This window comes from Microbacterium excoecariae, from assembly GCF_011326725.1.
Lineage (GTDB): Bacteria > Actinomycetota > Actinomycetes > Actinomycetales > Microbacteriaceae > Microbacterium > Microbacterium excoecariae.
The window spans coordinates 2164008-2277872 of the sequence record NZ_JAANCO010000001.1 but is presented as its reverse complement, the minus strand read 5'-3'; the positions used below and the strand labels follow the sequence as shown (position 1 = coordinate 2277872).

The 113865-nt window shown below is 72.2% G+C and carries 103 protein-coding genes, 4 tRNA genes, 1 other RNA gene and 1 pseudogene (2 of these 109 running past the window's edge); 63 read left to right on the top strand and 46 right to left on the bottom strand.

Features of this window, described 5'->3' with window-relative positions; all coding sequences use genetic code 11:
- Positions 1-1001: the 5' portion of a L,D-transpeptidase family protein gene (locus G8E01_RS10525; RefSeq protein WP_166319425.1), read on the bottom strand. It extends 532 nt beyond the left edge of the window; 1001 of the gene's 1533 nt are visible here — the first part of the coding sequence; its start codon is at positions 999-1001; its stop codon lies beyond the left edge, outside the window.
- 93 nt (positions 1002-1094) lie between these two features.
- Entirely contained in the window at positions 1095-2510 is a 1416-nt protein-coding gene (locus G8E01_RS10520; protein ID WP_166319423.1) for a family 20 glycosylhydrolase, read from the bottom strand.
- A gap of 122 nt (positions 2511-2632) precedes the next feature.
- On the opposite strand from G8E01_RS10520, the gene G8E01_RS10515 reads away from it, so the two are divergent.
- The 6 genes from G8E01_RS10515 to nagB all read left to right on the top strand — a co-directional run bounded on the left by G8E01_RS10515 (position 2633) and on the right by nagB (position 8805).
- Positions 2633-3763: an ROK family transcriptional regulator gene (locus G8E01_RS10515; protein WP_166319421.1), complete on the top strand. Its 1131-nt coding sequence runs from the start codon at positions 2633-2635 to the stop codon at positions 3761-3763.
- Between the two features lie 78 nt (positions 3764-3841).
- The gene (locus G8E01_RS10510; RefSeq protein WP_166319419.1) at positions 3842-5107 is read left to right on the top strand and encodes an extracellular solute-binding protein; all 1266 of its coding nucleotides are present in this window, start codon (positions 3842-3844) and stop codon (positions 5105-5107) included.
- A 55-nt stretch (positions 5108-5162) separates the two neighbouring features.
- Positions 5163-6107, top strand: coding sequence for a carbohydrate ABC transporter permease (locus G8E01_RS10505; protein ID WP_166319417.1), 945 nt, complete (start codon positions 5163-5165; stop codon positions 6105-6107).
- A gap of 62 nt (positions 6108-6169) precedes the next feature.
- Complete coding sequence (locus G8E01_RS10500; RefSeq protein WP_166319864.1) at positions 6170-7027, top strand: carbohydrate ABC transporter permease; 858 nt, start codon at positions 6170-6172, stop codon at positions 7025-7027.
- A complete protein-coding gene (locus G8E01_RS10495; RefSeq protein ID WP_166319415.1) occupies positions 7024-7959 on the top strand; it encodes an ROK family protein in 936 nt (311 codons plus the stop codon). The genes G8E01_RS10500 and G8E01_RS10495 overlap by 4 nt, the downstream gene beginning before the upstream one ends.
- 66 nt (positions 7960-8025) lie before the next feature.
- Positions 8026-8805, top strand: coding sequence for a glucosamine-6-phosphate deaminase (gene nagB / locus G8E01_RS10490; RefSeq protein WP_166319413.1), 780 nt, complete (start codon positions 8026-8028; stop codon positions 8803-8805).
- Positions 8806-8827: 22 nt separating this feature from the next.
- Here nagB and G8E01_RS10485 read toward each other — a convergent pair whose 3' ends face one another.
- The gene (locus G8E01_RS10485) at positions 8828-9193 is read right to left on the bottom strand and encodes a YrdB family protein (RefSeq protein WP_166319411.1); all 366 of its coding nucleotides are present in this window, start codon (positions 9191-9193) and stop codon (positions 8828-8830) included.
- Positions 9194-9437: 244 nt separating this feature from the next.
- Between G8E01_RS10485 and G8E01_RS10480 the strand changes: the two genes are divergently transcribed.
- The gene (locus tag G8E01_RS10480; protein WP_166319862.1) at positions 9438-10862 is read left to right on the top strand and encodes an SPFH domain-containing protein; all 1425 of its coding nucleotides are present in this window, start codon (positions 9438-9440) and stop codon (positions 10860-10862) included.
- 44 nt (positions 10863-10906) lie between these two features.
- Here the strand turns inward: G8E01_RS10480 and G8E01_RS10475 are convergent, their stop codons facing one another.
- Together G8E01_RS10475 and G8E01_RS10470 are read right to left on the bottom strand one after the other, a co-directional pair.
- On the bottom strand, positions 10907-11875 hold the full coding sequence (locus G8E01_RS10475; protein WP_166319409.1) for a zinc-binding dehydrogenase: 969 nt from the start codon (positions 11873-11875) through the stop codon (positions 10907-10909).
- 40 nt (positions 11876-11915) lie between these two features.
- Positions 11916-14009: a RecQ family ATP-dependent DNA helicase gene (locus G8E01_RS10470; RefSeq protein WP_166319407.1), complete on the bottom strand. Its 2094-nt coding sequence runs from the start codon at positions 14007-14009 to the stop codon at positions 11916-11918.
- A gap of 114 nt (positions 14010-14123) precedes the next feature.
- Here G8E01_RS10470 and G8E01_RS10465 point away from each other — a divergent pair, with 114 nt between their 5' ends.
- The 3 genes from G8E01_RS10465 to G8E01_RS10455 all read left to right on the top strand — a co-directional run bounded on the left by G8E01_RS10465 (position 14124) and on the right by G8E01_RS10455 (position 17151).
- Entirely contained in the window at positions 14124-14744 is a 621-nt protein-coding gene (locus tag G8E01_RS10465; RefSeq protein ID WP_166319405.1) for a hypothetical protein, read from the top strand.
- 219 nt (positions 14745-14963) lie between these two features.
- Entirely contained in the window at positions 14964-15611 is a 648-nt protein-coding gene (locus G8E01_RS10460; protein ID WP_166319403.1) for a fructose 1,6-bisphosphatase, read from the top strand.
- Between the two features lie 100 nt (positions 15612-15711).
- Positions 15712-17151 carry a glycosyltransferase family 2 protein gene (locus G8E01_RS10455; RefSeq protein WP_166319401.1) on the top strand — a complete coding sequence of 480 codons (1440 nt, stop codon included), beginning with the start codon at positions 15712-15714 and terminating at the stop codon, positions 17149-17151.
- Positions 17152-17155: 4 nt separating this feature from the next.
- Here the strand turns inward: G8E01_RS10455 and G8E01_RS10450 are convergent, their stop codons facing one another.
- The 8 genes from G8E01_RS10450 to G8E01_RS10415 all read right to left on the bottom strand — a co-directional run bounded on the left by G8E01_RS10450 (position 17156) and on the right by G8E01_RS10415 (position 26397).
- Positions 17156-18088 carry a response regulator transcription factor gene (locus G8E01_RS10450; protein ID WP_166319399.1) on the bottom strand — a complete coding sequence of 311 codons (933 nt, stop codon included), beginning with the start codon at positions 18086-18088 and terminating at the stop codon, positions 17156-17158.
- A 61-nt stretch (positions 18089-18149) separates the two neighbouring features.
- The gene (locus tag G8E01_RS10445) at positions 18150-19193 is read right to left on the bottom strand and encodes a glycoside hydrolase family 6 protein (RefSeq protein ID WP_166319397.1); all 1044 of its coding nucleotides are present in this window, start codon (positions 19191-19193) and stop codon (positions 18150-18152) included.
- Positions 19166-20305, bottom strand: a complete 1140-nt coding sequence (locus G8E01_RS10440; RefSeq protein WP_166319395.1) for a hypothetical protein — start codon at positions 20303-20305, stop codon at positions 19166-19168. Before G8E01_RS10440 ends, G8E01_RS10445 begins: the two co-directional genes overlap by 28 nt.
- Positions 20302-21933, bottom strand: coding sequence for an ATP-binding protein (locus G8E01_RS13085; RefSeq protein WP_166319393.1), 1632 nt, complete (start codon positions 21931-21933; stop codon positions 20302-20304). The genes G8E01_RS10440 and G8E01_RS13085 overlap by 4 nt, the downstream gene beginning before the upstream one ends.
- 72 nt (positions 21934-22005) lie before the next feature.
- A tRNA-Ser gene (locus G8E01_RS10430) sits at positions 22006-22093 on the bottom strand.
- Between the two features lie 28 nt (positions 22094-22121).
- On the bottom strand, positions 22122-24350 hold the full coding sequence (locus G8E01_RS10425; protein WP_166319391.1) for a transglutaminase TgpA family protein: 2229 nt from the start codon (positions 24348-24350) through the stop codon (positions 22122-22124).
- Positions 24347-25429: a DUF58 domain-containing protein gene (locus tag G8E01_RS12980; protein ID WP_166319389.1), complete on the bottom strand. Its 1083-nt coding sequence runs from the start codon at positions 25427-25429 to the stop codon at positions 24347-24349. Before G8E01_RS12980 ends, G8E01_RS10425 begins: the two co-directional genes overlap by 4 nt.
- Positions 25426-26397 (bottom strand): AAA family ATPase, encoded by a 972-nt coding sequence (locus G8E01_RS10415; protein ID WP_166319387.1) that lies wholly within the window; start codon positions 26395-26397, stop codon positions 25426-25428. Before G8E01_RS10415 ends, G8E01_RS12980 begins: the two co-directional genes overlap by 4 nt.
- Before the next feature lie 96 nt (positions 26398-26493).
- On the opposite strand from G8E01_RS10415, the gene ffs reads away from it, so the two are divergent.
- From ffs to galE, 14 genes are all read left to right on the top strand, one after another.
- Positions 26494-26590, top strand: an RNA gene (ffs, locus tag G8E01_RS10410) — signal recognition particle sRNA small type.
- A gap of 33 nt (positions 26591-26623) precedes the next feature.
- Entirely contained in the window at positions 26624-27520 is an 897-nt protein-coding gene (locus G8E01_RS10405; RefSeq protein WP_166319385.1) for a DNA-3-methyladenine glycosylase family protein, read from the top strand.
- A 1-nt stretch (position 27521) separates the two neighbouring features.
- A complete protein-coding gene (locus G8E01_RS10400) occupies positions 27522-28010 on the top strand; it encodes a methylated-DNA--[protein]-cysteine S-methyltransferase (protein WP_166319383.1) in 489 nt (162 codons plus the stop codon).
- Between the two features lie 42 nt (positions 28011-28052).
- Positions 28053-30158, top strand: coding sequence for a phosphate acetyltransferase (gene pta / locus G8E01_RS10395; protein ID WP_166319381.1), 2106 nt, complete (start codon positions 28053-28055; stop codon positions 30156-30158).
- A gap of 3 nt (positions 30159-30161) precedes the next feature.
- Complete coding sequence (locus G8E01_RS10390; RefSeq protein ID WP_166319379.1) at positions 30162-31397, top strand: acetate/propionate family kinase; 1236 nt, start codon at positions 30162-30164, stop codon at positions 31395-31397.
- 72 nt (positions 31398-31469) lie between these two features.
- Positions 31470-32228 carry a beta-phosphoglucomutase family hydrolase gene (locus G8E01_RS10385; protein WP_166319377.1) on the top strand — a complete coding sequence of 253 codons (759 nt, stop codon included), beginning with the start codon at positions 31470-31472 and terminating at the stop codon, positions 32226-32228.
- Positions 32225-34762 carry a glycoside hydrolase family 65 protein gene (locus tag G8E01_RS10380; RefSeq protein ID WP_205827272.1) on the top strand — a complete coding sequence of 846 codons (2538 nt, stop codon included), beginning with the start codon at positions 32225-32227 and terminating at the stop codon, positions 34760-34762. The genes G8E01_RS10385 and G8E01_RS10380 overlap by 4 nt, the downstream gene beginning before the upstream one ends.
- Positions 34763-34803: 41 nt before the next feature.
- Complete coding sequence (locus G8E01_RS10375) at positions 34804-37389, top strand: DNA polymerase III subunit gamma and tau (protein WP_338100798.1); 2586 nt, start codon at positions 34804-34806, stop codon at positions 37387-37389.
- A 22-nt stretch (positions 37390-37411) separates the two neighbouring features.
- Positions 37412-38005: a recombination mediator RecR gene (gene recR, locus G8E01_RS10370; protein WP_166319375.1), complete on the top strand. Its 594-nt coding sequence runs from the start codon at positions 37412-37414 to the stop codon at positions 38003-38005.
- An 88-nt stretch (positions 38006-38093) separates the two neighbouring features.
- Positions 38094-39398 carry an aspartate kinase gene (locus G8E01_RS10365; RefSeq protein ID WP_166319373.1) on the top strand — a complete coding sequence of 435 codons (1305 nt, stop codon included), beginning with the start codon at positions 38094-38096 and terminating at the stop codon, positions 39396-39398.
- 14 nt (positions 39399-39412) lie between these two features.
- On the top strand, positions 39413-40483 hold the full coding sequence (locus G8E01_RS10360) for an aspartate-semialdehyde dehydrogenase (protein ID WP_166319371.1): 1071 nt from the start codon (positions 39413-39415) through the stop codon (positions 40481-40483).
- Between the two features lie 85 nt (positions 40484-40568).
- Positions 40569-42014 (top strand): malate dehydrogenase (quinone), encoded by a 1446-nt coding sequence (mqo, locus tag G8E01_RS10355; RefSeq protein ID WP_338100797.1) that lies wholly within the window; start codon positions 40569-40571, stop codon positions 42012-42014.
- 89 nt (positions 42015-42103) lie between these two features.
- Entirely contained in the window at positions 42104-42763 is a 660-nt protein-coding gene (locus tag G8E01_RS10350) for a thymidine kinase (protein ID WP_166319369.1), read from the top strand.
- Between the two features lie 28 nt (positions 42764-42791).
- Complete coding sequence (gene galE / locus G8E01_RS10345; protein ID WP_166319367.1) at positions 42792-43811, top strand: UDP-glucose 4-epimerase GalE; 1020 nt, start codon at positions 42792-42794, stop codon at positions 43809-43811.
- 19 nt (positions 43812-43830) lie between these two features.
- On the opposite strand, the gene G8E01_RS10340 is transcribed toward galE, so the two are convergent.
- The 8 genes from G8E01_RS10340 to G8E01_RS10305 all read right to left on the bottom strand — a co-directional run bounded on the left by G8E01_RS10340 (position 43831) and on the right by G8E01_RS10305 (position 51802).
- Entirely contained in the window at positions 43831-44412 is a 582-nt protein-coding gene (locus G8E01_RS10340; RefSeq protein WP_166319365.1) for a hypothetical protein, read from the bottom strand.
- A gap of 35 nt (positions 44413-44447) precedes the next feature.
- A complete protein-coding gene (locus G8E01_RS10335; RefSeq protein WP_166319363.1) occupies positions 44448-45044 on the bottom strand; it encodes a DNA-binding protein in 597 nt (198 codons plus the stop codon).
- A 97-nt stretch (positions 45045-45141) separates the two neighbouring features.
- Positions 45142-45708 carry a CoA-binding protein gene (locus G8E01_RS10330; protein WP_166319361.1) on the bottom strand — a complete coding sequence of 189 codons (567 nt, stop codon included), beginning with the start codon at positions 45706-45708 and terminating at the stop codon, positions 45142-45144.
- Complete coding sequence (locus G8E01_RS10325) at positions 45705-47039, bottom strand: O-acetylhomoserine aminocarboxypropyltransferase/cysteine synthase family protein (protein WP_166319359.1); 1335 nt, start codon at positions 47037-47039, stop codon at positions 45705-45707. The genes G8E01_RS10330 and G8E01_RS10325 overlap by 4 nt, the downstream gene beginning before the upstream one ends.
- Entirely contained in the window at positions 47036-49027 is a 1992-nt protein-coding gene (gene acs / locus G8E01_RS10320) for an acetate--CoA ligase (protein ID WP_166319357.1), read from the bottom strand. Before acs (G8E01_RS10320) ends, G8E01_RS10325 begins: the two co-directional genes overlap by 4 nt.
- The gene (locus G8E01_RS10315; protein WP_166319355.1) at positions 49027-49836 is read right to left on the bottom strand and encodes an ABC transporter permease; all 810 of its coding nucleotides are present in this window, start codon (positions 49834-49836) and stop codon (positions 49027-49029) included. The genes acs (G8E01_RS10320) and G8E01_RS10315 overlap by 1 nt, the downstream gene beginning before the upstream one ends.
- On the bottom strand, positions 49833-50858 hold the full coding sequence (locus G8E01_RS10310) for an aliphatic sulfonate ABC transporter substrate-binding protein (RefSeq protein ID WP_166319353.1): 1026 nt from the start codon (positions 50856-50858) through the stop codon (positions 49833-49835). The genes G8E01_RS10315 and G8E01_RS10310 overlap by 4 nt, the downstream gene beginning before the upstream one ends.
- Entirely contained in the window at positions 50855-51802 is a 948-nt protein-coding gene (locus tag G8E01_RS10305; protein ID WP_166319351.1) for an ABC transporter ATP-binding protein, read from the bottom strand. The genes G8E01_RS10310 and G8E01_RS10305 overlap by 4 nt, the downstream gene beginning before the upstream one ends.
- 131 nt (positions 51803-51933) lie before the next feature.
- Between G8E01_RS10305 and G8E01_RS10300 the strand changes: the two genes are divergently transcribed.
- From G8E01_RS10300 to G8E01_RS10285, 4 genes are all read left to right on the top strand, one after another.
- The gene (locus G8E01_RS10300; protein ID WP_166319349.1) at positions 51934-52626 is read left to right on the top strand and encodes a FadR/GntR family transcriptional regulator; all 693 of its coding nucleotides are present in this window, start codon (positions 51934-51936) and stop codon (positions 52624-52626) included.
- 20 nt (positions 52627-52646) lie between these two features.
- Positions 52647-53879 (top strand): alpha-hydroxy acid oxidase, encoded by a 1233-nt coding sequence (locus G8E01_RS10295; protein WP_166319347.1) that lies wholly within the window; start codon positions 52647-52649, stop codon positions 53877-53879.
- A gap of 142 nt (positions 53880-54021) precedes the next feature.
- A tRNA-Pro gene (locus G8E01_RS10290) sits at positions 54022-54098 on the top strand.
- Between the two features lie 101 nt (positions 54099-54199).
- Entirely contained in the window at positions 54200-54802 is a 603-nt protein-coding gene (locus G8E01_RS10285; RefSeq protein WP_166319345.1) for a GTP pyrophosphokinase, read from the top strand.
- On the opposite strand, the gene G8E01_RS10280 is transcribed toward G8E01_RS10285, so the two are convergent.
- A complete protein-coding gene (locus tag G8E01_RS10280; RefSeq protein WP_166319343.1) occupies positions 54799-55713 on the bottom strand; it encodes a metallophosphoesterase in 915 nt (304 codons plus the stop codon). The genes G8E01_RS10285 and G8E01_RS10280 overlap by 4 nt on opposite strands.
- The gene (locus tag G8E01_RS10275) at positions 55713-58361 is read right to left on the bottom strand and encodes a transglycosylase domain-containing protein (RefSeq protein WP_166319341.1); all 2649 of its coding nucleotides are present in this window, start codon (positions 58359-58361) and stop codon (positions 55713-55715) included. The genes G8E01_RS10280 and G8E01_RS10275 overlap by 1 nt, the downstream gene beginning before the upstream one ends.
- 110 nt (positions 58362-58471) lie before the next feature.
- Here G8E01_RS10275 and G8E01_RS10270 point away from each other — a divergent pair, with 110 nt between their 5' ends.
- Together G8E01_RS10270 and G8E01_RS10265 are read left to right on the top strand one after the other, a co-directional pair.
- The gene (locus G8E01_RS10270) at positions 58472-58690 is read left to right on the top strand and encodes a Sp36 family protein (protein ID WP_166319339.1); all 219 of its coding nucleotides are present in this window, start codon (positions 58472-58474) and stop codon (positions 58688-58690) included.
- The gene (locus G8E01_RS10265) at positions 58687-59157 is read left to right on the top strand and encodes an Atu1372/SO_1960 family protein (protein WP_166319337.1); all 471 of its coding nucleotides are present in this window, start codon (positions 58687-58689) and stop codon (positions 59155-59157) included. The genes G8E01_RS10270 and G8E01_RS10265 overlap by 4 nt, the downstream gene beginning before the upstream one ends.
- Before the next feature lie 103 nt (positions 59158-59260).
- Here G8E01_RS10265 and acs (G8E01_RS10260) read toward each other — a convergent pair whose 3' ends face one another.
- On the bottom strand, positions 59261-61228 hold the full coding sequence (gene acs, locus G8E01_RS10260) for an acetate--CoA ligase (protein WP_166319335.1): 1968 nt from the start codon (positions 61226-61228) through the stop codon (positions 59261-59263).
- Between the two features lie 222 nt (positions 61229-61450).
- Here acs (G8E01_RS10260) and G8E01_RS10255 point away from each other — a divergent pair, with 222 nt between their 5' ends.
- Genes G8E01_RS10255 through G8E01_RS10235 form a run of 5 tightly spaced genes read left to right on the top strand, consistent with a single transcriptional unit; the run spans position 61451 to position 64222 of the window.
- Positions 61451-62458, top strand: a complete 1008-nt coding sequence (locus G8E01_RS10255; RefSeq protein WP_166319333.1) for a TadA family conjugal transfer-associated ATPase — start codon at positions 61451-61453, stop codon at positions 62456-62458.
- Positions 62446-63360 (top strand): type II secretion system F family protein, encoded by a 915-nt coding sequence (locus G8E01_RS10250; RefSeq protein ID WP_338100796.1) that lies wholly within the window; start codon positions 62446-62448, stop codon positions 63358-63360. The genes G8E01_RS10255 and G8E01_RS10250 overlap by 13 nt, the downstream gene beginning before the upstream one ends.
- A 36-nt stretch (positions 63361-63396) precedes the next feature.
- Complete coding sequence (locus tag G8E01_RS10245; protein WP_166319331.1) at positions 63397-63561, top strand: DUF4244 domain-containing protein; 165 nt, start codon at positions 63397-63399, stop codon at positions 63559-63561.
- Positions 63558-63899, top strand: a complete 342-nt coding sequence (locus G8E01_RS10240) for a TadE family type IV pilus minor pilin (RefSeq protein WP_166319329.1) — start codon at positions 63558-63560, stop codon at positions 63897-63899. Before G8E01_RS10245 ends, G8E01_RS10240 begins: the two co-directional genes overlap by 4 nt.
- A 2-nt stretch (positions 63900-63901) precedes the next feature.
- The gene (locus G8E01_RS10235) at positions 63902-64222 is read left to right on the top strand and encodes a helicase (RefSeq protein ID WP_166319327.1); all 321 of its coding nucleotides are present in this window, start codon (positions 63902-63904) and stop codon (positions 64220-64222) included.
- Positions 64223-64230: 8 nt separating this feature from the next.
- On the opposite strand, the gene G8E01_RS10230 is transcribed toward G8E01_RS10235, so the two are convergent.
- A complete protein-coding gene (locus tag G8E01_RS10230; protein WP_166319325.1) occupies positions 64231-65337 on the bottom strand; it encodes a sulfotransferase in 1107 nt (368 codons plus the stop codon).
- A complete protein-coding gene (locus G8E01_RS13080; RefSeq protein ID WP_166319323.1) occupies positions 65334-66257 on the bottom strand; it encodes a hypothetical protein in 924 nt (307 codons plus the stop codon). Before G8E01_RS13080 ends, G8E01_RS10230 begins: the two co-directional genes overlap by 4 nt.
- 130 nt (positions 66258-66387) lie before the next feature.
- Here G8E01_RS13080 and G8E01_RS10220 point away from each other — a divergent pair, with 130 nt between their 5' ends.
- From G8E01_RS10220 to G8E01_RS10195, 6 genes are all read left to right on the top strand, one after another.
- Entirely contained in the window at positions 66388-67614 is a 1227-nt protein-coding gene (locus G8E01_RS10220; RefSeq protein WP_166319321.1) for a polysaccharide pyruvyl transferase family protein, read from the top strand.
- Between the two features lie 76 nt (positions 67615-67690).
- Positions 67691-70504, top strand: a complete 2814-nt coding sequence (gene topA / locus G8E01_RS10215; protein ID WP_205827271.1) for a type I DNA topoisomerase — start codon at positions 67691-67693, stop codon at positions 70502-70504.
- Positions 70504-71136, top strand: a complete 633-nt coding sequence (tmk, locus tag G8E01_RS10210) for a dTMP kinase (RefSeq protein ID WP_166319317.1) — start codon at positions 70504-70506, stop codon at positions 71134-71136. Before topA ends, tmk begins: the two co-directional genes overlap by 1 nt.
- A 41-nt stretch (positions 71137-71177) precedes the next feature.
- Complete coding sequence (locus G8E01_RS10205) at positions 71178-72335, top strand: DNA polymerase III subunit delta' (RefSeq protein WP_166319315.1); 1158 nt, start codon at positions 71178-71180, stop codon at positions 72333-72335.
- On the top strand, positions 72332-73894 hold the full coding sequence (locus G8E01_RS10200; protein ID WP_166319313.1) for an alpha/beta fold hydrolase: 1563 nt from the start codon (positions 72332-72334) through the stop codon (positions 73892-73894). The genes G8E01_RS10205 and G8E01_RS10200 overlap by 4 nt, the downstream gene beginning before the upstream one ends.
- A 99-nt stretch (positions 73895-73993) precedes the next feature.
- Positions 73994-74069 (top strand) — tRNA-Thr (locus G8E01_RS10195).
- A 227-nt stretch (positions 74070-74296) separates the two neighbouring features.
- On the opposite strand, the gene G8E01_RS10190 is transcribed toward G8E01_RS10195, so the two are convergent.
- Entirely contained in the window at positions 74297-75124 is an 828-nt protein-coding gene (locus G8E01_RS10190) for an SDR family oxidoreductase (RefSeq protein WP_166319311.1), read from the bottom strand.
- Between the two features lie 82 nt (positions 75125-75206).
- Between G8E01_RS10190 and G8E01_RS10185 the strand changes: the two genes are divergently transcribed.
- The gene (locus tag G8E01_RS10185; RefSeq protein WP_166319309.1) at positions 75207-75818 is read left to right on the top strand and encodes a TetR family transcriptional regulator; all 612 of its coding nucleotides are present in this window, start codon (positions 75207-75209) and stop codon (positions 75816-75818) included.
- A 368-nt stretch (positions 75819-76186) separates the two neighbouring features.
- On the opposite strand, the gene G8E01_RS10180 is transcribed toward G8E01_RS10185, so the two are convergent.
- Complete coding sequence (locus G8E01_RS10180; protein ID WP_166319307.1) at positions 76187-76750, bottom strand: TetR family transcriptional regulator; 564 nt, start codon at positions 76748-76750, stop codon at positions 76187-76189.
- A gap of 128 nt (positions 76751-76878) precedes the next feature.
- Here G8E01_RS10180 and G8E01_RS10175 point away from each other — a divergent pair, with 128 nt between their 5' ends.
- Positions 76879-77646, top strand: coding sequence for an SDR family NAD(P)-dependent oxidoreductase (locus G8E01_RS10175; protein WP_166319305.1), 768 nt, complete (start codon positions 76879-76881; stop codon positions 77644-77646).
- 191 nt (positions 77647-77837) lie between these two features.
- Here G8E01_RS10175 and G8E01_RS10170 read toward each other — a convergent pair whose 3' ends face one another.
- Positions 77838-78515, bottom strand: coding sequence for an SDR family NAD(P)-dependent oxidoreductase (locus G8E01_RS10170; RefSeq protein ID WP_166319303.1), 678 nt, complete (start codon positions 78513-78515; stop codon positions 77838-77840).
- 92 nt (positions 78516-78607) lie between these two features.
- Here G8E01_RS10170 and G8E01_RS10165 point away from each other — a divergent pair, with 92 nt between their 5' ends.
- From G8E01_RS10165 to G8E01_RS10150, 5 genes and pseudogenes are all read left to right on the top strand, one after another.
- Entirely contained in the window at positions 78608-79318 is a 711-nt protein-coding gene (locus G8E01_RS10165; protein WP_166319298.1) for a TetR/AcrR family transcriptional regulator, read from the top strand.
- A gap of 149 nt (positions 79319-79467) precedes the next feature.
- A complete protein-coding gene (locus G8E01_RS10160) occupies positions 79468-80361 on the top strand; it encodes a helix-turn-helix domain-containing protein (protein WP_166319296.1) in 894 nt (297 codons plus the stop codon).
- A gap of 141 nt (positions 80362-80502) precedes the next feature.
- Positions 80503-80802 (top strand): annotated as a pseudogene (locus G8E01_RS13075) (MFS transporter); the annotation flags it as partial.
- Positions 80778-81623, top strand: a complete 846-nt coding sequence (locus G8E01_RS13070; RefSeq protein ID WP_338100794.1) for an MFS transporter — start codon at positions 80778-80780, stop codon at positions 81621-81623. The pseudogene G8E01_RS13075 and the gene G8E01_RS13070, both read left to right, overlap by 25 nt.
- A gap of 148 nt (positions 81624-81771) precedes the next feature.
- Entirely contained in the window at positions 81772-82626 is an 855-nt protein-coding gene (locus G8E01_RS10150) for an aldo/keto reductase (protein ID WP_166319294.1), read from the top strand.
- Between the two features lie 17 nt (positions 82627-82643).
- Here G8E01_RS10150 and G8E01_RS10145 read toward each other — a convergent pair whose 3' ends face one another.
- On the bottom strand, positions 82644-83522 hold the full coding sequence (locus G8E01_RS10145) for an aspartate/glutamate racemase family protein (protein ID WP_166319292.1): 879 nt from the start codon (positions 83520-83522) through the stop codon (positions 82644-82646).
- Between the two features lie 71 nt (positions 83523-83593).
- On the opposite strand from G8E01_RS10145, the gene G8E01_RS10140 reads away from it, so the two are divergent.
- On the top strand, positions 83594-84562 hold the full coding sequence (locus tag G8E01_RS10140; RefSeq protein ID WP_166319290.1) for a LysR family transcriptional regulator: 969 nt from the start codon (positions 83594-83596) through the stop codon (positions 84560-84562).
- Between the two features lie 39 nt (positions 84563-84601).
- On the opposite strand, the gene G8E01_RS10135 is transcribed toward G8E01_RS10140, so the two are convergent.
- Positions 84602-85276, bottom strand: a complete 675-nt coding sequence (locus G8E01_RS10135) for a TetR family transcriptional regulator (RefSeq protein ID WP_166319288.1) — start codon at positions 85274-85276, stop codon at positions 84602-84604.
- Positions 85277-85384: 108 nt separating this feature from the next.
- Here G8E01_RS10135 and G8E01_RS10130 point away from each other — a divergent pair, with 108 nt between their 5' ends.
- Both G8E01_RS10130 and G8E01_RS10125 read left to right on the top strand, forming a co-directional pair.
- On the top strand, positions 85385-86317 hold the full coding sequence (locus G8E01_RS10130) for an NADP-dependent oxidoreductase (protein WP_166319286.1): 933 nt from the start codon (positions 85385-85387) through the stop codon (positions 86315-86317).
- 67 nt (positions 86318-86384) lie between these two features.
- Positions 86385-87404, top strand: coding sequence for an LLM class flavin-dependent oxidoreductase (locus G8E01_RS10125; RefSeq protein ID WP_166319284.1), 1020 nt, complete (start codon positions 86385-86387; stop codon positions 87402-87404).
- 126 nt (positions 87405-87530) lie between these two features.
- On the opposite strand, the gene G8E01_RS10120 is transcribed toward G8E01_RS10125, so the two are convergent.
- Complete coding sequence (locus G8E01_RS10120; RefSeq protein WP_166319282.1) at positions 87531-88670, bottom strand: MFS transporter; 1140 nt, start codon at positions 88668-88670, stop codon at positions 87531-87533.
- 95 nt (positions 88671-88765) lie between these two features.
- Positions 88766-89971: an MFS transporter gene (locus tag G8E01_RS10115; RefSeq protein ID WP_166319280.1), complete on the bottom strand. Its 1206-nt coding sequence runs from the start codon at positions 89969-89971 to the stop codon at positions 88766-88768.
- Between the two features lie 275 nt (positions 89972-90246).
- Between G8E01_RS10115 and G8E01_RS10110 the strand changes: the two genes are divergently transcribed.
- Together G8E01_RS10110 and G8E01_RS10105 are read left to right on the top strand one after the other, a co-directional pair.
- Positions 90247-91281, top strand: coding sequence for a zinc-binding dehydrogenase (locus G8E01_RS10110; protein WP_166319278.1), 1035 nt, complete (start codon positions 90247-90249; stop codon positions 91279-91281).
- A gap of 82 nt (positions 91282-91363) precedes the next feature.
- Positions 91364-92083 carry an SDR family NAD(P)-dependent oxidoreductase gene (locus G8E01_RS10105; protein ID WP_166319276.1) on the top strand — a complete coding sequence of 240 codons (720 nt, stop codon included), beginning with the start codon at positions 91364-91366 and terminating at the stop codon, positions 92081-92083.
- A 138-nt stretch (positions 92084-92221) separates the two neighbouring features.
- Here G8E01_RS10105 and G8E01_RS10100 read toward each other — a convergent pair whose 3' ends face one another.
- The 3 genes from G8E01_RS10100 to G8E01_RS10090 all read right to left on the bottom strand — a co-directional run bounded on the left by G8E01_RS10100 (position 92222) and on the right by G8E01_RS10090 (position 94736).
- Entirely contained in the window at positions 92222-93319 is a 1098-nt protein-coding gene (locus tag G8E01_RS10100; RefSeq protein WP_166319274.1) for an NAD(P)-dependent alcohol dehydrogenase, read from the bottom strand.
- A 103-nt stretch (positions 93320-93422) separates the two neighbouring features.
- A complete protein-coding gene (locus G8E01_RS10095; protein WP_166319272.1) occupies positions 93423-94001 on the bottom strand; it encodes a thioesterase family protein in 579 nt (192 codons plus the stop codon).
- 114 nt (positions 94002-94115) lie between these two features.
- The gene (locus G8E01_RS10090; RefSeq protein ID WP_166319270.1) at positions 94116-94736 is read right to left on the bottom strand and encodes a rhomboid family intramembrane serine protease; all 621 of its coding nucleotides are present in this window, start codon (positions 94734-94736) and stop codon (positions 94116-94118) included.
- Between the two features lie 125 nt (positions 94737-94861).
- On the opposite strand from G8E01_RS10090, the gene G8E01_RS10085 reads away from it, so the two are divergent.
- Positions 94862-95830: a dioxygenase family protein gene (locus G8E01_RS10085; RefSeq protein ID WP_166319268.1), complete on the top strand. Its 969-nt coding sequence runs from the start codon at positions 94862-94864 to the stop codon at positions 95828-95830.
- 41 nt (positions 95831-95871) lie between these two features.
- On the opposite strand, the gene aceB is transcribed toward G8E01_RS10085, so the two are convergent.
- Both aceB and aceA read right to left on the bottom strand, forming a co-directional pair.
- Positions 95872-97524, bottom strand: coding sequence for a malate synthase A (gene aceB / locus G8E01_RS10080; protein WP_166319266.1), 1653 nt, complete (start codon positions 97522-97524; stop codon positions 95872-95874).
- A gap of 29 nt (positions 97525-97553) precedes the next feature.
- On the bottom strand, positions 97554-98852 hold the full coding sequence (gene aceA / locus G8E01_RS10075; protein ID WP_166319264.1) for an isocitrate lyase: 1299 nt from the start codon (positions 98850-98852) through the stop codon (positions 97554-97556).
- Positions 98853-98995: 143 nt separating this feature from the next.
- Between aceA and G8E01_RS10070 the strand changes: the two genes are divergently transcribed.
- The 8 genes from G8E01_RS10070 (at position 98996) to G8E01_RS10035 (ending at position 105487) form a co-directional block, all read left to right on the top strand.
- Entirely contained in the window at positions 98996-100444 is a 1449-nt protein-coding gene (locus G8E01_RS10070) for a helix-turn-helix transcriptional regulator (RefSeq protein ID WP_166319262.1), read from the top strand.
- A gap of 88 nt (positions 100445-100532) precedes the next feature.
- The gene (locus G8E01_RS10065) at positions 100533-101177 is read left to right on the top strand and encodes an NAD(P)H-binding protein (protein WP_166319260.1); all 645 of its coding nucleotides are present in this window, start codon (positions 100533-100535) and stop codon (positions 101175-101177) included.
- A gap of 102 nt (positions 101178-101279) precedes the next feature.
- Positions 101280-101864 carry an isochorismatase family protein gene (locus G8E01_RS10060; protein WP_166319258.1) on the top strand — a complete coding sequence of 195 codons (585 nt, stop codon included), beginning with the start codon at positions 101280-101282 and terminating at the stop codon, positions 101862-101864.
- A gap of 46 nt (positions 101865-101910) precedes the next feature.
- A complete protein-coding gene (locus tag G8E01_RS10055; RefSeq protein ID WP_166319256.1) occupies positions 101911-102465 on the top strand; it encodes a YetF domain-containing protein in 555 nt (184 codons plus the stop codon).
- Positions 102466-102469: 4 nt separating this feature from the next.
- Positions 102470-102545, top strand: a tRNA-Lys gene (locus G8E01_RS10050).
- A gap of 129 nt (positions 102546-102674) precedes the next feature.
- Positions 102675-103910, top strand: a complete 1236-nt coding sequence (locus tag G8E01_RS10045) for an MFS transporter (protein ID WP_166319254.1) — start codon at positions 102675-102677, stop codon at positions 103908-103910.
- Between the two features lie 4 nt (positions 103911-103914).
- Positions 103915-104811 carry a helix-turn-helix transcriptional regulator gene (locus G8E01_RS10040; protein WP_166319252.1) on the top strand — a complete coding sequence of 299 codons (897 nt, stop codon included), beginning with the start codon at positions 103915-103917 and terminating at the stop codon, positions 104809-104811.
- Positions 104812-104824: 13 nt separating this feature from the next.
- A complete protein-coding gene (locus tag G8E01_RS10035) occupies positions 104825-105487 on the top strand; it encodes an SDR family NAD(P)-dependent oxidoreductase (protein ID WP_166319250.1) in 663 nt (220 codons plus the stop codon).
- A 47-nt stretch (positions 105488-105534) separates the two neighbouring features.
- On the opposite strand, the gene G8E01_RS10030 is transcribed toward G8E01_RS10035, so the two are convergent.
- Positions 105535-105918: a DUF1304 domain-containing protein gene (locus tag G8E01_RS10030; RefSeq protein WP_166319248.1), complete on the bottom strand. Its 384-nt coding sequence runs from the start codon at positions 105916-105918 to the stop codon at positions 105535-105537.
- Between the two features lie 100 nt (positions 105919-106018).
- On the opposite strand from G8E01_RS10030, the gene G8E01_RS10025 reads away from it, so the two are divergent.
- Positions 106019-106648, top strand: a complete 630-nt coding sequence (locus G8E01_RS10025; protein ID WP_166319246.1) for a DNA-directed RNA polymerase subunit beta — start codon at positions 106019-106021, stop codon at positions 106646-106648.
- Between the two features lie 199 nt (positions 106649-106847).
- On the opposite strand, the gene pstB is transcribed toward G8E01_RS10025, so the two are convergent.
- The 7 genes from pstB to sdhA form a co-directional block, all read right to left on the bottom strand.
- Complete coding sequence (gene pstB, locus G8E01_RS10020; protein ID WP_166319244.1) at positions 106848-107627, bottom strand: phosphate ABC transporter ATP-binding protein PstB; 780 nt, start codon at positions 107625-107627, stop codon at positions 106848-106850.
- A 48-nt stretch (positions 107628-107675) separates the two neighbouring features.
- Positions 107676-108773 (bottom strand): phosphate ABC transporter permease PstA, encoded by a 1098-nt coding sequence (pstA, locus tag G8E01_RS10015; protein ID WP_166319242.1) that lies wholly within the window; start codon positions 108771-108773, stop codon positions 107676-107678.
- A 1-nt stretch (position 108774) separates the two neighbouring features.
- Entirely contained in the window at positions 108775-109770 is a 996-nt protein-coding gene (gene pstC / locus G8E01_RS10010) for a phosphate ABC transporter permease subunit PstC (protein ID WP_166319240.1), read from the bottom strand.
- A 137-nt stretch (positions 109771-109907) separates the two neighbouring features.
- Positions 109908-111008 (bottom strand): extracellular solute-binding protein, encoded by a 1101-nt coding sequence (locus G8E01_RS10005; RefSeq protein WP_166319238.1) that lies wholly within the window; start codon positions 111006-111008, stop codon positions 109908-109910.
- A 134-nt stretch (positions 111009-111142) separates the two neighbouring features.
- Complete coding sequence (locus G8E01_RS10000) at positions 111143-111976, bottom strand: exodeoxyribonuclease III (protein ID WP_166319236.1); 834 nt, start codon at positions 111974-111976, stop codon at positions 111143-111145.
- Between the two features lie 80 nt (positions 111977-112056).
- Positions 112057-112815: a succinate dehydrogenase iron-sulfur subunit gene (locus tag G8E01_RS09995; protein WP_166319234.1), complete on the bottom strand. Its 759-nt coding sequence runs from the start codon at positions 112813-112815 to the stop codon at positions 112057-112059.
- On the bottom strand, positions 112815-113865 hold the 3' portion of the coding sequence (sdhA, locus tag G8E01_RS09990) for a succinate dehydrogenase flavoprotein subunit (protein ID WP_166319232.1). It continues 779 nt past the right edge of the window; 1051 of the gene's 1830 nt are visible here — the last part of the coding sequence; its start codon lies beyond the right edge, outside the window; its stop codon occupies positions 112815-112817. Before sdhA ends, G8E01_RS09995 begins: the two co-directional genes overlap by 1 nt.

Genomic DNA, 113865 nt, shown 5'->3' with positions numbered 1-113865 from the left:
TGTCCCTCGACCTTCGCCAGGAGCGGGTCGCCGGCCGCGTTCGTGACGACCTCCGCGTCGACCGGCTTCTGGTCGACCTTCTCGGGGAGCTCATCGACGTAGGCCTGGATCGCGTCGGCGTCAGCCGCGACGGCCACGTCGCCCGCGTCGGAGACCGAGACCGTGAGCCAGGAGGCGACGCGATCGGCGGGGGCGGCGTCGACGACGTCGCCGTCGAGGGTGAACTCGACGCCGGCGATCGTGTCGTTGAGCGAGGCCGCGGCGGCCTCGGCGTCCGCGGCGGTGAAGGCCGCGGCCTGCTCCACGACCTGCGCCTCGACGCGGATCGTCGCGTCCGCGGCGGGGGCCTGTCCGGCGCCCGCGGCGAGGGCCTGCACGTCCTGCGAGCGTGACAGCTCGCCCGCGACCTCCGCCGCCAGCGCGTCGACGTCGATCCCGAGGCCCGGCTCGTCGGCGACGACCGTGTACGCGCCGTCCGCGAAGGACAGGTCGGCGTTGACGGGGGCCGCGTACGCGTCGGGGAACGCCTCCTCCAGCGCCGCCGCCGTGACGGTCGTGTCGACGGCGAGGTCGGCGTCGACGGATCCGGGGCTCCAGGATCCGATCTTCCACAGCGGGTACTCCGCGAGGGTGTCGGCCGCGACCTGGCCCGCGTCGGCCGCGAGGCCGAGCTCGGCGCCCGTGAAGGTGGACGTCGCGCCGCCCGCCGTGACCTCGATCGGGGTCTCGGCGATGTGCTGCGCGACCGCGTCCTCGGCGCTGGCGGCCGTCGAGAGTCCGACGTCGACGCCAAGCGCGGTCGTGCCCGGCGCGATGAAGAAGGTCGACGCGACCGCGAGACCCGACGCCGCGACGAGGGCCGCGGCGGGAATCCCGATGCCGAGCCACAGCCGGCGGCGCGAACGCCGGGGCGCTTCCGGCGGCATGACCCACTCGACGGTGGGCGTGCCGGCGGCGGGCTCGTCGCCGCTCGAGGTCGGCTTCGTCGCGAGATCGGTCATGGTGGTCTCCCCTAAGAATCCCCGCGCGGGCGCGGATTCTTTCATGCTAAGGCGGGGAGGCGGGGCACGGGGCGCCGTCCGATTACGAACCGTTCACGATGTGGCCTCGACCGCGATCCCCGACTCTCGCCAGAGGCGCTCGAGGCTGCGCGCGCGGGGCGCGAAGTGGTCCCACGACCTGCCGGCCGTGCCCGCGGGGGCGGACCAGGCCGCCTCCGCCGCCGCCGCGATCCGCGGGAACGCGAGGGCGTCGATGTCCTCGAGCGTGCGCACCGTCTCGGTCCACAGGCACGCCTCGACCCCGAGGATGTCGTCCTCCGCGATGCCGTCGATCACGCCCGCCGGCTCCCACGCGTAGGAGCGCTCGAGGCTCGTCGGCCCGTCGGCCCACACGAGCCCGAGCGGCGCGTCCGCGTGCGGCTTCATGTCGAGGTAGATCGCGTCGGCGGGGGAGAGGATCACCCGCCCGCCGCGCGCGACGAACGCGCGCGCCCGGTCGTCGTGCCCATCCCGCGGCGTGCGGAACCCCCAGTACTGGCCGATGCTGCCCGGGGGCAGCGCCGCGCGCCCGGCCTCGTGCCACGCGATGGCCGTTTTCCCGGTCGCGGCGACCGCCTCGCCCGCGCGCGTCACCATCGCGTGGTAGTCCTCGGCGCTCGTGCCGAGCGCCTCGTCTCCCCCGAGGTGGAGGTAGGGGCCCGGGGTCAGCGCGGCCAGGTCGGCGAAGACCTCGTCGAGGAAGTCCCCGAGGCCGGGGGCGTTCGCGTCGAGCGAGGAAAACCCCACGCCGAGCCCCGTGTACGGCTCGCCGGCCGCGGGGAGGTCGCCGCCGTACGCCGCCGTCACGGCGCGCACCTCGTCGCTGATCACGGGCTCGGCCGCGAGCTCGGGGTGGCTCAGCCCCACCGCGTGCGTGTGGCCCGGCACGTCGATCTCCGGCACGACGATCATGTGGTGTGCGCGGGCGCACTCGACGATCCGGGCGTAGTCGGCCGCGGTGTAGGACCCGCCCCGGTCGCCGCCCACGGAGCTCGCGGCGCCGGCGCGCGCGAGCTCGGGATGGTTCTCGAGCGCGATCCGCCACCCCTGGTCGTCCGTGAGGTGCAGGTGGAGGGCGTTGAGCTTCAGCGCGCTCGCGCGGGCGATGACCGCCTCGACGGTGTCGGGGGCGAGAAAGTGGCGCGCGACGTCGAGGAGCAGGCCGCGGTACGCGAAGCGGGGGCGATCCCGGATCCGGACCGCCGGCAGCGCGAACCCGTCCCCGTCGGGCGCGGCGAGCTGCTCGAGGGTGCGCCGCGCGTAGAACGCGCCGGCCGGCGCCGAGCAGCGGATGCGCGCGCCGCGGACGTCGACGTCGAGCGCGTAGCCCTCGTCGCCGTGGCCGGCCTCCGTCACGACCTCCGGCCGGAGGGCGGCGATCGCGGCCGCCGCGGAGTCGGCGCGGACGCGGAGCGCGGGCCCGTCGGCGAGGTCGACGGATCGTGGCCACGGGGCGAGGGGGAGGGGCATGGCAGGGGACGCTACCACCCGGTTCCCGCCCCGGGGAAGGGATGTCACGAGTTTGTAAACAAAACTCGCAAATTCGATTTCGGGGCTTGCGCTCGCGCAATTTGTAAGTTCCACTAACGAACATGACCTCCCCCCGCACCGAGCACACGTCGCGCCGCAGCTCCGGCCGGCGCTCGCTGCCCGGCCACGCCCGCGCCCACAACCGGGCCCTCGCGCTGAGTCGCCTCTTTCACGAGGGCGCCATGAGCCGCGCGGACCTCGCGCGGGCCACCGGCCTGACCCGCGTGAGCGTGTCGGATCTCGTGGCCGCGCTCGTGGCGGACGGCCTCGTCGTGGAGACGGGCGAGCGCCGCGGGTCCCGTCCCGGCAAGCCCGGGATCCTCGTCGACCTCGATCGCGCGGGCCTCGTGGTCGTCGCCCTGGACCTCTCGGACGACGCGGAGTACCGCGGCGCGGTCGTGGACCTCGCGGGCCGCGAGCTCGCGCGCCGCAGCGTCCCCCGCCCCGCGGATCGCGACGCGGACGCGGCGCTCGCCGCCGCCGTCGACCTCGCCGGCGCGCTCGTCGCCGAGGCCCCGGGCCGCGTCCTCGGCGTCGGGGTCGGGGCGCCCGGCGTCATCACGGCCGGCGGCGTCGTCGTGTCCTCCCCGAACCTCGCCTGGTACGACCTGCCGCTGCAGGAGCGGCTCGCCGACGCGCTCGGCGTTCCCGTCCGCGTCGCGAACGACGCGAACGTCGCGGCGCTCGCCGAGCACACCCTCGGCGGCGCCAGCGACGACGTGCTCGTGGTCCGGGTCGGCCGCGGCGTCGGCGCGGGTCTCGTGACGAACGGATCCCTCGTGCGCGGCGCGCGGGACGCCGCGGGCGAGATCGGCCACGTCACGGTCGGCACCGATGGCGGCCCCGAATGCGTCTGCGGGCGCAGCGGATGCCTCGAGTCGTGGCTCTCCGTGCGCGCCCTCGACGCCGCTCTGGCGGCCGGCGGCGATCCCGACGCCGTGCTGCGCGACGCCGGCCGGCGCCTCGGCATCGCCGTCGCGCCGCTCGTCGGCGCCCTCGACCTCTCGCAGATCGTGCTCTCGGGGCCAGCGGACCGCCTGGACGGCCCGCTCCGCGAGGCCACGGCCGACACGCTTCGCGCCCGCACGTTCCTCCACGAGGACGTCGAGGTGCGGATGTCCGTTCAGGGCGACGACATCGTGCTTCGCGGCGCGGTCGCCCTCGTCCTGAACGGCGAACTCGGGATCGCCTAGGCGGATCTCCCGCGGGCGAGGACGCCCGCGCGCAATGACGCACCACCCCCCCGCACACCCTCACGAGAAGGACACCCCATGCACAGCAGGAAGACAGTGATCGGCCTCGCCGCCCTCGGCGCCTCGGCGCTCGCCCTCGCGAGCTGCTCGAGCGGATCCGCCGACGCCGAGACGGCGGACGCCGGCGGCGAGCTGACGGTCTGGATCGTCGGCACGGACACCCCGGACACCGCGCGGGAGTACCTCGTCGATACGTTCGAGAGCGAGAACGAGGGCTGGACCCTCCGCCTCGAGGAGAAGACGTGGGCCGACGTGTCCGAGACGTACGTCGCCGCGCTGCAGTCCAACGACACCCCCGACGTCGTCGAGGTCGGCAACACCCAGGCCATCGGGTTCATTGACCAGGGGCTGTTCGCGGACCTGGGCGACATCCGGGGCGACCTGGGCGAGCTCAACCAGGGGCTCGAGGAGGCCGGCACCTACGACGGCTCGTTCTACGCGGCGCCGTACTACGCCGGCGGGCGCGTCGTGTTCTACTCGCCCGAGATCGTCGACGGCGAGGACCTCCCCGCGACCCTCGACGAGTACGTCGAGCAGGGCATCGGGTACCGCACCGACGGCGTCTCGGGCATCTACGCCCCGGGCCGCGACTGGTACAACATGCTCCCCTACGTGTGGGCGAACGGCGGCGAGATCGCCGTCCAGGACGGCGACGCGTGGGACGCGCAGCTGTCGAGCCCCGAATCGGTCGCGGGCCTGGAGATGCTCCAGAGCGTGTACGAGCAGGCATCGAACGCGCCCGCGGACGGGGTCGAGACCGACGCCCACGTGCCGTTCTGCGCCGGTGAGACCGCGTTCCTGTCCGCCCCCGCGTGGATGCAGTGGTCGATCCTGGCCCCCGCCGACGGCGAGAACCCCGGTTGCCCCGACACCTACGGCGCCGATCTCGGCGCGTTCGCGCTGCCGGGGATGACCGAGGGCGAGACCGCCCCGATCTTCGCGGGCGGATCCAACCTCGGCGTCGCCGCGCTGTCGCCGAACCAGGACCAGGCGAAGGCCGTCGTGGAGATCATGCTGTCGGCCGGCTACCAGGACCTGCTGGCGGAGGGCGGGCTCACGCCCGCGCTGCTCGAGTCGGCCGACGCGCTGCCGGACACGCCCGTCGCGCAGGCGCAGGCCACCGCGCTCGCGAACTCGAAGGGCGTGCCGACCTCGCCGAACTGGGCGGAGGTCGAGTCGAGCCTCGTGATCCAGGACGCGCTCGTGCGGATCGCGCAGGGCGAGGACGTCCAGGAGGTCGCGACCGCCCTCGACGCCGAGATCGAGTCGATCCTCAACGGCTGAGCATCCGTGCCCGGGGCGGCCGTCCGCCCCGGGCACCCTTTCGGGAGATCCCCTCATGACCACATCCCTCGCGACCCCCGCACCCTGGGAGGAACGCGAGCGCCGCAGGCGGCGCCGCGACGCCCTCACCTCGTGGGCGCTGCTCGCGCCCACCCTCGTGCTCATCGCACTGCTCGTCGGCTACCCCGGCGTGACGATGATCTGGCAGTCGTTCACCGACTACCAGGTCCGCAACAAGATCCAGGGCACCGCCCCCGAGATCGTCGGGCTCGACAACTACGTCGCGCTCATGACCCAGAGCGACTTCCCCGAGGTCGTCGCCCGCACGATTGGGATCATGGTGGTCACGACCGCCCTCGTCATGGCGGGCGGCGTGCTCGTGGCGATCCTCATGACGAAGCTCGCCACCGGCATGCGCATCGCGGTCTCGGTGGGGCTCCTCCTCGCGTGGGCCATCCCTCCTTTGACGGCGACAGTCGTGTGGGGGTTCATCTTCGACACGCAGTACGGGCTCGTGAACTGGGCGCTGAACACCCTCACGGGCACGCAGAACTGGCACAACCATTCCTGGCTCATCAACCCGTGGACGTTCTTCCTCGTCCTCACGATCATCGTCGTCTGGGGCGCGATTCCCTTCGTGGCGTTTACGACCTACGCCGCGCTCGGGCAGGTGCCGGCCGAGACGCTCGAGGCCGCGCAGCTCGACGGCGCGGCGGGCCGGAAGCGGTTCTGGTACGTGGTTTTCCCCGCCATCCGGCCCGTCCTCGGCGGGCTGCTGATCCTCCAGATCATCTGGAACATGAAGCTGTTCACGCAGGTCTACGCGCTGCAGAGCCGCGGCGGCATCGCCGCGGACACGAACGTGTTGCCGGTCTACCTCTTCCGCCAGGGCATCGGCGACTTCGGCGCGACGAGCGCGATCGGGGTCGTGATGGTCATCATCATGCTCGCCCTCAGCTGGTACAACATCCGACTCATGCTCCGAGAGGACAAGGGATGACCGCCCTCCTGCCCCGCGCGACCACGACGCGCGTCATCACGACGGGAAAGGCGGCGCCGCCGATGCGCCGGCGGCCGCGCCGCCGGGCCTCGCGCCTCGCGCTGAACCTCGTCGCCCTCGCCGTGATCGCGTGCTCGGTGTTCCCCGTGTACTGGATGATCAACCTCTCCTTCACCCCGGGAGACCAGATCATCAGCCGCACGCCCTCGCTCGTGCCGTCGGATCCGACCCTCCTGAACTACGTCACGGCCTGGATCCGTCCCGCCGCCCCCGGTCAGACCGACTTCCCGAACGCGCTGCGCACGAGCCTCACCGTCGTCGCCGTCGTCGTCGTGTTCGCGCTGCTGTTCGCCTTCCTCGCCTCGATCGCGCTCGCGCGCTTCCGCTTCCGCGGGCGCGGCGTGTTCATCGTGGGGATCCTCGTCGTCCAGATGATCCCGGGCGAGGCGATGATGTTCACCGTCTACAACCTCATTGACGACATGCACCTCATGAACACGCTCATCGGCCTGAGCCTCGTCCACACGGCCGCCGTCATCCCGTTCACGGTGTGGACGCTGCGCGGCTTCGTCGCCGGGGTCCCCATGGAGCTCGAGGAGGCCGCGCGCATCGACGGGTGCTCGGCGCAGGGCGCGTTCTGGCGGGTAACCTTCCCGCTCTTGGCCCCCGGGCTCGTCTCCACGGGCATCTTCGCCTTCATGCAGTCGTGGAACGAGTTCACGATGGCCCTGCTCCTCATGAAGGACGAGAACCTCACGCTGCCCACCTGGCTGAACTCGTTCCAGTCGGCGACCGAGGCGACCAACTACGGCGCGGTCATGGCCGGATCCACCCTTATCTGCATCCCCGTCGTCGTCTTCTTCCTGCTCGTGCAGGGGCGGATGACGGGCGGGCTCGTCTCCGGGGCGGTCAAGGGATGACGGCGGCCCCCGTCCCCCCGCGCGTCGGCGTCGACGTCGGGGGGACGAAGATCCTGGCCGTCGCCCTCGGCGAGCACGGCCGGGTGGTGGCCGAGGCCCGGCGGCCGACGGCCCGCGGGGTCGCGGGCGTCGTCGACGGCGTCGCCCACGCGATCGCGGACCTCGGTCTGGCCGCCCCTCCCGCGGCCGTCGGGGTCGGCGTGCCCGGCCAGGTGCGCGGCGGGCGAGTGCGCCAGGCGGTCAACCTCGGGATCGACGACGCCGACCTCGGGGCGCTCCTCGCGGCGCGGCTCGGCGCCGTCGTCGCGGTCGAGAACGACGTCAACGCGGCGGCCCTCGGCGCCGCAGCGTTCCGCGGATCCGGCCGCTCGCTCGCCTACCTCAACCTCGGCACGGGAGTCGCCGCGGGCCTCGTCGAGGCCGGCGCGCTCGTCCGCGGATCGCGCGGCGCGGCCGGCGAGGTGGGCCACATCTCCATCGATCCCTCCGGGCGCGCGTGCCCCTGCGGCCAGCGGGGCTGCATCGAGACGCTCGCGGGCGGCGGCGCGCTCGCTGAGCGCTGGGGCGGCGCGGGCGAGCTCCCCGTGCGCGACCTCTTCGACGCGGCGGACGCGGGCGATCCGCGCGCGGAACGGATCCGCTCAGACGCCGTGCGCGGGACCGCCGCGGCTATCCGCGCGCTGGCGCTCGCCGTGGATCCCGACGTCGTCGTGATCGGCGGCGGGGTGTCGCGACTCGGCGCCCGGCTCCTCGACCCGGTCCGGCGCCTCCTCGACGACGAGGCGCGGACCTCGCGGTTCCTCGCGGCGCTCGATCTCGCCACCCGCTTCGAGGTGCTCGCGCCGGGCGTCCCGGCCGGGGCCGTGGGCGCCGCGCTCGCCGCATCGGGCGGCCGGGCGGAGCCCGCCCCCGCGCCCGTGCCATCATGCTGAGGGGGCCGAGCATCGCCCGCGGCGACCGGATCCCCCCTCCCACCACTGTCGAAAGGCGCCCCCTCCATGGCTGAAATCGTGATCGTTCCCGACGCGGAGGCGGCGGGGGACCTCGCCGCCCGTGCGATCGTCGCCCTCATCGAGCGCCGGGGCGACGCCGTGCTCGGGCTCGCGACCGGATCCACACCGCTTCCCGTGTACCGCGCCCTCGCGGAGCGCGCGGCGGGCCTCGACCTCGCGCGCGTGCGCGGGTTCGCGCTCGACGAGTACGTCGGCCTCGACCCCGCGCACCCCGAGTCCTACCGCTCCGTGATCCGTCGCGAGGTGATCGAGCCGCTCGGCCTCACGCCCGAGCTCGTGCGCACGCCGCCGGCCGACGACCCGGACCTCCAGACCGCGGGGGAACGCTACGACGCCGAGATCCGTGCCGCGGGCGGGGTGGACGTGCAGCTGCTGGGCATCGGTACCGACGGGCACATCGGGTTCAACGAGCCCGGATCCTCCTTTGCGTCGCGCACCCGCGTAAAGACCCTGACCCGCCAGACCCGGGCGGACAACGCGCGGTTCTTCGACGACCCCGAGGAGGTGCCGCGGCACTGCCTGACGCAGGGGCTCGGCACGATCCTCGAGGCGCGTCACCTCGTGTTGCTCGCGTTCGGCGAGGGCAAGGCCGAGGCGGTGCGGGGCGCCGTCGAGGGGCCCGTCACCGCGATGCTGCCGGCGTCGGCGATCCAGCTGCACCCGCACGTCACGGTTCTCGTCGACGAGGCGGCCGCCTCGCGACTTGAGCTCGCCGAGTACTACCGCGACACGTACGCGGGCAAGCCCGCCTGGCAGGGCATCTGAGCCGCGCCGTCGCGCGCGGACGTTAGCGCAGCGCGCGGCGGCCCGTGAGGACGCCCACGACGACGCAGAACGCGCCGACGGCGAGGCCGGCCCACGGCAGGTTCAGATCCCACAGCGCGAGGGTCGCGCTCACGAACACGAGCACCTCGACGAGGGTGCGCACGACCGACGGCACCCGGAAGATCGCCCGCGGCGAGACGAACGCGGCCCACACGAGGATCGCGACAATCGGCGCGCCCAGGCCCCACACGACAGCCCAGGGCAGGGGCCACGCGAGAAAGCCCCACAGTGCGAGCGACGCGATCGCGAGGATCTCGCTCACGAGGCGCAGCGCGTCGAGGGCGGTGATGCGGGGGCGCGTCGCGGCGGGGGCGGGGGTCTCGGCCATGGTCCCAGTCTACGAAACGGCGCTGGGGATCCCCCGCGGGGCAGATCTCCCCGTGCGCGGGGCGCCGCGGGTCAATAGGGTGAGAGGCGTCCGGTGCGCCGCGCCGTCGGGGCGCCGGCGCCGGGCGCAGAAGGGGAGAATTGTGAGTGGACTCTTTGCCGCCCTCGGCGGCGCGGGAATCGCGATCGTCGTGATCATCCTGCTCGTGGTCGCGGCCATCATCGCCCTCGTCGTCGTCCTGCTGATGCGCGCCTGGTACAAGGTGGCGCGCGCGGACGAGGCGCTCGTGATCGTCGGCCGGAGGCAGCGCAAATCCGACGGACAGACGTCGAGCATCGCGGTCATCCGCGGCGGCGGCGCCGTGGTCAACCCGATCACCCAGCGCGCCGAGACGCTGTCGCTGCGCGCGCGCCAGATCATGGTGCAGCCGACGGCGCAGTCGATCCAGGGCGTCACGGTAGACGTGACGGGCGTGGCGCTCGTGAAGGTGGGATCCGACAACCAGTCGATCGCGCGCGCGGCCGAGCGGTTCGTCTCGCAGGACAAGGCCATCGAGGTCTTCACGACGGAGCAGCTGGAGGGCGCCCTGCGCGGCGTCGTCGCGACGCTGTCGGTCGAGCAGCTCATGCGCGACCGCCAGGAGCTCTCGGACCAGATCGCGACGCTCATCAAGAGCGACCTCGACGAGCAGGGCCTCGTGCTCGACAGCTTCCAGATCCAGGGCATCACGGACGAGAACGGCTACGTGCACGCGCTGGGCGCCGAGGAGGTCTCGAAGGTCAAGCGCCAGGCCGAGATCGCGCGCATCGACGCCGAGCGGCAGATCAAGGCGCGCGAGATCGCGACGAGCGAGGAGACCCTCGTCGAGCAGACGCAGTTCGACAAGAACCAGGCCGCGGCGGCCTCGGACGTCGGCGAGGCGCGCGCCGAGGCGGAGCAGGCGGAGGCGCTGGCCCGCGCCCGCGCCGAGCAGGGCGTGCTCATGCAGCAGGCCGAGAACCGGCAGGCCCAGCTGGACGCCGACGTCAAGCGCGTGGCGGACGCCGCGCAGTACGAGGAGCAGAAGCGCGCCGATGCGCGCGCGTACTCGCGCATGAAGGATGCCGAGGCCGCCGCCGACGTGCAGCGTCGCGAGGCGGACATCAGCGAGTACGAGCAGCAGCGCAAGGCCGACGCCGACGCGTACGTGCAGATTAAGGCGGCCGAGGCCGACGCGCAGAAGGCCGAGCGCGAGGCCGAGGCGATCCGCGTGCAGGCCCAGGCCGAGGCCGACGCCGCCCGGGCCCGGGCTCAGGCCGAGGCTGACGCGATCCGCCTGGCCGGCGAGGCCCGCGCCGCGGCGATCCGCGCGGAGGCCGAGGCGCTCAAGCAGAACCAGGAGGCTGTGCTCGCTCAGCGCTCGCTCGAAGTGCTCGTGCCGATGATGACGGAGTTCGCCAAGGGCTACGCCACCGTCGGCAGCGTCACGGTGCTCGCCGGATCCGGCGACGGCGGGGCGTCGAGCCACATGGCCGGCGAGGCGGCCATGGGCATGCGCGCCATGTTCGACACGGTCCGCGAGGCCACCGGAATCGACCTGTCGAGCGTCATCCAGGGCACGTCCGTGGGCCGCGGGATCGCGACGGGGCAGCAGCAGGAGGCGCCGGCCCCGGCCGAGCCGCAGGAGTAAAAGCGGGCCTCCCGCGCGGCCGTCGGCCGCGCGGGAGCCGTCCGTCAGCGCGTGAAGTCCACCACGAGCTTCCCGCGCACGTCGCCCGCGTCGAGCCGCGCGTAGCCCGCCGGGATCTCGTCGAACGCGAGGGTCTCGGTCGCGGGGCGCAGGCCCGTCGCCGTCACCATCCGGAGCATCGCCTCGAACTCGGCGAGCGTGCACCCCGTCGACCCGACGATGCTCAGCTGCTGGTAAAAGACGCGCTGCAGCTCCGCCGGCGGCATGCCGCCCGTTGTGGCGCCGCAGGTGGCGATGACCCCGCCGGGCCGCACGGAGCGCATCGAGTGCGCCCACGTCGCCTCGCCTACCGTGTCGATCACGACGTCGACGCGCTCGGGCAGGCGAGCGCCCGGCTCGAGCGTGACGTGCGCGCCCTGCGCCGCCGCGAACTCCCGCTTCTCGGCCGTCCGCGCGGTCGCGTACACGACCGCGCCCGCGGCGCGCGCGAGCGCGATCGAGGCGCTGCCGACGCCGCCCGCGCCGCCCTGGACGAGCACGCGGTCGCCCGGCGCCAGCCCGGCACGCGTGAAGAGCATGCGGTACGCCGTCCCCCACACGATCCCCAGCGCCGCCGCGTCGACGTGGCTGATCTCGGCCGGCTTGTCGACGAGCATCTCGTCGGGGACGATCAGCTCGTCGGCGAGCCCGCCGTCGAACGTCTCGCTCAGGATGGCGCGGCGCGGGTCGAGCGTGACGTCGCCGCGCGACGGGTCGCCGGAGACGGGATGCACGACGACCTCGCGGCCGTCCTCCGTGACGCCGGAGGCGTCGCAGCCGAGGACGATCGGGATCCGCTCCGCCGGGTGCCCGACGCCGCGGAGCGTCCACACGTCGTGCGGGTTGAGCGAGGCGGCGTGGACACGGATCCGCGTCCAGCCCGGGCGCGGGGCGGGGCGCGGGCGGTCCTCCACGAGTGCGAGGCCCGCGAGGGGATCTTCGGCGGACTGAGCGACGGCGACGGCTGCGCGCATGGAGACTCCTTATCGTTGTGATGCCAGCCTGTCACGCCCGTCAGGACGTGAGGGCGAGGGCGAACGGAAGCACGGCGCTCGCTCCGGCCCGGCGGAGCTCGCGGGCCGCGAGCGTCAGCGTCCAGCGCGAGTCGACGAGGTCGTCGACGAGGAGCACGGGCGCCGGCGGCACCGCGAGGCCCGCGGCGGAGAAGCGGCCGTCGAGCTCGGCCACGCGGAAGGCGCTGTTGCCGGTCGGCCCGCGGCGCGCCTCGGCCGGCGCGGCGTGGAGCGGCCCCAGGGAGGGCAGCCGGCCGACGCGCGCGAGGCCCGTCGCCAGGGAGTCGATGAGGACCGGGCGCCGGCGGGACGGCACGCTCGCGACCGCGGCGGGGCGCGCGTCCCACTCCCACTCGGCCAGCACCCGAACGCACGCGGCCAGGACGGCCTCCGGCACGGGCGCGTCGGGCGCGCCCTCGGCGAACAACTGCCGAAGCGGCCCGCCCCAGCCGAGGTCGGTGAGGCGCGCGAGGCCGCGGCCCGCCGCCGCCTGCTCCTCGGCGGGGAGGCGCCCGCGGTGGGGGACGCCGAGGCGGTCGAGCCCCGTCGGCCACTGCCGGCGCGGCTCGATCGGCACGCCGACGCGGTCGAGCGACCGGGCGGCCTCGGAGACCCTGCCCGCGTCGATGCCCGCGCCCAACCACGCGCCCGCGCACACGTCGCATCGCCCGCAGGGAGCGGCCGTGTCGTCGTCGAGACGGCGCTGGAGGAACGCCATGCGGCACTCGTCGCCGCGCTCGTAGGCGAGCATGTCGGCCTGCTCGGCCCGGCGGGCCGCCGCGATCCGCTCGTAGCGCTCGGCGTCGTACGCCCAGCTCGCGCCCGTGGCCTCCCAGCCGCCGCGCACGCGCCGGACCGCGCCGTCGACGTCGAGCACTTTCAGGAGCAGCTCCAGGCGGGTGCGGCGGATGTCGACCGCCGCCTCGATCGCCCCGGTTGACATCGGGCGGCCCGCGTCGCCCAGCGCGTCGAGCACGCGCCGCGCGCGCTCGGCGTCGGGCATCGAGGCGGTGGCGAAGTACCGCCAGATCTCCTCGTCTTCTGGCCCGGGGAGGAGGACGACGTCGGCGGACGCGGTCGCGCGCCCCGCTCGGCCGACCTGCTGGTAGTACGCGACGGGGGAGGAGGGCGCGCCGAGGTGGAGGACGAAACCGAGGTCGGGCTTGTCGAAGCCCATTCCGAGCGCGCTCGTGGCGACCAGCGCCTTGACACGGTTTTCCTTGAGGAGGCGCTCCGACTCGGCGCGTTCGTCGGCGTCGGTCTGGCCCGTGTAGGCGCGGACCTCGTGCCCCTGCTCGCGGAGCAGTCGGGCCGTGTCCTCGGCGGCCGACACGGTCAGCGTGTAGATGATGCCGGATCCCGGGAGGTCGTCGAGGTGGGCGAGGAGCCAGGCCAGGCGCGACGCGGCATCGGGGAGCCGGATGACCCCGAGGCGCAGGGATGCGCGCGCGAGCGGGCCGCGGATCGTCGTGACGCGATCCGCGCCGAGCTGCTCGACCACGTCGCCGACGACGCGCTCGTTCGCCGTCGCGGTCGTTGCGAGCACGGGCACGCCCTCCGGCATCCGTGCGATGAGGTCGCCGAGGCGCCGATAGTCCGGGCGGAAGTCGTGGCCCCAGTCGCTGATGCAGTGCGCCTCGTCGACCACGAGCATCCCCATCTGTTCGACGAGCCGGGGGAGCTGCTCGTCGCGAAACGCGGGATTGTTCAGGCGCTCGGGGGAGAGGAGGAGCACGTCGACCGTCCCCTCCGCCAGGCGCGCGGTCACGTCCTCCCACTCGTGGGCGTTCGTCGAGTTGATCGCTACCGCGCGCACCCCAGCGCGCGCGGCCGCCTCGATCTGGTCGCGCATGAGCGCGATGAGCGGCGAGACGAGCACGGTGGGCCCCGCGCCCTGATCGCGCAGCAAACGGGTCGCGACGAAATACACGGCCGACTTGCCCCACCCCGTGCGCTGCACGACGAGCGCGCGGCGCCGCTCGCCGACGAGCGCCGCGATCGCCTCGAACTGGCCGTCGTGGAACGCGGCGTCCTCCCGCCCGACGAGTCGCCGGAGCGCCGCCAGGGCGCGAATCTCGAGATCGGTGTCGGCCATGCCCCCAGCCTGTCACGGAGCACCGACACGCGCGCGGGCCCGTGCCCCGGGCGAGCGGCGCGCGGAAAGGTCACCCGGACCTCTAGACTGCTCGCGACGGCGGGAGGACGCGGCATGGGGCGACGGCACGGCGCCGCGATCGCGATTCTCGCGCTCGCGGCGGGGCTTTCGGGGTGCGGGAGCGCGCCCTGGGCGGCGCCCGGCCAGACGGCGGCGCCCACGCCGACCGCGGAACGAACCTTCGGCCAGGGGACAACCGCCGCCGAGCCCGCCGCGACGCCGTCCGCGGCGCCCGTTGCGAGCGACCTCGCGGCGGGGAGCCTCGCGCGCACCCTGACGGCGGGCGCGGTCCAGATCGACGTGACGTACTGGTCCGACCTGGCGATGGACGAGTGGACCGCCGGATCCCCGAAGCCGCTGAGCCTGTCCCTGACCGCCTCGATTGACCCCGACGACGGCCAGGGGGTCTACCTCCAGCGGGCATCGGTCGCTGTGCAGACGGCCACGGGAGAAAGCGGTGCGACCGCGGAGGACACCGCGACCGAGAGCCCCGGCTATCTCATCGGCGCGCCGTACAGCTACTCGCAGGCCTTCGCCCTCGGCGCGGTCCCCGAGGGGACCGCCTCGATCACCGTGTCGCTGCGCTACGAGCTCCTCGTGCAGACGACGCCGACGTCGGACGAGTACGCCAAGCAGACCGCGACCGACACGCTGACCATCGCGCTCGCGGGCTGAGCGCGCCGGACCTCAAGGCCGCCGCAAGACTCGCGCAATTCTGTCCCCGCGGGCTCGGTTCCCTCCGCCGGCCGTGCTTGCATAGCCACGTCGCCCCGCAGGGATGCGGGCGACGGCGCGCCGCCCGAGGCGCGTACCCCCCCCTCGCGCCCTGGCGCGGCCACCGCCTGCGCGCCCGAACCCGATCGGGCGCGCAGGCTCTTTCCTCCCGGAGCACCCATGCCCGCTCGCCCGCTCGCCGCCGCCCTCGCGGTGGCCGCCGTCCTCGCCGTCGCCGGCTGTGCCCGCATCGAGGGAGCCGTCGACGCGGCGCTCGCGCCCGCGGAGCCCTCCGCGACGGCCGCCGCGTTCGCCTCGGACTTCACGACGGACGGATCCGTCCTGTTGACCTCCGACGTCGCCGACGCGCTCGAGGTCCGCCTGGAGGCGTGGGCCGTCGACTCGAAGCGGACGTCGGAGTGGACGCCGGAGGCCGCGAACACCTTCGGGATGGCCGTCAACGTCGCGGACTACCGCGCGGAAGAGCGGGCGGTGCTCGCCGACAAGCGCCGGGTGTACCTCGCGGACATCGCGATCGCCTCGACACTCGCGCCCTCCGGCGCCGCCGGTCCGCTCGCGCTCCAGGCGGATCCGCGCACCCTCGTCCCCGCCGACACGATGCGCTCCGACCGCGGCCTGCTGCTCAACAGCTATCAGGGCGGGCTCCTCCTGCCCGAGACGGCGCTCGGCGCCGTGCCCGCGGACACGACGGGCGTGACGCTCGAGGTGACCCTCACGCTGGCGATCGAGGCAGCCGCGGACGGCGGCGACTTTCAGACGGTGACGCTCGATCAAGAGATCCCGATCGCCATCTTCCCCGCCGGCTGAGGCACCCTTCAGCGGATCTTGCGCCCACCCCGCGGTGGGGCGAGAGGTTCGCCCCGCAGAATCGACCTGCACCCCCTCCACCGCACTGATCGGACGGCTCATGGATCGCGACTCGCAGGCGCTCGTGCCCCACCAGGGCGCCGCCGACCCCGCCCTCGTCGACGACTTCTCCGCCGTCCTCGAGGACGTAACGGGGCATCGCTCGACGATCGGGTGCGTGATCCCGGCCTATAACGAGGAGGAGTCAATCGGCGACGTCCTCCGCGCGCTGCTCGCGCAGACGCGCGTTCCCGATGTGATCCACGTCGTCGTGAACAACTCCTCGGACGGCACCGTGCGCGTCGCTTCCGAATTCGCCGGCCCGCACGAGGTCTCGACCCCGCTTGGCGACCAGTTCACCGAGGTGTTCGTGCACGACATCGGCAAGAACCCGGACAAGAAGGTCGGGGCGCTGAACTACGGCTACGCGCTCGTGGAGGGGTGCGAGTACCTGCTGGGCGTCGACGGCGACACCGTCGCGGATCCGCGCGCCGTGGAGCACCTGGAGAACGAGGCCGTCGCGGACTCCCGCATCGGCGGGATCTCGGCGATCTACTCCATCGACGACCGCGAGACGCACGGATCCATCGCGCGGTTCCTCATCGCCGGGCAGCGCACGCAGTTCGCGGCGTTCAACATGCAGAACCTCCTGCGCGGGCGCAACATGGCCGTCCTCGGCGGGCAGTTCTCCATCTTCTCCACCGCGGCACTCCGGCAGGTCATGGCCGAAGGGCACCAGTCCACCCCCTGGGTGCGCGACAGCGAGGTGGAGGATTCGCTGCTGTCCCTCCAGATCAAGAGCGCGGGCTACCTCACGAAAATCAGCCCGTTCGCGCGCGCCGACGTGGGCGGCATGACGACCCTGCGCGCCTACGACGCGCAACAGGTGAAGTGGACGTACGGCGCCATCGAGCTGATGTGGCCCGGCCAGCGCGGCGACACGAAGGGGCAGCCGTTCCACCCCAATCTCCGCCTGCGGTGGCTCGAGAACCTGTCGATGCTCATGAACCTCTTCGTGCGGCTGGCGTTCGTCGTCCTGCTCGCAGGGTCCCTCTCCATCGACGCCTTCGTATTTTCCGCCTGGTGGTTGATTCCGCCCGCCGTCGCGACCGCGCTGAACCTTCGCATCGCGCGCAGCATGCGGACCCGCACGGCGCGCGACTACCTTTTCGCGGCGCTCCTCGTGCCCGCGGAGCTGTTCATGTGGGTCCGCCTCAGCCACTTCGCGCGCTCGTGGACCCGGTTCCTCTCGCGCAAGAAGGTCGACAACTGGGCGATGCAGGCGCGCGCGGAGAAGGGCGGGCGCAGCACGTATTGGCTGCCGTTCGCGCTCGTCGCGGTCGTGATCGCCGCCGCCGCGGTCATCTGGTCGATGCTCGGGCCGGTCGTGCAGTCGTCGATCCTCTGGGTCGGCTGGCCGATCCTCGGCGTCGTCACCGTGCTTCAGACCGTGACGATGCTGTTCTCCCTGCTGCGCCGGCACCAGGGGTACGAGGTCTGAGCGCTCAGGCCGCCTGCGTCGCGTCCGAGGTCAGGCGGTACCCGACGCCCCGCACCGTCTCGACGTAGCGCGGGGCCGCGGGGCTGTCGCCGAGCTTGCGGCGCAGGTTCGTCATGTGCGCCTCGATCGCGCGCTTGTCCGCGTCGCCCACGAGGTAGTTCGTCACGTAGGACTCGCCGCGCAGGACGAGCGTCAGGTCGGCCTTGCTGCGCACTCGGCGCTTCGATTCCATGAGCGTCGCGAGCAGGTCGAACTCCGTCCGCGTGAGATCGAGGTCGGCGGATCCGATCCGGGCGATCCGGCTCTCCGGGTCGACCAGCAGGTCGCGATGCACCATCGTGTGGGGGCCGAGACCGGTGGCGGGGAGCGCTGCGGGCGCGGGCTCGGCGACGAGGACGACCTCGGCGACCGGCGCGGAGGCGACCGGCTCGGGAGAGGCCTCGCGGGCGGGGGCCGGCGGATCCGTGTGCGCGGGCGGATCCGCGGAGGCCGTGCGCGGCGCGGGAAACGACGGGCCCGACGCCTCCTGTCGCGGAGGGGCCTGCGGCGTCGCCCGGCGCGGGCGGCGCAGCATCGCCTCGATCCGCGCGCGCAACTCGCGCGGGCGGAACGGCTTGTTGAGGTATTCGTCGGCGCCCGAGCTCAGCCCCAGCACCACGTCGGCCTCCTCGTCGAGCGCCGTGAGCATGATGATGTAGGTGTCGCTCGCCGCGCGGATCCGGCGCGCCGCCTCGAACCCATCGATGCCCGGGAGGTTCACGTCGAGAGTCGTGATGAGCGGCTGATAGGTCGTGACCGCCCGCACCCCGTCGATGCCGTTGCCGACCGAGACGGTGGAGAACCCCGCCGACTCGAGCACGCTCTCGAGGAGGTGGCGGATGTCGGGGTCGTCCTCGACGATGACCGCGGTTTTCAGCGCGTGCTCGGTACTGCTCATCCCGTCCCCCTTGCGTTGTGTCGGCCCATGATATCGGCGCCGGGAGCGCACCCACGCCGCGTCACTCGGCGTGCGACGTCAGCGCGATCGCGGCCTCGGGCCACCAGACGCCGGCGCGCGGGCCGCCTTCGCACTCGCCGTCGCTCTCGCCGGGGGGCTTGATCCAGAGGTTGCCGTCGACGACGTCGTCGGCGAGCGTCGCGGGATCCTCGCCGACGAGGCGCCCCGGGGTGTTGCACCACGCGGCCGCCGACGTCTCGCCGCCGTTGCGCGAGGTGTCGATGACGGCGTGCAGGCCGCCCGCGAGCGCCGAGACGGCGTGCGCGTAGGCCACCTCGTCGGCCGTCGCCCGATGGTTCGCGACGTTCGTCGCGAAGCCGCGGATCGCGCCCGGCGCGTCGACACCGGCGAGCAGCGCGGCCATCTCCTCGGGGGGCAGCCAGCCGCTGTGCCCGCCGTCGAGGTAGACCCAGGCGCCCGCGTCCGCGAGGAGGGAGGAGGCGGCGGCGAGATCGGCCTGGCGCTCGCCGAGGTGCGCGCACTCGCGCGCGAGCCCGAGGCTGTCCGGCTCGAGGATCGCGACCGTCGGCGCGCGGCGGGGTGCGAGGGCGCCCGCGATCTCCGCGACCCACGCGCGATACGCGGCGGCGTCCAACCCGCCCGCGGAGTGGCCGCCGCAGTCGCGGTCCGGAATGCCGTAGACCACCAGCGCGAGCGCGACGCCCTCGTCCGCCGCCTCGTCGACGAGCGCGGTCACGGCACCCGCGACAGACCCGAGCGGCGCGGCCTCCGGGGTCAGCCAGGTCGCCGTCGGCCGGTCGGCGAGGAAGGTCGCCGCGCGCTCCTCCTCGGGCCCGGGATCGGTCGCGAGCGCGGCGCGGGCGGAGGACCCGGACGGGGCGAGGAAGGCGTCGTCGGACCAGGGCGGGGCGCCGTCGCCCGCCGTCGTCGGCGCCGTAGCCATCGGCGTGGGGCGGGGCGCTTCCGGGTGGGCCGCTCGCTCGGGGGCGGCCTGGCAGCCGACGAGGAGCGCGAGGGCGGCGGCGAGCGCCGCAACCGCGCCGCGCCGCCGCGGGCTCACCGCACCCCGGGCGCGGCGTCGCACGGCGCGGTCGTGCGCTCCCAGCGGTCGCCGCCCTTGGCGCGGGCGATGCTGGCGGCGTCGGTCGCCGCGGCGCGCAGCGCGTCGAGCTCGTACCCGATGATCTGCGCGGGCGCCCAGCCGATGCTCGCGGAGACGCGCAGCGGCAGGCGGCGTTCCGGATCCGGGCGGGAGACGCGATCCAGGATCGCGATGACGAGCCGGCGCACGGCCTCCTGCGACCGGGGAACGAGGATCACGAAGGTCGTCTCGTCGACCTCGGCGTAGTCGGCGTCGGCGGGCAGCTCGGCCAGCACGTCCGCGCGGAAGCGGCCCGCGACGCGCGCGAAGGTGGAGCCCCCGAGCGCCGTGCGGATGTCGGCGGGGTCGTCGAGGCGCACCTCGACGACCGACCACCACTCGTCGGCCGCCGCGCGGGCGCGCACGAGCCGCGCGCGGGCGATCTCGTCGAAGCCGCCCGCGGATCCGGAGGCGGCCGGCGCGTCGTGCCGCGCGAGGAGCAGCAGGCTGACGACCGCGCAGACGACGTAGACGCCCGTGCCGACGCTGTTGACGCTGCGCACGCCCGCGAGGTCGTCCGCCGCCGTCGTTCCCTCCAGGGCGCGCATGACGCCCTCCAGGATCCCGTAGACGGCGAAGACGGGGAACAGCGCGCCCCCGAGCATCATGGGCAGCACGACGTCGCGGTAGGTCGGGTACATCCGCACGAGCTCCGCGACGATCAGGGCGCCGAAGATCGCGGCGACCGCGAAATCCGCGCGGAAGGTCACGGAGTACGCGTTCGTCCCGGCCGTCGCGATGAGCGCGACGGGGGAGGCGATGAGGTAGGCGACCGCCACCTGCCACATCGTGTGCCGTCGTCCCGCCGCGGCGCGCAAGCCGACCCAGATGAGGGCGTTCGCGGGGAGGAAGATGCCGGATCCGAGCCCCCGGAGGAGCGCGGAGTCCGCCAGCCCGGCGGCGAGGAGGGCGTAGGAGGCGAGCATCCCGAGCGCGAAGGCGAAGGACCACATCGCCGTCGCGACCGACGGACGCGGGAGGAAGCCCAGGCCGATCATGAGGACGCACGCCAGCGTCGTGATGGCGATGAACGGGACGTCGGGGGTCTGGATCATTCGGGCAGCTCCTTCGCTCCGCGCCGGGGGAGGGTGACGGTGGCGGTGGTGCCGCGCGCGAGCACGCTGTGCAGGTCGAGGCGCCCGCCGTGCTGGGCGACGATGTCGCGCACGACCCCCATGCCGATTCCCGTGCCGGGGATCCCGCTGTCGCGCGCGCTGTTCGCGCGGAAGTATGGGTCGTAGATGTGGGCGATCTCGTCGCTCGCGATGCCGATGCCCGTGTCCGAGACGGTGACGACGACCGCGTCGGCGTCCGATTCGACGCTGACGTCGACGCGGCCGCCGCGGGGCGTGTACTTCACGGCGTTTCCGATGAGGTTGTCGATGGCCTGCCGCAGGCGGAAGCCGTTACCGAGGATCGCGGCGCCGTCGCGCGCGGCGAGGTCGAGGGCGGTCCCCGCGGCGGCCGCCGCGGGGGCGAAGCCCGCCACGGACGCCCGCACGACCTCGCCCACGTCGACGACCGTGTCGTCCTCGGCGGGGTCTCGCCCGGGATCCTGCAGGATGCGGGCGATCATCTCCTCCATGCGCTCCGCGGCGCTCTCGATGACGGTGAGCTGCTCGCGCGCGCTGCCGGGGAGGTCCGGTCGCTCGAGGAGCAGGTCCGTGTGCCCGAGCACGGCGGTCAGGGGGCTGCGCAGCTCGTGCGAGACCACGCGGGCGAGCGAGCGGCGCTCGTGGGCGGCCTCGGCCTCGGCCGTGACGTCCTCCGTCACGACGATCATGCCGTCGATGCGGTAGCGCGCCGAGACCTCCAGGACCCGCCAGCGGCCGACGACGTCGAACAGCCACACCCGCACGCCCGAAAACGTCTCGCCGCGCGCGGCGCGCGCGATCACCGTCTCCTCCGCGGGCACCGGATCGCCCCGCCGGTCTCGGTACTCGACCGCGCGCGAGGGGTGGAGCTGCGGCACGGCATCCAGGCCGTACATGCGGCGATACGCCGCGTTGGACGCGCGAATCGTGCCGTTGGGCTCGACCTGCGCGACCCCCGTCTGCAGCGTGTCGAGGAGCGCCGTGCGACGCTGCTCCTCGTGCTGCGCGCGTTCGAGCATGCGGGAGAGCTGACCGGACTGCCGGCGCAACAGGCGCGCCGCCGCGCGCGTGCGTGCGGATCCGAGCTGGATCGTCGTCCCGATGAAGCCGAGCGAGATGGTGAGGATGAACAGGCGCAGAGCCTGGTCGGTCGGGAACCCCACGACGAGGGCGCTCACGAGCACGATGACCCCGATGGCGCAGATCGCCGAGACGAGCCACGCGAGGCTGTAGTACGTCGCGATCCACGCGACGGGGAAGACCCACAGGAATCCCAGGCGGACGTCGCTCGAGTGCGACAGGAAACCGATCGCGACGATGTCCAGGAAGGGGATGACGGCGAGCCCCGCGCGCGGGACCCGGTGCCACGGCACGGCCATCGTCGCGATCGTGATCGCGACGATGAGCGCGAGGCCGACGATGAAGGGCGCGCCCGTGAACAGGAGCGGATCCAGCAGCGCGATCACCGTGGCGATCGCGACCGTGCTGAAGGCGAGGACCAGTTGCCATCGCCACACGGATCGGGTGCGGTCGCCGGCCGATCGTTCGGCCCGGCGCGCGCCGCCCGCGCGCTCGTCGCCGTCGTTCACACTCGCGAGTGTAGCGAGGTGCCAGCTAGACGACCTCGCCCCCGGACCGACGAGGGTCCGGGGGCGAGGAAATGGCGGAGGATGGGGGATTTGAACCCCCGAGGGCTTGCACCCAACACGCGTTCCAAGCGTGCGCCATAGGCCGCTAGGCGAATCCTCCTTGGCCCGAAATCGGGCCTCGAGCCATGTTACCCGCGATGCGCGATCGTGCCCAATCGGGGCGGCCGGGCCAGCGAGCGCGGCAGGATGGCGGCCGCAGCGCGCGCGGGGGCGGACGTCGGGCGGATCCCCCGCGTCACGGCGTCGAGCGGGCCGGACATGTCGCCGGCTGGCGCGGGATCCCGGGCGAAGACGGCCGCCTCGAGCGCCGCGGCCAGCGCGTCGGCCGCGGGTGGCGGAGCGCCCGCCTCGGCGAGCCGGGCCGCGATGCCCCGCGGCGTGTCGGCCGGCGCCACGGGGATTCCGGCGTCGACGGCCGCCGACAGTGCCTCGCGCCAGGCGGCCCGCGCGTCGCCCGCGCGCGCCGCGGCGCGGCGCCGGGCCGCCAGCGCCCGCCGGGCGATCGCGGGCGCGGCCGCCACGAGCGCGGCGGCGAGCAGTGCCAGAAGGGCCCACGGAGCCTCGCGGGGCGCCTGGCCGCCGGGGGCGTCGTCCTCCACGGCCTCCGTCGGGGCGGTGGCCGAGGGGCTGGGCGTTTGCGCGGGCTCCGGCTCGGCCTCCGCGCTCGGGGCGGCCTCGGGGGCCGCGCTCGGCGCGGCGCCGGACTCTGCCGCGACGACGCCCTGGGCATCCGCGACGCCGGGCGTGGGGTCGAACGCGACCCATCCGACCCCGACGAGATAGGCCTCCGGCCACGCGTGCAGCTGGCCGCTGTCGACGGAGAAGACGCTGAGACCGTCGACGCGGCCCCCCGTCGGCGTGCCCGGCAGGTAGCCGACCGCGACGCGGGTCGGGATCCCCTCGGTGCGCGCCATGAGGGCGAACGCCGAGGCGAAGTGCACGCAGTACCCCTCGCGCACCTCGAGGAAGCCGGCGATCGCGTCGGCGTCGGATCCGTCGAATCCCTCGTCGACGGGGGTGCTCAGGGAGTAGGCGAACGCGTCCGAGCGCAGCCAGTCCTGGAGGGCCAGGAGCGCCGCGTAGGGCGTTGGGGCGGATCCGGCGACCTCGCGCGCCGCGGCGCCGATCGGGCCCTCCATGACGTCGTCGTCGACGGTGGTGAACGCCGCGGCGGCCTCGGCCTCGGCGACCGCGACGCCGGCCGCGTCGCGGGTTCGCAGGCCCCCGGAGGCGTCGCGGAGCCAGGGGGAGTCGTCGAGCTGGGCGCGCGTCGGAGCCGGGACCTGGGCCAGCGCGCGATAGGTCTCGCCGGCGGCCGGTCGCCCGGAGGTCGCCGTCCGGTCGTCGCGCGCCGCCCACGCGCCGGCGCTCTGGCCCGTCACGGAGACGACGCCCGCGGGGAGCGGCAGGTACCCGTTCTCGAGCGTCACGTCCGATACCCAGGTCGATTCCTCGGCGACCGGCACGTCCCCGGCCGCGCCCGAGACCACGGGGGCGGCCAGGCCGTCCTCGAGCGGCCCGATCTCCGTCGATGAGCGCTCCCACGCGCCGCCGACGAAGGCCCCGTGGGTGGCGAGGCGCAGGTAGGGCGCGGAGGCCGCGTCGGTGCGGACGCGGAGGATCTCGGTGCCCGCGGCGGAGCGCAGGTCGTCGCCGAGGTCGAGGTCGACGTCGACGCTCGTCCCGCGCGCGAACAGCCCGGCGTCCGCGGCGGGGACCACTGGTAGCGCGGGCCCCGCCACGGCGCCCGCGGCGACGGCGACCGCGACGGTAGCGGCGGCGACGACGCGCGCCCCGACGCCGCGGCCCGGCCGGGCGCTCCCCGCCTGGATCATCAGGAGCGCGCACGCGGCGAAGAGCACCGCCTCCGCGACGTGGTCGCCGCGCGGGACGGCGAGCTGCGGCAGGACGAGGATGAGAGCGAGCGGGAGGACGGCCAGGACCGGCAGGCGCGCCGCGACGAGCGAATTCACCGCGAGCATCGTCAGGGCCGTCGCCGTGACGAGGAGGAAGCGGAGCGGCGGATCGACCGCGACCGGCGCGACCCCGTCGACGAGCTGCCGGGTGGCGGCTGCGACGACGGCGCCGAGGGTGGGCCCGGGGAAGGCCCACCAGGCCGCGAGGACGGTCGCCGCGATCTGGCTCACAGCGCCCACCCAGCGGCCGCCGAGGGATCCGATGGCGCCCGCGATCGCCACGGCCGCGGCCGCCGCGCCGGCGGCGACGAACCACCCCGAGCTCAGCAGGCTCATGAGGGGGACGAGCGCGGCAATCACCGACGCGAGCGCGGCCGCCCGCGCGCCGAGCCGGGGGCGCCGGCGGGCGGCCGCGGGGCGGCGGGGCGCGGGGCCCGTCATGTGCGGCCGCCGACGGCCTCGGCCCACGCCTCGCCGGCGCCCGCGCGGAGGTCGCCGCGGCGCCATCCCCGCCCGCCCCGGTCCGTCGGGGCGAGGTGGATCGCGAGGCCCGCGAGCGGCGCGGGGGGCGGGTCGCTGCCGATCCAGACGATCGTGCCCGCGTCGCGCGGGACGCCCGCGGGGTCGCCCTCGGCGCGCTCCACCGCCGCCAGCAGGGCCCACGCCGCGGCGCGGCCCGCGCCCTGGTGCGCGTCGGGAACGCGCTCGGCGCCGACGACGAGGTCGGCGCTGTATCCGTCGTCGCCGAGGCGCGCGAGCGCGGAAACGGCGGCGATCACGCCCTCCTCGAACGCGTTCGCGTCGCCCCACGAGGAGCCCCGCGTGTCGAGGGCGACGACCGCGCGCGGCGCCTCGTCGCGCTCTTCCTCGCGGACCATGAGGTCGCCGTGGTGCGCGGACGCCCGCCAGTGCACGCGCCGCATCGCGTCGCCGTGCGCGTAGGGGCGCGGGATGAGGTCGTCGGATCCCTGGCCCAGGCGCGCCCGCACGGGGGTGCCCTCGCCGGGGTGCGCCGCGCGGTCCCGGGTGGTCGCGAGCGGGACGGCGGCGGGCACGGCGAGCAGTGTGGCGGGCGCGCCGCGCAGCGCCCTCCGGCGCGCGGCGCCGAAGGGGCCCACGGCCCGCACCTCGACCGGTCCGACGCGGTGCGCGCCGCGCACGAGCGGCGTGAGGGACCCAGCCGCGACGTCGCGATCGGTCACGCGAACGTCCGCGCCCGCGCGCAGGACGGCGGCCTCGGCGAGCGGGCCGCGCCCGGAGAGATCCGCCTCGGCCCGCGTCGTGTCGCCGACCGCGACGACGTCGTCGGCCAGGCGCACGGCGGCGACCCGCGGGAGGGGCAGCGTCCGCAGGACGAGGACCGCGGCCGCGGCGCCGGCGACGAGCGCCGTGCCGACGACCGCGAGCTCCGGGCGCGCGAGCAGGGCGGATGCGGCCACGAGCGCCGCGCCGAGGGCGAGCATGCCCCACCCCGCGGGGGTCAGCCGCGTGCGATCCGCGACGCCTCGCGCGCGCCTCATCGGTCCGCGATCGGCACCGGGACGCTCCCCAGGACCTCGTCGACGATCTCGCGCGCGGCATCCGACGCGCGGCGTCCCGCGGGAGCGCGCGCGGGGATCAGGCGGTGGGCGAGGACCGGCCGCGCGAGGTGCGCCAGGTCGTCGGGGACGACGTAGTCGCGGCCGCGGAGCGCCGCCCACGCCTTGGCCGCCCGCACGAGCTGCAGGGTGGCGCGCGGGCTCGCGCCGAGGACGAGTCCGGGATGCGTGCGCGTGGCCCGGGCGAGCGCGACGGCGTACTGCTCGATGGCGGGGGAGACGTGCACGCCCCGCGCGAAGGCGATCATGCGCGCGACGCCCTGCGGGGACACGACCGGCTCGAGCGCGTCGAGCGGGTTGCCGGCGTCGCGCTGGCGCAGCATGAGCGCCTCGGCGTCGGCGTCCGGGTACCCGAGCGAGAGCCGCATCATGAAGCGGTCGACCTGCGCCTCGGGAAGCGCGTAGGTGCCGTCCATCTCGAGCGGGTTCTGCGTTGCCACGACGAGGAACGGCCGCGGCAGCGCGTGGGTCCGGCCGTCCACCGAGACCTGGCGTTCCTCCATCGCCTCGAGCAGCGCCGACTGCGTCTTGGGGGAGGAGCGGTTGATCTCGTCGGCGATGACGATGTGGGCGAACACGGCGCCGGGGGAGAACTCGAACTCGCGCACGGCCGGGTTGAACACCGACACGCCCGTGACGTCGCCGGGCAGGAGATCCGGGGTGAACTGGATCCGCCGGACGTCCGCGTCGATCGACGCGGCGAGCGCGCGGGCGAGGGCGGTCTTGCCCACGCCCGGCACGTCCTCCAGGAGGAGGTGGCCCTCCGCCAACAGCACGACGAGGGCGGACCGGATCGCGTGGTCCTTGCCGTCGATGACGCGGCGGACGTTGTCGGCGATCCGCGTCGTCGTCTCCCGGAACTCCTCGGGGGACAGGGGAACGGAGGTCACGGCAGCTCCTTCGTCGCGGTCGGGTGGCGCCAGCCTAGCGACGGGTGACGACACCGCGGCGGGTGCGACCCCGGTCCGATGGCCTGTTAGGCTGGTGTCAGCTCTCCGCGTGACGGCATCCAGGCCAACTCCCCCAGGACGGAAACGTAGCAAGGGTAACCGGGCTCTGCCGGGTACGCGGAGAGTCTTTTCTTTTCGCGGGCGTCGCCCGTGTGAGGGGGAACGCATGACCACGGATCGGCACCGCGCCCCCGACCTGCGCATCTCGATGGCGCTCCCCGTCCGCTTTCCCTTCGACGCGCCGGGGCTGCTCTCCTGGTTCGCGCCCCGCGCGGTCGCGGGGGTCGAGCGCGTCACGTCGTCCGCCTTCGAGCGCACCCTCCGGCTCGCGCACGGTCCCGCCTGGTTTCGCGTGGACCTCGCGGACGGCGTGCGGCTCACGGCCGAGCTGACGGATCCGCGCGATCGCGAGGCGCTCGCCTGCCGCGTCCGGCGCCTGCTCGATCTCGACGCCGACCCCCTCGCGATCGACGCGGCGCTCGCCGCGCACCCCGAGCTCGCGCCGCTCGTCGCGCGCACGCCGGGGATCCGGGTGCCCGGGGCCTCCGATCCGCACGAGATGCTCGTGCGGGCCATGGTCGGGCAGCAGATCTCCGTCGCGGCCGCACGGACGCACCTCACCCGGCTCGCGGACGCGCTGGGGGAGCGGATCTACCTGGCCGGCGAGGAGCGGATCCTCTTTCCCACGGCGGTCCAGATCGCGGAGCGCGGCGGCGAGGTGCTGCGCGGGCCGGCCCGCCGCGTCGCGGCCATCCTGGCGGCGGCGACCGCGCTCGCGGACGGCACGCTCGCGCTGCTCGAGGACGACGACCCGGAGGACCAGCGGCGGGCTCTCCTCGCCCGGCCGGGGATCGGCCCGTGGACGGCCGACTACGTGCGCATGCGCGTCGCGAAGGATCCCGACGTGATCCTGCCGGGCGATCTCGTCCTGCGCGCGGGGGCGCGGAGGGCGGGCGCCCCCGCCGACCCCGCAGGCCTCCGTGCGTGGGCCGAGCGGCTCGCCCCGTGGCGCTCCTACGCGAGCGCCCACTTCTGGGCCCACGCCCTCGAACCGGAAGGCTGACATGCCCGACATCTGCACGATCGACACGCCCGACGGGCCGTTCTCCCTGCTCGCCGACGACGACGGCGCCGTGCTCGCGTCCGGGTGGACGGCGAGCCACGACGCCCTGAGGGCGCGGCTGCGCGCGCCCATTGCCGCGGCGCGCGAGCGGGAAACCGCCGCGGCCGACGCCGTGCGCGCCTACTACGCCGGCGACGCCCGCGCGATCGACCGGGTCGCCGTGCGCCAGGAGGGCACCCCTTTGCAGCGCGAAGGGTGGGACGCGCTCCGGCGGATCCGCCCGGGCGCGCCCCTCACCTACACGGAGTTCGCCGTGATGCTCGGGCGTCCAACCGCCGCCCGCGTCGCGGCGTCCATCTGCGCGCGGAACGGCGCCGCCCTCTTCGTGCCGTGCCACCGCGTGCTCCGCAGCGACGGATCCCTCGGCGGATTCGCGTGGGGCGAGCCCGTCAAGGCCCGCCTCCTCGCGCGGGAGTCATCGATCGGCTGAGAACCCGCCCGGATGTCGAACGTGCTCGGTAGGTTGGGAGCCGTGGCGAGAAGCATCTACATCACGTCCGCGGAGGGGCACTCCGGCAAGTCGACGATCGCGCTCGGGGTGCTCGATTCGCTGAGCCGCGTGACCGCGCGGGTCGGCGTCTTCCGCACGATCGCGCGATCGACGACCGAGCGCGACTACGTCCTCGACATGCTGCTCGACCACGACGGCGTCGACCTCGCCTACGAGGACTGCGTCGGGGTCACCTACGACGACGTGCGCGCCGACCCCGAGCGCGCGCTCGCCGACATCGTCGACCGCTTCGGGCGGTTGGAGCGCCAGTGCGACGCGGTCGTCGTGCTCGGCAGCGACTACACCGACGTGGGCAGCCCCGCCGAGCTCGCGTACAACGCCCGCATCGCGGCGAACCTCGGCACCCCCGTACTCCTCGTCCTCGGCGGCCGCCACCTGCAGGGCGACACGGAGGCCCTCGGCGTGACGACCGCGCGCTCGCCCGAGCAGATGGGGCAGATCGCCTCGCTCGCGATCGGGGAGCTGGGCCGCAGCGCGACGCGCCTCGCCGCCGTCATCGTCAACCGCGCCGACGGCGAGCGCCGCGACGAGATCGTGGGCGCGGTGCGCACCGTGGCGGGCGACTCGCCCGTGTGGGCGCTGCCCGAGGATCGCCTCCTCGTGGCCCCCACGATGGGCGACATCCTGCGGTCCGTCGACGGCGAGCTCCTCACGGGCGACGAGGCCCTCCTCGGCCGCGAGGCGCTCGGGGTCACGGTCGCGGCGATGTCGATGGTCAACGTCCTGCCGCGGCTGGAGGAGGGCGACGTCGTCATCATCCCCGCCGACCGGAGCGACGCGCTGCTCGCGACGCTCATGGCCAACAGCTCGGGCACGTTCCCGTCGCTCGCGGGGATCGTCCTGAACGGCGACTTCCCGATCCCGGAGGTCATGCTGCGGCTCATGGAGGGGCTCCACTCCGCGATCCCCATCATCCGGGCGGCCGGCGACACCTACGCGACGGCGGTGCGAATCATGCGCACGCGCGGCCGGCTCGCCGCCTCGAGCGCGCAGCGCTACAACCGCGCGCTCAGCCTCTTCGACCAGAACGTCGACATCGCCGAGCTCACCCGCGTCCTCGGCGTTGCCCGCGCGACCGTCGTCACCCCGCTGATGTTCCAGTACCAGCTGCACGAGCGCGCGCGGGCAGACCTGAAGCACATCGTGCTGCCGGAGGGCGGCGACGACCGCATCCTCCGCGCCGCGGCCATCCTGTTGGAGCGCGGGGTGGCGCGGCTGACGATCCTCGGCGAGCCCTTCGAGGTGCGCGCGCGGGCCATCGAGCTGGGGCTCGACATCGCGGCCGCCGACGTGCTCAGCCCCTTCGACGCCGTCCACGTCGACCAGTTCGCGACCGAGTACGCGCGCCTGCGCGCCCACAAGGGCATGACCTACGCGAAGGCGGCCGACCTCGTCACCGACGTGTCGTACTTCGGCACCATGATGGTCCACATGGGCCTCGCCGACGGCATGGTCTCGGGTGCCGCGCACACGACGGCGCACACGATCCGGCCGTCGTTCGAGATCATCAAGACGCGGCCCGGGGTTTCGGTCGTCTCGAGCGTGTTCCTCATGGCGCTCGCCGATCGCGTGCTCGTGTACGGCGACTGCGCGGTGATCCCGGATCCGACGAGCGCGCAGCTCGCCGACATCGCGATCTCCTCCGCCGAAACGGCGCGGCGGTTCGGGATCGAGCCGCGCGTGGCGATGCTGTCCTACTCGACGGGGGAATCGGGATCGGGCGCCGATGTCGACAAGGTGCGCGCGGCCACCGCGCTCGCCCGCGAGCGCGCGCCCGAGCTGCCGATCGAGGGGCCGATCCAGTACGACGCTGCCGCCGATGCGGCCGTCGCGCGCGCGAAGCTCCCGAACTCCGACGTCGCGGGGCGCGCCACGGTGTTCGTCTTCCCCGACCTCAATACCGGCAACAACACCTACAAGGCGGTGCAGCGCGCCGCCGGCGCCGTCGCGATCGGCCCCGTGCTCCAGGGGCTGAACCGCCCCATCAACGACCTGTCGCGCGGCGCGCTCGTCGACGACATCGTGAACACAGTCGCGATCACCGCGATCCAGGCGCAGGAAGGCTGACCCATGAGCGTCGTGCTGGTCGTCAACAGCGGATCCTCCTCGTTCAAGTACCAGCTGCTCGACATGGGCACGGAGCGGGTGCTGGCCTCGGGTCTCGTCGAGCGCATCGGGGAGCAGGAGGGGCATGCGGTCCATACCGTGCGCCCGCAGGCGGAGCCCGGAGCCCCGCAGGTCACGCTCGCCGCCGCGACGCACCAGGCGCACCGTCAGATCCCCGACCACACGGCCGGGTTCCAGGCCATGCTCGATGCCTTCGCGGAGCACGGCCCCTCGCTCGCCGCGCACCCGCCGGCCGCCGTGGGGCACCGCGTCGTGCACGGCGGGGCACGCTTCTTCGACGCGACGATGATCGACGACCTCGTCGAGATCAACATCGATGAGCTGTCCGTGCTCGCGCCCCTGCACAACCCGGGGGCGTTGCAGGGGATCCGCGCGGCGCGGCGCGCGTTCGCCGACATCCCCCACGTCGCGGTGTTCGACACGGCCTTCCACCAGTCCATGCCGCCCGCGGCATACACCTACGCGATCGACCGCGAGCTCGCGCGCCGGCACCGGATCCGCCGGTACGGATTCCACGGTACGAGCCACAAGTTCGTGAGCCAGGCCGCCGCGCGCCACCTCGGCCGGGAACTCGCGGAGCTCCGCCAACTCGTCTTCCATCTCGGCAACGGCGCGTCGGTCACGGCGATCGACGGCGGGAGGTCGGTCGAGACGTCCATGGGGTTCACGCCGCTCGAGGGCCTCGTGATGGGCACGCGTTCGGGCGACCTCGATCCTGCCGTGCTCCTCCACCTGCAGCGCCGCGCGGGCCTCGACGTGGACGGCGTCGACCGGCTCCTGAACTCGCGCAGCGGCCTCGTGGGCCTCGCGGGCGTCGGCGACATGCGCGATCTCCTGTCGCGCGCGGACGCGGACGACGAGGACGCCCGGCTCGCCTTCGACGTCTACGTCCACCGGCTCCGCGGCTACGCCGGCGCCTACATCGCGCAGCTGGGCGGGGTCGACGTGATCTCGTTCACGGCGGGTGTCGGCGAGAACGTCGCCCGCGTGCGCGCCGCCGCGTTGGAGACCCTCGGCGTCTTCGGAGTGCGCGTCGACGAGGCGAAGAACGCGTCGGTGCCGCGGGGGGAGATCACCCGCATCTCGCCCGACGACCAGCCCACGGCGGTCCTCGTCGTCCCGACGGACGAGGAGCTCGAGATCGCGCGCCAGACGCTCGACCGCGTCGCCGCGGGTTGACCGCGCGTGGCGAGGGCCGCGGGATGCCCTACGCTGGCGAGGAAACCGGCCCCCGGACCGATCGGAGAACCCGTGACACGGAGCACCGACCCCGCCCGCGCGTCCGTTCCGGCGCTCGCCGGCTATGACGCCGTGTTGTTCGACCTGGACGGCGTGCTCACGCCCACGGCCGAGGTCCACATGCGCGCGTGGCAGGCGATGTTCGACGATCTCTTCGCCGCATGGGACATCCACCCCGCCTACTCCGAGCGCGACTACTTCGCCCACCTCGACGGGCGCAAGCGGTACGACGGCGTCGCGGCGCTCCTGCGTAGCCGAGACGTCGAGGTGCCGTGGGGGCGCCCGGACGACGATCCGAGCGCCGACACGGTGTGCGGCATCGGCAACCGCAAGAACGTTGTCTTCACGCGCGTGCTGGAGGAGGAGGGCATCGCGGCGTACCCCGGATCCCTCGCCGTCCTTGACGTCCTCGACCGTGACGGCGTCGCCGTCGCGGTCGTGTCGAGTTCGAAGAACGCGCGGCCCGTGCTGTCGGCAGCCGGCCTGACGGATCGCTTCGCCGTCGTCGTGGACGGCGTGGTCGCCGAGCGCGACGGCCTGCCGTCCAAGCCCGCCCCGGACGTGTTCCTGGCGGGGGCGCGTGCCCTCGGCGTGGATCCGGCGCGCGCCGCCGTGATCGAGGACGCCGTCTCCGGCGTCGCCTCGGGGACGGCGGGCGGCTTTGGCCTCGTGGTGGGGGTCGACCGCGGAACGGGCGCGGACGCCCTGCGCGACGCGGGCGCGCACCTCATTGTGACCGACCTCGACGACCTCTTGGAGAACGACGCATGATCGATCGCGACCGGTACCCGACGGATCCGTGGCGCCTGGTAGAGACCCGCTTCAGCGAGGAGGATCTCGGCGTCTCCGAGACGATCTTCGCGACCGGGAACGGCTACCTCGGCATGCGCGGCAACTTCCCGGAGGGGCGCCACGCGCACGAGCACGGCACGTTCATTAACGGCTTCCACGAGACGTGGCCGATCCGCCACGCCGAGAACGCGTACGGCTTCGCCGAGGTCGGGCAGACCATCGTGAACGTCCCCGATGCGAAGACCATGCGCGTGTACGTCGACGACGAGCCGATGTCGATCGACATCGCCGAGCTCGTCGAGTACGAGCGCTCGCTGGACTTCCGCGACGCGACGCACGCGCGGCGGATCCGCTGGATCACGCCGTCCGGCAAGGACGTCCTGCTGGAGTCGCGCAGCATGGTCTCGTTCGAGGACCGCCACCTCGCGGTCCTGCAGATGACCGTCACGGTGCTGAACGACGACGCCCCCGTCGTCGTGAACTGCCAGCTCATCAACCGGCAGGACGGCGAGGACGTCTACAGCGGCCGCCCGCCCGCGGCGCGCAAGGCGCAGGAGGCCGGCGGGTTCGACCCGCGCAAGACCGACCGCATCGCCGAGCGCGTGCTCGTGCCGCAGGAGTACTGGCAGGACGGCACGCGCTCCGCCCTGTCCTACCGGACCGCGTCGAGCGGCATGTCGATCGCGGTCGTCGCCGACCACGTCGTCGAGACCGAGAACGAGTTCGAGACGCGCAACCTGCTCGACCCGGACATCGCGAAAAACGTCGTGCGCGTCAACGCGCGCGCCGGCGTCCCCGTGACCGTCACGAAGCTCGTGAGTTATCACACCTCGCGCGGCGTTCCGGCGACCGAGCTCATCGACCGGGCGCGCCGCACGCTCGACCGCGCCGGCGCGGCGGGGCCGGACGCCGCCTTCGCGCGCCAGCGCGCCTGGCTCGACGAGTTCTGGGAGCGCTCCGACGTGCGGATCCCCGGGCACGACAGCTACCAGCAGGCCACGCGGTGGAGCCTCCTCCAGGTCGCCATGGCGTCGGCGCGAGCCGACGGCTGGGGCGTGCCCGCCAAGGGCATGACGGGATCCGGCTACAGCGGTCACTACTTCTGGGACACGGACATCTACGTGCTCCCGTTCCTCGACTTCACCTCGCCGTGGTGGGCGCGCAACGCGCTGCGGATGCGCACGGGGATGCTGCCGGCGGCGCGCCGCCGGGCCCAGCAGATGAGCGAGGCCGGCGCCCTCATCCCGTGGCGGACGATCAACGGCGAGGAGGCCTCGGCCTACTACGCCGCGGGCACGGCGCAGTATCACATCAACGCCGACGTCGCCTACGCGCTCGTGAAGTACGTCGAGGCCACCGACGACGTCGAGTTCCTCGCGCGCGAGGGCATCGACCTGCTTGTCGAAACGGCGCGGCTGTGGAGCACGCTCGGGTTCTGGCGCACGCGCGGCGGCGCCGACAGCTTCCACATCCACGGCGTGACGGGGCCGGACGAATACACGACCGTCGTCAACGACAACCTGTTCACGAATGTCATGGCGCGCTTCAACCTGCGCGCCGCCGCGAGCGTCGTCCGACAGATGGCCGAGCGGGCGCCCGCCGCGTACCGCGCCATGGTCGAGCGGCTCTCGCTCCACGCCGACGAGCCCGAGCGCTGGGAGCGCCAGGGCAACGCGATGTTCATCCCGTACAGCGACGAGGCCGGGATCCACCCGCAGGACTCGCTCTTCCTGAAGAAGGAGGTGTGGGACCTCGAGAACACCCCGCCGGAGCAGCGCCCCCTGCTGCTGCACTTCCACCCGCTCGTCATCTACCGGTTCCAGGTGCTCAAGCAGGCCGACGTCGTCCTCGCCCAGTTCCTTCAGGGCCGCCACTTCACGGCGGCGGAGAAGCGCGCGGACTTCGACTACTACGACCCGCTGACGACGGGGGACTCGACGCTCTCCGGCGTCGTGCAGTCGATCATGGCCGCGGAGGTCGGGTATCAGGACCTCGCGTTGACGTACTTCGAGCACTCGCTGTTCGTCGATCTCGCCGACCTGCACCGCAACGCGTCGGACGGCGTGCACATCGCCGCGGCGGGCGGCGCGTGGACGATGCTCGTGAGCGGGTTCGGCGGGATGCGCGATCACGACGGGACGCTGAGCTTCGACCCGCGGTTGCCCGCCGACTGGCCCGAGCTGTCGTTCCCCCTGACGTGGCGCGGGACGCGCCTCGACGTCCGCCTCACGCGCGAGGAGATCGCCGTGACGGCGCGCGCGGGCGGGCGCACGGAGGAGGTGCCCTTCTCCGTGCGCGGCCGCGAGCTGACGGTGCGCACGGGAGAGAGCGTCGCCGTGCCGCTGGCCGATCAGGGGCCGCGCCTGGCCGGTCGCCCCGCCCCGCACGGCCGCCTGACGGACGACGGCGGGGGCTCCGAGCCGACCCTTCCGCCCGCGACCGACCTCATCCCCGTCATCGGCCAGCAATCCGACACGAGCCAGTCGGGAGCGCTCGGAGAGTCCACGAGCTGACGGGCGGGACCGATGTCGGACGTCCCCCGTAGGCTGGGGGAGTGAGCACAGCCCTGTACCGCCGCTACCGTCCCGAGAGCTTCGCGGAGATGATCGGTCAGTCCCAGGTGACCGAGCCGCTCATGACCGCGCTGCGCTCGGATCGGATCGGGCACGCCTATCTGTTCTCCGGCCCGCGCGGGTGCGGCAAGACCACATCGGCGCGGATCCTCGCGCGGTGCCTGAACTGCGCCGAAGGCCCCACCGACACGCCATGCGGCGAGTGCGACAGCTGCGTCGAGCTCTCGCGCGCGGGCGGCGGGTCGCTCGACGTCGTGGAGATCGACGCCGCGAGCCACAACGGCGTCGACGACGCGCGCGACCTCCGCGAGCGGGCGATCTTCGCCCCGGCGCGCGACCGCTTTAAGATCTTCATCCTCGACGAGGCGCACATGGTGACGGCGCAGGGCTTCAATGCGCTCCTGAAGCTCGTCGAGGAGCCGCCGGCGCACGTGAAGTTCATCTTCGCGACCACCGAGCCCGAGAAGGTCATTGGCACGATCCGGTCCCGCACGCATCACTACCCGTTCCGCCTCGTGCCGCCCGCGGCGATGCTCGAGTACACCGAGAAGCTGTGCGCGGAGGAGGGGATCCGCCCGGACGGCGGCGTGCTCCCGCTCGTCGTGCGCGCCGGCGCGGGCTCGCCGCGCGACACGCTGTCGATCCTGGATCAGCTCATCGCGGGATCCGAGGGCGACGCGGTCTCGTACGAGCGCGCCGTGGCGCTGCTCGGCTACACGCACGCCGAGCTCCTCGACGAGGTCGTCGCGGCGTTCGCGTCCTCCGACGCGGGCGCGGCGTTCGGCGCCGTCGATCGCGTCGTGCAGACCGGTCAGGATCCGCGCCGCTTCGTCGACGACCTGCTCGAGCGCCTGCGCGATCTCATCGTGATCGCCGCGACGGGGCCCGCGGCCTCGGCCGTGCTGCGCGGCCTCCCCGCCGACGAGCTGGAGCGCATGCAGCACCAGGCCGAGGTGTACGGCACGGCGCGCCTGTCGCGCACGGCCGACATCGTCAGCGCCGCGCTCGATCAGATGACGGGGGCCACGTCGCCGCGCCTGCAGCTTGAGCTCATGATCGCGCGCGTCCTGACGGCCGACGAGCCCGTCGCCGCGCCCGCCACCGCGGACGGCCCGCCCGCCCGCCGCGACGCGGCCCCGGCGGCATCGACCGCGCGCCCCGCGCCCGCGCCGCCCGCTGCCGCGCCCGCCGCCGCTTCTCCGGGAGTGCCGGCTCCCGCCGCGACGTCGGCCGCCGTCGCGGCTCCCGGCCCTGCCGCCGCGCCGCGGCAGTCGCCGGAGACGGCGGCTCCTGCCGCCGCCTCGGGAGCTCCGGCCGCGGCTCCGACCGCACCCGCCCCGCAGCCCGCCGCGGCTCCCGCCCCCGGCGCGGCCGAGCCGGCGGAGAAGCCTGCCCCGGGCGCGGCTCCCGACCCGTCCGCGGGGCCGGCGGCCCCCGCCGCGTCGCCGGGCGCGGAACCCGCCGCGGCTCCCGCCCGGTCCGCGGAGCCGGCCCCCGCCGCGTCGCCGGCCGCGCCGCCTGCCGCGGCGTCGCCCGCATCCACCGGGCGGGCCGCCGAGGCCGCGCGCCCCGCTCCCGCCGCCGCACCCGCGGCGGACGAGGGCCCCGCGGCGGGCTGGGCCACGGCGGTTCCGGGCCGGCCCGCGGCCGCCGACACCGCCGCGCCCGCTCCGGAACCCGCGCCCGCGGGCGACGGGGCCTCCCCGTCCTCGCGCGGTGCCGCCGCTCCGCGCGACGGCGCCTCCCCGTCGCGCGCCGGTGCGGAACCGGCCGCCGCCGAGCCCGCGTCCCCGGCGCCCGAGCCGACGTCCTCCGCGACGGCGCGCAGCGGGGGCGAGCCCGACCCGGCCGGCGCGGCGCCCGCGACGCTGTCGCTCGAGGGTGTGCGCGCCGCGTGGCCGCGCGTGCTCGGCGCCGTCGAGGCCGCGAGCCGCTCCTCGTGGCTCGTCCTGCAGTCGGCGTCCGTCGTCCACGTCGCGGGCGACGTCGTCGGTCTCGCCTTCACGAACGCCGCCGATCTCGGGCGCTTCAAGACCCGGGCCCCGGACGGCGCGGGGGTGAGCGAGGACCTGCGCGCCGCCCTCGGGGCGGTTCTCGGCGCGCGCGTGAAGTTCCTCGCGAAGCACGTGCCGGAGGCGCCGCCGGAGGAGCCGCCGTACGGCGACGAGCCGCCGGAGCCCGACGACGATCAGGGCCCCCCGCCCGCGCGCGAGGCGCCGCGGCCGCAGACCTCCGCGTACGCCGCGGCGCCCGCGTCCGGATGGGCGGTTGCCCCGATCCCCGGCGCGGCCGCGCCGGCGGCGGCCGCGCCGCCGCCCTTCGCCGCTGGCCCCGCGCTCGCCGTCGACGAGGACCCGGCCGAGGCCGAGGTCCCGGAGTCCGCGCGCCAGGCCGCCCCCGCGCGCGACGGCGAGGTCATCGACGAGCCCGCGGCGCCGCGCGTCCAGGCACGGCAGGTCCGCCTGGAGGACGGCATCGAGCGATACGGCGAGGCCGTCGTCCGCCAGAAGCTCGGCGCGCGCTTCCTGCACGAGGAGGACTACGAGCCTCCCACCCGCTTCCACTGACGCCCCGAGCTAAGGACTCGTTATGTACGACGGCATCGTCCAAGAGCTGATCGACGAGCTGGGCCGCCTGCCCGGCGTCGGCCCGAAGTCGGCCCAGCGCATCGCCTTTCACATCCTGCAGACGCCGAGCTTCGACGTCTCGCGCCTCAGCGAGCTCCTGCGCGACGTGCGGGAGCGCGTGAAGTTCTGCGAGCGCTGCGGCAACGTCTCCGAGGCCGAGCTGTGCGCGATCTGCCGCGACCCCCGGCGCGACCAGAGCCTTGTCTGCGTCGTGGAGGACGCGAAGGACGTCGCCGCCATCGAGCGCACGCGGGAATTCCGCGGCCTCTACCACGTGCTCGGCGGCGCCATCAGCCCGATCGCGGGCGTCGGCCCCGACAACCTCCGGATCCGCGAGCTCATGACGCGGCTGTCCGATGGCACGGTCCAGGAGATCATCCTCGCCACGAACCCCAACCTCGAGGGCGAGGCCACCGCGGCGTACCTCAGCCGCCTGCTCGCCTCGATGGAGATCGCCGTGACGCGCCTCGCGTCCGGCCTGCCCGTGGGCGGCGACCTCGAGTACGCCGACGAGATCACGCTGGGCCGCGCCTTCGAGGGGCGTCGCTCGGCGTAGCCCGATTCTCGCCCCGCTGGGAATCCGCTCTAAGCTGGTCGGACGGGCGACACGTCCTCCGCCCGCAGCCCCACCCAGGAGTCTCTTCGTGGCATTGATTGTGCAGAAGTTCGGCGGATCCAGCGTCGCGGATGCCGAGAGCATCAAGCGCGTCGCCAAGCGCATCGTCGACACCCGCCGCGCGGGCAACGACGTCGTCGTGGCCGTCAGCGCGATGGGGGACACGACCGACGAGCTCCTCGACCTCGCGCACGCGGTCGCTCCGACGCCCGCCCCGCGCGAGCTCGACATGCTCCTCTCGAGCGGCGAGCGGATCTCGATGGCACTGTTGGCCATGACGATCCACTCCCTCGGCTACGAGGCCCGCTCGTTCACGGGGAGCCAGGCGGGCATGATCACGACGGCGGACCACGGATCCGCCCGCATCGTCGACGTCACGCCCGTGCGCCTGCGCGAGGCGCTTGACGAGGGCGCGATCGTCATCGTCGCGGGGTTCCAGGGCTTCAACCGCGACACCCGCGACATCACGACGCTGGGGCGCGGCGGATCCGACACCACGGCGGTCGCGCTCGCGGCCGCGCTCGGCGCGGACGTGTGCGAGATCTACAGCGACGTCGACGGGGTGTTCACGTGCGACCCGCGCGTCGTCCCCCTCGCCCGCAAGCTCGACGCGATCTCGGCCGAGGAGATGCTCGAGCTCGCCGCGAACGGCGCCAAGGTGCTCTACATTCGCGCCGTGGAATATGCGCGGCGGCACAACGTTCTCATCCACGCCCGATCCACGTTCACGTCGAACGAGGGCACGTACGTTCTCGGTGAGGGGATGACCGACCCCCGCCTGGCCAAGGGAGAAGACATGACCGACGTCATCGGCAAGGAGGAGCCCGTCGTCGCCGGCGTGGCCATCGACCGCAGCCAGGCCAAGATCACGGTCGTCGGGGTCCCCGACGTGCCGGGGTCGGCCTCCGCGATCTTCACGCGCGTGTCGAAGGCCGGCGCCAACATCGACATGATCGTCCAGAACGTGCAGTCCGCGAGCCCCGGCCGCACGGACATCTCGTTCACGCTCCCGAAGGAGCAGGCGCGGGGCGTGGCGCAGCAGCTCCAGGCCGAGCAGTCCGAGCTGGGGTTCGAGGCGATCGTCCACGACGACCAGGTCGGCAAGCTGTCGGTCGTCGGCGCGGGCATGCGGTCCCACTCGGGCGTCTCGCTGACGCTCTTCGACGCCCTCAGCCGCCACCGCATCAACATCGAGATGATCTCGACGAGCGAGATCCGCATCTCGGTCGTCCTGCGCGACACCGACCTCGACGAGGCGGCGCGCGCCGTCCACACCGCCTACGGCCTCGACGGTGGCGTCGAGGCGACCGTCTACGCCGGCACCGGCCGCTGAGCAGGAGAACACCCATGGCACACATCGCATCCTCGGGCGTCTCGGTCGCCGTCGTCGGCGCGACCGGTCAGGTCGGCGGCAAGATGCTCGAGATCCTCGCTGCGCGCGCGTTCCCCGTGCGCGAGCTGCGGCTGTTCGCCTCGCCGCGCTCGGCCGGCAGGCAGCTCTCCTACGCGGGTGTCGACGTCGTCGTGGAGGACATCCACACGACCGACCTCTCGGGCATCGACGTGGCGCTGTTCTCCGCGGGCGGCGCGGCCTCGACCGAGCACGCCCCCCGCTTCGCCGCGGCCGGCGCGCTCGTCGTCGACAACTCGAGCGCGTGGCGCATGGATCCGGACGTGCCGCTCGTGGTGAGCGAGGTGAACCCGCACGCGATCGACGAGGCGCGCAAGGGCATCGTCGCCAACCCCAACTGCACGACCATGGCCGCGATGCCGGTCCTGAAGGTCCTCGATGGCGCGGCGGGGCTCGAGCGGCTCGTCGTCTCGACCTACCAGGCGGTCTCGGGATCCGGCCTCGGCGGCGTCGAGGAGCTGCGCGGCCAGGTCGAGGCCGCGGTCCAGCAGGGCGGTCTGGAGCGCCTCGTGCACGACGGATCCGCGATCGACTTCCCCGCGCCGGAGAAGTACGTGGCGCCCATCGCTTTCGACGTGCTCGCCCTGGCCGGCAACCTCGTCGACGACGGGCTCGGGGAGACGGACGAGGAGAAGAAGCTCCGTAACGAGAGCCGCAAGATCCTCGAGCTGCCGGACCTGCGCGTGTCCGGCACCTGCGTGCGCGTGCCCGTCTTCACGGGCCACTCGCTGACGATCAACGCGGAGTTCCGCGACGAGATCACGCTCGAGCGCGCGCGCGAGCTGCTCGCGGACGCCCCCGGCGTGGCGCTGGCCGATGTCCCCACGCCGCTCCAGGCCGCGGGCAGCGACCCGAGCTACGTCGGCCGGATCCGCCCGGACCAGGCGGCCCCCGAGGGGCGCGGGCTCGCGATGTTCATCGCGAACGACAACCTGCGCAAGGGCGCGGCGCTCAACACGGTGCAGATCGCCGAGCTCGTCGCGGCGCGCGTCGCGCAGGGCGCCTGATCCGCGCCGAGAGCGCAAGAATCCGCGAACTTTCGGGGGATCCGCACGGATTCCCCGCACCCGGGCGGGAGTAGGCTGGAACATCGTGAGCGAATCCGTAGATGTCGTGCTCGTCGGCGGCGGGGTCATGTCCGCCACGCTGGGCACCCTCCTCAAAGAACTGCAGCCCGACTGGAAGATCATGGCCTTCGAGCGCCTCGGCGACGTGGCGCAGGAGAGCTCGAACCCCTGGAACAACGCGGGCACGGGCCACGCGGCGCTCTGTGAGCTGAACTACATGCCCGACGCCGCGGATCCGTCCAAGGCCGTCGGCATCAACGAGCAGTTCCAGGTCAGCCGGCAGCTCTGGTCGTCGCTCATCGATCGCGGCATCCTCGGCGCCTCCGAGACGTTCATCAACCAGACCCCGCACATGACCTTCGTGCAGGGCGAGAAGGACGTCGCGTACCTGCGCGCGCGGTACGAAACGCTGAAAGAGCAGCCCCTGTTCGCGGGGATCGAGTACAGCGAGGACTCGCGGGTCATCCACCAGTGGGCGCCGCTGCTCATGAAGAACCGTCGCCGCGGCGAGCCGTTCGCGGCGACGCGCGTGCCGGCGGGGACCGACGTCGACTTCGGCGCGATTACCCGCCAGCTCTTCCGGCACCTCGACGACGCGGGCGTCGACGTGCGCCTGAACACCGAGGTGCGCGGGCTGAAGAAGAAGAGCGACGGCACGTGGGACGTGCGCTTCCGCAACCGCGTCGGCAGCACGCCCGGCCGCGTGAACGCGCGCTTCGTTTTCGTCGGCGCAGGCGGCTGGGCCCTGAAGCTCCTCCAGAAGTCCGGGATCCCCGAGATCAAGGGCTACGGCGTCTTCCCCATCGGCGGCCAGTTCCTCAAGACCTCGCGTCCCGAGATCGTCGCCCAGCACCGCGCGAAGGTGTACTCGCAGGCCGCCGTCGGCGCGCCGCCCATGTCGGTCCCGCACCTCGACGCGCGCATGGTCGACGGCGAGGGCTCCCTCATGTTCGGGCCGTTCGCGACCTTCAGCCCGAAGTTCCTCAAGAACGGCCGGTGGACCGACATCGTCCAGCAGGTCCGGCTCGGCAACATCGGATCCATGCTGAAGGTCGGCGCGACGAACCTCGACCTCGTCAAGTACCTCGTGGGCGAGCTGCTCAAGAGCCGCGATCGCAAGATCGAGAGCCTGCGCGAGTTCCTTCCGACCGCCGACGGCGACGACTGGGAGCTCATCCAGGCCGGCCAGCGGGCGCAGGTCATGAAGGGCGGGAAGCTGCAGTTCGGCACCGAGGTCGTCTCGGCGGCCGACGGGTCGATCGCCGGCCTCCTGGGCGCCTCGCCGGGCGCCTCGACCGCGGTCTCGATCATGCTGAACGTGCTGTCGACCTGCTTCCCCGACCAGCGCGAGGCGTGGGAGCCGACGCTGCGCGAGCTCATCCCCGCCCTGGGCGAGCAGCTCAACGCCGACGCGGCGCTCGCCGAGCGCGTCACGGGCGCGTCGGCCGAGGCGCTCGCGATCCACGCCTGATCCGCGTCCCGCGGGCCTCGTCCGGTCACCCGGGCGGGGCCCGCGGCGTCTCGGGGATCGTCCCGAGCCGGGCGGGCTACCCTGGGTCGGTGGCCAAACTGTACTTCCGCTACGGCGCGATGAACTCGGGTAAGTCCACCGCGCTCCTCCAGGCCGCGTACAACTACGAGGAGCGCGGGCAGGCGGTCCTCCTCGCGAAGCCCGCGATCGACACGAAGGGTGCCGACGAGATCGAGTCCCGGCTCGGCGTGACCCGCGCGGTGGACGTGTTGATCCGGCCGGACGACGACGTGCGGGCGCTGGTGGAGCGCGAGCGCGCCCGCGTCCGCCGGGAGGCGGCTGACGCGCTCTTCGACGCGGACCGCCCCGCGGACGTCGCGTGCATCCTCGTCGACGAGGCGCAGTTTCTCTCGCGGGAGCAGGTCGACGACCTGTTTCGCGTCGCCGTGACCGAGGGGATCCCCGTGATGGCATACGGGATCCGCACCGACTTCCAGACCGAAGCGTTCCCGGGGTCCCGGCGCCTCCTCGAGGTCGCGCACGCGCTGGAGGAGCTCAAGACGATCTGCCGGTGCGGGCGGAAGGCGATGTTCAACGGCCGCGTGATCAACGGGACGTTCGTGTTCGCGGGGGACCAGGTGGCGATCGACGCGGCGACCGCCGCCGTGCGCGACGCGCACTTCGTCACGTACGAGTCCCTGTGCGGCGCGTGCTATCTCGAGGAGTCGGGCGACTCGCTCGGCGGTTGAGGCTGCGCCCTGCCGATAGGCTGGGCTCATGCGCGTTCTTCTCGCCGGCGGCGCCGGATACGTTGGGACCCACACGGCCATTTCCCTCCTCGAGGCGGGTCACGAGCCGGTCATGCTGGACGACCTGTCGAACACCTCGAGCGTCGTGATCGACCGCATCGCGGAGATCACCGGCGCGCGGGTCCCGCTCGTCGTGGGCGACGCGGCCGACGACGAGGTCGTCGAGGGCGCCTTCGACGCCCACGGCCCGTTCGACGCGATCGTGCACTTCGCGGCGTACAAGGCGGTCGGCGAGTCGGTCGCGCAGCCGCTGTCCTACTACGCGAACAACCTCGACACGACCTACGCGCTCCTGCGCGTCGGGCTCGTGCGCGGGATCCGCTCGTTCGTGTTCTCCTCGACCGGGACGGTCTACTCGGATCCGGCCGACCTGCCGTTCACGGAGGAGGCGACGCGCAACCTCGTGGCGCTGTCGAACCCGTACTCGAAGTCGAAGCTCATGAACGAGCAGGTCCTCACCGACGTGCAGGCGGCCCACCCGGAGCTGAACGTCACGCTGCTGCGGTACTTCAACCCGGTCGGCGCGCACGCCTCGGGCCTCGTGGGGGAGGACCCGAAGGGGACCCCGAACAACCTCATGCCGTTCGTCGCGCGCGTCGCGGTCGGCGCGCTCGACGAGGTCGGCATCTTCGGCGACGACTACGACACCCCGGACGGCACGGGTCAGCGCGACTACATCCACGTGGTGGACCTCGCGGAGGGCCACGTCAAGGCGCTGGAGAACGCGGCGCCCGGGACGACGGCGTACAACCTCGGCACGGGAAACCCCGTGAGCGTGCGCGAGCTCGTCGCCTCCTTCGAGCGCGCCGTCGGCCGCGAGCTCCCGAAGTCCGTGAAGCCGCGGCGCGCGGGCGACCTCGCCGCCACGTACTGCACGCCCGCGAAGGCCGAGGCCGAGCTCGGGTGGCGGGCGACGCGCACGATCGACGACATGACGCGCGACGTCTGGAACTGGCAGCAGAAGAACCCCGGCGGCTACGAGGGCTGACCCCGCGCCGCAGCGCGCCTCACCAGATCGCGAGGCGCGCCGTGGCCGCGGCGACGGCGGCCCAGCCGAGGCTCGCGAGGGTGCCGATGATGAAGCGCTCACGCGCCTCCGGCGTGCCGAGCTCCGTGAACCGCGCGATGCCCTTGATGGCGACGACGACGGCGATCGCCTCGGGATAGCCGACGACGATGGCGAGGGCGGCGCCGCCGCGCTCGAGGAACCCGATCGCGGCCCCGCCGCGCATGACCTCGGGCTGCGGGCCGGGGGCGCCCGGCGTCGTGCGCAGCAGGAGCCCGCCGTGCGGTCCCTCGCCGAGCGCGCCGCCGGAGGCGCTCGCGAGGACCCGCCGGGCGGCCGGATCCCCGCCGAGGACCGCGACGGCGACCGCGATCAGCGCAAGCACGGCGGCGATCGGGAGCGGCACGGACACGGGCGCGAGCGCGGCCACGACGAGCGCCGTCGCCGTGACGATCGCCGCGGCGAGGAGTGGGCCGGAGCGCGTGGCGCGTCGATCGACGAGCACGAGGGTGAGCGCCGCGCCGAGGGTGGCCGTCAGGACGATGCCGAGCACAGTGCCGGTCAGGGCCGCGGAGGTGAGCATGGCGATAGTGTCTCAGCCGGCGCGGCGCGGGCGCCCTATTCGCCCGGGGCGTCGGGATCCAGGCGGCCGAGCGCGCGCGCCAGGGCCGGGACGGCCGCCTCCTCGGCGCGCAGCCCCGCCGCCGAGGCGCGCCGGCTCGCCGCGCTCGGCGTGATCCCGAGCTCGGCCGCGGCCTCGCGCTGGGTGAGCCCCCGCGCGAGGAGGTCGTACACCTCCCAGCCTTCCTCGCTGCGCCGGTCGCGCAGCTCGACGAGGAGGCGGACGAGGGCCTCGCCGTCGGCGGCGCCGGGCCCGGACACCGCGACGCGCGTGGGCGCCGTCTTTGCCCGCTCGACAGCGTCCCGCGCGGCCACGAAGGCGTCGCCCCGTGCGGCGCGCACTTCCCGGGGGAGGGGGCGCTCCACCTGCCCGACGCCGAGGCCGACGCTCCACTCCCGCGTGCGGGTGAGGGCGAGCGCCACGTCGAGGGCGGCGGGCGCGGCGTCGAAAACGGCCTGGAACTCGTCGCCGGCCGTGCGCTCGGGCGGGAGCGCGAGCGCCGCGCCCGCGGCGGCGGTCGTCAGCGCGATCGCGTCGGGCACGGCGTCGCGGCCGGCCCGGCTGCCGTGCTGGTCGGCGGTCAGGACGAACATGGCCCTCCTTGTGCGTGGAGACTCAATAACCGCTCAATTGCGTCTGTAGGCACAATGGTAGACGAGGTGAGGGTGGGAGCGCACCACCCGCCCCGGGTCAGCGCGCGACGACCTGGCGCTTCGAGGAGATGACCCCCGTGTCGAAACCGGCGAGGTGCAGGCCGCCGTGGAAGCGCGCGTGCTCGATCTTCACGCAGCGATCCATGACGACGTCGAGCCCCGCGTCCTCCGCGATCTTCGCGGCCTCCTCGTTCCAGGATCCGAGCTGCAGCCAGAGCGCCTTCGCGCCGACCGCGACGGCCTCGCGGGCGACGCCCGGCAGGTCCTCGTCGCGCCGGAACACGTCGACGATGTCGGGCACGACCGGCAGGTCGGCGAGGGAGGCGTAGGCCTTCTCGCCCAGGATCTCGTCAGCGCGGGGGTTGACGAAGAACACCTCGTACGGCGAGCTCGAGAGCAGGTACGTGCCGACGAAGTAGCTCGCGCGCGCGGGGTTGTTCGACGCCCCCACGATGGCGATTGTCTTCGCGCGGCGCAGGATTCCGAGGCGCGCCCCGGCGCCCGGGCCCTGCCAGGTGCGGCCCGCGTGGGCGGGGTCGGATCCGCCGGCCGCGGCGGGCACGGGAGCTCCCGCTCCCGGGGTGAACTCGCAGGCGTTCGTCATCGGGTCGCTCCTGTCGCGGCGGTGAGGGCCTGGTCGAGGTCCCAGACGATGTCCTCGGGGTCCTCGAGGCCCACCGAGATGCGGATGAGGTCGGCGGGCACGCCCGCGGCCGTGAGCTGCTCCGGCGTGAGCTGCTGGTGGGTCGTCGAGGCCGGGTGGATCACGAGCGTGCGGGCGTCGCCGATGTTGGCGAGGTGGCTCGCGAGCTGGAGGGACTCGATGACCGTCTCGCCCGTGGCGCGGGCCGCGGCCAGCTGGGCCTCGTCGCCGGCGAACTCGCCCGCGGGACGCACGCCGAACGCGAAGACGGATCCCGGCCCGAGCGGGAAGTACTTCTGCGCGCGCTCCTGGTGGGGGTGCCCCTCCAGGCCCGCCCACGTGACGAACGACACGCGCGGGTCCGAGGCCAGCCACTCCGCGACGATGCGCGCGTTCGCGACGTGCGCGTCGATGCGCTGCGGGAGCGTCTCGACGCCCTGCAGGAGGTTGAACGCCGACTGCGGGCTGAGCGCGGGGCCGACGTCGCGCAGCTGCTCGCTGCGCAGCTTCGTGAGGAAGCCGTACTCGCCGAAGTTGTCCCACCAGCGGATCCCGCCGTACGACTCGACCGGCTCGGTCATGGTGGGGAACTTCCCGTTGCCCCAGTCGAATGTGCCGGCCTCGACGACGACGCCGCCGAGCGTCGTGCCGTGGCCGCCGAGGAACTTCGTCACCGAATGGATGACGATGTCGGCCCCGTGCTCGATGGGGCGGACGAGGTAGGGCGTCGCGAGCGTCGCGTCGACCACGAGCGGGACGCCCGCGTCGTGCGCGACGGCCGCGAGCCCCTCGAGGTCGGCGATCTCGCCGCCCGGGTTGCCGATGACCTCGGTGTAGACGACCTTGGTGTTCGCGCGGATCGCCTTGCGGAACTCCTCGGGGTCGTCGCTCGCGACGAACGTCGTGTCGACGCCGAAGCGGCGCAGCGTCACGTCGAGCTGCGTCACCGTGCCGCCGTAGAGCTGAGCGGAGGCCACGACGTGGTCGCCCGCGCCGACAAGGGCCGCGAAGGTGATGAACTCGGCCGACATGCCGCTCGCGGTCGCCACGGCGCCGATGCCGCCCTCGAGCGACGCGATGCGCTCCTCGAGCGCCGCGACCGTCGGGTTGCCGATGCGCGAGTAGATGTTGCCGTACTTCTGCAGCGCGAACAGGTTCGCGGCGTCCTTCGCATCGTCGAACACGAACGACGTGGTCTGGTAGATCGGCACGGCGCGCGCGCCGGTCGTGGCGTCGGGGGTCCCGCCCGCGTGCAGGGCGCGGGTGCGGAAGCCGAACTGGTGCTCGCTCATGTGGTCTCCTTCTCGCGGGCGGCGGCGATGGCGTCGCGGACGCCCTCGACGGCCCAGGGGTTCTGCAGGCTCGTGGTGTCGCCGAGCGGATCGCCGTGCCACAGCTGCGCCAGCAGCCGTCGCAGGATCTTACCCGAGCGGGTCTTCGGCAGGTCGGGCACGCGGACGATGTGCTTCGGCTTCGCGATGGGGCCGATGTCGTGGCTCACGCGGCGGCGCAGGGCGTCCGGATCCGCGGATCCGCCCGCCCCGTCGACGACGAACGCCGCGACGGCCTGGCCCGTGACCGGGTCCGTGACGCCCGTGACGCCCGCCTCGCCGACCGTGGGGTCCGCGACGAGCGATGACTCGATCTCGATCGTGGAGAGCCGGTGCCCGGAGACGTTGACGACGTCGTCGAGGCGCCCGAGGATCCAGACGTAGCCGTCGGCGTCCATCGTCGCGCCGTCGCCCGCGACGTAGTAGCCGCCGGCCTCGCCCTTGCCGGCGTACGGCGCCCAGTACGAGTCGCGGTAGCGCGCGGGGTTGCCCCACACGGTGCGCGCCATGCCGGGCCACGGCCGCCTCACGACGAGCGTCCCGGCGCGGCCGGGGGCGACGGGATCGCCCGCCTCGTCGACGACGGCCACGTCGATGCCGGGCAGGGCCACGGTCGCGGATCCAGGCTTCAGCGTCGTCACGCCGGGCAGCGGCGCGATCATCGCCGCGCCGGTCTCGGACTGCCACCAGGTGTCGACGACGGGCACGGCGTCCCGCCCGACATTGCGGCGGAACCACACCCAGGCCTCGGGGTTGATCGCCTCGCCGACCGTGCCCAGCAGCCGCACGCTCGAGAGGTCGTGCGTGGCGGGGAGCGTGTCGCCGAACCACGTCATGAACGTGCGGATCAGGGTGGGCGCCGTGTAGTACACCGTCACGCCGTAGCGCTCGATGATCTCGAAGTGGCGCTCGCGGTGCGGGGCGTCGGGCGTGCCCTCGTAGATGACCTGCGTGAGGCCGTTCGAGAGCGGGCCGTAGATCTCGTACGTGTGGGCCGTCACCCACGCGAGGTCGGCCGTGCACCAGTGCACGTCGTCGGGCTTCGCGTCGAAGTGCGCGTAGTGCGCCCAGCTCGCGTGCGTGAGGTAGCCCCCCGAGGTGTGCACGAGGCCCTTCGGCTTTCCCGTCGTGCCCGAGGTGTAGATGATGAACAGCGGGTGCTCCGCGGGAAACGGCGTCGCCTCGTGGGTCTCGCTCGCGGTGTCCACGATGTCGTGCCACCACACGTCGCGCCCGGCCGTCCACGGCACGTCCTGGCCCGTACGGCGCACGACGAGGACGTGCTCGAGGTGGGGCAGGTCCCGCGCGGCCTCGTCGGCGGCCGACTTCACCTCGACGGCCTTGCCGCGGCGGTTTTGCCCGTCGGTCGTCACGAGCAGCTTCGCGCCCGTGTCCTCCAGGCGGAAGCGCACGGCCTCGGCCGAGAACCCGCCGAAGACGAGCGAGTGGACCGCGCCGATCCGTGCGCACGCGAGCGCGATGACGACGGTCTCGACGAGGACGGGCAGGTAGACCACGACCCGGTCGCCGGGCTCGATGCCGAGCGCGAGCAGGCCGTTGGCGGCCTGCGACACGCGGCGCTGCAGGTCGGCGTAGGTCACGGCCTCGCGGTCGCCCGGCTCGCCCTCGAAGAACAGGGCCACCTTGTCGCCGCGGCCGGCCTCGACGTGCCGGTCGACGCAGTTGTGCGCGACGTTCAGGGTGCCGCCGGCGAACCACGTCGCCGCGGGCACGGTCAGCTCACCGTCGGGTCCCGGGACGGGCGGATCCCACGTGTGCGCCGTGTCCCAGGCGCGCGCCCAGTCGAGGCGGCCCGCCTGGCGCTCCCAGAAGGCGACGGGATCCGCCGCCGCCTCGGCGTACGCGCCCGCGCCGACGTTCGCCTGCGCGGCGAAGTCCGCCGGCGCGGGGAAGACCCGATTCTCGGTCAGCCTCGCCTCGCTCGGCATCACACCCACCTCTTCAACACGGAGCGCTCGAACAGCTGCAGGAGCCCGTTGGTGATCGTGCCGAGCAGCGCGAGAAGGACGATCGCGAGGAGGATCCGGTCGACGCGGCCGGTCGTCTGCGAGATGCTCAGCAGGTATCCGAGGCCCATCGACGCGCCCAGCAGCTCGGCGGCCACGAGGAACAGCCAGGCCTGCGCGAGCGCGAGGCGCAGGCCCGAGACGACGGCCGGGACCACGGCGGGCAGCTGCACCGTGCGGAACAGCGACCAGCCGCGCAGCCCGAAGGAACGGCCCGCCTCCACGAGGAGCGGATCCACGTGCCGGAGCGCGTCGGCGACCGTCGTGTACACGGGGAAGAAGGCGCCGATCGCGATGAGCGTGACCTTCGACTCCTCGCCGATGGACATCCACAGGAGCAGCAGCGGCACCCACGCGAGCGACGGCACGGCGCGCAGCGCGACGAGCGTCGGGGCGAGCAGGACGTTGCCGGCGCGGGAGAGGCCGACGAGCGCGGCGAACACGAGCGCGACGGCGGATCCCACGAGGAAGCCGACGACGACGCGCTGGACGGAGATCGCGACGTGCAGCCACAGCTCGCCGTCCGCGGCGAGGTCGATCCCGGCCTGCACGACCGTCCACGGCTCGGGCAGGCGGTAGGTCGGCACGGCGCCCGTGGTCGTCGCGATCTGCCACGCCGCGAGGACGAGGACCGGCAGCGCGAGGCCGCCGACGATCTTCACCCACGTGCGCGACCAGAGGGGCGTGCGCTGTCGCGCCGCCCCCCGGGTCGTGGTCGTGCCAGGTGTCATTCGGTGGCCTGGGTGGCGAAGGTGTCGTTCACGATCGTGTCGAGCGCCTCGTTCACGGCGGTCTCGCCGCCCTGCACGTCGCCGGAGTCGACGAGCACCGGCGCGATGACCTCGAGGACCGCGAGCTGCGCGTCGCCCGGGACGCCGGAGACGTCGAGGTTCGAGCGCTCCTCGATCACGGTCGAGGCGACCTCCGGGTCGATTCCCGCGGCGTCGGCGAGCAGCGCGGCGGTCTCCTCGGGGTTGTCGAGGGCCCAGGAACGGGCCTCCTCGTACGCGTCCACGACGGCCTGCACCACGTCGGGGTGGTCGGCGATGAACTCCTCGGTCGCGTTGAGGAAGCCGTAGGAGTTGAAGTCGACGTTGCGGTAGACGAGCTCGTCGCCCGACTCGACCTCGGCGGCGGCCATGATCGGGTCGAGGCCCGCCCACGCGTCGACGTCGCCGTTGTCGAGGAGGGTGCGCCCGTCCGCGTGCTGGACGTTCTGCACCGTGACGTCGTCGATCGTCAAGCCCGCCTCGGCGAGCGCCTGCAGCAGGAAGAAGTAGGGGTCCGTGCCCGTGGTCGCCGCGATCGTGGCGCCCTCGAGGTCCTCGAGGCCCGCGATGTCGCTGTCCGGGCCGACGACGATCGCCGACCACTCGGGCTGCGAGTAGATGTCGACCACCTGGATGGGGGATCCGTTGGCGCGCGCGAGCAGCGCGGCGGACCCAGCCGTCGAGGCGAGGTCCGCGGATCCGGAGCGCAGGAACTCGTTGGCCTTGTTGCTGCCCTCGGACTGGATCCACTCGACCTGGACGTCGTCGCCGAAGGTCTCCTCGAGGAGGCCCTGGTCGCGGACGACGAGGCTCAGCGGGTTGTAGGTGGCCCAGTCGAGCGTGAGCTCGCTCGTCGACCAGTCGCTGCCTTCGGCGGGGGCGTCGGATCCGCCGCTCTCGCCGGCGAGGCACCCCGTGGTCATGAGCGCCATCACCCCGGCGACGGCGGTCGCGGGAATGATTCGGCGGGTGAGGGTGCTCATCGGGTCTCCTTGGTGGTGAGCGGGTGGGGGTGGTGAACGCCCAGGCTGTCGAGCAGGCTGGTGCGCAGATCGGTGAAGGGGCGGGCGCCCCGGTCGCGCGGGCGGGTGCCGGGCACGGGCACGACGCGCGCGATCGAGCCGTCGCGGCGCGGGGCGGCGGCCGATCCGCCCGTGGGTGATCCGTGCGGGCCGGCGGATCCGAGGGCCCCGATTCCCGAGGTCGAGCCGAGGGCCACGACGCGCGCGCGGGGGCGCTCGGGTTCGGCCGGCGCGGCGGCGTGGAGGTTCCGGAGCATCAGCACGCGATCGGCGAGGTAGAGCGCCTCCTCCACGTCGTGCGTGACGAGGAGGATCGTCGTGGGCTGGGCCCGGTGGATGTCGAGCAGCAGGTCGTGCATGCGCAGCCGCGTGAGCGCGTCGAGCGCGCCGAAGGGCTCGTCGAGGAGGAGCACGCGGGGGCTACGGGCGAGCGCGCGGGCCAGCGAGGCGCGCTGCGCCATGCCGCCGGAGACCTCGCGCGGGCGCTGCCCGGCCGCGTGGGTGAGGCCGACGAGGTCGAGCAGCTCGGCGACCCGCGTCTCCGCGGCGCGGCGTTTCGTGCCGTGGGGGAGGCCGAGTGCGACGTTCTGGGCGATCGTGCGCCAGGGGAGCAGTCGCGGCTCCTGGAACGCGATCGCCGTCGCCTCGTCGTGCGCCGAGACGGCCGCGCCGTCGAGCGTGATCCCGCCGGCGGTGGGGGAGTCGAGGCCGCCGACGAGGCGGAGGAGCGTGGACTTGCCGCACCCCGAGGGGCCGACGACCGCGACGATCTCGCCGGGGGCGAGGTCGAGGTCGACGTCGGCGAGCACCGTGCGGGCGCCCTCCTTCGTCGCGAAGGTGCGCTCGACGCCGGTGATGCGCACGGCGCCGGCGGGCGCGCTCGTGCTCTCGAGGGTATCGGGCATGTTCCCAGGATGGCGGTCCGGGTGCGGATCCACAAAGTCGGCGCAATCCGGCGTTACATGCGCCGTTTGGCGCCCGTGCCGAATCTCGCTACTGTGGTCAGACCACACGGTTTCGGGGCGAGGGGGCACGGATGAGCGAGACGCGCGCATGGCGCACCGTGCTCGAGCACGTCGAACAGCGCCTCCGCGACGGATCCCTCGGCCCGGGCGACCGGCTCCCCGGCGAGCGCGACCTCGCCAGCCAGCTGGGCGTCGGCCGCTCCAGCGTCCGCGAGGCCCTCCGGGTGCTCGAGGTGATGGGCGTGCTGCACACCGCGACCGGATCCGGCCCGCGCGCGGGCGCCGTCATCACGGTGCAGGCGGGTTCCGGGCTCGCGCAGGTGCTCGGGCTCCAGGCCGCGGCGCAGGCGTTCCGGTTCGACGACGTCGTGGCGACCCGCCTCGTGCTCGAGACGGCGGTGGCGGAGGCCCTCGCCGGCGACCGTCCCGATCTCGCGGGCGCGGGGGAGGTCCTGGGCGCGATGGACGCCCCGGACCTCGCGCGCGATGAGTTCCTCGCGCTCGACGCGCGCTTTCACGCGCTCCTCGCCGAGGCGACGGGCAACGCCGTCTTCGGCGCGATCATGACCGGCCTGCGCGCCGCCATCGAGGCGTACGTGCAGCACGGGGCGCACACGATCGCCGACTGGGGCGCCGCGCGCGACCGCCTCCAGCGCGAGCACCGCGGCGTCGTGAGCGCGATCGACCGCGGCGATGCTCCGGGCGCCCGGGCCCGGATCCACGACCACATCCGCGATTACCACGCGCTCACGCGCGCCACCTGACCCCACGAAAGGACGTCCCCATGGTCACCCGCCAGTTCCCGAATCCGGCCGACGTGCTGGAATACCTCAAGATCAAGCGCCCGGAGTTCGGCAAGGACGCCCGCCTCGGCAAGGCGTTGACGATCGCCGACCTCCGCGCCATCGCGAAGCGCCGCACGCCGGCCGCCGCGTTCGACTACACCGACGGCGCCGCCGACGCGGAGCTCTCGATCGAGCGGGCGCGCCAGGCCTTCGAGGACATCGAGTTCCACCCCGACATCCTCAAGCCCGCCGTCGACGTCGACACGACCACCGAGATCCTCGGCGGCACGTCCGCGCTGCCGTTCGGCATCGCGCCGACGGGCTTCACGCGCCTCATGCAGACCGAGGGCGAGGTCGCCGGCGCCGGCGCCGCGGGCGCCGCGGGGATCCCCTTCACACTCTCGACGCTCGGCACGACGTCGATCGAGGACGTCAAGAAGACCAACCCGAACGGGCGCAACTGGTTCCAGCTCTACGTCATGCGCGACCGCGAGATCTCGTACGGGCTCGTGAAGCGCGCGGCGGAGGCGGGCTTCGACACCCTGCACTTCACGGTCGACACGCCCGTGGCGGGCAACCGCATGCGCGATAGCCGCAACGGCTTCTCGATCCCGCCGCAGCTCTCGCTCGGCACGATCGTCAACGCGATCCCGCGCCCGTGGTGGTGGATCGACTTCCTCACGACCCCCAAGCTCGAGTTCGCGTCGCTGTCGACGACGGGCGGCACGGTCGGCGACCTCTTGAACAGCGCGATGGATCCGACCATCAGCTATGAGGACCTCGACACGATCCGCGAGATGTGGCCGGGCAAGCTCGTCGTCAAGGGCGTGCAGAACGTGCCCGACGCGGTGAAGCTCATCGACCGCGGCGTCGACGGCATCGTGCTGTCGAACCACGGCGGCCGCCAGCTCGACCGCGCCCCGATCCCGTTCCGCCTGCTCCCGCAGGTCGTCAAGGAGGTCGGATCCGACGCCACCGTCATGGTCGACACGGGCATCATGAACGGCCAGGACATCGTCGCCTCGATGGCGCTCGGCGCGAAGTTCACCCTCGTCGGCCGCGCGTACCTGTACGGGCTCATGGCCGGCGGACGCGCGGGCGTCGACCGCATGATCGCGATCCTCGAGAGCGAGATCCGCCGCACGATGAAGCTGCTCGGGGTCTCCTCGGTCGAGGAGCTCGAGCCGCGCCACGTCACGCAGCTCGCGCGCCTGGCGCCCGTCGTCGACTGAGTCGCGCGGTCCCTCCCGCGCCGCCCGGCCCGGGCGGCGCGGGAGGGACCTCCGCGCCGACGGGGGAAGCGCCGGCGACGCGCGCGGGCGGGGCCCCGGTTCGCCGATGCCGGCGGGATCGGATAGACTGATCAGGTTGTCACGGGATGTGGCGCAGCTTGGTAGCGCACCTCGTTCGGGACGAGGGGGTCGCAGGTTCAAATCCTGTCATCCCGACCACACCACAAAAAGGACCCCCGCCGATCGGCGGGGGTCCTTTTGCGTCTCTCGGTTCGCGCGGCGCGCCCCGCGGTGTCGGGGGTGGCCCCTACCCTGGAGGCATGGACGTGGAGGAGCGGGTCAAGGAGGCGCTGCGGTCGTACGATCGCGCGCTTCCCGAGTACCGCGCGCTGCGCGACGCGCTCGAGCGGGAGATCCCCCTGCACCTGAGGCAGTGGGGCGTGAGCTACTTCCGCGTCGAGGCGCGCGTGAAGAAGCGGTTCTCGTACGAGCGGAAGGTGCTGCGCGACCCGGACAAGCCCGTCGAGGACATGGTCGGCGTGCGCATCATGGCGTTCTTCCGGAGCGACCTCGCCCAGATCGAGAAGATGACGCGCCGCCTCCTCGAGGTCGTCGAGGAGTCCTATATCGACAAGGGCGACCTGCTCGGCGACGAGAGCTTCGGCTATCGCAGCGTGCAGTTCGTCGGCCGTACGCGCGGCGAGGGCGCGTTTAAGGAGGTCCAGGCCGGCGTCCCTGTCGAGGTGCAGATCCGCACGATGCTCGAGCACGTCTGGGCCGAGGTCGAGCACGACTTCCGCTACAAGACCGAGGCCGACGCGACGACGCCGGAGATCAACCGGCGCTTCGCCCTGACGGCGGCCCTCCTCGAGCAGGCCGATCGCAACCTCGACGACATCCGCCGGGCGCTGGGGGATCGCTAGGCGGGCCGCTTCGGCGCGAGCGTCACGAGCGACACCTCGGGCGGGCACGCGAAGCGCACGGGCGCGTAGATCGAGTGGCCCACGCCCGCGCTCACGTTGAGCACGGCGGATCGGCCATCGTGCTCCCACGCGGACAGCCCGCGCGCCTGCGCCAGCGGAATGTCGCAGTTCGCCACGAGCGCGCCGACGCCGGGGATCCGCACCTGCCCGCCGTGGGTGTGCCCCGCGAAGATCGCGTCGGCCCCGCGGTCGACGAACGCGTCGAGCACGCGGCGGTAGGGGGCGTGGGTGACGCCGATCGTCAGCTCGCCGTCCGGCAGCTCGCCGCGCGCGGCGTCGACGGCGTCCCAGTCCTCGCGGTCGTGGTGCGGGTCGTCGGTGCCGATGAAGCGCAGACGGTGCCCGCGCACGTCGAATGCGACGCCATCGTTGTGCAGCCCGAACCAGCCCAGCTCGCCCTCGAGGACGGCGTCGAGGCCGTCCGTGTCGAGCGGCGGGACCGACTGCTCCTTCTGCGACGGCCCGATGAGGTACCGCAGGGGGTTGCGGGGCTTCGGCGCCCAGATGTCGTTCGACCCGTGCACGTGCACGCCGGGCGTTCCGGCAAACGGCGTGAGCGCCCCGCGGATCGCGCCGAGCGCGGCCGGGTGGCCGAAGTTATCGCCCGTGTCGATGACGAGGTCGGGGCGCAGGGAGGCGAGGCGCGCGATCCACTCCCGCTTGCGACGCTGCCACGGCGCAAGGTGCAGGTCGCTCAGGTGCAGGACGCGGATGGGGTCGGATCCGGGGGCGAGGATCCGGACCGTGTGGGTGCGCACGCGGAAGCGGTACCGCTCGATCCCGATGCCCCACGCGGCGGCGAGGGCGCCCGCCGCGGCGACCGCGGTGAGCGCACCCCGCCCGGCCCCCATCAGTCGTCGTTCCCGTTGCCGCGGCCGTTGTTTCCGCCGTTTCCGCCGTCTTCCTCGTCGTCGCCGGTGTCGTTCCCGCTGCAGTTGCGGGCCTCCCAGTCGATCGTGACGGTCGTCCCGTCGCCGACGATCTCGCCCTCGCCGGGGCTCGAGGCCGTGACACTCTGGCCGCGGGCGCCGTCGTCCTGTGTGCAGGATCCGAGCGTGCCCTGCAGGCCCGCGTCCTGGAGCGCGGAGACGGCGCGCGCGGGCGTCATCCCCGTGACGTCGGGGACCTCGATGGCGCCCTCGCCGTTGGAAATGTTGAGGGTGACGAGGCTGCCCGTCGGCGCGGCGCCGGAGGGGTTCGTGCTCTCCACGCGGCCCTGGTCGGCGTTGCCGGGGACCTCGTCGCCGACAGTGACCCGGAAGCCCTCGCGCTGCAGCGCGGCCGTGGCCTCGTCCACCGTCATGCCGTTGACGTCGGGGACGTTCTTCTCCTCGACCTCGAGGAGTTCCGGATCCGGCTCGGGGAAGTCCTCGCCGCCGTACTTCGCGTTGGCGGCGGCCTGGTTTTCCTTCGAGATCTGGTAGCGGAGGTTCGCGAGCCCGTAGTTGAACAGGTCGCCCTGCCCGTCGCGCTCGCCGCCCTCGACGTTTCCGACCCACGTCGCGGTTGTGACGGCGGTGGACGTCTGGATCATCCACGACTGGATGTTCTCGTGCGTTCCTGTCTTGCCGAAGGTCGCGATGCCGTCGCCCACGTTCGCCGAGTAGCCCGTCATCCCGGGCTCCATGACGGCCTCCATGTCGTAGGCGGTTGTCGCGGCAATGTTCGCCTCGAGGACGCGCTCGCAGTCGGCTCCCGGAACCTCGAGCTCGGAGCCCGCCGCGTCGGTCGCGCGGAGGATCGCCGTGGGCTCGCAGCGCACCCCGCCGTTGGCGACCGTCGCGTAGGCCGTCGCCATGTCGATCGGGGCGATATTCATTGAGCCGACGATGCTGAACGCGTTCTGGTACCCGGGGTAGGTCGTGAGCGCCTCGTCGTTTCCGAGCGTGAGGCCCATGTTCGTGGCCACCGCGTGGATCTCGCAGACGTCGAGCTGCGAGGCCATGGCGTAGAAGCCGGTGTTCAGCGACAGCCCGGTGAAGGTGCGCACGTCGTCGATCCGGCCGCCGTCGCTGTTGAAGTTGTCTTCGCGATTGGTCGTGTACGGCCCCGAGTTCTGCCCGTTGCACGTCATGGGGAGCGTCTGGCCCGCCCGGGCGTCCAGGACCTCATTCACGCTGCGCCCGTTCTCGAGCCAGTCGATGATCGTGAACATCTTGTACGTCGATCCGGCGCTGAATCCCGTCGATCGCCCGTGCGTGTAGTCGCCCGCGTAGACGAGGGAGGTCTGCCCCTCGCCCGCGCCGTCGACCTCGCTGAACTCGGTGTTCTGCGCGAGGGAGAGGATGTTGCCGGTTTTCGGATCCAGCTGCACCGTCGTCGCGCCGAACTGCATGCCCGCCACCGACGGGTCGGTGTTGTTCTGCATGGTCTGCTGGGCCTGGTACTGCAGATCGTTGTCGAGCGTCGTGTAGATCTCGAGGCCGCCGCGCGTGAGGAGATCGCTGCGCTCCTCCGTCGTCTCGCCGAACGTGCCCGCGTAGCGGTCGTCGTAGAGGATCGTGTTCTTCACGTACTCGCAGAAGTAGGCCGTGCCCTGTGCCGCCGCGCAGCCCTGCTGGCGCTGCGTGATGTTCGGCTCGATGGGCTGCTCGACCGCCTGGTCGTGCTGCTCCTGCGTGATGACGCCCTCGGTCAGCATGCGGCCGAGGACGTAGTCGCGGCGCTCCGTGGTCTGGGCGTAGGAGTTGTCGGCGCCGTTGGCCTCGTTGTTCGGCAGGTCGATCCGGTACGTGTTCGGGTTTTGCACCATGCCCGCGAGCGTGGCCGCCTGGGAGAGGTTCACGTCGGACGAGGACACGCCGAAGTAGTACTGCGCGGCCGCCTCGATGCCGTAGGTGCTACCGCCGAAGTTCGCGAGGTTCAGGTACCCGATGAGGATCTGCTCCTTCGAGTACTCCTGCTCGATGGAGATCGCGTACCGCATCTCCTGCAGCTTGCGCTTGTAGCCGTCGACGCCGGACGCGTCGGTGGCCTCGAGGTAGCACTCCTCGAGGCCCTCCTGGTCTTCCGCGTCGCGCTCGCAGGCCTGGACCTGGACGTTCTTGACGTACTGCTGGCTGATCGAGGATCCGCCCTGCGTGCCACTGCTGACCGCGTTGCTGAGCAGCGCGCGCGTCGTGCCGATCAGGTCGATGCCGCCGTGCTCGTAGTAGCGCGGGTCCTCGCTGGAGAGGAGGGCGTCGTAGATGAGGTCGGAGACCTGGTCGTACTCCACGGGCTCGCGGTTCTGGTCGTAGAACGACGCGAGCTCGTAGTACTCCTCGTCCGCGTCGCCGGTCGTCGGCGCGTAGATCGTCGTCGGCTCCATCGGGCGGTCCACCTCGAGGGCGCCCGGGAGGCTGTCGAAGAGGGAGATGGCGCTCGAGGCGGCGTAGCCCGACACCGCGATGGCGGGGGTGACGGTCGCGGTCACGAGAATCCCGGCGATGGCGCTGAGACCGATGAGTCCCACGAGCCCGCCGAGCACGCCGCTGGCCGTCCTTTTCGCATGAGGCATAGGCTTGATGGTAGGGGAGAAGCCTGAGTCACGCCGCGCGCGCACATCGTTCTTCGACCCGATCCACAGCGACAGCCGCTGGCACACTCGCCTCTACGACGGGAGAATCCGTGACCACCTGGGAGTACCTCACTACCCCGCTGATGATCCACAACACCGCCGCGATCCTCAACAACTGGGGCAAGCAGGGCTGGGAGCTTGTGCAGGTCGTGCCGAACGCGGACGGCGGGCTCGTCGCGTACCTCAAGCGCCCCACGGGTGCCGGGGACGCCAACGCGGGCCTGGGAGCGGCGGCCGAGGCCGCCAAGCAGTTCGAGGGCCAGCAGTGACGGTCTCGGCGCGGCTCGCGGAGCTCGGCATCGAGTTGCCCGACGTCGCCGCCCCCGTGGCCGCGTACATCCCCGCGAAGGTCCACGGCGACCTCGTGTGGACCTCGGGACAGCTGCCGTTCGTATCCGGGGCCCTGCCCGCGACCGGCAAGGTCGGCGACGGCCACGGGCTCGTCCCGGCATCGGACGCGCAGGAGATGGCGCGCACCTGCGCGCTGAACGCCATCGCCGCGGCCGCCGCGGCCGCCGGCGGCGTCGACCGCCTGGAGGGCGTGTTCAAGGTCACGGGCTTCGTGGCGTCGGATCCGTCGTTCACGGGCCAGCCGGGCGTCATCAACGGCGCCAGCGAGCTGCTCGGCGAGATCTTCGGCGAGGCCGGCCGCCACAACCGCTCCGCCGTGGGCGTCGCCGTCCTCCCGCTCGACGCCCCCGTCGAGGTTGAGGTCGCCTTCACCCTCGCCCCCTGACGCGCTCGGCCCCTATGTCCACATTTCTCCGGTAAGTCTCCGCGCTCAGCGCGGAGACTTGCCGGAGAAATGTGGACTTGCGGCGGCTCAGCGGGCCCGCGGCTCAGCGGACCTGCGCGCTGATGACGCTCATGACGGCCGTGTCCGCCAACGTCTGGGTGTCGCCGACCTCGCGGCCCTCGGCGACGTCGCGGAGTAGGCGGCGCATGATCTTGCCGGAGCGGGTCTTCGGCAGCTCCCCGACGATGTAGACGTCGCGGGGGCGGGCGATCGGACCGATCTGCTCGCCGACCCAGGCGCGCAGCGTCTGGGCGAGGCCCTCGGCCGAGTGCGCGCGCAGGAAGCTCTCCTTGAGGATGACGAACGCGACGACCGCCTGGCCGGTGGTCTCGTCGCTCGCGCCGACCACCGCCGCCTCCGCCGTGGCGTCGTGCGCGACGAGCGCCGACTCGATCTCCGCGGTCGAGAGGCGGTGCCCCGAGACGTTCATGACGTCGTCGACGCGCCCGAGCAGCCAGATGTCGCCGTCCGGGTCGAGCCGCGCCCCGTCGCCCGCGAAGTAGTACCCCTTGTCGGCGAACATCTTCCAGTAGGTCTCGACGAACCGCTCCGGATCCCCCCAGATGCCGCGCAGCATGCTCGGCCAGGGCTCTGTCACGACGAGCAGCCCGCCCGCGTCGCGCCCTACGTGCTGGCCCTTTTCGTCGACGACGTCGATCGAGATGCCGGGGATCGGCACCTGCGCGGACCCGGGCTTCGTCTCCGTCACGCCCGGGAGCGCCGAGATCATGATCGCGCCCGTCTCGGTCTGCCACCAGGTGTCGACGATCGGCGCGACGCCGGATCCGATCACCTCGCGGAACCACATCCAGGCCTCGGGGTTGATGGGTTCGCCGACGGATCCGAGGAGGCGAAGAGAGGAGAGGTCGCGCTGTTGCGGGATCTCGCGCCCCTGCTTCATGAAGCTGCGCACGGCGGTCGGCGCCGTGTAGAAGGTCGTCACGCCGTACTTCTCGATGATGTCCCACCAGCGCCCCGGGTTCGGGAAGTCGGGGGTGCCCTCGTAGAGCACCTGCGTCGCGCCGTTCGCGAGCGGGCCGTAGGTCACGTAGCTGTGGCCGGTGATCCAGCCGATGTCGGCCGTGCACCAGTACACGTCGCGCTCGGGGTGCAGGTCGAACACGTTGCGGTGGGTGAAGGCGGCCTGCGTGAGGTAACCGCCGGAGGTGTGCAGGATCCCCTTGGGCTTCCCCGTCGTGCCGGAGGTATAGAGGATGAACAGCGGCGTCTCGGCGGGGAACGCCTGCGCCTCGTGCTCGGCGCTCGCAGCGGGGACGGCCTCGTGCCACCAGACATCGCGGCCGGCGGTCCAGTCGACCTCCTGCTCGGTGCGGCGCACCACGAGCACCCGCTCCACCGTGGCCTGGGGCCCGTCGCCCCGATCCGCGAGGGCCTGGTCGACGGCGGGCTTGAGGGCCGAGGCCTTCCCCTTGCGGTACCCGCCGTCGGCCGTGATGACGACCTTGGCGCCCGCGTCGTCGATCCGCGCGCGCAGGCTGTCGGCGCTGAAGCCGCCGAAGACGACGGAGTGGATCGCACCGAGGCGCGCGACCGCGAGGAGCGACGCGATCGCCTCGGGGATCATGGGGAGATAGATGGCGACCCGGTCGCCCTGGCCCACGCCGAGGTCCGTCAACACGTTCGCGACGCGCTTGACCTCCTCGGTGAGCTCCGCATAGGTGACGGTGCGGGTGTCGCCCGGCTCGCCCTCGAAGTGCAGCGCGACCCGGTCGCCGTGGCCCGCCTCGACGTGGCGGTCGAGGCAGTTGTACGCGACGTTGAGCTCGCCGTCGTCGAACCACTTCGCGAACGGCGGATTCTGCCAGTCGAGGACGCGCGTGAAGGGGGTGTGCCAGTCGAGGAGCGTCTCCGCCTGGTCCTTCCAAAACGCCAGCCGGTCGGCGTGCGCCGCGTCGTAGATGGCGGGGCCCGCGATCGCGTTCTCGGCGAAGGCGGCGGAGGGGGCGAACCGACGGTCCTCCGTCAGGAGGTGGTCGATCTGCTGAGACATGGTGCGCTCCTTTGCGACGGGACTCTCTCGGGCGCGCGTCTCCTGCGGCGCCCGCCTGTCCCGACCGTACGGCCATTCGGATCCGCGAGGCTACCTCCGAAAGGTGGCACGGGCGTGTCGCGGGCGCGCCAGCGCGTCCACAGGCCCCGATCGCGCCCGTTCATCTGAGGCCGGGCCGCGCACGCGCCCCGCCGCCCGCGGCCCGTTCCTAGCGTCGTCGTCATGCCCGAGCCGTTCGTCGCCCAGCCGCGCCAGCCCCGCCCCGCGCGGGAGCGGGGCGCCGCCCAGCGCGTTGCCCCCGCCGACCTCGGGCCGCTCGCCCCGTTCGCCACGGATCCGCGCGTCACGGACCTGTTCGTCAACGGATCCGGCGGGCTGTTCGTCGACCGCGGATCCGGCGCCGAGCGGGTGCCGGAGTGGCGCGCCTCGGAGCGCGAGGTGCGCGACCTCGCGACCGGCCTGGTGGGGCGCGGCGGCCGCCACGTCGACGATTCGACCCCGCTCGTGGACGTCCGCCTCGCCGGGGGGATCCGGGTCCACGTCGCGCTCGCGCCGGTCGCCGCGGCGGGCACGGCCATCTCGATTCGCGTGCCCCGCGCGGAGCGCCTCGACCTCGGCGGCCTGTGCGCCGCGGGGGCGTTCGCGGAGCCCGTCGCGGCGTGGCTCGACGGGCTCGTGCGCGCCCGCCGCAACCTCCTCATCACGGGCGGCGCCGGGTGCGGCAAGACGACGCTGCTGTCCGCGCTCCTCGGGCGCGCGCCCCATCGCGAGCGCATCGTCACGATCGAGGACGTCGCCGAGCTGCGCCTCGACCACCCGCACCACGTGGCGCTCGAGGCGCGGCAGGCCAACCGGGAGGGCGCCGGCGGGATCGGCCTGGCGCGCCTCCTGCGCGAGAGCCTGCGCATGCGGCCCGACCGGATCGTCGTCGGCGAATGCCGCGGCGAGGAGATTCGCGACCTGCTGACGGCCCTCAACACCGGACATGACGGGGGCGCCGGGACCCTGCACGCCAACGGGCTGAGCGACGTTCCGGCGCGCCTCGAGGCGCTCGGCGCGCTCGCGGGCTGGGACGATCGCGCGGTCGCGCGCCAGGCGGCCAGCGCGATCGACGTCGTCCTCCACCTGGGGCGGGGCCCGGACGGCGCGCGGCGCCTCGAGGCGGTCGGGCGGTTCGGGATCGACGGCGACCGGCTCGCGATCGAGGAGGTGCGCCCGTGGGAATCCTGACCCGGCGCCGCACCCCGCCCGCGGATCCCACCGAGACGATCTTGCCGCTCGCCGTGCTCCTCCAGGCGGGGGCCGCGCCCGCGGCCGCGTGGCGGCACCTCGCCGATAGCGGCGACGCGGCAGCCGCCCGGGTGCTCGGGCGCATGAGCGAGGGTCAGCGCATCCCCGACGCGATCGCCGCCGAGCGGGCGGCCGGGGCGGACGCGTGGGGCGACGTCGCCGCGGCGTGGGAGGTCTCGGACGTCGTGGGCGCGCCGCTTGCCGGAACGCTCCGCGACATCGCCGCCTCACTCGACGACGCCCGCGAGCTGCGCGACGACGTCGCGATCGCGCTCGCGGAGCCCGTGGCCTCCGCCCGGCTCATGTCCTGGCTCCCCGTGCTCGGGCTCGTCGTGGGCTGGGGCCTGGGCCTCGACCCGCTCGCGGTCATGACGGGGAGCATCGCGGGCGCGGCCTGCCTCGCCGGCGGCGGTGCCCTCATGTGGGCGGGGCGCGCGTGGACGCGCCGGCTCGTGCGCGTCGCGCAGCCCGCGACGCTCACCCCCGGAATGCACGAGGAGCTCCTCGCGATCGCTCTCTCGGGCGGCGCGTCGATCGAACGCGCCCAGCGCGTGCTGGAGGCGTGCGGGGAGTTCACGACCGCGGCCTCGGGCGGATCCGCCCCGCGGGCCCTCGCGCTGTCACGCGACGCGGGCGTTCCGGCGGTGGAGCTGCTGCGCGCCTCCGCGGCGCACGCGCGCCACGCGGCGCGCACGGAGGGACGCCTGCGCGGCGCGCGGCTGTCGACCCGGCTGCTGCTTCCGATGGGCGTGTGCTCTCTCCCGGCGTTCCTCCTCCTCGGCGTCGCCCCCATGCTCCTCGGCGTGCTCAGCGCGACGCCGATGCCCGCGTTCGCCGGATGACCGGCGGATCCCCAAAAGAGAAAGGAAGACCCAGCGATGAAAGAACTGTGGGACGACGAAGAGGGCGCCTCGACCGCCGAATATGCGATCGTCACGATGGCGGCGGTCGCGATCGCCGGCGTGCTCGTCGCGATCATGCGCTCCGGCGGCGTGCAGTCGCTGCTGAACGGCATCATCGAACAGGCGCTGCAGGTGCCATGATCCGGCTCCTTCCCCGGGGCGACCGCGGCTCCGCCTCGGCGGAGTTCGCGGTCGCCCTCCCCGCGGTCGTCGCCGTCGCGGTGCTGGCCGTGGGCGCGGTCGGCGTCGCGGGCACGCAGGTGCGGCTCCAGGACGCGGCGGCGGACGCGGCCCGCCTCGTCGCGCGCGGCGAGCCGGAGCGCGCCCCGGGCGTCGTGGCGGCGGCCGTGGCCGGGGCGGATCTCCGCGTCTCGGAGGACGGCGAGCTCGTGTGCGTGACGGCGTCCGCGGATCCTTCCGTCGCGGGCCTGCGCGTCGCGATTTCCGCGACGAGCTGTGCGCTCGCGGGAGGGCTGTAGCCGTGGGCGCGTCGATCGCGGCGGCGGCCGCGGTCTGTGTCGCGGCGGGTCTCGCCGTGGGCGTCGCCGGCGTCGGCGCGGCCGCCGCCGAGGCGCAGCGCGTGAGCGGGGTCGCCGACGCGGCGGCCCTCGCCGCCGCGGACGCCGCTGCCGGCTACGCGACGGGGGAGCCATGCGAGCGGGCGGCGCGCGTCGCCGCGGCCCAGGGCGCGGTGGTCGCCTCGTGCGGGCTCGAAGGCATGACCGTCACGGTCGTCGCCGAGGGCGCGTTCGGGCGGTTCCCCGTGCGCGCGGCGGCCCGGGCCGGCCCGCCGCCTTCGTGAGGCGCGGCTCAGCGCGCCCGGCGCACGGCGCGCGCGGTGAGGGCCCGGGTCGACAGGCCCGCCGCGCGCCGATCGCGCCGGACTGCCGCCGCGGCGCGCGCCTGGTCGGGCAGGCCGGCGCGCCGCAGCGCACCGGGCCGGGGCACGAGGAGGGTGCCATCGTGCCGGCGCCCGGCGCGTTCGACGCGCACGCCGTCGTCCCCCGCGGCGAGCAGCGCGTCCTCCATCGCTGCCGCGACCTCCTTGCGAGCGATCAGCGCGGCCGCGCGGGCGCGAACGCGTGGGACGTCCGGATACGCGAAGTCGCGGAGCTCGTCGGCGCAGAGGACACCGATCGCCCGCGCGTGCGCGCCGGGCTTGGCGCGCCAGGCGAACGCCCGCGCGGGGTCGAGGCTCGAGGCGTTCTTCGCCTTCCAGGTCTCCGCGGCCGTCGTCACGGCGGCGGATCCGCGCTCGGGATCCAGCATCTCCGGCGTGAAGGCGACGCCGATGTGCGCGGCCACGCGCCGCATGACCGCCTCCGGCTCGCTCAGCAGGTCCTCGTAGCGCACGGTGAGGAGCGCGCCCGCCAGCGCCGCGAGCGGCGTGGCCGTCCGGCGAACCTGCTCGCGCCAGGCCCACGCGTTCGCGAGCGGGGAGGGGCTTCCCCACGGCACCTTCGCGAGCGAGGCGGCGACGTCGCGCGGATCCCGCAGGATCCGCACGAAGCGCGCGTCGGGAAACTCCCGCTGAAGCGCGGCGACGTGTTCGATGTGGTTCGGGGTCTTCTCGACCCAGCGCTGACCCGGCGCGAGGCGGTCGCCCGCTTCGAACATCGCGGCGAGCAGGGCGCCCTCGGATGGGGGCCGATTCGCGAGGTACGCCGTGAGGGCGGCCTGGTCGAGGCCGAAGAGATCGGTGACCCGCTCCCCGGACAGGCGCACCGTCAGAAGCGCCGAGACGGCGCGACGGGGCCAGGCGGGATCCGCGACGCAGGCCGCGCGTTCGCTCGCGGAGACCTTCTCGAACACCTTCGCCTCGGGGCCGGATTCGAGGTCGGGGTGCGCCGCAATCAGGCTCGCGAGGAGCGTGGTGCCCGAGCGCTGTCCGCCCACGACGAAGACGGGAGCGTTCACGCGCGATCCGCCGTGCCGAGGGGCGTGCGCGCGATCGAGAAGTCCGTGTCGTTGATGCCGTACCCGAGCAGCAGGTCGTCGCCGTCGCGCAGCAGCCCCGAGAAGTACGTCGCGGACAGCAGGTTCGGGTTGTGCACGGGCTCGTGCGGCAGCGCCTCGCGCCACCGGTGCACGACGCGCGGCCGCGACGCGGCCACCCGCACATCGTCCGTCCCCGCGCCATCGATGCGGACGGCGCGGCCGAAATAGGCGCGCTTGCCGCGCACGACCCACTTCTCGTGGGCCATGAGCCGCAGGGCGCCATCGACAGCGACCGGCTGGGTCCCGATCGTGAGCCCCTCGGCGTTCGTGACCGTCGAGGCGGGCTCCCGCAGGGACACCGTGAGGTCCGCCCCGTCTCCGAGTCGGCCGCGCGAGATGCGCAGCTCCCGGTACGGCGCCAGCTGGTAGATCGCGAAGGGCTCCCGGTCCTCGGCCAGCACGAACGCCCAGTTCTTCTCGACGCGCTGCCGATCGAAATCCGCGACGAGGCGCTGCGGGCGGCCGACGTGGGGGTACACGGGCAGCAAAAAGATGTCGTTGTTGACCTTCTTCGAGAACCCCGTGTTGAAGGTGACGTATGCAGCGTCTGCTCCCGTGACGATCTTCGGATCCGCCACGCGCGGCAGCCCGAGTTCCTCGCCAAAGAGCGTGAGGTCGGTGAGCTCGTGGGCTATCGGATCCGTCGTCCAGGTCGCGAGGTACGCGCGGATGGCGCGCTCGCCGCGCGGGATCGCCCGATAGGCCAGAAGCGTCGTTTCCCCGACGCGCCCCAGGCTCGGATTGAACACGCCGACGTGGTCGTGGCGATCCGCGATGCGGCGCACCGCGCCGACGAACGCGGCGTCTCGACGCCGCGCGAGCTGAGTGAATCCGAGCACGGGGCTCCTTCTCGCCGATTCCAGGGTCCGCGCCGAGCGTAGTGGGTCGATCTGGGTGCCGCGCACGGCGTGCGAGACTGGAGCTGTCGCGCTCGGGGCGCGGAGTCGACGAAGTGTGAGGGTGACGCGCGTGAGTTTTACCGACGACGAGATCCGTGGTGTCCGCGTCCCGCGGTGGGTGCCGGACGGCGCGGGCGGGCCCGCGAACTTCGGCGACGAGATCGGCCCGGCCATCGTGGCGGCGCTCTCGGGCGACGCGGTGGCGACGCGGCCCGGCAGGCTCCTCTCCGTCGGCAGCGTGCTCCAGTTCGCCCGCGGCGGGGATGTCGTGTGGGGAGCCGGCATCAACGGCAAGGTGCGCCAGCGCCTGCACTACCCGCTCGACGTCCGCGCGGTGCGCGGTCCGCTGACGCGCGCGGTCCTTCTCGGGTTCGGCGTCGCGGCGCCCCCGGTCTACGGCGATCCCGCGCTGCTGTTTCCGCGCCTGTTCCCGGACGTGCGACCCGTGGCGTCCGCCGGCGTCGTGGTCGTGCCGAATCTCAACGAGGCCGACCGGTTCGGCGACGAGGGCGTGCTCAGCCCGCTGGGGGATCCGTTCGAGATCGCGCCGCGGATCGCCGGCGCCGAGTTCGTCGTGGCGAGCTCGCTCCACGCGCTCATTCTGGCCGACGCCTACGGCGTCCCGTCCCGCGCCGTTGTGCCGCGCGCCGAGCACGCCTTTAAATACGTCGACTACTACGCCGGCACGGGGCGCGCGGACGTGGCCTTCGCGCAGACGGTCGACGAAGCGATCCGCCTGGGGCCCGTCCCCGCCGCCGAGGTCGATCTCGACGCGCTCGAGGCCGCCTTCCCCTCGGATATGTGGTCGGCCGTTCCGGCGACCGCGCCCGCCGCCGACTCCGCCGACTACGTCGAGCTGCGACGCGCCTCGCGCCGCGCGCTCGATGACCTCACGATGCGCGCGGGGTGGGAGGCGCCGGATCCCGCGGCGCAGGCGCTTCTCCGTGCGACGCTCCTCGTCGCCCGGCAGCCCCGGGAGCTCACGGAGCTGCTCGAGGCGTGCGCGGATCCGCGGAGCACCCGGGCAGACGTGGTCGCCGCCGCCGACGCCCACCTCGCCACGAGCGAGGCTCGGCGCGACCTGGACTCGCGCGTCGCCCGCGCCCTCGCCCGCGCGTTGGCCGGAGAGCCGGACGACGACGCCTCCGTCGCGGCGCGGGTCGCCGCGACGGGGCGGCTCCGGCTCGCGCGGGCGATCGCGCGGGGCGAGGCGACCGCGTCCGCGGGGCGCGCGGTTCTCCCCGCCGCGCCCCGGCGCCCCCGCGTGCGCTGGCCGCGGCGCGCCGCGCGCGGCTAGAGACCCGCGTCCGACGGTCGACGCCGGCGCACAGTGCCCGGTGTGTATGGTGTGCATCGAAGAAAGGACGCCCCCTTTGGCAGATGGCAAGAAACTCGTCATCGTCGAGTCGCCCACCAAGATGCGCTCTATCCAGGGTTATCTCGGAGACGACTACGAGGTACTGAGCTCGGTCGGGCACATCCGCGACCTCGCCGACAAGCGCGACATCCCCGAGAAGGATCGCGCCGCGTACGGTCGCTATTCGATCGACATCGAGCACGGCTTCACCCCGTACTACGTCGTGAGCGACCGTAAGACGAAGACGGTGAGCGAGCTCAAGCGCGCGCTCAAGGGGGCGAGCGAGCTCGTGCTCGCGACCGATGGTGACCGCGAGGGCGAGGCCATCGCGTGGCACCTCCTCGAGACGCTGAAGCCCAAGGTCCCGGTCAAGCGCATGGTGTTCCACGAGATCACGAAGGACGCCATCCGCAAGGCAGTCGAGTCCACGCGCGAACTCGACACCTCGCTCGTCGACGCGCAGGAGACGCGTCGCGTGCTGGACCGCCTGTACGGTTGGGACGTCTCGCCCGTGCTCTGGCGCAAGGTCGGATCCGGCGCCTCGGGCCAGGCGCTCAGCGCCGGCCGTGTGCAGTCTGCGGCCACGCGCATGGTCGTCGACCGCGAGCGCGAGCGCATGGCGTTCGTCTCCGCGAGCTACTGGTCGATCTCGGCGCGCGCCACGCGCGAGCAGACCGGATTCGGGATCCGCCTGGCCCGGATCGACGGCTCCCCGCTGGGCTCGGGGCGCGACTTCAACGACAAGGGCGAGCTGACCAAGGCCGTCGTCGTCCTCGACGAGCAGCAGGCGACGCGCCTCGCGACCGCGATCGAGCGGGCCGGATCCGCGGCGGTGACGAAGGTCGAGGCGAAGCCCGGCACGCGGCGTCCGTCGGCGCCGTTCACGACCTCCACGCTGCAGCAGGAGGCCGGGCGCAAGCTCGGGATGACCGCGAAGGTGGCGATGTCCGTCGCGCAGAGCCTCTATGAGCGCGGCTACATCACCTATATGCGTACCGACTCGACGAACCTCAGCGCGCAGGCCGTGCAGGCCGCGCGGTCGCAGGCCGTCGCGCTGTACGGCGACGCCGCGATCCCGGCCAAGCCGCGCGTGTACCCGTCGAAGTCGAAGAACGCACAGGAGGCGCACGAGGCGATCCGCCCCTCGGGCGACACCTTCCGCACGCCGAAGGAGGTCGTCGGCCAGCTCGGCCGCGACGAGCAGCGGATGTACGACCTGATCTGGACGCGCACGATCGCGAGCCAGATGAGCGACGCGAAGCTCGAAACCACGACGATCACGCTCGCGGCCGACGCGGACGAGCGCGCGCTGGAGTTCACGGCCTCCGGCACGGTGTACACCTTCAAGGGCTTCCTCGAGGCCTACGAGGAGGGCGCGGACGAGAAGCGCCACGCGTCGGAGGAAGACCAGAACCAGCAGCTCCCGCAGGTCGCGGTCGGCGACGCCGTCCAGCTGTCGGATGCGGAGGCGAAGGGCCACCAGACCTCGCCCAAGCCGCGCTACACGGAGGCGAGCCTCGTCAAGGCGCTGGAGGAGCGCGGCATCGGCCGTCCCTCGACGTTCGCGAGCATCATCGGAGTCATCCTCGACCGCGGATACGTCGTCAAGCGCGGGCAAGCCCTCGTGCCGACCTGGCTCGCGTTCAGCGTGATCCGCCTCCTGGAGCGCCACTTCGGCGACCTCGTCGATTACGACTTCACGGCGGAGCTCGAGGAGGACCTCGACCGGATCGCCCGCGGCGAGGCGGACCGCTCCGACTGGCTGAAGTCGTTCTACTTCGGCGGTGGCGAGCACCCCGGCCTCCGGACGATCGTCGAGAACCTCGGCGAGATCGACGCCCGCGAGCTGAACGCGACTCCCCTCACGGAACGCGCGACCCTGCGATTCGGCAAGTACGGCCCCTACCTCGAGGTCGTCGATCCCGATGCGCCGGAGGCGGATCCGCGCCGGATCAACGTGCCCGAGGAGCTGGCGCCCGACGAGCTCACGCCCGAGAAGGTGCAGGAGCTCATCGACCAGCCCGTCGCCGGCAACCGCGTGCTCGGGGAGAACCCCGACAACGGCAAGGTCGTCGTCGTCAAGGACGGCCGCTTCGGTCCCTACCTCGAGGAGAGCGAGCCTGAGGAACCGGGCGAGGTCGACCCGGCGACGGGCGAGGTTGCCGAGGCGCCCGCGAAGGCGACGAAGAAGGCCGCGGCGCCCAAGCCCCGGCGCGCGTCGCTGTTCAAGAGCATGTCGCCCGAGACGATCGACCTCGACACGGCGCTCGCGCTGCTCGCCCTGCCGCGCACCGTCGGGACGGATCCCGCCTCCGGCGAGGAGATCACGGCGCAGAACGGCCGCTACGGCCCCTACCTGAAGAAGGGCAGCGACTCGCGGTCGCTGGAGGCCGAGCAGCAGATCTTCGATATCACCCTCGACGAGGCCCTCGAGGTCTACGCGAAGCCGAAGTACGGCGCGCGGCGCGCGGCGAGCTCCCTGAAGGAGTTCGAGAAGGAAGACCCGACGAGCGGGAAGGCGATCCGGATCCGGGACGGGCGCTTCGGCGCGTACGTCACGGATGGGGAGACCAACGCGACGATCCCGCGCGGGGAGACGGCGACCGACGTCGACTTCGAGCGCGCCGTGCAGCTGCTCGCGGACAAGCGCGCCAAGGGCCCGGCGAAGAAGCGCGGGGCCGCGGCCAAGAAGGCGCCCGCGAAGAAGGCGCCCGCGAAGAAGACGAACGCCGCCGGCAAGGAGGTCTCGGCGGCGCGCTCGGAGGCCGCCAAGAAGGCGGCCGCGACGCGGGCGCGGAACAAGGCCGCGCGCGAGGCCGCGGGGGAGTGATGGATCCCGCGGCCCGCCGCGCGCCGTGGATCACCTTCGAGGGCGGCGACGGTGTGGGCAAGACGACCCAGGCGCGCCTGCTGGAGGAGTGGCTCGCCGCCCGCGGCCGCGCGGTCGTGCGCACGCGCGAGCCGGGCGGCACCGAGGTGGGCGAGCGGATCCGGGAGCTCGTCCTGCACCACCGCGGGGACATCGCCCCGCGCGCGGAGGCGCTGCTGTACGCGGCCGACCGTGCGCACCACGTCGCCACGCGCGTGCTGCCCGCCCTCGCGCGCGGCGAGGTCGTGCTGCAGGACCGGTACCTCGACTCGTCCGTGGCCTATCAGGGCGCCGGGCGGGTGCTCGGGATGGGGGAGGTGCGCGACCTGTCGCTGTGGGCGACGGGCGGCGCGCTTCCCGACCTCACCGTGCTGCTCGATCTCGACCCGGCCGCGGCGCGGCGGCGGCTCGACGCCGACGACAAGCCGTTCGACCGTCTGGAGGCCGAGGCGGCCGAGTTCCACGGGCGCGTGCGGGAGGCGTTCCTGGAGCTGGCCGCGGCCGAGGCCGATCGCTTCCTCGTCGTGGACGCATCGGAGGATCCGGAGCGGATCGCCGAGCGGATCCGTGCCCGCGTCGCGCCGCTCGTGTGAGGCCCCGGCTCGTTGTCGGCGGCTCCCCGTAGGCTGAACGCATGACCCTGACTTCCGCCGCCGCGCTCCCGTGGGGCGACGTGCTGGGGCAGCGCGACGCCGTCGAGACGCTCCAGCGCGCGGCCGCCGATCCCGCCCAGCTGGCGCACGGCTGGCTCGTGACGGGCCCTCCCGGGTCCGGGCGGTCCACGCTGGCGCTCGCGTTCGCGGCCGCGCTCATCGCGGACGGCCCGGGCGACGATGCGACGATGCGCCAGGTCCTCGCGGGGACGCACCCCGACCTCACGCGGCTGCGCACGGAGGGCGTGATCATCACGATCAAGCAGGCGCGCGACATCGTCGAGCGGTCCTATTACGCGCCCTCGGTGGGGCGATACCGCGTGATCGTGGTGGAGGACGCCGACCGCATGACCGAGCGCACCTCGAACGTGCTCCTGAAGGCGCTCGAGGAGCCGCCCGAGCACACCGTGTGGGTGCTGTGCGCGCCGAGCGAGGCCGACCTGCTGCCGACGATCCGCTCGCGCGTGCGCTCGCTGCGGCTGCGCGAACTCGAGGTCGACGACGTCGCGCGCCTCATCACCGAGCGCACGGGTGTCGACGCCGCCGTCGCGGAGCAATCCGCGCGCCACGCCCAGCGCCACATCGGAATGGCGCAGCGCCTCGCGACCGACGAGCCTTCGCGTGTCCGGCGCGACCAGACCCTGCGCGACGTCCTCCGGGTGCGCGCGATCGGCGACGTCGTGCAGATCGCCGGGCGCATCGTGCAGGCCGCCACCGACGACGCGAAGGCGCTGAACGCCGAGCGCGACGAGGCGGAGCGCCAGGCCCTGCTGCGCACGGTCGGGGTGCCCGACGGCGCGAAGGTCCCGCCCGCCGTGCGGTCGCAGCTGAACGCGCTCAAGGACGAGCAGGAGCGTCGCGCGAAGCGGGGGGTGCGCGACGGGCTCGACCGCGTGCTCACCGACATGCAGTCGCTGTTTCGCGACATCGCGCTGGCCCAGCTCGGCCGCGAGGAGGGCATGATCAACCGTGAGCTCGCCGACGACATCCGGCAGGTCGCCCAGGCCTGGCGCCCCCGCCGCGCCCTCACGATCCTCGACCACATCGCCGAGACGCGCGCCGCGCTCGAGCGCAACGTCCAGCCCGCGCTCGCGCTCGAAAGCCTGCTCGTGACCGTCGTCAGCGGAAGGAAGCCGTGACCTCACTCACCCGCGCCCGGCGCGCCCTCAGCCTCGTGGCCGCGGCGTCCGCGACCGTCGTCCTGCTCGCGGGGTGCGCGAACCCCCTTCCGGACCTCGTGCCGGGCGCCGGCGAGGAGACGACCGCCCCCGCCACCGACGGCGTGCCAGCCGACCTCCTGCCGTTCTACGAGCAGTCGCTCGCGTGGGAGGCGTGCGAGGATCCGCAGACGAGCGTCGAGGTTGAGTGCGCCACGGTGACGGCGCCGCGGGACTGGGCGGACCCCGGCGCGGGCGAGATCGAGCTGCGGATCGCGCGTCCGGCCGACCGCCCCGCGAATCCCGCGGGCTCCCTCCTGATCAACCCGGGCGGGCCTGGATCCTCGGGCATCGATCTCCTCTACAGCTCCCTCGAGTATGACGGGATCGGGGAGGACCTCCTGGCCACCTACGACGTCGTGGGGTTCGACCCGCGCGGCGTCTCGCGATCCACACCGGTGTCGTGCCTCGACGACGCCGAGATGGACGCCTACCTCTATGACATCCCGGCGGGGGAGCGAGGCTCCGAGGAATGGGAGGCCGCGCTCGACGAGAAGGCGGAGGCGTTCGCGGACGCGTGCGCCGAGAACTCCGGCGAGGTGCTCGAGTTCGTCACGACCGAGCAGGCGGCGCGCGACATGGACCTCCTGCGCGCCGTCCTGGGCGACGCGCAGCTGAACTACCTTGGGTACTCGTATGGGACGTTCCTGGGCGCGACCTACGCCGAGCTGTTCCCCCAGAACGTCGGGCGCCTCGTGCTCGACGGGGCCATCGACCCGTCCGTGTCGGGCAGCGAGGTCGGGCGCACGCAGGTCATCGCGTTCGAGGAGTCGTTCCGCACCTACCTCGCGAGCTGCCTCGAGGGCGCGTCGTGCCCGTTCCGCGGATCCGTGGATCAGGCGATGGACGATGTGGCCGCGCTCCTCGCGTCGGTCGACCGCGCGCCGCTCGTGGCCGCGGACGGCCGCGAGCTCGGCGGCGATGCGCTCATGACCGCGGTCGTGGCCGCGCTCTACAGCGAGCAGAACTGGCCGTATTTGACCGAGGCCCTCGCGGGCGCGCTCCAGGGCGACGCCACGATGGCGATGTTCCTCGCGGACTTCTACAACGGCCGCGAGGAAGGCGCATATCCGACGAACTCGACCGAGGCGTTCACGGCCTACAACTGCATGGACTACCCGACCGAGTCGGAGGATACGTCGGCGGAGGACGAGCGGATCCTTTCCGAGCAGGCTCCCGTGACGTGGCAGTACATGCTGGGCGCCGACGTGTGCGCGTTCTGGCCGTACGAGCCGACGGGCGAGCGCGGCGAGATCCACGCCGCCGGCGCCGCCCCGATCCTCGTGGTCGGGACGACGGGCGACCCCGCGACCCCCTACGAATGGGCCGTCTCGCTCGCCGATCAGCTCGAGAGCGGGACGCTGCTCACCTACGAGGGCGAGGGGCACACGGCGTACAAGGCGGGCAGCGACTGTGTCGATGCCGCCGTCGAGGCCTACCTTATCGACGGCGAGGTGCCCGCCGACGGCGCGACGTGCTGACGGGCGGATCCCGCGGCACGCCCGGGGTGCGGGTCGGATTCGCGCGCGGGCGGGCGAATGGGTAATATTGTCTCTCGTGCCGCTCGCGCGGCGCGAGACGCCACCTTAGCTCAGTCGGCAGAGCGATTCACTCGTAATGAATAGGTCGTCGGTTCGATTCCGACAGGTGGCTCCAGTGAAAAAGGCCCCGGGTTTCCCGGGGCCTTTTTCATGTCTGCGCGCCGATCGCGCGGCGTGTGAGGCCGGAGGGCCATCGGCGCGCTTGAGAAGGAGGCTCGTGAGGGCGGGTATCTCGTTTTCGCTCAGGTTGTCGAGCGGATCACGAGCGACCATTCCATCCTGCTGCCTATCCGGTGCGGGCCGGGGAGGAACAGCCCATCGCCGCCCCTCCCCGAGTTCGTCTCAGTTTCCGTTCGCCTCGATGGAGACAGACTTCCACTGCTCCCAGGTCTCGAGTCGCTGCTGGTAGAGGTGGGGAGCGATCTGCGTGGGGACCGTGCCGAACAGGACGCGCAGCGGAGGCTGCTCAGCATCGACGATCTTCAGCAAGGCGGGGCCGGCCGCTGCAGGGTCGCCCGTCATCTGCCCGGAGCTCGCCTTCATACGCTCCGCCATCGCCTGGCGCAGCGGGTCATACGCCGGCATCGGCGTCGCGTGTGCGGCGCTACTGCCGGCCCAGTCCGTGGCGTACGAGCCCGGTTCGACGAGCGTGACCTTGATTCCAAATCCGGCGACCTCCTGGGCGAGCGATTCGCTGAGCCCTTCGAGCGCCCACTTCGAGGCGTGGTAGCCGCCAAGGTTCGGGAACGCGCCGATGCCGCCGATCGTGGAGATCTGGATGATGTGGCCGGAGCCCTGCGCGCGCAGAGTCGGAAGGACCGCCTGGGTGACGTGGAGGACGCCGAACAGGTTGACCTCGAGCTGGTCGCGCAGCTCCTGGTCGCTGATCTCCTCGACCGCGCCGAACAGGCCGTAGCCCGCATTGTTGACAACGACGTCCAGCCGCCCGAACTTGGCCACAGCGGCCGCGACCGCGGCATCCACGCCCGCACGATCGGTGACGTCCAGCTGCAGCGGGAGCACGGCGCCTCCGTACCCATCCACAAGGTCTTGCAGGGTGTCGAGGTTGCGGGCGGTCGCGGCCACCTTGTCGCCGCGCCTGAGAGCCGCTGACGCGAACTGCTTGCCGAATCCCCGGCCGGCGCCGGTGATGAACCAGGTCTTGCTCATTGCTACTCCTCACGTCTTTTACACTTGGCGCCACATATGACACCGAGTGTCACTTTCGAACCCCAGTGTATAGCATGGAGGCATGACGGAACCGGGGATGGGCGCCACGCTGCGCGAGCGAACGCGTCGGGCCGTTCAGGCCGAGCTGCTCGCGGCCGGCCAGGCGCTGTTCGTCGAGCGCGGCTTCGACGCGGTGACGGTCGAGGAGATCGCTGCCGCCGCCGGGATGTCCAAGCGCAGCTTCTTTCGCTACTTCGGAAGCAAGGAAGCGCTCATCCTGGGCAAGTTCGACAAACAGGGGGAGGACTTCGCCGCTGCACTGGCTCAGCGACCGCTTGACGAGCAGCCTTGGGTTGCGCTCCGACGGATGTTCGACCCGGTCGTGACATACATGGCCGACGAAGACTCGCGTCGCTCGGCGCTCGAAGTGAACCGACTCATCCAAAACTCAGAGGCGCTCCGCGCGGGCTATCTCGAACGCATGGAGCGCGCGCAGCGCCTGATCGCAATCGAGCTCGAACGCCGCGAAGCCGAGCGCGGGTCGGGGGCGACTTCGCTGCAGTTGGCAGCGGTCGTGGCCGCTGCCTTTGCCGCATTGTCGACGGCTCATCGCTTCGCTGAATCGCACCAGATTCCGCTTGCGAACGCTCTGGATGAAGCTGTCTCAGCGATCGCGCGAGGCGGATTCACCTGACCTCCGTCGCGCATAGCAAGGGGCGATGCGGAAGGGTGTGCGAACGATGCTCGCTCCCTCCTCGGTCGCCCCGCACGCGCTAGCGTACGGAAGCTCGATCAGCTGATTGATAAAGTTGGGTCATCCGCACACCGGTTGGATCGCACGACATCGATGCTCATCCGGGCCCATGAAACTCCCGCTCCGGGCCCGCGAATAGAGAGCCCACTGGACGTGCCGAGGGAGGATCGGATCCACGGCAACCCGGGTGGTTCGGTCCGGCGACTGGCCTTCCCGCCCTGCGCCGCTGTTGTGGGCGCTTCCCGTGGCGCCCGCGAGTTCGTCTTCGCCGATTGGGGCATCTTGCGCGCGGCGAGTCGGCTTAGCTATCAGTTGTGACTTTGCGACGACTGCGGCGCAAGCCGCAATGCCGCGCTGAAGAGTCGTTTCGTCGCTTCGTCGGGGGCTTCGTTTCCGGCGAGGGTGGAGTCGGAGACCAGCCGGGCAGCAGCGGTGATCACGGCAGCGAACAGGGCGACGTCGGGGTCGTCGATGTCGCTGTCGACGATGGACGCAAGGGCGGCCCGCAATTGGCTCTCGAAGCGGGCGTACATCCGTAGTCGCACTGTCTGCAGGTGCGGAGAGTCGGCCATTGCCCGAAACAACGCGAGCTGGCGTCCAGCGAGGGCACTCGAGCGCGTGCGCAGGAAGCTCTCGAGGAGGGCTTGGTCGAGCGAGGCCGCGCCTGACGCGGCTGTCAGGCGCGCGAGGAATTCGTCCCACAGTGCGTCCAGAGCGGGCAATACCGCATCCTGCTTCGTGGGGAAGTAGCGGTGGAAGGTGCGCACGGACACTCCTGCGGTGGACGCGATGTCCTCCACGCGCACCTCCGCAAACCCGTGCGCGGTGAACAGCGCCATAGCCGTGTGTGACAGGTGGAGAGGCAATTCCACGCGTCGATCCTCGCGTCTTCCCACGTTCGTCCTCCTCGATCTCAATTATGACAGAATCTGACAGATTTTCGGGTAGTCTGTTCCGGATTGCGCAATGCGGCGCGCCAAATGAGCACACAGGAGTCTGAATGCGGTACGAGAACAAGGTCGTCCTGGTGACGGGCGGAGCATCGGGGATCGGGAGAGCGATCCTCGACGGGATGGTGCGCGAGGGCGCGCGGGTGATGTTCACCGATATCTCGAACGAGGTGGGTCAGTCGTTGGAGGCTGAGCTGCGTGCGGGCGGTCACGACGTTCGCTTTGGGCGCGCGGACGCGACCGATCCCGACGACGCGACGCGAATCGTTGCGGACGTCGTGAATGAGTGGGGACGGCTGGACGTCGCGATCAATAACGTCGGTGGTCCCGGCCGGGGTGACACATCCGGCGGCCCCCTCGAGGACCTCGACCCGGCGGCGTGGCGGGCGACCTTCGCGCTGTCATCCGAATCGACGTTCTACGGCATGCGTGCGCAGATCGCGCAGATGCTGGCGCAGGGGAGCGGCGTCATCGGCAACACGGCGTCCATGGCCGGCGTTCGTCCCACTCTCACGTCGTCGGTGGCGTACGCCGCGGCGAAGGCCAGCGTCATCCAGCTCACGCGGTACGCGGCCCTGATGTACGCCGATCGCGGTATCCGCGTCAACGCGGTCGCGCCTGGCATGACGCTGACGCCGGCGGTCGAGGCGCACCTCACCCCGGAGGAGCAGAAGGCGTTCGTCGCCGGGATTCAGCCGATGGGGCGGATGCTCAAGCCGTCCGAGATCGCCGACTCGTTCCTGTGGCTGTGTTCGGACGAGGCATCCGGCATCACGGGGATCACGGTCAATGTCGACGCGGGGCTCTCGGCCGCGTAGACCGGGGTGCCGCGATGAATCCGCTCCGGTCCTCACGCCCGAACGCACCTCGCCGCGGTCGGTCAATGAGCGTCGGCACGTCGCGCATCCTTGGATGCTCCGCGCTCGGCAAAATGGATCGACCAGCGAGACGACGGTGAGATGAGGCGGCTCCCCCGACCTGCGGTGGAGCCGCCTTTCCCGAATGTGCCTCACCCCGCGGAGTAGATGAACTCGCTCTCGTCGCGGGCGACGTGCAGGTCCCAGTACGCCGCGGCGATCGATGACGCGGGAGCGACCGGGATGCCGGGGATTACCGCGACGTCGATGGAGACATCGATGGCGACGTGGGCGGCATAGATGCCGGTGTCGGTGAGCTCCTGGTTCAGGTTGATCGCCCAGTTGCGCAGGGCTGCCGCCGCCGCATTGACGTTCCCGAGCATCGGGACCGGGCGCACCGACCCGGCTCCCGTTGTGAAGAGCAGCGTTCCGGCGCCGGCCTCGCGCATCGCGGGGAGGACGGCCTGCGTCGCCGCGACGGCGCCGAGCAGCTGGGAGTCGATCTCCCGCTGGAAGTCCTCGGGCGTCGCCTGGGCGGGCGAGGCGAGGCCTCCGCCGCCGCCCTTGGACACGGGGGAGTACTCCAGTACATCGATGCCGCCGAAGCGTGCCGCTGCATCTTTCAGCGCCTGGGCGAGACCTCCGCGGTCGCGGACGTCCGCGGGGAAGGCGGCGGCGGTGATGCCGTCCTCGCTCAGTCGCTCGACCAGCGTGGCGAGCTTCTCGGGGCTGCGTGCGATCAGCGCGACGTCGAACCCGTGCGCGCCGAAGGTCTGGGCGATGGCGAGCCCGAGGCCCTCGCCCGCGCCGACGATGGCGATTGTCGACATGACATCCTCCAATAAATGAAACGGTCGGTCCGCTTCTCTGTCGCCGACGCTAGCACAAACGAAACGGGGGTTTCGTTTAGTACGATGAGTTCATGTCCGCGCCAGATTTCGGCAGTCCTCCCACCGATGCCGACGCGCCGATGCAGCGCGCGGATGCGCAGCGGAATCGGCAGCGCATCCTCGCTGCGGCTCGCGACCTCTACGCGGCGGGAGGGCTCGGGGTCCCGATGGCGGCGATCGCGCGCGCGGCGGGGCTGGGGAAGGCGACCGTGTTCCGCCACTTCAGCACGACGTCCGAGCTCATCGAGGCGGTGTTCACCGAGAAGATGGATGCGTATCTGAGCGCGACGCGCGTCGCGCTCGGCGAATCGGACGCGTGGCAGGGATTCGTCGACTACATCACGATGGTCTGCGGAATGCAGGCGACAGATCGCGGCTTCGCGGATGTCATGATCACGACGTTCCCCGGCGCGGAATCGTTCGAGGAGCGGCGCCGGGAGGCGTACGAGGGGTTCTTGGCGATCATCGAGCGGGCGCGCGGAACGGGTGCGCTCCGTGCCGACTTCGTCTCCCAGGACCTGATCCTGGTGTTGTTCGCCAACGCGGGGGTCGTGAGTGCGACCGCGACCGCGGCCCCGGATGCCTGGCGGCGGCTCCTCGCTCACCTGATTCGAGGGTTCGCGGCCCCGGGGGTCGACGTGAAGCTGTTGCCGCCCCCGCCGGATGACGAGGCACTGTCGCGGGCTATGGCGCGCGCCGCGCCTCTCGGGACCCGCGACGACATGCCTGCGCACCACCGATAGCACCGTGGGTGGTGTGACGCGACCGCGGTCGTGACCGCAGCAGGCATGTCGCGGTGGGAGGCTGGGCAAAGCCACCGGACACCCGATCGATCTGGGGTGGCACGCCAGAGCCTCCCATCGCAGGGTCGAACGTGCATACGCTGTGGAATATGACGGTGAAGGACGATGTTCGCGAGTTCCTGATCACCCGGCGCGCTCAGGTCACCCCGGGTGAGGTCGGATTGGCGGATGTGGGTGGGGATCGCCGCGTGCCGGGGTTGCGGCGCGAGGAAGTGGCCATGCTGGCCGGGGTGAGCGTGGACTACTACACGCGCCTCGAACGAGGCAACATCCGGAGCGCCTCCGAGAGCGTTCTGAACGCCATCGCCAGGGCGTTGCTGCTGAACGACCTTGAACAGGAGCACCTCTTCGACCTTGCTCGGCGTGCCGGGGCATCGGGCCTGTCCGTCGCGCAAGTGCGCCAGCCTCGCGCGGTGAGAGAGTCCGTCCAGCGAGTGCTGGACAGCTTGGCTCTGCCTGCGGTCGTCTACAACGCGCCACACGACATCGTCGCCGCAAACGAAGCCGGACGCGCGCTGTACGTCATCCACTTCGACACGGATACTCGCCCGAACATTGCCCGCACGACGTTCCTGGACCCCCGGGCGCAAACGTTCTACGCCGATTGGGCCCAAGCACGTCGGATGACGGCGGCGATGCTTCGCCTGGAGGTCGGGCGCAACCCGCTCGACGAAGAGCTCACCGCGCTGATCGGAGAGTTGTCGACCCGTAGCGCGCACTTCCGTCAAGACTGGGCGGCGCACGACGTGCACGAGCATCGGAGTGGCGTCAAGACGTTCAATCACCCTGGAGTCGGGGCGATCCAGGTCGCGTTCGACGGGTGGCAGCTGCCCGGCGAGGACGGGTTGTCCATCGTCACCTATAGCGCGGGGCCGGGAACCCCCGACGCGGATCGCCTGGCTCTCCTTCCCGCTTGGGCGAGGAGTCGACATGAGGTCTCGCTCGACGGACAGCCGGCGAAAGTCGACGAGCCCACGCCGTGAACCCCGGTTCAGGCGGCGCTCGATTGCGGGCGGCGGTGCGCCGGGACCCGAAACGAAGCGGACGAGCTATAGGTGATTGAGCAGGCCCGGTTGCCATGGGCAGGGCTGTTGGCGCTGGCGACCGCGGGGTTCGTGACCGTGATGACCGAGGCGATGCCCGCCGGCATCCTGCCCGCTATGAGTGCCGACCTGGGTGTCACGCCGTCCGCCGCCGGCCAGACCGTCACGGTCTACGCCATCGGCTCAGCCGCGGCGGCGATCCCGCTCACGATGGCGACCATCGGGTGGCCGAGGCGCCGGCTGCTGCTCACCGCCGTGGCCGGATTCGCGCTGACCAACCTCGTCACCGCGCTGTCGACCGACTACCTCCTCACGATGGTCGCGCGTTTCGGGGCCGGTGTCGTCGCGGGTCTCGTGTGGGCGCTGCTCGCCGGCTACGCCCGCCGGATGGTCGCACCCGGCCAGCGGGGACGGGCGATGGCTATCGCGATGGCCGGCACCCCCCCGTCGCCCTGTCCATCGGCGTTCCGGCCGGAACCTTCCTTGCGGGTCTTGTCGGATGGCGGCTCGCGTTCGCGGCGCTCACGGTCATCGCTTTCGGGCTCATCGGGTGGATTCTGGCGGCCGTACCGGCCTTCCCCGGCACTGGCCGCGGCGACCGCCCCTCGATCTCCCGTACTCTTCGCCTGCCCGGGGTCGCAGCGATCCTTGCGGTGATCCTGGCCCTGGTAGCCGCGCACAACATCGTCTACAGCTACATCGCCCCCTATCTCTCTGCGGTGAGTCTGGGCGACCGCATCGACGTCGTGCTCCTCGTGTTCGGAGCGGCGTCGCTACTGAGTATCTGGGTCACCGGGGCACTCATCGATGGGCACCTGCGGATCCTGATGGTCGCGAGCGCCGCACTGTTCGCGGTCGCCATGACGATGCTCGCGGTCGTCGAGGAGCACGCGGCTCTGGTGTTCGTCGCGGCCGGCTCGTGGGGGCTCGCGTTCGGCGGTGTCGCGACGCTGGTGCAGACGGCGCTCGCCGAAGCGGCCGGCCGCGCGGGGGATGTCGCGCAGTCGCTGTCGGTGGTGACCTGGAACGTCGGTATGGCTGCTGGCGGCATCGCAGGGGGCCTCGTCTTGACCGGCTGGGGGCCGCAGTCGCTGCCGTGGACCGCGGCGGTCCTCGCGGTCGTCTCCCTGGTGGTGGTCCTCTTCGCGCGCACGCACGGATTCCGCACGCGGGCGGACCGCGCATCAGGAGCACGCGCGTAAGCACGCCAGAAACCCCGGACGGCATGAGGGGCCCCGTCAGGACGCCCCAGCCGGAGCGACGCGCTCCTATCGTGAAACGCAGACACGATCCTTCGCTCGACACGGGTCGCTCCGTGCTTGAAGAAGACCGACAGAAGTGAGCTCAACGATGATCCTGGATGAGACATACACCCTCGCCAACGGGGTGGCGATTCCCCGGCTCGGCTTAGGCACCTGGCAGATCAGCGACGCATCCGTGGCAGAGGCGGTGCGCGCGGCCGTGCGGATTGGCTACCGCGGAATCGACTCCGCGCAGGCGTATGGGAATGAACGCGGGCTCGGCGAGGGCGTGCGCACAAGTGGGGTCCCGCGAGAGCAGCTGTTCGTCACGACCAAGCTCGCCGCGGAGATCAAGGACCGCGCCGGGGCGGCGGCCGCGATCGAGGGGTCCCTCGCGACACTCGACATCGGGTATGTCGACCTCATGCTCATCCACGGCCCGCAGCCGTGGGACGACTTCCGCGGCGGGGACTACTCCGACGGCAACCGTCAGGCGTGGGCTGCGCTGGAGGACGCCTACGAGGCGGGCCGGATCCGCGCCATAGGGGTGTCGAACTTCCTCCCCGCCGACATCGAGAACATCCTCTCGGGCGCACGGGTCGCTCCGCAGGTGAACCAGGTCCTCGCGCATCCGGGCAACACCCCGAGCGAGCTCATCGAATACTGCCGAGCCCGGGGCATCCAGGTGGAGGCATACTCGCCGATCGCGCACGGCGAGATGCTGAGCAACGGCGAGGTCACGGCGATGGCAGGCCGCTACGGGGTGACGGTCCCGCAGCTCTGCATCCGTTACACCCTGCAGCTTGGGACGGTGTCCCTGCCGAAGACCGCCAATCCCGCGCACATGCTCAGCAATTCGCAGGTCGACTTCGTGATCTCTGACGATGACATGTCGACGCTGAGGGCGCTCCGGGCCGACCGCTACAGCGAAGACAACGACCTGTTCTCCCACCACAGCGCCTGACGTCGAAGCGCGGCTGCTCAGTCTGCCTCGCGCAGGAGGTCTTTGGCCGCGTCGCGCTGAGCAACGGGCGCGCGCTCGTCGATCCCCTCTCGCCCACGCTGGAGGAGCGAGATCGTGTGATCGACGAGCGCGTCGATGCTGGATATGTGGGGGATAGGGGTGCCTCCGGCGGCGAACGCGATCGGCAGTTCGGTGCACGCGGCAATTAGAGGGAAATCGGCGAGCCCGGTCAGCGACTCGGCGACGTCGGCGGCGAGCGAGGCCGCTTCGTCGGTTCGTCCCGCCTTTACCGCGGCGATACAGCGGTCCACGGCATCCTGCACCCGTTCGTCGGGAAGTCTCAGGTCGATCGCGCGGGCCGTGGCACGGGCTGTGTAGATCTGCGAGCAGACGGTCCCCCGCGTGGCCAGCAGCCACCCGGCTGCGTGCCCAGATCGCGCGAGACGGTCGATGGTGGCGTCGACGATGTGCGCGAGGACAGCGGGCGGTCGATCGTTCGTGTGCCTGCGAGCGACATGGCCGGGGTGGGCGGCGAACACGTCGTCGTGGAAGCGGTCGATGAAGTGGTGCGCCGTGTTGCAGGGGACGGCGATGACGTCGGCGCCCAGGCTGATCAGCGCCTCGACACCCGCGCGGATCTCGCCTTCGACGGCCTCGTGGTGACCCTGGTCCTCGGAGAGCACCGCGCTCGATCGCGACATGATCCGGGGATTCGACAGGAGATGGACGACCGGATGCTGCTGGTCGGACGAAGCCGGGAACGCCGCGCTCAGACGGTGGAAGAACTCAGCGCCCGCCAGCGGGCCCATGCCGCCGAGGATCCCCAGGGTGGGTGCCGGTCGCGCGAACTGCATGGGGCGCTTCGACGACAGTGCGGGCGTGATCGAGATCGTCATGGGTTCGACGCTATGACGCGTGAGGCCAACAGAAAAGCGCGCATTCGTGACGCTTACCATAAGCTCGAGTCATGCATGATCTGCGAGGCGTCGTGGCACTGCGTGCCTTGGAAGAGCAGGGATCGATCGCCGGCGCGGCGCTCGCGCTGGGTTACACCGCGTCAGGGGTATCGCAGCAGTTGTCTGCGCTCGAACGCGAGGTTGGGGTGCCGCTCATCGACCGCGGGCCGAAGAGTGCGCGGCTGAATGCCGCCGGGCTGGAGTTCCTGGCTTCGGCCGGTGACGTCATCGGCGCGCTCGAGGTGGCGCGCTCTCGCGCCACCGCCGCCGTGGGGCGGCTGAGCGGGAGGATCGTGGTGGCCGCGATCCCCTCGTTGGCCGGGACCGTCGCGGCCGCTGTCGCGGGCATGCGCGCGCGTGAGCCGCTGCTCGACGTCGTGCTGGTGCAGTCGTCCACGCCGCAGGCGCAACGAGCTCTGGTCGAGGCGACTGTCGACATCGCGGTCGTCGATGACTGGGGAACGCGGTCCGCCGGGCTCGACAGCCGGTTGGAGGTCGAGCGGTGTTTCGAGGACTCCCTCGTTCTGGCCGCGCCGCGGGGGGCTGGAGATGCGCCTCGGGATGAGTCCGCGGTCGCTCTGGTAAGTGAGGCCCTCGCAACGATGCCGTTCCTCTCGGCGACGGAGGGGAGCTTTTCGCGGGAGTTCGCCGATGCGTGGCTTGCGCGTGAGGGACTGAGCCCTCGCGTGCGATGGGAGTTCGACGGATTGGATACTCTCGCCGAACTCGTCGCGCACGGGCGCGGCCTCGCGTTGCTGCCGGCCACGGTCGTCGCCCCGCATCGTGAGGACGGGCGGACTCGGGAGTTGCCGTTGCCGGGGGCGCCGGCTCGCATCGTGAACTGTGCGTGGCGCGCTGGGGGCGGTCTGTCGGACTCGACAATCACGCGCGCCGCGCGCATGCTTGCCACCTCGATCGTGCGGCACCCGCGCTCCGCAGGACCGGCGGCCGACCAAGCGCACAGTGGTCAGCGCGTGTGAAGGGTGCCTGGCCTCGGCAGTCGGGCGGCGGGCCCTGGGTCAGTCGCGATCGAAAGTTGGGTGCGCGGCAGCCCGGGCCGCGCTCGCGCGTGTCCACTGCGGGGACGGGGGAGTGAGGGGTCGCTCGCCGTCGTGGCGGAACGCCTGCAGCATGTAGTCGCCGAAGCGCCGCCAGGTGCTCGGGGCGGTCGCGCCCATGCCGCGGACGACTCCCGCGTTGGCGTTCAGCAGCATGTACAGATCGCTGTGGTCGAAGGCGGGTCGGAGCATGCCCGCGGTCTTCACGCGCTCGACGAGGACGATGCTCGCGTCCAGCGCACGCCCGATCTCGCTGCGGAAGAGAGAGGTCGCCCCGCGCGGGCTGAGGATGAGTTCGCTGAAGGCGAGATCGGTCGCCTGCTGCTCGAGCATGAACATGACGTGCCCTTCGAAGGCCTGCCACGGTTGGCTGATCGCTTGCGCGGCCGCTTCTTCGCTCCGGTCGGCGTACCGCGAGATCTTGGCCTCCATCACCACGGTGACGAGATCCGCCAGTGACGCGAATCGGCGGTAGATCGTTCCGACACCGACGCCGGCGACGTCGGCGACGTGTTCCAGCGTGACGGACGTCCCCTCGGTGGCGAAGACGCGCTCGGCGGCGTCGATGATGGCCCGCCGGTTGCGTTCGGCGTCCGCGCGCAAAGGCTTGGGCGCGGCGGTCGATTTGGGGTCCACGACGAACATGCTACCAAGCGGAATAGATCCTCCAGTTGTTGCGTTAGCATGTGATGTGGAGCGAGCGCTCCGCTTCTAGTGCCGCACAGCGGAGAAGGCAGGACAGACATGAAGGCAGTGGTGCTCAAGGCGTTCGGCGAGCAGCCGGTTCTCGCGGACGTCGAGGTTCCCGTTCCGGGGCCCGGCGAGGTGCGCGTGCGCGTGAAGGCCGCATCGGTGAACGGTTTCGACGTCGCGGTCGCGAACGGATACCTGCGGGGGGTCATGGAGCACCGGTTCCCGGTGGTGCTGGGCAAGGACTTCGCCGGCGACGTCGAGGCGCTCGGCGAGGGTGTCACCGAGTTCGCGGTCGGCGACAAGGTGTTCGGCGTCGTGAACAAGCCCGACCTCGGGGACGGCTCGTTCGGCGAGTACGTCACCGTTCCGGTCGCGGTCGGCGTCGCGCGCATCCCGGACGGTGTCACCTACGAGGAGGCCGCGGCCCTCGGGCTCGCGGGCACCGCTGCGGTGGACGCGTTCGACGCGTCGGGTAGCGGCGAGGGGCACACCGTGCTCGTCGCGGGCGCCACGGGTGGCGTCGGTCAGCAGGCCGTGCAGCTCGCCGCCGGTGCCGGCGCGAAGGTCATCGCGACGGCGGGCTCGGACGAGGGTCGCGCCAAGGTCAGCGCACTCGGCGCCGCGAGCACGATCGACTACGCCGGGGACATCGTCGAGCAGGTGCGCGCGGCGCACCCGGACGGGGTCGACGCTGTGCTGCACTTCGCGGGTGACCCGGTGGAGCTCGGCGCGGTGCTGAAGCCCGGCGGGGTGCTGGTCTCCACTCTCGTGATGGACCCGTCGCAGCTGCAGCTCGACGACGTCCAGATCGTCCCGATTTTCGCGCAGTCCACCGGTGCGACGCTCGAGCGCATCGCCCGCAACCATGTCGACGGCGTCACCGGTGTGACGGTGCAGCGGGTGTACTCGCTCGAAGAGGCGCCGCTCGCGCTGACGGACTTCACGCGCGGCACCCTCGGCAAGCTGGTCGTCGCCGTCAGCTGACGACCTGTCAACGGGCCGGCGCGAACTGCGGGTTCGCGCCGGCCCGGATCATCATGAAGGGAACCAGATGGAACTCGGCGTCTTCTCGCTCACGGACATCTACCCCGGAGACGGCGACACGGCCGCCTCCCGCACCGACGACATCACCTCGTACGGCATCGCGGCCGAACGCGCCGGGCTCGATGTCTTCGGCATTGGCGAGCACCACTCGCGGAACTTCGCGGTGTCCTCGCCCGCCGTCAACCTCGCAGCGATCGCGCAAGCCACCTCTCGCATCCGTCTGACGACGACCGCGACGGTGCTGTCGGTGCAGGACCCGGTTCGGGTGTACCAGGACTTCGCTTCGCTGGATCTCCTCAGCCACGGGCGCGCCGAGATCTACGCGGGTCGGAGCGCGTTTGCCGAGCCCTTCGCGCTCTTCGGCGAAGACATCGACCAGCTCGACAGCCTGTACTCCGAAAAGCTCGATCTGCTTCTGCGACTCCGCGCCGAGGACGCGGTGACGTGGAATGGCGCCCATCGGCCGCCGCTGCGCGCGGCATCCGCCAACCCTCCCATGCGCCGCGAACTGCCGGTCTGGGTCGCGGTCGGCGGTACGCTCGCGAGCGCGCAGCGCGCTGGGCAGCTGGGGCTGCCAATGGCGCTCGGCCTCATCGGCGGAACTCTTGACCACGCGAAGCGGCTCGTCGACACGTACCGGGCGGCGGGGCGCGAGGCTGGGCACGACGATGCGACGCTGGACGTGGGGATCACCAGCCACTTCTACGTCGGCGACTCGCAGGAAGAGGCGCTGAGCGACTTCTTCCCGTACTACCGCCGGTACCTCTCGCCCGACACCAACGGCGGGCGCGGCTGGCACGTCGATCCCGCCGGCACCCGGAGCCTCGCGGCCCGCCGGGGCGCGCTCATGGTCGGGGGACCTCGCGAGATCGCCGAGAAGGTGCTCGACCTGCACGCCGAACTCGGCGCGACCCGCTTCCTCGGTCAGGTCGACCTCGGCGGACTCCCACGCAGCATGGTGCACGCCTCGATTCGCCGATTCGGTGAGATCGTCGCGCCCGCGGTCCGGCAGGTGCTCGGGCGTTGACGGCACGCCGCGAATCACGTCGGTGCAGCTGACGCTCGTACCGCGCGGCGAAATCATCTCCGATGGCGCGATCGGGGTCCGCTATGCCGAAGAGAATGTGCCGACCCGGGCGTAAATTCCCGACGTTCACCGCACTTCAGGTGGGTTCCGGGCCGTGGTCATCACGATGACGAATGCCGCGACCGCGATGGCGGCGTACCCGGCCGTGATGGTGAACAGGTCGATGACCTGCGACAGCTGTCCGGCGATGAGCGCGGGGATCGCCCCACCCAGGTACGACGCGGCGTAGATCAGCGATAGGAGCCCGGCACGCTCCGAGGGAGCGGCCGCGGGGAGAAGGGAGCGCATGGCCCCGGCCGTCCCAATGCCCATGCCCAGACCGCCCAGCACACCGAAGCTGACGAAGAGGACGGCGCTTCCCGCGAAGATCGCGCCGACGAGACCGGCCGCTGCGATGAGCACGACGATCATGGAGATGCGCAGCGCGGTCGCTGGTCGCATCCTGTCGGCGATTGGCCCGCCGAACACCCCGGGTGCCATCCAGGACGCGAAGATCGCGGCCGCGACGAGCGCACTGGACGAGTGGAGATAGTCCGCGGCGACGGACGGCCCGAATGCTTGAAAATAGCCGCCGTATGCCCAGGTGGCGATGAACACGCTGAAGGCGGCGGGCACGAACGGGCGAGCGGTGACGGGGAGCCCGAGGCGCGGCCGAACGGACGCAAAGACACCGGGCCGCCGGAGGACCGTCTCGGTCGAGGTCGCGAGGAGGACGAAAGCGATCCCGAGGAGCACAGTCGCCGCAAGGTAGGACAGCAGGCGCGGGAGCGGGGCGAAGTCGACCAACGCGCCCGCACCGAATGCGCCGATGGCGAGGCCGACGGTCGCGCCCGCGCTGGTGATGGAGGTGACCAACCATCGGTGCTTCGCGGGGCCGGTGTCGACAACGAACGCGGCGATGGCACTCGATGCCACACCGGCGGCGAGGCCCTGCAGGCCGCGGCCGACGAGCAGCGGAGCCACCTCGTCGACCACGAGGTAGACGAGGCACCCCAGGATGGCGATCGCCACGGCCGCCATGCTGACCGGTTTGCGGCCCAGATGATTCGACAGCCGCCCGAGGACGAGCAGCCCGAAGATGGCGCACACGAAGTAACAGACCGCGACGAGCGAGAGGTCGACGTTCGTGACGCCGTTCTCCGTTCGGTACGTGTCGTACAGCGGAATCGGGGTCGCGCCCGCCACGAACACCGCGACGAATGCCACCGCCGCAGAGAAGAAGGAACGGCGCCGGTCAGGCGCGTGCGATCCGATCGCGACACCTTGGCCTGTGGACGACCATTTCTCCACCATTCCTGCCGTCAGCCCGCCCGCCCGCTCATGCGTCCCGCGCGGAATGCGAGGATCGCGCCGGCCGCCAAGAGCAGCGCGGACATCCCGTAAGCACCACCGTGGCCGATACCGTCGAAGAGGAGACCGCCGATCGCGGAGCCCGCGGCGATGGAGAGCTGCACCGTGGCGACCATGAGGCCACCGCCGGCCTCGGCCTCATTCGGCATGACTCGTGCGACCCAACTCCACCACCCCACGGGGGCGGCAGTGGAGAGGAGACCCCAGATAGCGAAGAGGATGATCGTCGCCCAGAGCCACCCACCGCCGGCGAGGAGCAGGCCGGCGATCACGGCCATCGCCGCCGGGATCACCGTGACCGTGAGGTACAAATCGCGCTCGACGAACCGGCCAACGATGGCCGAGCCGACCAAACCGCCGATCCCGACGACAAGGAGCACGAGCGAGACCGTCGGGGCATCGGCCCCGGTTACCGTCTCGAGGAAGGGTCGCACGTACGAAAAGAGCGTGAACTGCCCCATGAAGAACGCCGCGCATGCGAGGAGGCCGATGACGATGGGACGCCGGCGCAGGGGAGCGAAGACTCCGCCAACGCGCAGTGCGCTGCCTGGCGCCGGCAGCCTCGGGAGCGCGATTGCTTGCCACACAAATGCGACGACGGCGATCGGCACGATGGCGTAAAACGCCCCGCGCCAGCCGACGACCGCGCCCAGATAGCTACCGAGGGGCGGAGCGATCACTGAGGCCAGCGCGCCACCGCCGTTGAACACCGCCAACGCGCGCGGAACGAGGTGCGCCGGGACGAGCCGCATGGCGGTCGCCGCGGACATTGACCAGAACCCGCCGATCACAACGCCGATGAGCGCGCGCCCGATCATGTAGACGAGGTAATTCGGCGCGAAGCCGACGAGCGCGGCCGACGCAGCCATGATGGCCGTGAGCACGAGGAGCAGACGCTTGCGGTCCATCCGCGCCGCGATCGTGGTGACGCTCAGGCTCGTGACGACGGCGAAGGCTCCGGAGATCGCGATTCCCTGGCCGGCCTGGCCCTCGGTCACACCGAGGTCCCCGGCGATCGGCGTGAGCAGGCTTACCGGCATGAATTCGGAGGCAATCAACGCGAAGACGCAGAGTGTCATGGCGAGCACCCCACCCCATCGCGCGGGCTGCTCCGCCTGGTCCCGAATATCCACTGTCGGCAGCTCGTGCTGGGTCATCCTGGCTCCTCTTTCGGCCCCGGTCCACGCGGTGCCATGGGCATATCGAAACTATGGCCGAGCGGTGCGACGGTGGGAGGCCCGCGTAGGCACCCCCACACCGCGGGGCCGTCCCTCCCCGCACGATCGAACCGACACCCGCGCGGATCAGGAGACGAGGGGTGCCCTACTGTGCCCTCCCAGTAGGTCCATGCGCCGACCTACCGTGGACGTGCTCCCGAGGGCGAACATTCGCCGCTCGTGCGGGCAAATGACTGTAACCGAAAGGATCCCCCATGCGCGCAACCGTCATGTACGGCGCGGGCGACGTCCGCGTCGTTGACGTCGCCGACCCGACCCTCCAGGAATCGACCGATGCGATCATCCGCGTCACGTACGCCTGTGTCTGTGGCTCTGACCTGCACCCCTATCACAACCTTGGCGATACCCCCGAGGGACGGCGCATGGGCCACGAGGCCATCGGCGTGGTCGAGCAGGTCGGCGAGGCCGTCGCGACCCTGAAGGTCGGCGACACCGTGATCGTGCCGTTCGCCTGGAGCGACAACACCTGCGTGAACTGCCGAAACGGCATGACGACAAACTGCGTGCACGGTGGTTTCTTCGACGGTGCCGGCTCCGCCACGCAGGCCGAGAAATTGCGCGTGCCCCAGGCCGACGGGACCGCTGTGGCGATTCCCGCCGGCACCGACGAAGCCCTTATGCCGTCACTTCTGACGTTGTCAGACGTGTATCTGACGGGCTATCACGCGGCGGTCCGCGGCGGGGTCGGGCCTGCGAGCACGGTTGCGGTCGTCGGTGATGGCGCGGTCGGCCTCTCCGCCGTGCTCGCGGCGAAACAGCTGGGGGCGGAAACGATCATCCTCATGGGTCGCCATGAGTCCCGCACCGATCTCGGGCGAGACTTCGGTGCCACGCACGTCGTCGCCGAGCGTGGCGACGAGGGCGTCGCGAAGGTGATGGCCCTCACGGATGGCCTCGGCGTTGACGTTGTGCTGGAGGCCGTCGGGCTCATGCCTGCCTACGAGCAGTCCTACCGCATCGTGCGCGCCGGTGGGACGATCAGCCGCGTCGGTGTGCCCCAGTACGAGGACGCGCCGGTCGGGTTCACGAGCCTCTTTGGGAAGAACGCCACGCTCACTGGCGGCCCGGCGACGGTGCGCGCCTACCTGGAGGCTGCCATCCCGGAGGTGCTCGACGGCACCATCGACCCCGGACGCGTCTTCGACCGTACTCTGCCCCTCGATGACATCGCGAAGGCCTATCGACTGATGGACCAGCGCGAGGCCCTCAAGGTCCTCATTCGCCCCTGACCCACGGTCGCCCGGGGTCTCACGACTCCGGGCGACCATGCTCGCCGCATGTCGACATTCTCGCGGCACGGAGGTCCACCGCATGACACGGATTCTGATTACGGGCGCAGCCAGCGGCCTTGGCCTGGGCGCGGCCCGCGAGCTCGCGCGCGCGGGGCATACGGTGCTGGCCCACGCCCGCAGCGACGCGCGCATCGATCAGGCTTGCCGTGAGGGGCTCGACGGCGCCGTGCCGATCGTGGGGGATCTCGCAACGATGGCGGGCCTGTCCCGCGTGATCCGCGCTGTCGACGACGCCGGGGGCGTCGACGCGATCATCGCGAATGCGGGAGTGCTCGACGGGCCGGACCTGCTCGCGATCAACGTGATCGCACCCTACGTGCTCCTTGCATCCCTTCCGCACGAACGCAGCATCGTGCTCAGTAGCAGCATGCATCGCGGGGGCGCCGCTCGGATCGACGCCGTGGGCGGGCAGGGAGCAGCAAGCTACTCCGACTCGAAACTTCTCGTCACCATGCTCGCCGCGGCCGTTGCTCGGCGCGGGGCGTGGAGTCATGCCGTCGATCCGGGGTGGGTCCCGACCCGCATGGGCGGGCGCGGCGCGCCCGATGATCTCGTGCTGGGCCACCGGACGCAGGCGTGGCTCGCCGTGGAGGACGCGTCAGCGGACTCGCCGTTCGCGTACTGGCACCATCAGCGTCAATACGCGCCGCATCCTGCCGTACTGAATGAGATGCTGCAGGACGAGCTCCTCGACGCACTTGCAACCCGAACCGGCGTGGATTTTTCGCCGCGAGAGTAGTTATGAAACCCGGCTCGTCAGCTGGCAGACGCACAGCCGACATGGTGAGGCGCTCGCGGGGGCCTCGCAGGGCCCAGCTTTCCCGGACGCGGCCTGGTGTGGGCCGCGCCCGGCCCGATCGGGCCGGGCGCTGCGGCGTCAGAACGTGACGACTGGCTTCAGCGTCGCGCCCGACTCCGAGTCGGCGAACGCCTCGTTGATGTCCGCGAACGCGTAGTGCTTCACGAGCTTGTCGAACGGGAACAGGCCGCGTGCGTGCATGTCGATGAGCTTCGGGATGAACTCCTGCGGCACCGAGTCGCCCTCGACGACCATGCTGACGGTGAGGCCCGTGAGCAGCAGCGTGCCGATGTCGAACGGCGCCTCCGTGCCGAGCGGGGAGGCGCCCACGAGCGCGCCGTGACCGCGCGTGCCGAGCGAGGCGACCATCTGCGGGAAGACGAACTTCACGCCGGTCGAGTCGAGCGCGAAGTTCGCGCCGCCGCCCGTGATCTCCTTGACGGCCTCCACGGGGTCGGTGCCGCGCGGGTTGATGGTGTGCGTGGCGCCGAGTTCGCGGGCGAACTCGAGGCGGGAGTCGACGATGTCGACCATGATGATCGTCGTGCACCCGGAGGCGACCGCGGCGAGCATGGCGGCCATGCCCACGGCGCCCGTGCCGAAGATCACGATCGAGGAGCCGGGCCCCGGGCGCAGGACGTTGAGGACGGCGCCCGCGCCGGTCTGGATGCCGCAACCCAGCGGGCCGAGGATGTCGAGGGGGGCGTCGTCGGCGACCTTGACGACGCCGCGCTCGGCGACGTTCGTGACGGAGGCGAACGACGACTGACCGAAGAAGTTCGACGCGACCGCGGTGTCGCCGTCGCGGAACATCGTGGATCCGTCGGGGCGCGCGCCGCCGAAGTTCAGCTCGTAGAACTTCGTGCAGTAGGCGGGGTGGCCGCCGATGCACTGCGTGCACGTGCCGCAGGACGCGGGCGCGAGCACGACCTTGTCGCCCGGGGCGACCGAGGTGACGCCCGCGCCGACCTTCTCGACGACACCGGCGCCCTCGTGGCCGAGCACGGCGGGTAGCGGCACCGGGTACCACTGGTCGCGCACGATGGCGTCGGTGTGGCACACGCCGCTCGCGACGAGGCGCACCTGCACCTCGAGCGGGCGCGGGTCGTCCAGCTCGAGCTCGCGAATGTCGAGCGGCTGCTCGGGGGCCGTGGCAACGGCTGCCGTGACCTTCATGGGATCATCCTTTCGTACGCCGCGACGGGTGCGCTCGCGGCGCGGAACGCGGCGGCCCACGGGGAGGTCGCCGCCCCCATCGTATTCCCGTGAATCGAGTTCGTCACCCGTGCCGCGGCGCGTCCTGCCAGTCGCGCGGGGCTGGTTGGCGCGTGCTCGGCAGGCTCGCCGCGGCCGCCCAGTCGTGGACCCAGGCCGGGACCTCGGGAAAGCCGTCGGAGATGCCCATCGCGGAGAACAGCTCGTCGTGCGTGACGGATCCGCCCCCGCGACGCAGAATCCGCGCGCGGATCACGGCGCGCGCGGCGATCTCGCCGTCCACGATCGCGCGGTGCTCGAGAAACAGCGCGCGATCGTCGTAGCCGAGCCACCGCGTCTCGAGCTCGAAGCGCTGCCAGAGCTGGAGCGAGCGGCGAAAGGAGATCGTCTCGTTCGCGACGACCGCGTACCACCCGTTGTCGCGGAAGACGTCGGCGAGCCCCGTGCGCGTCGTGAAGTCCCACCGCCCGAGGTCGAACAGCGACAGGTAGCGGCCGTTGTTCATGTGACGGAGGAGGTCGATGTCGGTCGGCAGCGTGGTGAGACGGATCCTCCCGATCTCGTCGTAGGCCAGGGCCTCGCCGCGGCGGTGCCGCCGACGCGCGCGGAAGAGGACGAGGATCGTGCGCCAGAGTACGTTCACGACGGGCGACGCTACCGGCTTCGGACCTGACGGCCGCGGGCTATTGTGCGCGCCCCACAACGCCCCCGCGGTGAGGGGCCCGCGGCGCGAGGGGAGGACCGGAACCGCGGGGCGTCAGCCGGGCGGGGCGGGCGCCCGCCGGATCCGCCGCGGGCGCAGCAGGACGGCCGCGTACGCGCCGCCGATGCCGCCGAACAGGTGCGCCTGCCAGCTCACGCCCGCGCCCGCGTCGATGATGCCCGCGAGCATCGAGGTGCCGTAGATCGCGGCGACGCCGATCGCGAGGAGGGCGTAGAGGATCCCGTGCCCGAGTGACGGCGCGACGAACGCCCGGACCAGCAGGTACCCGAAGTACCCGAACACGAGGCCCGACGCCCCCACCGTGATCGTCCCGGGCGGGCTGACGAGCCATACGCCGAGCCCGCCGAACACCGCGATGACGGCGGTGACGCCCCAGAAACGGCCCGCGCCGTCGAGCGCGACGAGCACGCCGAGCGCGAGGAAGGGCACGGTGTTCGCACCGAGGTGCGCCCAGCTGCCGTGGAGCACGGGGGAGAAGAGGATCCCGTCGAGCCCCTCCCACGCCCACGACTGGATCCCCAGCTCGCGGTTCGCGTCGTACGGGAGGAGGTCGTCCAGGATCCGCGCGGCCCACATGACGGCGAGGAGCAGGACGGGCTGCAGCAGCCGGGACGGAATGCTCCCGCCCGGGCGGGCGGGCGGTGCGGCGGGCATGGGACGAGTGTGACACGCCAGGCGGCGGGCGCGGCGCGACTCCAAGCAAACGGATACCTCCGCCTGTGGCGCCACCTCAGTGGCGCCGTCATGATGTGGGCACACCGCACCTGGAGGAGACGATCATGGCCCGCATTCCGGAACCCCGCCACACCCCCGACGGCCCCACGTACGAGGGGCGGCCGCTCGACCGCGTCGACGACGAGGTCGTCGACCAGGGGCTGAGCTTCGACCTCGGCACGCTCGTCGGCCGCCGCGGGATCCTCGGGCTCGTCGGCCTCGGCGCCGGGGCGGCGGTCCTGTCGGCCTGCTCGGCCGTCTCGGGCTCGACCGCGACGGCGACGGCAACCCCGAGCCCCTCGGCGACCGCGACGCCCACCCCGACCGCCTCCGCGACGACCCCGGCCGTGACGGTGCCGTCGGGCGAGATCCCCGACGAGACGGCCGGCCCCTATCCCGGCGACGGATCCAACGGCCCGGACGTGCTCGAGACCTCGGGAATCGTGCGCTCCGACATCCGCACGAGCATCGGATCCGACACCGTCGTCGCGGGCGTGCCCCTCGAGGTCATCCTGACGATCCTCGACATGGCGTCCGGCGACGTGCCGTTCGCGGGCGTGGCCGTGTACGCGTGGCAGTGCGACGCGGCGGGGCGCTATTCGATGTACTCGTCGGGCGTCGAGAGCGAGACCTTCCTGCGCGGGGTGCAAACGGCCGACGCGAACGGCCAGGTCACGTTCTCCTCGATCGTGCCTGCCTGTTACACGGGGCGGTGGCCGCACATCCACTTCGAGGTATACCCCGACGTGGCGGCTACGAGCGACTCGACCCAGGCGATCGCCGTGTCCCAGATCGCGATCCCCGCGGAGGTGCTCGGCGACGTGTACGCCCGCGAGGAGTACGCGGGCTCGCCCGAAAACCTGTCGCAGGTGTCGCTCGACACCGACAACGTGTTCGGCGAGGACGGCGGCGCCCTCCAGCTCGCGACGATGACGGGATCCGTCGACGCGGGCTTCGCCGCCGCGCTCGTGGCCCGCGTGGACACGTCGACGGAGCCCGCGGGCGGCGACGCACCGGGCGCGCCGCCCGCGTGAGCGCCTGGCGGGGGGTGAGCCCCCGCCAGGCGCCGGGGGCCTCAGGCGCGCGGGGCGAGGTGGTCCGCGTACGCCTTCGTCGTGAAGAACGGCGCGAAGGTCGGCGAGAGCGCGGCGTCGCGGAACACGTCGGCCGCGTCGTCGAACCGGTCCTCCGGCGTGCGCGGCGCGTCCCGCAGCACCGCGTCGATGAGGCCCGCGACGTGCTCGCGCGTGATGGCGGTGCCCTCGGTCGTGACGCAGTCCTGGCGGATCCACTGCCAGATCTGCGAGCGCGAGATCTCGGCGGTCGCGGCGTCCTCCATCAGCCCGTCGATCGCGACGGCGCCCTGACCGCGCAGCCAGGCCTCGATGTACCGGATCGCCACCTCGACGTTCTCGCGGACGCCGGCGTCGGTGATTCCGCGCCCGATGAACAGGTCGAGCAGGTGGCGCTCGCGCACCTGCACGTCCTCCCGGACGCGGCCGAGCTGGTGGGGACGGTCGCCGAGCACGGCGTCGAACTCCGCCTCGGCGACCGGCACGAGGTCGGGGTGGGCGACCCACGTGCCGTCGAAGCCGTCGCGCGCCTCGCGCTGCTTGTCGGCGGCGACCTTCGCCAGGGCGCGCTCATTCGCCTCGGGGTCGCGCCGGTTCGGGATGAACGCGCTCATGCCGCCGATGGCATACGCGCCGCGCCGGTGGCAGGTGCGCACGAGCAGCTCCGTGTAGGCGCGCATGAATCCGACCGTCATGGTGACCTCGTTGCGGTCCGGGAGGACGAAGCGCGACCCGCGCCCGCGGTACGTCTTGATGAGGGAGAAGATGTAGTCCCAGCGCCCGGCGTTCAGGCCGGCGCAGTGGTCGCGCAGCTCGTAGAGGATCTCCTCCATCTGGAACGCCGCGGGCAGCGTCTCGATGAGGACCGTCGCGCGGATCGTGCCGTGGGCGAGCCCCAGGTAGTGCTCCGTGAAGGTGAACACCTGATCCCAGAGTCGGGCCTCCTCGGCCTGCTCGATCTTGGGCAGGTAGAAGTACGGGCCGCGGCCGCGCTCGACAAGCTCTCGGGCATTGTGGAACGCGTAGAGGCCGAAGTCCACGAGGGACCCGGACGCCGCCATGGTGCGGCCGTGCGCATCGGTGAAGGCCAGGTGGCGCTCCTCGAGGTGCCAGCCGCGCGGGCGCATCACGATCGTCGGCGTACGCTCCGCGGTGACGGCGTACTCGCGCCCGTTCGCGGCCGTGTGCGTGAGGGTTCCGCGGATCGCCGCGGCGAGCGAGATCTGCCCGCCGATGACATTCTCCCAGGTGGGGCTCGTGGCGTCCTCCTGGTCGGCGAGCCACACCCGCGCGCCCGAGTTCAGCGCGTTGATCGTCATGCGCGGATCCGTCGGGCCCGTGATCTCCACGCGGCGGTCGGCGAGGCCGGGCCCGGGCCCCGCGACGCGCCAGGACAGGTCCTCGCGGATCCGCCGGGTGTCCTCGCGGAAGCGCGGATCCCGGCCGTTGCCGATCTCGTAGCCGTGGCGCAGCCGCGCGGCCAGGCGGTCGTAGCGCGGGCCCGCGAACAGCTCGTGGAGCTGGGCGAGGAAGGCGAGCGCGTCGGGGGTGAGGATTCCTGCGAAGCCGTCCCGCATCGGGCCGACGACGTCGATGGCGGGCGGGGTGCGGGGCGCCGCGCGGTGCGGGGCGATGGTCTGGTCGAGAAGGGTCATGATCGTATCCGTTCGGCGGGGAGGGCGGGTCAGTGGAACTGCTCGGACTCGGTGGAGCCCACGAGCGCGAGGGTCGAGGCCGCGGGGTTGAGGGCGCTCGAGACGAGGTCGAAGTAGCCGGTGCCGACCTCGCGCTGGTGCTTGGTCGCCGTGTAGCCGGATTTCTCCGCCGCGAACTCCGCGTTCTGGAGGGCGACGTAGGCCGGCATCGCGCGCTCGGCGTAGCCGCGGGCGAGGTCGAACATCGAGTGATTGAGGGCGTGGAAGCCGGCGAGGGTGATGAACTGGAACCGGTAGCCGACCTCCGCGAGGTCGTCCTGGAACCGCGCGATCTGCCGGTCGTCGAGAGCGGCCGACCAGTTGAAGCTCGGGGAGCAGTTGTAGGCGAGCATCTTCCCCGGGAATTCGGCGTGGATCGCGGCGGCGAACTCCCGCGCGAGCCCGATGTCGGGGGTGCCGGTTTCGACCCACAGCAGGTCGGCGTACGGCGCGTACGCGAGCCCGCGGGCGATGACGGGGTCGAGGCCGGGCTCGACGCGGAAGAAGCCCTCGCTCGTGCGCTCGCCCGTGCAGAAGGCGCGGTCCCGGTCGTCGACGTCGCTCGTGAGGAGGTCGGCGGCGAGCGCGTCGGTCCGGGCGATCTGGATCGTCGGGACGCCCGCGACGTCGGCCGCGAGGCGGGCGGCGTTCAGGGTCCGCACGTGCTGGCTCGTGGGCACGAGCACCTTGCCGCCCAGGTGGCCGCACTTCTTCTCGCTCGCGAGCTGGTCCTCCCAGTGGATCCCCGCGGCGCCCGCCTGGATCATCTGGTGCGCGAGTTCATACGCGTTCAGCGGGCCGCCGAAACCCGCCTCGGCGTCGGCGACGATGGGCGCGAGCCAGTCCCGCGTCAGGGCGCCCTCGCCGTGCTCGAGCTGGTCCTGGCGCATCAGCGCGTTATTGATCCGCCGGACGACCGCGGGAACCGAGTTCGCCGGGTACAGGGACTGGTCGGGGTAGGTCTGCCCCGAGAGGTTCGCGTCGGCGGCGACCTGCCACCCCGAGAGGTAGATGGCGGTCAGGCCCGCGCGGACCTGCTGCACGGCCTGGCCGCCCGTGAGCGCCCCGAGGGCGCGGACGTAGGAGTCTCCCCGGAGCTGATCCCACAGGCTCTCCGCGCCGCGACGCGCGAGTGTGGGTTCCTCCCGCACGCTGCCGCGCAGGCGGATGACGTCCTCGGCCGTGTAGTCGCGGGTGATCCCGGCCCAGCGCGGATCCGCGTCCCACTCGAGCTGCAGCTCGGCGGCGGTCTGCGTCTGCGCTCCGGCGCGGTGCGGGGTGGTGGTCATCGTCGATCTCCTCCGGTCGGGCGGCGGGTGCCGCTGTGTCTGGTGAGACCACGATCGGGGAAGAACCTCCCCGCGTGACCGCCGGATCCGGAAGAAATATTCGAGAAGTTCCGCATCGCGGATCTGTCTGGCATGATCTGGCCATGGATCCCCTCGACGACGAGACTCCGGACGGCGACGCGCTCGCCGTCGGACGCCGCGTGCGCGCCCTCCGGGTCGAGCGCGGCATGACCCTCGCGGCGCTCGCCGCGGCCGTGGGGCGCGCCCCCAGCCAGTTATCCATGATTGAGAACGGTCATCGCGAGCCGCGCCTGTCGATGCTGCGCGCCATCGCCCGGGCCCTGGACGTATCGGCGGACACCCTCGTGAGCGAGGAGCCGCTCGACGCCCGCAGCGCGCTCGAGGTCGCGCTGGAGCGCGAGATGCGCTCGCCGCGGTTCCGCGCCCTGGGCCTCACGCCCTTCCGGATCCCCAAGGGCATGCCCGACGAGGCGATCGCCGCGATCCTCCGGCTCACGGGCGAGATCGACCGGCTGCGGGACGAGCGCCAGGCGACGCCAGAGGAGGCCCGCCGCGCGAACCTCGAGCTGCGCCGCCTGATGCGGGCCCAGGGCAATTACTTCCCCGACCTCGAGCGGCAGGCGGCCGAGCTCCTGGCGGCGGTAGGCCATCCCGGCGGCCCGCTCACGCAGCGCGCGGCCGGCGAGATCGCCGCCCACCTCGGCGTGACGCTCCACTACGTCGCCGACCTCCCGGCGTCCACCCGCAGCGTGGTGGACCTGCGCCACGGCCGGCTGTACCTGCCGCACCGGGTGTCGGCGGATCCGCGCGCCGCGATGCTGCAGGCGCTCGCGAGCCGCGTCCTGGGGCACGCCGAGCCCGCGTCCTACGCGGAGTTTCTCCGCCAGCGCGTCGAACAGAACTATCTCGCCGGCGCCCTCCTGGTTCCCGAGGCGCACGCGGTGGCGGCGCTCGCGGAGGCGAAAAGGCGCCGCGCGATCTCGATCGAGGACCTGCGCGACGCGTACGCCGTCTCCTACGAGACGGCCGCGCACCGCTTCACCAACCTGGCCACGCGGCACCTCGACATCCCCGTGCACTTCCTCAAGGTCCACGAGTCGGGCACCATCACGAAGGCCTACGAAAACGACGACGTGAACTTTCCGACCGACCGGCTCGGATCCATCGAGGGCCAGCTCTGCTGCCGCCAGTGGACGAGCCGGGCCGTCTTCGACGTGGACGACCGGTTTAACCCCTACTTCCAGTACACCGACACGGGCGGCGGCACGTACTGGTGCACCGCGCGGGTTGAGCACTCGAGCCAGGGCGCGCACTCCGTCAGCGTGGGGGTGCGCTTCGACGACACCCGGTGGTTCGTGGGGCGGGACACCCCGCACCGCGGGGTCTCCCGGCACGCCGACGAGGTGTGCTGCCGCCGTCCGCCCGAGGGGCTCGCCGAGAAGTGGCGCGAGGGCGCCTGGCCGAACGTCGCGACGCCGCGGACGCTGCTTGCGACGCTGCCCACGGGGGCGTTTCCCGGCGTGGACACGACGGACGTGTACGCGTTCCTCGAGCAGCACGCGCCGACCTGATCCGCGCGGATATCGCCGGCGCGGCCCCGGCCGGCCGCTCCGCCGTTAGCGTGGAGCGGAACCTGATCGACGAGCGAAAGGAGACGCCATGACGCGCGTTCTCATCATCGGTGGCCACGGCAAGGTCGCCCTCCGTCTCGCGCCGCTGCTCGCCGAGCGCGGCGACGACGTCGCGAGCCTGATCCGCAACCCGGAGCACGTGGACGACATCGCGGCCGCCGGATCCACGCCGATCGTCGCGGACGTCGAGCAGCTCGACACCGACGCGCTCGCCGAGCTGTTCGCTGGATACGACCAGATCGTCTGGTCCGCCGGCGCGGGCGGCGGGAACCCCGCGCGCACGTACGCCGTCGACCGCGACGCGGCGATCCGCACGATGGACGCGGCCGCGCACGCGGGCGCGCGCCGCTACGTGATGGTCTCGTTCCTCGGATCCAAGCCCGATCACGGGCTCACGGAGGAGGACGGGCTGTTCCACTACGCCGAGGCCAAGGCGGCCGCCGACGCGTACCTCCGCGGCACCGATCTGGACTGGACGATCCTCGGCCCCGGCCCGCTGACGCTCGACGAGCCGACGGGGCGCATCGATACGGTGCACCCGGGCAAGGGCGTGGTCGCGCGCGGCGACGTCGCCGCCGTCGCGGCCGCCGCGCTCGGGGACGCCTCGACCGTCGGCCGCACGATCGCCTTCGGCAACGGCGACGTGCCGATCGCGGAGGCCATCGCCGGCTGACCACGACCCCGAGCCGCCCGGATCCGCCGCCCCGCGGATCCGGGCGGCTCTCGCGTGAACCCGAGGGTTTTCCCGCGGCCCGCGGGCCCGTAGGCTCGGGCCATGTCCCGCGCACTCCTCATCGTCGACGTCCAGAACGACTTCACGGAGGGCGGCGCCCTGGCCGTCACCGGCGGCGACGCCGTGGCCGCCGGCGTGACGCGCCTGCTGAACGAGCGCGCGCGGGAGTACGCCGTCATCGTGGCCTCGCGCGACTGGCACACGGCGGGCGAGTCGAACGGCGGCCACATCGCCGCGGATCCGGACTTCGTCGACACGTGGCCGCCGCACTGCATCGCGGGCACGCCCGGGGCGGAGTACGACCCGTGGTTCGACCCCGCCGCGGTCACGCACCACGTGAAGAAGGGCGTGGGCGTTCCCGCGTACTCGATGTTCGAGGGCGCGACCGACGATGGCCGGACGGTCGCGGGCATCCTGCGGGACGCGGGGGTCGAAGAGGCCGACGTCGTCGGGATCGCGACGGATCACTGCGTCCTCGCCTCGGCGCGCGACGCGCTGAGCGAGGGGATCCGCGTGCGGGTTCTCACGGACCTCGTCGCGGGCGTCTCGGCGGAGGCGAGCGCCGCCGCGCTCGACCAGCTGGCCGGCGCCGGCGCGACGCTCGCGACATCGGGCGTGGAGCGGTAGCGCGCGGCGCGGACACTACCCTGGTCCGGGACGCAAGGAGGACCGGGTGGAACGTCTGCTAGGGATCACGTGGCTCGAGGCCGGGGCGGTGGCCCTCGCGACGGTCGGCATGTATGTGGCGATGGTGTTGCTCGTGCGTCTGCTGGGACAGCGCATGCTCTCCGGGATGTCGAGCTACGACCTCGCCGCCGTCATCGCGTTCGGCGGCATCATCGCCCGCGCGGCCCTCGGCGACGCGCCGCGTCTCGGCGGCGGCCTTGTCGCGCTCGTCACCCTCGTGCTGCTGCAGGCGGCCTCGGGGGTCGTCCGGCGCACGAGGCTGGGCGCGCTACTCGTCGTCAATCGCCCGGTGCTGCTCATGGTCGGCGAGACCGTGCTGGAGCGGCACATGCGCCGCTGTCACGTGTCGCACGCCGAGCTGCACTCGCGCCTCAGGCAGGCGGGAGTCGGGCACCCCTCCCAGGTCGCCGCGGTCGTGTTCGAAGCGTCCGGAACGCTCAGTGTCGTGCGGGCGGGGCAGGAGCTGGATCCCGCGCTGTTCGGCGAGGTGCGGGGAGGGGAGCTCCTCGCACCGGTCCCCGTCCGCGGTCCCGTAAAGTAGTCGCGGGCCTATAGCTCAGTTGGCAGAGCATCGGACTTTTAATCCGCGGGTCGAGGGTTCGAGCCCCTCTGGGCCCACCATCCGCGCGTCGCGGGTCACCGAGGGGTCCGCGTAACGGGTTCCGAGGGGGCCTCCCACCGCCGCCGAGCCGGACCATACGCTCGTGTCCGCCGCACGCCTCGCCTCGGGGCGCGCCGCGGAAAGGACACATGCACCCGTCTCGCCTCCCCTTCGCCGTCTATCTGTTGGCGGCCGGCACGTTCCTCATGGGGACGACCGAGTTCGTCGTCGCCGGGATCCTGCCCGAGGTCGCCGACGCCTTCGAGGTCTCCGTCTCACAGGCGGGCCTCGCGATCACCGTGTTCGCGATTGGCATGGTCGTCGGCGCGCCCGCGATGGCGCTCCTCACGCTGCGCCTGCCCCACCGCGTCACGCTCGTCCTTTCGCTCGTCGTGTTCGGCCTGGGTCACGTCGGTGTGGTCCTCGCGCCGGACTTCGCGCTCGTGCTCGCGATGCGCGCGGTGACCGCGCTCGCGACGGGGGCCTTCTGGGCGGTCGCCGCCGTCGTGGCGGTGCGGCTGGCGGGCCCGGGCCGGAGCGCGGGCGCGCTCGGCATCGTGCTCGGTGGCGGCATGCTGGCGAACGCTCTCGGCGTGCCGCTCGGCGCCTTTCTCGGGCAGGCCGCGGGGTGGCAGGGGCCGTTCGCGGTTCTCGCCGTCCTCGCCCTCGCGCTGGCCTACCCGGTTTTCCGGCTCGTGCCGGCGTCGGCGGCCGGCGCCCCGCCGCTCGCGGGGGAGGTGCGCTCCCTCGGTTCCGGGCGCATGTGGCTCGCCCTCGCGGCCTGCGTGCTCATCAACGCGGGCGTGATGGGGATGTACAGCTTCGTCGCGCCGCTCCTCACGGACCGCGCCGGCATCGCGCCCGGCGCCGTGCCCCTCGTGCTCCTCGCGTTCGGGGTCGGGGCGCTCGTCGGCAACATCGTCGCGGGGCGCCTCGGCGACGCGCGCCCGTTCGCGACCATCCTCGTCATCCTCGCGAGCACGCTGGCGGCGGCGGTCGCCCTCCTGGCCTGGTCGACGTCGCCGGCGGCCGCGGTCGTCGCCGTCGCGTTCCTCGGCCTCGTGGGGCTGTCCGCAAACCCCGTACTCATCGACCTCGTCGTCCGGTACGGCAGCCCCGCCGCGGTGCTCCCGAGCGCGTTGGCGACGTCGATGTTCAACCTCGGCACCGCGATCGGATCCGCCGCCATCGGCGCGGGCCTCGCCTCGCCGATTGGGACGCTCGCGATCCCGCTCGGCGGCGCCGCGTTCGCGGTCCTCGTGTTCGCGCCCGTCCTCGTCCTCCGCGCGCGCGTGCGTCGCGAGAGGCGGTCCGCGCGCCCGTCCGACCCGGCGAGACGGGTTCGGACAGGGCCTCCCTCGCGCGGCAAGACCGTCGTACGGTGACAGGATGGACAACCGATCCGAGGTGCGCGAGTTCCTCATGTCGCGCCGGGCACGCGTCACGCCTGACCGCGCGGGCATCGAGACGTTCGGCGATCGCCGGCGCGTGCCGGGCCTGCGGCGCGAGGAGGTCGCCCGTCTGGCCGGCTTGAGCGTGGACTACTACACGCGCCTCGAGCGGGGAAACCTCCGCGGCGTCTCCGACGCGGTGCTCGAGGCGATCGCCCGGGCCCTGATGTTCGACGCGGCCGAGCGCGAGCATCTGTTCGACCTCGCGCGGAACGCGAACCCCGCCGGGGTCCGCGCGCCGCGCGAGGCGGCCGACGCGACGGTGCGCCCGGAGCTGCAGTACCTGCTCGACGCGATCCAGACCGCGCCCGCGTTCCTCCAGAACAACCGGATGGACCTCGTCGCGGGCAACGCGTTGGCGCTCGCCATGTATTCGCCGCTCTACGCGGGCACGACGATCAGGCCCGTCAACTTTTCGCGACACATCTTCCTGGATCCGTCCGCGCGCGACTTCTACCCGGACTGGGATCGCGCCGCGTGGACGAACGTCACGATTCTGCGCCGCGAGGCGGGGCGCAACCCGCGCGACAAGCGGCTCCAGGCGCTCGTGGGCGAGCTCTCCACCCAGAGCGTGGAGTTCCGCGAATACTGGGCGGCGCACGACGTGCGGCGCCACTACGCGGGCCAGAAGACCTTCCGGCACCCCGTGGTCGGTGGGCTCGAGCTGCACTACCAAACCCTCGAACTCGACCAGGACCCCGGGCTCTCGATGACGGTCTTCGTCGCAACTCCCGGATCGCCCACGGAGGAGTCCCTGCGCCTGCTCGCGTCCTGGGCCATGACCGAAGACGCCCCGCGCACGGCGCACCGCGCCGCGTCGACGGAGCGCGCGTAAAGGAGAAGACACGATGACAACGATGGCAATTGTGGGGGCCGGACCGGGGCTCGGGCTGGCGGCCGCACGGCGGTTCGGGCGCGAGGGGTTCGACATCGCCCTGATCGCGCGCGGCGCGGACAAGCTCCACGCCCTGGCGCAGGAGCTCGGCACGGACGGAATCACCGCCCGCGGATACGTCGCGGATGTCCGCGATCCGGAGGCCCTGACCGGAGCGCTGGCGACGGCGGCGGCCGACCTCGGCCCCGTCGAGGTGGTGCAGTACAGCCCCGTCCCCGCGCGCGAGTTCATGAAGCCCGTCCTGGAGACGGCGGCGGACGACCTCCGCGGGCCGCTGGAGATGTCGGTGCTCGGGCCGGCCGCGGCCGTGCAGGCCGTCCTGCCCGGCATGCGCGCGCTCGGTCGCGGAACCATCCTCTTTCCGAACGGATCGAGCGCCGTGCGCCCGCGCGACGCCGTCACGGGCACGTCGGTCGCGTTCGCGGGCGAGGCCGCCTACGCGACCCTTCTGCACGACGCGCTGGCGCCCGAGAACATTCACGTGGCGCAGCTCATCATTCCCCTCGGTATCGGCGGGGGCGAGCCGGACCACGACGCCGACGCGCTGGCCGATCGCCTGTGGTCGCTACATTCCGAGCGCGGGGCGTTCCGCACGTTCGTGCGGCCGCTTGACTGAGCGCGAGTCGGGAGAGGCGTCCCGCGCCTCGGTCCCGTCCCGGCGCTTCAGGAGGCGAGCGCGATCGTCGTCGCGGCGACCGCGACGAGAGGGAATGCCCCCTGGGTCACGGCCGCCCGCCGCTTGTCGGGGGAGGAGATGAGCAGGACGAGTGCCGCCGCGAGCATGCATCCCGTCCCCGCGAGGACCAGCGTGGGGCCGGCGACCCATCCCCCGGCCGTGAGAACGACGCCGAGCGCTGCGAGGACCGCGAGGAACAGGTTGTAGAACCCCTGGTTGAACGCGAGCTCCCGGGTCGCCGCCGCCTCGTCCGGGGACGTGCCGAAGGTCGCCCGCGCGCGGGGCGACGTCCACGCGACCGACTCGAGCCAGAAGATGAACACGTGCAGCGCGGCGGCAAGCGCCGCGGCGACGAGACCGACGATCAGCATGGCAGGCTCCCGGACCCTCCCGCGCCCGATGCGCGGGGACCTTCCACATTGTGCCGCACCGGGGTCCTCACGTCCGTGCGCGAGCGTAGCCTGGAGGGCGATGACGAGCGATTTTCCCCGGCCGGTGTTCCGGCCCTCTGGCACCTTCGACCGCCTCTTCGCCTCGGAGGACCCGGCCGAGGTGTCTCGCGCCGCGCACCAGACGGCGGCGACGCTCCTCGCGCGCGTGCGGGCGGAGGAGGACCCGGAGGTCGTCGATCGCCTCATCCGGTTCGCCTCGACGCACGGCATCGACGACATCGCGCAGCTCTGGTCGCGCTCGCCCGCGAAGACCCTCCCGGGCACGCTGTGGCGGCTATATCTCGTGCAGGCGAGCATTCACGCCGATGCCGCCCTCGCCGCGTTGCTCTACGAGCGCGGACGCGCCGCGCTGCACACGGGCGACGCGATCGTCGCGGGCGCGCCGACGCCCGCCTCGCCGCCCGAGCTCGTCGCGCTCATCGACACGATTCTCCGCGGCGCGTTCACGGGCGACTTCGCGATCGCCCTGGATCGCACCGCCGCGTTCTGCCGGGTGGAGGCGTCCGGGGCGACGCACCTCGCCGACGACGCGGAGGCCACGGAGCCCGAGCGCGCGACGGCCCTCACGACGCGGGCCCTGCGCCTGTCGTCGATCGCGGACGACCTCGACGTCGCCGCGCGGCTGTGGCGCCGGGACGAGCTGATCTGAGGCGACGCGCACGTCACGGCGCATGGCGCCTTCCGAACGCAGAGGTGCCGGACCGCAGAAAACGCCTCTCGGCGGAAGGCCGCTCGAAGCGGCAAGAGTTGGAGCCCGGGGTTTTGACTGCGGCCCGGCACACCCAGTGTAACGAGGAGCCCCGGGGGATCATTCCCCCGGGGCTCCATGTTCGCTCAGAACTCGCGGATCACCCGAAGCGGCCCGAGACGTAGTCCTCCGTCGCCTTCACCTGCGGCGCCGTGAAGATCTTCGTCGTCTCGTCGTACTCAATGAGCTTGCCCGGCTTGCCCGTGCCCGCGATGTTGAAGAACGCGGTCTTGTCGCTCACGCGCGAGGCCTGCTGCATGTTGTGCGTCACGATGACGACCGTGTACTCGTTTTTGAGCTCGGCGATCAGCTCCTCGATCGCGAAGGTCGAGATCGGATCCAGGGCCGAGCACGGCTCGTCCATGAGGATGATGTCGGGCGAGACGGCGATCGCGCGCGCGATGCACAGGCGCTGCTGCTGGCCGCCGGAGAGGCCGGATCCCGGCTTGTCGAGGCGGTCCTTGACCTCGTTCCAGAGGTTCGCGCCGCGCAGCGAGCGCTCGACGAGCTCGTCCTGGTCGCCGCGCGACATACGGCGGTTGTTGAGCTTCACGCCCGCCAGGACGTTTTCCTTGATGGACATCGTGGGGAACGGGTTCGGGCGCTGGAAGACCATGCCGATCTGACGGCGCACGAGCACGGGGTCGACGGCCGAGTCGTACAGGTTCTTGCCGTCGACCAGCACCTCGCCCTCGACGCGCGCGCCGGGGATGACCTCGTGCATGCGGTTGAGGGTGCGCAGGAAGGTCGACTTGCCGCAGCCCGACGGGCCGATGAAGGCCGTGACCGTGCGGGGCTGGATGTCGATGTTGACGCCCTCCACGGCGAGAAAGTCGCCGTAGTAGACGTTGAGGTCGTTGACTTCGATGCTCTTGGACACCTGGGGGATCCTTCTGTGTTGTCTCGAGAACGGGATGCGGGTGGCGCGTCAGCGACCGGACATCTTGGGCGCGAAGATCTTGGCGATGAGCCGCGCGAGCAGGTTCAGGGCCATGACGATCACGATGAGGGTGAGGGCCGCCGCCCACGCGCGGTCGAGCGACGCGTCGGGGTTGGCGGCGTTTGGGTACATGTACTGCGTGTACGCGTACACCGGCAGCGTCATCATCTGGCCGTTCGACTCCTCAAACGGGTTCAGCTGCAGGTTGTTCGTGTACCCGGCGGTGAGCAGGAGGGGCGCGGTTTCGCCGATGACGCGGGCGATCGAGAGCATGATCGAGGTCGTGATGCCGGCAATCGAGGTGGGCAGGACGACCTTGACGATCGTGAGCCACTTCGGCACGCCGAGCGCGTAGGACGCCTCGCGCAGCTCGTTGGGGACGATGCGCAGCATCTCCTCGGACCCGCGCACGACGACGGGGATCATGAGCACGCTGAGCGCCAGCGCACCCATGATGCCCATCCGCACCCCCGGCCCGATGATGAGGGCGAAGACCGAATAGATGAACAGGCCCGCGACGATCGAGGGGATGCCCGTCATGACGTCGACGAAGAACGTGATCGCCTTCGCGAGCCGGCCGCCGCGGCCGTACTCGACGAGGTAGATCGAGGTCATGAGGCCGATCGGCACCGAGATGACCGTGGCAAGCCCCGTGATGATGAGCGTGCCCCAGATGGCGTGGACGGCCCCGCCGCCCTCGCCCGTGATGTTGCGCATCGAGAAGCTGAAGAACTCGGCGTCGAAGCGGGCCAGGCCGCTGACGATGACGGTCCAGAGCACCGACACGAGGGGGAGGCAGGCGATCACGAAGGCGGTCGAGACGAGGCCGGTCATGAGCCGGTCGGTCGCGTGGCGGCGGCTCTCCGCGATCGTCGACAGGAGCATGATCGCGACGAGGTAGATCACCATGCCGACGAAGAGGGTGCCGGCGATGTTGAAGTCGGCGACCTCGCCCGAGGCGTTCGCGAACGCGAAGATGATGGCCGACAGGACGAAGGCGCCGGCGAGCACGGCCCACGCGGTGCCCTTGGGCAGGCGTCCGGAGGTCAGCGCGCCCGTGGGAGCGGAGACGGTTGCGGTGGTCATGTCAGTTCGCTCCCGAGAACTCGGCGCGGCGGTTGACGATCCAGCGCGCGATCGCGTTGACGATGAACGTCACGATGAAGAGGATGAGGCCCGTCGCGATCAGGGCGTTGACGCCCGTTCCGTATGCCTCGGGGAAGTCGAGCGCGATGTTCGCGGGGATCGTGAGCGGGTTCCCCGACTGCAGGAGCTGCAGGATGATGATCGGGGATCCGGAGAGCACCATCGTCACGGCCATCGTCTCGCCGAGCGCGCGCCCGAGCCCGAGCATGGCGCCCGAGACCATGCCGCCGCGGGCGAAGGGCAGGACGGCCATCGTGACCATCTCCCAGCGCGTGGCGCCGAGCGCGAGCGCCGCCTCTTCGTGCAGCTTGGGGGTCTGGAGGAACACCTCGCGGCAGATCGCCGTCATGATCGGCAGGATCATGACCGCGAGGACGAGCGAGGCGGTGAGGATCGTGTTGCCGGTGGGGGAGACCTGGCCGCCGAAGAAGAGGCTGAAGACCGGCCAGCTTCCCACGGCGCCGTTCAGCCAGACGTAGAACGGCTGGAGGAAGTTCGAGAAGAAGATCGCGCCCCACAGGCCGAAGACGACCGACGGCACGGCCGCGAGCAGGTCGACGACGTAGCCGAGGAGAGCCGCGAGCCTGCGCGGGGCGTAGTGCGAGATGAACAGCGCGATGCCCACCGCGATCGGCGTCGCGATGACGAGCGCGATGAGCGAGGACCAGAGCGTGCCGAAGATCAGCGGCCCGACGAAGCTCCAAAACGACTCGCCGTCGAGGATCGGGTTCTCCGCGGGGTCGCCTGTCATCGCGGGGATCGACTGCCCGATGAGGAAGAACGCCGTCGCGGCGAGGACGAGCAGGATCAGGATTCCGGCGCCGAGCGCCGTTCCGGAGAACGCGATGTCGCCGGGGCGCTTCTTGGCCTTGATGCTGCCGGCCGGGGTCGATGAGGGCGGCGCTTCGGGTGCTGTCGCCTTCTCAGAGGTGCTCATGGGCTCCCAGTCTTCGAGGATCGTGCAGGAGAGGGGGTCATGCGGGTGCCCCCGCGGTCCCGTCGAGCCGTGCTCGAGGGGGGCGCGGGGGCACCGGTGCCGGATTCAGCCTACGGCCGAACGTCGGGCGTGTGAGGTCACTCCGTGACGATGGCGTCGATCGCGGTCTGCGCCTGCTCGCGGAGGCTGTCCGAGATCGGGGCGCTGCCCGCGGCCTCGGCGGCCGTGTCCTGGCCCTCGGCCGAGATCACGTAGCTGAAGTACTCCTTGACGAGCGTCGCGACCTCGGGGTCCTCGTAGTCGACGCAGCCGATGAGGTAGGACACGAGCGCGATCGGGTAGGCGCCACCGGTCGCCGAGGCGGGGTCGACCGCGAAGACGAGGTCCTGGGCCTCGCGGCCCTCCTCCAGCGGCGAGTTCTCAATGAGGGCCGAGGCGGCCTCGGCCGAGTACGACACGTACTCGCCGTCGACGCCCACGGCGACCTGGCCGGCGTCCTCGGGCGCCTGCGAGGCGTCGAGGTAGCCGATCGTGCCCTCGCCGTCGGCGATGATCTGGCGCACGCCCTGCGTGCCCTGGCCGCGCTCCGTGCCGTCGATCGGCCACTCGCCCGAGACCTCGTAGGTCCACACGTCGGGCGCGGTCGCGGCGAGGTAGGTCACGAACGTCTCGGTCGTGCCCGAGTCGTCCGAACGGTTCACGGGGGTGATCGCCGTCGAGGGCAGGTCCGCGTCGGGGTTCTGGTCCGCGATCGCGGCGTCGTCCCAGCTCGTGATCTCCCCCGCGAAGATCTTCGCGATCGTGTCGGCGTCGAGGTTCAGCGTGTCGATGCCCGGAAGGTTGAACGCGAGGGCGACGGGGGAGATGTAGGCCGGGACCTCGACGATGCTCTCCGAGGTGCAGCTGCCGAACTCGCCGAGCTCCTCCATCTCGAACGCGCGGTCGGAGCCGATGAAGTTCGAGGCGCCCGAGATGAAGTTCTCGCGGCCGGTGCCCGATCCGGTGGGCTCGTAGTTGACCGTGGCGTCGGGGTTCGCGGTCTGGAACGCGGCGACCCAGGCCTCCTGGGCGGCGGTCTGCGAGGAGGCGCCGGTCGCGCCGATGGTGCCCGACAGGCCCGAGGCGGTCTCGCCCGAGGAGGTGTCCGAGCTGGCGCCTTCGTTCGCGGCGCAGCCGGCGAGCGTGAGGGCGGCGACGGCGCCGAGAGCGGCGACGCCGGAAAGACGAGTGAGCTTCACGAGAAGTTCCGATCCGTTGAGGAGGACAGGTCTGGCGCTGGGAGGGACACCCAACGAGAAGCGACGCTAAGCGCGGTGTCTGTCCGGGCGCCAGACTGAAGGTAAACGGTCGGTGAACGCGACTTGGAGAATGCTCAGAGCGCGTAGTCGGCGATCACGGGCGCGTGGTCGCTCCACCGCGCGTCGTACGACGGGTAGCGGTCGACCCGGTATCCCGACGCGAGCGCGGCGAGTGCGGGGGTCGCCAGGTGGTAGTCGATGCGCCAGCCCGTGTCGTTGTCGAACGCCTGCCCGCGGTTCGACCACCACGTGTAGGGGCCGTCGACCTCGCCGGCGTGGGCCCGCCCCACGTCGATCCAGCCGAGCCCGGCGCCGGTCGAGCCGTCGACGCACGCGACGGCCTCGCCCGCGGGGGCGAGCCACCGGTCGAAGTACGCGCGCTCGCGCGGAAGGAAGCCCGCCTTCTTGCGGTTACCCCGCCAGTTCTTGATGTCGAGCTCGCGGTGGCCCACGTTGAGGTCCCCCGTGACGAGGGCGAGGGATCCGGCGCCGTTGAGCTCCTCGAGTCGCGCGGACATCGCGTCGAGGAAGGCCCACTTCTGATCCTGCTTCGGAGTGTCGACCTCGCCCGTGTAGACGTAGGCGCTGACGACGGTCACGACGCGGTCGCCGACGGCGAAGTCGGCTTCGAGCCAGCGGCCGTGCGAGTCGAGCTCCTCGCCCCCGAGCGCGATCCGCGACGCTGCGGCCGGTTCGCGCGAGGCGATGGCGACGCCCGCGCGGCCCTTCTGCAGCGACTCGTGCTCGAGGATCCGCCAGCCGGGGAGGAGGCTCTCGAGGTGTTCGCGCGTGCCGCGCACCTCCTGGATCGTGAGGATGTCGACGCCCGAGGCGTCGAGCCAGGCGTTCATGCCCTTGCGTGCGGCGGCGCGGATGCCGTTGACGTTGACGGAGGCGATGCGGGTCATACCCCCAGGCTATGCGAGAGGTCCGACACGCGACGACGGCCCGGATCCCTGAGGGATCCGGGCCGTTGCGGCGACAGGGGTCAGGGGCGCCCGCGCAGGACGGCCTGCTTGACCTCCGCGATCGCCTTCGTGATCTCGATGCCGCGGGGGCACGCCTCGGTGCAGTTGAAGGTCGTGCGGCAGCGCCACACGCCCTCCTGGTCGTTGAGGATGTCGAGGCGCACCTCGGCCTCGTCGTCGCGCGAGTCGAAGATGAAGCGGTGCGCGTTGACGATCGCGGCCGGGCCGAAGTACTGGCCGTCGGTCCAGAACACGGGGCACGACGAGGTGCACGCGGCGCAGAGGATGCACTTGGTCGTGTCGTCGAACCGCGCGCGGTCCTCGATCGACTGGTGGCGCTCCTTGCCCTTGTCCGGGACGCTGCGCGACTGGAGGAAGGGCTGGATCTCGCGGAAGGACGCGAAGAACGGGTCCATGTCGACGATCAGGTCCTTCTCGAGCGGCAGGCCCTTGATCGCCTCGACGTACACCGGCTTCGAGATGTCGAGGTCCTTGATCAGGGTCTTGCAGGCGAGGCGGTTGCGCCCGTTGATGCGCATCGCGTCGGATCCGCAGATCCCGTGCGCGCACGAGCGGCGGAACGCGAGGGATCCGTCGACGTCCCACTTGATGCGGTGCAGGGCGTCCAGCACGCGGTCGGTGGGGTACATCTCCACGTCGTAGTCCACCCAGCGCGGCTCGGCGTCGACCTCGGGGTCGAACCGGCGCACCATGAACGTCACGAGGTACGACTGGATGGCTTCGCTCTCGACGGGCGCCTCGGCGACTGCAGACGACATCAGTACTTCCTCTCCATCGGCGGGTAGCGCAACTCGCCCGCGTCATCCTTCGTGAAGGTGACGGGCTTCCAGTCCAGCGTGATGTGGTCCTCCGGGTTCGACGAGTGCGGGTCGCCCGTGAGGTAGGCCATCGTGTGCTGCATGTACTTCTCGTCGTTGCGGTCGGGGTAGTCCTCGCGCATGTGGCCGCCGCGGCTCTCCTTGCGGTTGCGCGCGGCGTAGGCGACGATCTCGGCGAGGTCGAGCAGGAAGCCGAGCTCGATGGCCTCGAGCAGGTCCGTGTTGAACCGCTTGCCCTTGTCGTCGACGTAGACGTTCATGTAGCGGTCGCGCAGCTCGTGGATCGTGCCGAGCACGTTCGTGAGCGTCTCCTCGGTGCGGAACACCTGCGCGTTCTTGTCCATCTCGTCCTGCAGCGTCTTGCGGATGTCCGCGACGCGCTCCGTGCCCTGGGAGGAGCGGATCCGCTCCACCATCTCGCGGACGCCGCGCGCCGGGTCCTCGGGCATCGGGACGAACTCGGCCGTCTGCGCGTACGCGACCGCGTTCGTGCCGGAGCGCTTGCCGAAGACGTTGATGTCGAGGAGCGAGTTCGTGCCGAGGCGGTTCGAGCCGTGCACGGAGACGCAGGCGCACTCGCCGGCCGCGAACAGGCCGGGGACGACGGTGTCGTTGTCCGCGAGGACCTCGCCGTCGGTGTTCGTCGGGATGCCGCCCATCGCGTAGTGCGCCGTCGGCATGACGGGCACGGGCTCCACGACGGGGTCGACGCCCAGGTACGTGCGCGCGAACTCCGTGATGTCCGGGAGCTTGGTCTCGAGCACCTCGGCGCCCAGGTGGGTGCAGTCGAGGTAGACGTAGTCCTTGTTCGGGCCGGCGCCGCGGCCCTCCAGGACCTCCTTGACCATCGAGCGGGCCACGATGTCGCGCGGCGCGAGGTCCTTGATGGTGGGGGCGTAGCGCTCCATGAAGCGCTCTCCCGAGGCGTTGCGCAGGATCGCGCCCTCGCCGCGGGCGCCCTCCGTCAGGAGGATCCCCAGGCCCGCGAGG

What these genes read in the sequence shown, in the direction of transcription:
- G8E01_RS10090 (WP_166319270.1), bottom strand. Translation starts at nt 94,736, where the DNA reads ATGCCCGCCGCACCGCCCGCCCGCCCGGGCGGGAGCATTCCGTCCCGG.
- G8E01_RS10045 (WP_166319254.1), top strand. Translation starts at nt 102,675, where the DNA reads ATGCACCCGTCTCGCCTCCCCTTCGCCGTCTATCTGTTGGCGGCCGGC.
- G8E01_RS10335 (WP_166319363.1), bottom strand. Translation starts at nt 45,044, where the DNA reads ATGTTCGTCCTGACCGCCGACCAGCACGGCAGCCGGGCCGGCCGCGAC.
- G8E01_RS10185 (WP_166319309.1), top strand. Translation starts at nt 75,207, where the DNA reads ATGACGGAACCGGGGATGGGCGCCACGCTGCGCGAGCGAACGCGTCGG.
- G8E01_RS10240 (WP_166319329.1), top strand. Translation starts at nt 63,558, where the DNA reads ATGATCCGGCTCCTTCCCCGGGGCGACCGCGGCTCCGCCTCGGCGGAG.
- recR (WP_166319375.1), top strand. Translation starts at nt 37,412, where the DNA reads ATGTACGACGGCATCGTCCAAGAGCTGATCGACGAGCTGGGCCGCCTG.
- G8E01_RS10070 (WP_166319262.1), top strand. Translation starts at nt 98,996, where the DNA reads ATGGATCCCCTCGACGACGAGACTCCGGACGGCGACGCGCTCGCCGTC.
- G8E01_RS10285 (WP_166319345.1), top strand. Translation starts at nt 54,200, where the DNA reads ATGGACGTGGAGGAGCGGGTCAAGGAGGCGCTGCGGTCGTACGATCGC.
- G8E01_RS10255 (WP_166319333.1), top strand. Translation starts at nt 61,451, where the DNA reads ATGCCCGAGCCGTTCGTCGCCCAGCCGCGCCAGCCCCGCCCCGCGCGG.
- G8E01_RS10495 (WP_166319415.1), top strand. Translation starts at nt 7,024, where the DNA reads ATGACGGCGGCCCCCGTCCCCCCGCGCGTCGGCGTCGACGTCGGGGGG.
- G8E01_RS10465 (WP_166319405.1), top strand. Translation starts at nt 14,124, where the DNA reads ATGGGGCGACGGCACGGCGCCGCGATCGCGATTCTCGCGCTCGCGGCG.
- G8E01_RS10510 (WP_166319419.1), top strand. Translation starts at nt 3,842, where the DNA reads ATGCACAGCAGGAAGACAGTGATCGGCCTCGCCGCCCTCGGCGCCTCG.
- G8E01_RS10325 (WP_166319359.1), bottom strand. Translation starts at nt 47,039, where the DNA reads ATGAGCGAGCACCAGTTCGGCTTCCGCACCCGCGCCCTGCACGCGGGC.
- G8E01_RS10150 (WP_166319294.1), top strand. Translation starts at nt 81,772, where the DNA reads ATGATCCTGGATGAGACATACACCCTCGCCAACGGGGTGGCGATTCCC.
- galE (WP_166319367.1), top strand. Translation starts at nt 42,792, where the DNA reads ATGCGCGTTCTTCTCGCCGGCGGCGCCGGATACGTTGGGACCCACACG.
- G8E01_RS10165 (WP_166319298.1), top strand. Translation starts at nt 78,608, where the DNA reads ATGTCCGCGCCAGATTTCGGCAGTCCTCCCACCGATGCCGACGCGCCG.
- G8E01_RS10110 (WP_166319278.1), top strand. Translation starts at nt 90,247, where the DNA reads ATGCGCGCAACCGTCATGTACGGCGCGGGCGACGTCCGCGTCGTTGAC.
- G8E01_RS10300 (WP_166319349.1), top strand. Translation starts at nt 51,934, where the DNA reads ATGAGCGAGACGCGCGCATGGCGCACCGTGCTCGAGCACGTCGAACAG.
- aceA (WP_166319264.1), bottom strand. Translation starts at nt 98,852, where the DNA reads ATGACCACCACCCCGCACCGCGCCGGAGCGCAGACGCAGACCGCCGCC.
- G8E01_RS10330 (WP_166319361.1), bottom strand. Translation starts at nt 45,708, where the DNA reads ATGACGAACGCCTGCGAGTTCACCCCGGGAGCGGGAGCTCCCGTGCCC.
- G8E01_RS10065 (WP_166319260.1), top strand. Translation starts at nt 100,533, where the DNA reads ATGACGCGCGTTCTCATCATCGGTGGCCACGGCAAGGTCGCCCTCCGT.
- G8E01_RS10030 (WP_166319248.1), bottom strand. Translation starts at nt 105,918, where the DNA reads ATGCTGATCGTCGGTCTCGTCGCCGCGGCGCTTGCCGCCGCGCTGCAC.
- pstA (WP_166319242.1), bottom strand. Translation starts at nt 108,773, where the DNA reads ATGACCACCGCAACCGTCTCCGCTCCCACGGGCGCGCTGACCTCCGGA.
- G8E01_RS10400 (WP_166319383.1), top strand. Translation starts at nt 27,522, where the DNA reads ATGCCCGACATCTGCACGATCGACACGCCCGACGGGCCGTTCTCCCTG.
- G8E01_RS10115 (WP_166319280.1), bottom strand. Translation starts at nt 89,971, where the DNA reads ATGACCCAGCACGAGCTGCCGACAGTGGATATTCGGGACCAGGCGGAG.
- G8E01_RS12980 (WP_166319389.1), bottom strand. Translation starts at nt 25,429, where the DNA reads ATGAGGCGCGCGCGAGGCGTCGCGGATCGCACGCGGCTGACCCCCGCG.
- G8E01_RS10520 (WP_166319423.1), bottom strand. Translation starts at nt 2,510, where the DNA reads ATGCCCCTCCCCCTCGCCCCGTGGCCACGATCCGTCGACCTCGCCGAC.
- G8E01_RS10145 (WP_166319292.1), bottom strand. Translation starts at nt 83,522, where the DNA reads ATGACGATCTCGATCACGCCCGCACTGTCGTCGAAGCGCCCCATGCAG.
- G8E01_RS10360 (WP_166319371.1), top strand. Translation starts at nt 39,413, where the DNA reads ATGGCACACATCGCATCCTCGGGCGTCTCGGTCGCCGTCGTCGGCGCG.
- G8E01_RS10450 (WP_166319399.1), bottom strand. Translation starts at nt 18,088, where the DNA reads ATGAGCAGTACCGAGCACGCGCTGAAAACCGCGGTCATCGTCGAGGAC.
- G8E01_RS10505 (WP_166319417.1), top strand. Translation starts at nt 5,163, where the DNA reads ATGACCACATCCCTCGCGACCCCCGCACCCTGGGAGGAACGCGAGCGC.
- G8E01_RS10485 (WP_166319411.1), bottom strand. Translation starts at nt 9,193, where the DNA reads ATGGCCGAGACCCCCGCCCCCGCCGCGACGCGCCCCCGCATCACCGCC.
- G8E01_RS10280 (WP_166319343.1), bottom strand. Translation starts at nt 55,713, where the DNA reads ATGGGGGCCGGGCGGGGTGCGCTCACCGCGGTCGCCGCGGCGGGCGCC.
- G8E01_RS10040 (WP_166319252.1), top strand. Translation starts at nt 103,915, where the DNA reads ATGGACAACCGATCCGAGGTGCGCGAGTTCCTCATGTCGCGCCGGGCA.
- G8E01_RS10480 (WP_166319862.1), top strand. Translation starts at nt 9,438, where the DNA reads ATGCGCGCCTGGTACAAGGTGGCGCGCGCGGACGAGGCGCTCGTGATC.
- acs (WP_166319335.1), bottom strand. Translation starts at nt 61,228, where the DNA reads ATGTCTCAGCAGATCGACCACCTCCTGACGGAGGACCGTCGGTTCGCC.
- G8E01_RS10060 (WP_166319258.1), top strand. Translation starts at nt 101,280, where the DNA reads ATGTCCCGCGCACTCCTCATCGTCGACGTCCAGAACGACTTCACGGAG.
- G8E01_RS10340 (WP_166319365.1), bottom strand. Translation starts at nt 44,412, where the DNA reads ATGCTCACCTCCGCGGCCCTGACCGGCACTGTGCTCGGCATCGTCCTG.
- G8E01_RS10405 (WP_166319385.1), top strand. Translation starts at nt 26,624, where the DNA reads ATGACCACGGATCGGCACCGCGCCCCCGACCTGCGCATCTCGATGGCG.
- G8E01_RS10205 (WP_166319315.1), top strand. Translation starts at nt 71,178, where the DNA reads ATGACCCTGACTTCCGCCGCCGCGCTCCCGTGGGGCGACGTGCTGGGG.
- G8E01_RS10475 (WP_166319409.1), bottom strand. Translation starts at nt 11,875, where the DNA reads ATGCGCGCAGCCGTCGCCGTCGCTCAGTCCGCCGAAGATCCCCTCGCG.
- tmk (WP_166319317.1), top strand. Translation starts at nt 70,504, where the DNA reads ATGGATCCCGCGGCCCGCCGCGCGCCGTGGATCACCTTCGAGGGCGGC.
- G8E01_RS10125 (WP_166319284.1), top strand. Translation starts at nt 86,385, where the DNA reads ATGGAACTCGGCGTCTTCTCGCTCACGGACATCTACCCCGGAGACGGC.
- G8E01_RS10105 (WP_166319276.1), top strand. Translation starts at nt 91,364, where the DNA reads ATGACACGGATTCTGATTACGGGCGCAGCCAGCGGCCTTGGCCTGGGC.
- G8E01_RS10245 (WP_166319331.1), top strand. Translation starts at nt 63,397, where the DNA reads ATGAAAGAACTGTGGGACGACGAAGAGGGCGCCTCGACCGCCGAATAT.
- G8E01_RS10440 (WP_166319395.1), bottom strand. Translation starts at nt 20,305, where the DNA reads ATGATCCAGACCCCCGACGTCCCGTTCATCGCCATCACGACGCTGGCG.
- G8E01_RS10295 (WP_166319347.1), top strand. Translation starts at nt 52,647, where the DNA reads ATGGTCACCCGCCAGTTCCCGAATCCGGCCGACGTGCTGGAATACCTC.
- G8E01_RS10025 (WP_166319246.1), top strand. Translation starts at nt 106,019, where the DNA reads ATGACGAGCGATTTTCCCCGGCCGGTGTTCCGGCCCTCTGGCACCTTC.
- G8E01_RS10455 (WP_166319401.1), top strand. Translation starts at nt 15,712, where the DNA reads ATGGATCGCGACTCGCAGGCGCTCGTGCCCCACCAGGGCGCCGCCGAC.
- G8E01_RS10500 (WP_166319864.1), top strand. Translation starts at nt 6,170, where the DNA reads ATGCGCCGGCGGCCGCGCCGCCGGGCCTCGCGCCTCGCGCTGAACCTC.
- G8E01_RS10425 (WP_166319391.1), bottom strand. Translation starts at nt 24,350, where the DNA reads ATGACGGGCCCCGCGCCCCGCCGCCCCGCGGCCGCCCGCCGGCGCCCC.
- G8E01_RS10470 (WP_166319407.1), bottom strand. Translation starts at nt 14,009, where the DNA reads ATGGCCGACACCGATCTCGAGATTCGCGCCCTGGCGGCGCTCCGGCGA.
- G8E01_RS10310 (WP_166319353.1), bottom strand. Translation starts at nt 50,858, where the DNA reads ATGAGCACCCTCACCCGCCGAATCATTCCCGCGACCGCCGTCGCCGGG.
- G8E01_RS10085 (WP_166319268.1), top strand. Translation starts at nt 94,862, where the DNA reads ATGGCCCGCATTCCGGAACCCCGCCACACCCCCGACGGCCCCACGTAC.
- G8E01_RS10130 (WP_166319286.1), top strand. Translation starts at nt 85,385, where the DNA reads ATGAAGGCAGTGGTGCTCAAGGCGTTCGGCGAGCAGCCGGTTCTCGCG.
- G8E01_RS10100 (WP_166319274.1), bottom strand. Translation starts at nt 93,319, where the DNA reads ATGAAGGTCACGGCAGCCGTTGCCACGGCCCCCGAGCAGCCGCTCGAC.
- G8E01_RS10515 (WP_166319421.1), top strand. Translation starts at nt 2,633, where the DNA reads ATGACCTCCCCCCGCACCGAGCACACGTCGCGCCGCAGCTCCGGCCGG.
- G8E01_RS10035 (WP_166319250.1), top strand. Translation starts at nt 104,825, where the DNA reads ATGACAACGATGGCAATTGTGGGGGCCGGACCGGGGCTCGGGCTGGCG.
- G8E01_RS10175 (WP_166319305.1), top strand. Translation starts at nt 76,879, where the DNA reads ATGCGGTACGAGAACAAGGTCGTCCTGGTGACGGGCGGAGCATCGGGG.
- G8E01_RS10160 (WP_166319296.1), top strand. Translation starts at nt 79,468, where the DNA reads ATGACGGTGAAGGACGATGTTCGCGAGTTCCTGATCACCCGGCGCGCT.
- G8E01_RS10305 (WP_166319351.1), bottom strand. Translation starts at nt 51,802, where the DNA reads ATGCCCGATACCCTCGAGAGCACGAGCGCGCCCGCCGGCGCCGTGCGC.
- G8E01_RS10170 (WP_166319303.1), bottom strand. Translation starts at nt 78,515, where the DNA reads ATGTCGACAATCGCCATCGTCGGCGCGGGCGAGGGCCTCGGGCTCGCC.
- acs (WP_166319357.1), bottom strand. Translation starts at nt 49,027, where the DNA reads ATGCCGAGCGAGGCGAGGCTGACCGAGAATCGGGTCTTCCCCGCGCCG.
- G8E01_RS10460 (WP_166319403.1), top strand. Translation starts at nt 14,964, where the DNA reads ATGCCCGCTCGCCCGCTCGCCGCCGCCCTCGCGGTGGCCGCCGTCCTC.
- G8E01_RS09995 (WP_166319234.1), bottom strand. Translation starts at nt 112,815, where the DNA reads ATGTCGTCTGCAGTCGCCGAGGCGCCCGTCGAGAGCGAAGCCATCCAG.
- G8E01_RS10190 (WP_166319311.1), bottom strand. Translation starts at nt 75,124, where the DNA reads ATGAGCAAGACCTGGTTCATCACCGGCGCCGGCCGGGGATTCGGCAAG.
- pstC (WP_166319240.1), bottom strand. Translation starts at nt 109,770, where the DNA reads ATGAGCACCTCTGAGAAGGCGACAGCACCCGAAGCGCCGCCCTCATCG.
- G8E01_RS10275 (WP_166319341.1), bottom strand. Translation starts at nt 58,361, where the DNA reads ATGCCTCATGCGAAAAGGACGGCCAGCGGCGTGCTCGGCGGGCTCGTG.
- G8E01_RS10380 (WP_205827272.1), top strand. Translation starts at nt 32,225, where the DNA reads ATGATCGATCGCGACCGGTACCCGACGGATCCGTGGCGCCTGGTAGAG.
- G8E01_RS10000 (WP_166319236.1), bottom strand. Translation starts at nt 111,976, where the DNA reads ATGACCCGCATCGCCTCCGTCAACGTCAACGGCATCCGCGCCGCCGCA.
- G8E01_RS10315 (WP_166319355.1), bottom strand. Translation starts at nt 49,836, where the DNA reads ATGACACCTGGCACGACCACGACCCGGGGGGCGGCGCGACAGCGCACG.
- G8E01_RS10390 (WP_166319379.1), top strand. Translation starts at nt 30,162, where the DNA reads ATGAGCGTCGTGCTGGTCGTCAACAGCGGATCCTCCTCGTTCAAGTAC.
- aceB (WP_166319266.1), bottom strand. Translation starts at nt 97,524, where the DNA reads ATGACCCTTCTCGACCAGACCATCGCCCCGCACCGCGCGGCGCCCCGC.
- G8E01_RS10140 (WP_166319290.1), top strand. Translation starts at nt 83,594, where the DNA reads ATGCATGATCTGCGAGGCGTCGTGGCACTGCGTGCCTTGGAAGAGCAG.
- nagB (WP_166319413.1), top strand. Translation starts at nt 8,026, where the DNA reads ATGGCTGAAATCGTGATCGTTCCCGACGCGGAGGCGGCGGGGGACCTC.